This window comes from Streptomyces sp. CB02923, from assembly GCF_001905005.1.
Taxonomy (GTDB): Bacteria; Actinomycetota; Actinomycetes; order Streptomycetales; family Streptomycetaceae; genus Streptomyces.
On record NZ_LWKZ01000001.1, the window covers coordinates 1,328,630 to 1,440,506 of the forward strand.

General features: G+C 71.1%; 110 protein-coding genes, 1 tRNA gene and 2 pseudogenes (1 of these 113 only partly in view). 54 read left to right on the top strand and 59 right to left on the bottom strand.

Annotated features, from left to right (window positions below):
- Positions 1–173: 173 nt before the first annotated feature.
- Complete coding sequence (locus tag A6A06_RS05670; RefSeq protein ID WP_073759348.1) at positions 174–818, bottom strand: pentapeptide repeat-containing protein; 645 nt, start codon at positions 816–818, stop codon at positions 174–176.
- 603 nt (positions 819–1,421) lie between these two features.
- Between A6A06_RS05670 and A6A06_RS05675 the strand changes: the two genes are divergently transcribed.
- On the top strand, positions 1,422–2,435 hold the full coding sequence (locus A6A06_RS05675) for a zinc-binding dehydrogenase (RefSeq protein WP_073759350.1): 1,014 nt from the start codon (positions 1,422–1,424) through the stop codon (positions 2,433–2,435).
- A 136-nt stretch (positions 2,436–2,571) separates the two neighbouring features.
- On the opposite strand, the pseudogene A6A06_RS05680 reads toward A6A06_RS05675, so the two are convergent.
- A pseudogene (locus A6A06_RS05680) lies at positions 2,572–3,485 on the bottom strand (M24 family metallopeptidase).
- A 162-nt stretch (positions 3,486–3,647) separates the two neighbouring features.
- Between A6A06_RS05680 and A6A06_RS05685 the strand changes: the two are divergent.
- Positions 3,648–4,556: an AraC family transcriptional regulator gene (locus A6A06_RS05685; protein WP_073759352.1), complete on the top strand. Its 909-nt coding sequence runs from the start codon at positions 3,648–3,650 to the stop codon at positions 4,554–4,556.
- A 144-nt stretch (positions 4,557–4,700) separates the two neighbouring features.
- Here the strand turns inward: A6A06_RS05685 and A6A06_RS05690 are convergent, their stop codons facing one another.
- Positions 4,701–5,654, bottom strand: a complete 954-nt coding sequence (locus A6A06_RS05690; protein ID WP_073759354.1) for a phosphotriesterase family protein — start codon at positions 5,652–5,654, stop codon at positions 4,701–4,703.
- Between the two features lie 244 nt (positions 5,655–5,898).
- Between A6A06_RS05690 and A6A06_RS43460 the strand changes: the two genes are divergently transcribed.
- Positions 5,899–6,732, top strand: coding sequence for a LysR family transcriptional regulator (locus tag A6A06_RS43460; RefSeq protein ID WP_199930686.1), 834 nt, complete (start codon positions 5,899–5,901; stop codon positions 6,730–6,732).
- Between the two features lie 390 nt (positions 6,733–7,122).
- On the opposite strand, the gene A6A06_RS05700 is transcribed toward A6A06_RS43460, so the two are convergent.
- Positions 7,123–7,467 carry a hypothetical protein gene (locus tag A6A06_RS05700; protein ID WP_073759358.1) on the bottom strand — a complete coding sequence of 115 codons (345 nt, stop codon included), beginning with the start codon at positions 7,465–7,467 and terminating at the stop codon, positions 7,123–7,125.
- 450 nt (positions 7,468–7,917) lie between these two features.
- Positions 7,918–7,991, bottom strand: a tRNA-Thr gene (locus A6A06_RS05705).
- A 178-nt stretch (positions 7,992–8,169) separates the two neighbouring features.
- Here A6A06_RS05705 and A6A06_RS05710 point away from each other — a divergent pair.
- From A6A06_RS05710 to A6A06_RS05720, 3 genes are all read left to right on the top strand, one after another.
- Positions 8,170–9,306, top strand: coding sequence for an ABC transporter ATP-binding protein (locus A6A06_RS05710; RefSeq protein ID WP_073759360.1), 1,137 nt, complete (start codon positions 8,170–8,172; stop codon positions 9,304–9,306).
- Between the two features lie 372 nt (positions 9,307–9,678).
- Positions 9,679–10,098 (top strand): hypothetical protein, encoded by a 420-nt coding sequence (locus A6A06_RS05715; RefSeq protein WP_073759362.1) that lies wholly within the window; start codon positions 9,679–9,681, stop codon positions 10,096–10,098.
- 30 nt (positions 10,099–10,128) lie between these two features.
- A complete protein-coding gene (locus tag A6A06_RS05720; protein WP_073759364.1) occupies positions 10,129–10,854 on the top strand; it encodes a nucleotidyltransferase family protein in 726 nt (241 codons plus the stop codon).
- A 442-nt stretch (positions 10,855–11,296) separates the two neighbouring features.
- On the opposite strand, the gene A6A06_RS05725 is transcribed toward A6A06_RS05720, so the two are convergent.
- From A6A06_RS05725 to A6A06_RS05755, 7 genes are all read right to left on the bottom strand, one after another.
- Complete coding sequence (locus A6A06_RS05725; protein WP_079193789.1) at positions 11,297–13,006, bottom strand: DoxX family protein; 1,710 nt, start codon at positions 13,004–13,006, stop codon at positions 11,297–11,299.
- A 378-nt stretch (positions 13,007–13,384) separates the two neighbouring features.
- Positions 13,385–14,341: a 23S rRNA (guanosine(2251)-2'-O)-methyltransferase RlmB gene (rlmB, locus tag A6A06_RS05730; RefSeq protein ID WP_073759366.1), complete on the bottom strand. Its 957-nt coding sequence runs from the start codon at positions 14,339–14,341 to the stop codon at positions 13,385–13,387.
- Between the two features lie 342 nt (positions 14,342–14,683).
- A complete protein-coding gene (gene cysS / locus A6A06_RS05735; protein ID WP_073759368.1) occupies positions 14,684–16,078 on the bottom strand; it encodes a cysteine--tRNA ligase in 1,395 nt (464 codons plus the stop codon).
- A 246-nt stretch (positions 16,079–16,324) separates the two neighbouring features.
- On the bottom strand, positions 16,325–16,720 hold the full coding sequence (locus A6A06_RS05740; RefSeq protein ID WP_073759370.1) for a PPOX class F420-dependent oxidoreductase: 396 nt from the start codon (positions 16,718–16,720) through the stop codon (positions 16,325–16,327).
- A gap of 350 nt (positions 16,721–17,070) precedes the next feature.
- A complete protein-coding gene (ispF, locus tag A6A06_RS05745) occupies positions 17,071–17,577 on the bottom strand; it encodes a 2-C-methyl-D-erythritol 2,4-cyclodiphosphate synthase (protein WP_073759372.1) in 507 nt (168 codons plus the stop codon).
- Positions 17,570–18,355 (bottom strand): 2-C-methyl-D-erythritol 4-phosphate cytidylyltransferase, encoded by a 786-nt coding sequence (ispD, locus tag A6A06_RS05750; RefSeq protein WP_073759374.1) that lies wholly within the window; start codon positions 18,353–18,355, stop codon positions 17,570–17,572. The genes ispF and ispD overlap by 8 nt, the downstream gene beginning before the upstream one ends.
- A gap of 519 nt (positions 18,356–18,874) precedes the next feature.
- Positions 18,875–19,357 carry a CarD family transcriptional regulator gene (locus tag A6A06_RS05755; protein ID WP_003953493.1) on the bottom strand — a complete coding sequence of 161 codons (483 nt, stop codon included), beginning with the start codon at positions 19,355–19,357 and terminating at the stop codon, positions 18,875–18,877.
- 830 nt (positions 19,358–20,187) lie between these two features.
- Here A6A06_RS05755 and A6A06_RS05765 point away from each other — a divergent pair.
- Positions 20,188–20,874: a DUF461 domain-containing protein gene (locus A6A06_RS05765; RefSeq protein ID WP_073759378.1), complete on the top strand. Its 687-nt coding sequence runs from the start codon at positions 20,188–20,190 to the stop codon at positions 20,872–20,874.
- A 332-nt stretch (positions 20,875–21,206) separates the two neighbouring features.
- Here the strand turns inward: A6A06_RS05765 and A6A06_RS05770 are convergent, their stop codons facing one another.
- On the bottom strand, positions 21,207–21,887 hold the full coding sequence (locus A6A06_RS05770) for a response regulator transcription factor (protein WP_018540121.1): 681 nt from the start codon (positions 21,885–21,887) through the stop codon (positions 21,207–21,209).
- Positions 21,884–23,158 carry a sensor histidine kinase gene (locus A6A06_RS05775; protein WP_073759380.1) on the bottom strand — a complete coding sequence of 425 codons (1,275 nt, stop codon included), beginning with the start codon at positions 23,156–23,158 and terminating at the stop codon, positions 21,884–21,886. Before A6A06_RS05775 ends, A6A06_RS05770 begins: the two co-directional genes overlap by 4 nt.
- Positions 23,159–23,352: 194 nt before the next feature.
- Here A6A06_RS05775 and phoU point away from each other — a divergent pair, with 194 nt between their 5' ends.
- The 3 genes from phoU to A6A06_RS05790 all read left to right on the top strand — a co-directional run bounded on the left by phoU (position 23,353) and on the right by A6A06_RS05790 (position 26,052).
- Complete coding sequence (gene phoU, locus A6A06_RS05780; protein ID WP_073759382.1) at positions 23,353–24,030, top strand: phosphate signaling complex protein PhoU; 678 nt, start codon at positions 23,353–23,355, stop codon at positions 24,028–24,030.
- A gap of 478 nt (positions 24,031–24,508) precedes the next feature.
- A complete protein-coding gene (locus tag A6A06_RS05785; protein WP_073759861.1) occupies positions 24,509–25,732 on the top strand; it encodes a Shedu anti-phage system protein SduA domain-containing protein in 1,224 nt (407 codons plus the stop codon).
- Entirely contained in the window at positions 25,729–26,052 is a 324-nt protein-coding gene (locus A6A06_RS05790) for a hypothetical protein (RefSeq protein ID WP_073759384.1), read from the top strand. Before A6A06_RS05785 ends, A6A06_RS05790 begins: the two co-directional genes overlap by 4 nt.
- Positions 26,053–26,186: 134 nt before the next feature.
- Here the strand turns inward: A6A06_RS05790 and asnB are convergent, their stop codons facing one another.
- The 4 genes from asnB to A6A06_RS05810 all read right to left on the bottom strand — a co-directional run bounded on the left by asnB (position 26,187) and on the right by A6A06_RS05810 (position 31,487).
- The gene (gene asnB, locus A6A06_RS05795) at positions 26,187–28,034 is read right to left on the bottom strand and encodes an asparagine synthase (glutamine-hydrolyzing) (protein WP_073759386.1); all 1,848 of its coding nucleotides are present in this window, start codon (positions 28,032–28,034) and stop codon (positions 26,187–26,189) included.
- 253 nt (positions 28,035–28,287) lie between these two features.
- Positions 28,288–29,049: a phosphoglyceromutase gene (locus A6A06_RS05800; protein WP_073759388.1), complete on the bottom strand. Its 762-nt coding sequence runs from the start codon at positions 29,047–29,049 to the stop codon at positions 28,288–28,290.
- A gap of 436 nt (positions 29,050–29,485) precedes the next feature.
- Positions 29,486–29,983 carry a YbjN domain-containing protein gene (locus tag A6A06_RS05805; protein ID WP_073759390.1) on the bottom strand — a complete coding sequence of 166 codons (498 nt, stop codon included), beginning with the start codon at positions 29,981–29,983 and terminating at the stop codon, positions 29,486–29,488.
- Complete coding sequence (locus tag A6A06_RS05810; protein WP_073759392.1) at positions 29,976–31,487, bottom strand: glycosyltransferase; 1,512 nt, start codon at positions 31,485–31,487, stop codon at positions 29,976–29,978. The genes A6A06_RS05805 and A6A06_RS05810 overlap by 8 nt, the downstream gene beginning before the upstream one ends.
- A gap of 189 nt (positions 31,488–31,676) precedes the next feature.
- On the opposite strand from A6A06_RS05810, the gene A6A06_RS05815 reads away from it, so the two are divergent.
- Positions 31,677–32,489, top strand: a complete 813-nt coding sequence (locus tag A6A06_RS05815) for a class I SAM-dependent methyltransferase (protein ID WP_073759394.1) — start codon at positions 31,677–31,679, stop codon at positions 32,487–32,489.
- A 95-nt stretch (positions 32,490–32,584) separates the two neighbouring features.
- Here A6A06_RS05815 and A6A06_RS05820 read toward each other — a convergent pair whose 3' ends face one another.
- From A6A06_RS05820 to A6A06_RS05865, 10 genes are all read right to left on the bottom strand, one after another.
- Complete coding sequence (locus A6A06_RS05820) at positions 32,585–33,037, bottom strand: NUDIX hydrolase (RefSeq protein WP_242440567.1); 453 nt, start codon at positions 33,035–33,037, stop codon at positions 32,585–32,587.
- 7 nt (positions 33,038–33,044) lie between these two features.
- Positions 33,045–34,253: a CHAD domain-containing protein gene (locus A6A06_RS05825; protein ID WP_079193790.1), complete on the bottom strand. Its 1,209-nt coding sequence runs from the start codon at positions 34,251–34,253 to the stop codon at positions 33,045–33,047.
- A complete protein-coding gene (locus A6A06_RS05830; RefSeq protein ID WP_073759398.1) occupies positions 34,237–36,519 on the bottom strand; it encodes an RNA degradosome polyphosphate kinase in 2,283 nt (760 codons plus the stop codon). Before A6A06_RS05830 ends, A6A06_RS05825 begins: the two co-directional genes overlap by 17 nt.
- A gap of 449 nt (positions 36,520–36,968) precedes the next feature.
- The gene (locus A6A06_RS05835) at positions 36,969–37,724 is read right to left on the bottom strand and encodes a DUF4232 domain-containing protein (RefSeq protein ID WP_073759400.1); all 756 of its coding nucleotides are present in this window, start codon (positions 37,722–37,724) and stop codon (positions 36,969–36,971) included.
- Positions 37,725–37,915: 191 nt separating this feature from the next.
- Positions 37,916–38,395 carry an ATP-binding protein gene (locus A6A06_RS05840; RefSeq protein WP_079193791.1) on the bottom strand — a complete coding sequence of 160 codons (480 nt, stop codon included), beginning with the start codon at positions 38,393–38,395 and terminating at the stop codon, positions 37,916–37,918.
- Positions 38,396–38,398: 3 nt separating this feature from the next.
- Positions 38,399–39,283, bottom strand: a complete 885-nt coding sequence (locus A6A06_RS05845; RefSeq protein WP_073759402.1) for an MEDS domain-containing protein — start codon at positions 39,281–39,283, stop codon at positions 38,399–38,401.
- 191 nt (positions 39,284–39,474) lie between these two features.
- A complete protein-coding gene (locus tag A6A06_RS05850) occupies positions 39,475–39,675 on the bottom strand; it encodes a DUF397 domain-containing protein (protein WP_073759404.1) in 201 nt (66 codons plus the stop codon).
- Between the two features lie 141 nt (positions 39,676–39,816).
- Positions 39,817–40,032 (bottom strand): DUF397 domain-containing protein, encoded by a 216-nt coding sequence (locus A6A06_RS05855; protein WP_073759406.1) that lies wholly within the window; start codon positions 40,030–40,032, stop codon positions 39,817–39,819.
- Between the two features lie 141 nt (positions 40,033–40,173).
- A complete protein-coding gene (locus tag A6A06_RS05860; protein ID WP_073759408.1) occupies positions 40,174–40,389 on the bottom strand; it encodes a DUF397 domain-containing protein in 216 nt (71 codons plus the stop codon).
- On the bottom strand, positions 40,386–41,225 hold the full coding sequence (locus tag A6A06_RS05865) for a helix-turn-helix domain-containing protein (protein ID WP_073759410.1): 840 nt from the start codon (positions 41,223–41,225) through the stop codon (positions 40,386–40,388). Before A6A06_RS05865 ends, A6A06_RS05860 begins: the two co-directional genes overlap by 4 nt.
- Before the next feature lie 93 nt (positions 41,226–41,318).
- Between A6A06_RS05865 and A6A06_RS42550 the strand changes: the two genes are divergently transcribed.
- Positions 41,319–41,714: a DUF7848 domain-containing protein gene (locus A6A06_RS42550; RefSeq protein ID WP_242440568.1), complete on the top strand. Its 396-nt coding sequence runs from the start codon at positions 41,319–41,321 to the stop codon at positions 41,712–41,714.
- A 138-nt stretch (positions 41,715–41,852) separates the two neighbouring features.
- Here A6A06_RS42550 and mshD read toward each other — a convergent pair whose 3' ends face one another.
- The gene (mshD, locus tag A6A06_RS05875; protein ID WP_073759412.1) at positions 41,853–42,800 is read right to left on the bottom strand and encodes a mycothiol synthase; all 948 of its coding nucleotides are present in this window, start codon (positions 42,798–42,800) and stop codon (positions 41,853–41,855) included.
- A gap of 135 nt (positions 42,801–42,935) precedes the next feature.
- On the opposite strand from mshD, the gene A6A06_RS05880 reads away from it, so the two are divergent.
- Positions 42,936–44,807 (top strand): bifunctional metallophosphatase/5'-nucleotidase, encoded by a 1,872-nt coding sequence (locus tag A6A06_RS05880; protein ID WP_073759414.1) that lies wholly within the window; start codon positions 42,936–42,938, stop codon positions 44,805–44,807.
- A gap of 92 nt (positions 44,808–44,899) precedes the next feature.
- On the opposite strand, the gene A6A06_RS05885 is transcribed toward A6A06_RS05880, so the two are convergent.
- Positions 44,900–45,829 carry an META domain-containing protein gene (locus tag A6A06_RS05885; protein ID WP_073759416.1) on the bottom strand — a complete coding sequence of 310 codons (930 nt, stop codon included), beginning with the start codon at positions 45,827–45,829 and terminating at the stop codon, positions 44,900–44,902.
- On the bottom strand, positions 45,826–46,776 hold the full coding sequence (locus A6A06_RS05890; protein WP_073759417.1) for an META domain-containing protein: 951 nt from the start codon (positions 46,774–46,776) through the stop codon (positions 45,826–45,828). Before A6A06_RS05890 ends, A6A06_RS05885 begins: the two co-directional genes overlap by 4 nt.
- A 261-nt stretch (positions 46,777–47,037) precedes the next feature.
- Between A6A06_RS05890 and A6A06_RS05895 the strand changes: the two genes are divergently transcribed.
- The 3 genes from A6A06_RS05895 to A6A06_RS05905 all read left to right on the top strand — a co-directional run bounded on the left by A6A06_RS05895 (position 47,038) and on the right by A6A06_RS05905 (position 49,090).
- The gene (locus A6A06_RS05895) at positions 47,038–47,568 is read left to right on the top strand and encodes a DUF3574 domain-containing protein (RefSeq protein ID WP_073759418.1); all 531 of its coding nucleotides are present in this window, start codon (positions 47,038–47,040) and stop codon (positions 47,566–47,568) included.
- A 100-nt stretch (positions 47,569–47,668) separates the two neighbouring features.
- Positions 47,669–48,385 (top strand): NADPH-dependent F420 reductase, encoded by a 717-nt coding sequence (locus A6A06_RS05900; RefSeq protein ID WP_073759420.1) that lies wholly within the window; start codon positions 47,669–47,671, stop codon positions 48,383–48,385.
- A 183-nt stretch (positions 48,386–48,568) separates the two neighbouring features.
- Positions 48,569–49,090 (top strand): DUF3995 domain-containing protein, encoded by a 522-nt coding sequence (locus tag A6A06_RS05905; protein WP_199930687.1) that lies wholly within the window; start codon positions 48,569–48,571, stop codon positions 49,088–49,090.
- On the opposite strand, the gene A6A06_RS05910 is transcribed toward A6A06_RS05905, so the two are convergent.
- Positions 49,083–49,937 (bottom strand): NAD(P)H-binding protein, encoded by an 855-nt coding sequence (locus A6A06_RS05910; protein ID WP_073759424.1) that lies wholly within the window; start codon positions 49,935–49,937, stop codon positions 49,083–49,085. The genes A6A06_RS05905 and A6A06_RS05910 overlap by 8 nt on opposite strands.
- A 379-nt stretch (positions 49,938–50,316) precedes the next feature.
- Between A6A06_RS05910 and A6A06_RS05915 the strand changes: the two genes are divergently transcribed.
- Positions 50,317–51,756 (top strand): LmeA family phospholipid-binding protein, encoded by a 1,440-nt coding sequence (locus A6A06_RS05915; protein ID WP_079193793.1) that lies wholly within the window; start codon positions 50,317–50,319, stop codon positions 51,754–51,756.
- Positions 51,757–51,796: 40 nt separating this feature from the next.
- Here A6A06_RS05915 and A6A06_RS05920 read toward each other — a convergent pair whose 3' ends face one another.
- The 6 genes from A6A06_RS05920 to A6A06_RS05945 all read right to left on the bottom strand — a co-directional run bounded on the left by A6A06_RS05920 (position 51,797) and on the right by A6A06_RS05945 (position 57,704).
- A complete protein-coding gene (locus A6A06_RS05920) occupies positions 51,797–53,386 on the bottom strand; it encodes a sensor histidine kinase (protein ID WP_079193794.1) in 1,590 nt (529 codons plus the stop codon).
- On the bottom strand, positions 53,383–54,120 hold the full coding sequence (locus A6A06_RS05925) for a response regulator transcription factor (protein WP_073759426.1): 738 nt from the start codon (positions 54,118–54,120) through the stop codon (positions 53,383–53,385). The genes A6A06_RS05920 and A6A06_RS05925 overlap by 4 nt, the downstream gene beginning before the upstream one ends.
- 61 nt (positions 54,121–54,181) lie before the next feature.
- Positions 54,182–54,490 (bottom strand): hypothetical protein, encoded by a 309-nt coding sequence (locus A6A06_RS05930; RefSeq protein WP_073759428.1) that lies wholly within the window; start codon positions 54,488–54,490, stop codon positions 54,182–54,184.
- Positions 54,491–54,541: 51 nt separating this feature from the next.
- A complete protein-coding gene (locus A6A06_RS05935; protein WP_073759430.1) occupies positions 54,542–55,681 on the bottom strand; it encodes a S1C family serine protease in 1,140 nt (379 codons plus the stop codon).
- A gap of 88 nt (positions 55,682–55,769) precedes the next feature.
- The gene (locus A6A06_RS05940) at positions 55,770–56,840 is read right to left on the bottom strand and encodes a LacI family DNA-binding transcriptional regulator (RefSeq protein WP_073759432.1); all 1,071 of its coding nucleotides are present in this window, start codon (positions 56,838–56,840) and stop codon (positions 55,770–55,772) included.
- A gap of 24 nt (positions 56,841–56,864) precedes the next feature.
- Complete coding sequence (locus A6A06_RS05945) at positions 56,865–57,704, bottom strand: response regulator transcription factor (protein WP_073759434.1); 840 nt, start codon at positions 57,702–57,704, stop codon at positions 56,865–56,867.
- A gap of 292 nt (positions 57,705–57,996) precedes the next feature.
- Here A6A06_RS05945 and A6A06_RS05950 point away from each other — a divergent pair, with 292 nt between their 5' ends.
- Entirely contained in the window at positions 57,997–58,854 is an 858-nt protein-coding gene (locus A6A06_RS05950) for an alpha/beta hydrolase family protein (protein WP_073759436.1), read from the top strand.
- A 71-nt stretch (positions 58,855–58,925) separates the two neighbouring features.
- Here the strand turns inward: A6A06_RS05950 and A6A06_RS05955 are convergent, their stop codons facing one another.
- Both A6A06_RS05955 and A6A06_RS05960 read right to left on the bottom strand, forming a co-directional pair.
- Entirely contained in the window at positions 58,926–60,830 is a 1,905-nt protein-coding gene (locus tag A6A06_RS05955) for an ABC transporter ATP-binding protein (RefSeq protein WP_443333718.1), read from the bottom strand.
- Positions 60,831–60,886: 56 nt separating this feature from the next.
- Complete coding sequence (locus A6A06_RS05960; protein ID WP_073759438.1) at positions 60,887–62,620, bottom strand: ABC transporter ATP-binding protein; 1,734 nt, start codon at positions 62,618–62,620, stop codon at positions 60,887–60,889.
- 186 nt (positions 62,621–62,806) lie between these two features.
- Between A6A06_RS05960 and A6A06_RS05965 the strand changes: the two genes are divergently transcribed.
- From A6A06_RS05965 to A6A06_RS05990, 7 genes are all read left to right on the top strand, one after another.
- Entirely contained in the window at positions 62,807–63,070 is a 264-nt protein-coding gene (locus A6A06_RS05965; RefSeq protein ID WP_242440569.1) for a MoaD/ThiS family protein, read from the top strand.
- A gap of 8 nt (positions 63,071–63,078) precedes the next feature.
- The gene (locus A6A06_RS05970; RefSeq protein ID WP_073759442.1) at positions 63,079–64,653 is read left to right on the top strand and encodes a hypothetical protein; all 1,575 of its coding nucleotides are present in this window, start codon (positions 63,079–63,081) and stop codon (positions 64,651–64,653) included.
- A 173-nt stretch (positions 64,654–64,826) separates the two neighbouring features.
- Entirely contained in the window at positions 64,827–65,537 is a 711-nt protein-coding gene (locus A6A06_RS05975; RefSeq protein ID WP_073759444.1) for an LmeA family phospholipid-binding protein, read from the top strand.
- Positions 65,538–65,784: 247 nt separating this feature from the next.
- Positions 65,785–65,892: a putative leader peptide gene (locus A6A06_RS43865; RefSeq protein WP_443333710.1), complete on the top strand. Its 108-nt coding sequence runs from the start codon at positions 65,785–65,787 to the stop codon at positions 65,890–65,892.
- Between the two features lie 133 nt (positions 65,893–66,025).
- On the top strand, positions 66,026–66,871 hold the full coding sequence (locus tag A6A06_RS05980; protein ID WP_073759446.1) for a sulfurtransferase: 846 nt from the start codon (positions 66,026–66,028) through the stop codon (positions 66,869–66,871).
- 79 nt (positions 66,872–66,950) lie between these two features.
- Complete coding sequence (locus A6A06_RS05985) at positions 66,951–67,238, top strand: DUF1416 domain-containing protein (protein ID WP_073759448.1); 288 nt, start codon at positions 66,951–66,953, stop codon at positions 67,236–67,238.
- A gap of 122 nt (positions 67,239–67,360) precedes the next feature.
- Positions 67,361–67,666 (top strand): DUF3099 domain-containing protein, encoded by a 306-nt coding sequence (locus A6A06_RS05990; RefSeq protein ID WP_073759450.1) that lies wholly within the window; start codon positions 67,361–67,363, stop codon positions 67,664–67,666.
- A gap of 36 nt (positions 67,667–67,702) precedes the next feature.
- On the opposite strand, the gene A6A06_RS05995 is transcribed toward A6A06_RS05990, so the two are convergent.
- The gene (locus A6A06_RS05995) at positions 67,703–68,068 is read right to left on the bottom strand and encodes a DsrE family protein (RefSeq protein ID WP_073759452.1); all 366 of its coding nucleotides are present in this window, start codon (positions 68,066–68,068) and stop codon (positions 67,703–67,705) included.
- Positions 68,069–68,314: 246 nt separating this feature from the next.
- On the opposite strand from A6A06_RS05995, the gene A6A06_RS06000 reads away from it, so the two are divergent.
- The 6 genes from A6A06_RS06000 (at position 68,315) to ygfZ (ending at position 73,606) form a co-directional block, all read left to right on the top strand.
- Positions 68,315–68,878: an FABP family protein gene (locus tag A6A06_RS06000; RefSeq protein ID WP_073759454.1), complete on the top strand. Its 564-nt coding sequence runs from the start codon at positions 68,315–68,317 to the stop codon at positions 68,876–68,878.
- A 283-nt stretch (positions 68,879–69,161) separates the two neighbouring features.
- Positions 69,162–70,268: an iron ABC transporter permease gene (locus A6A06_RS06005; protein ID WP_079193796.1), complete on the top strand. Its 1,107-nt coding sequence runs from the start codon at positions 69,162–69,164 to the stop codon at positions 70,266–70,268.
- Positions 70,268–71,062 carry an ABC transporter ATP-binding protein gene (locus A6A06_RS06010; RefSeq protein WP_073759456.1) on the top strand — a complete coding sequence of 265 codons (795 nt, stop codon included), beginning with the start codon at positions 70,268–70,270 and terminating at the stop codon, positions 71,060–71,062. Before A6A06_RS06005 ends, A6A06_RS06010 begins: the two co-directional genes overlap by 1 nt.
- 20 nt (positions 71,063–71,082) lie before the next feature.
- Entirely contained in the window at positions 71,083–72,123 is a 1,041-nt protein-coding gene (locus A6A06_RS06015; protein WP_073759458.1) for an ABC transporter substrate-binding protein, read from the top strand.
- Positions 72,124–72,144: 21 nt separating this feature from the next.
- Positions 72,145–72,594 carry a Fur family transcriptional regulator gene (locus A6A06_RS06020; RefSeq protein WP_073759460.1) on the top strand — a complete coding sequence of 150 codons (450 nt, stop codon included), beginning with the start codon at positions 72,145–72,147 and terminating at the stop codon, positions 72,592–72,594.
- A 31-nt stretch (positions 72,595–72,625) separates the two neighbouring features.
- The gene (gene ygfZ, locus A6A06_RS06025; protein WP_073759462.1) at positions 72,626–73,606 is read left to right on the top strand and encodes a CAF17-like 4Fe-4S cluster assembly/insertion protein YgfZ; all 981 of its coding nucleotides are present in this window, start codon (positions 72,626–72,628) and stop codon (positions 73,604–73,606) included.
- Between the two features lie 54 nt (positions 73,607–73,660).
- Here ygfZ and dtd read toward each other — a convergent pair whose 3' ends face one another.
- Positions 73,661–74,086, bottom strand: a complete 426-nt coding sequence (gene dtd, locus A6A06_RS06030) for a D-aminoacyl-tRNA deacylase (protein WP_073759877.1) — start codon at positions 74,084–74,086, stop codon at positions 73,661–73,663.
- Positions 74,087–74,269: 183 nt separating this feature from the next.
- Between dtd and A6A06_RS06035 the strand changes: the two genes are divergently transcribed.
- The 5 genes from A6A06_RS06035 to A6A06_RS06055 all read left to right on the top strand — a co-directional run bounded on the left by A6A06_RS06035 (position 74,270) and on the right by A6A06_RS06055 (position 78,629).
- Positions 74,270–74,938, top strand: a complete 669-nt coding sequence (locus A6A06_RS06035) for an RsiG family protein (protein ID WP_073759464.1) — start codon at positions 74,270–74,272, stop codon at positions 74,936–74,938.
- 55 nt (positions 74,939–74,993) lie between these two features.
- Positions 74,994–75,974 (top strand): asparaginase, encoded by a 981-nt coding sequence (locus A6A06_RS06040; RefSeq protein WP_073759466.1) that lies wholly within the window; start codon positions 74,994–74,996, stop codon positions 75,972–75,974.
- 84 nt (positions 75,975–76,058) lie between these two features.
- Positions 76,059–77,303 (top strand): GNAT family N-acetyltransferase, encoded by a 1,245-nt coding sequence (locus tag A6A06_RS06045; RefSeq protein ID WP_073759468.1) that lies wholly within the window; start codon positions 76,059–76,061, stop codon positions 77,301–77,303.
- 137 nt (positions 77,304–77,440) lie between these two features.
- A complete protein-coding gene (locus A6A06_RS06050; protein ID WP_073759470.1) occupies positions 77,441–77,872 on the top strand; it encodes an ankyrin repeat domain-containing protein in 432 nt (143 codons plus the stop codon).
- A gap of 190 nt (positions 77,873–78,062) precedes the next feature.
- The gene (locus A6A06_RS06055; protein WP_073759472.1) at positions 78,063–78,629 is read left to right on the top strand and encodes an NADPH-dependent FMN reductase; all 567 of its coding nucleotides are present in this window, start codon (positions 78,063–78,065) and stop codon (positions 78,627–78,629) included.
- A gap of 144 nt (positions 78,630–78,773) precedes the next feature.
- Here the strand turns inward: A6A06_RS06055 and A6A06_RS06060 are convergent, their stop codons facing one another.
- Positions 78,774–80,135, bottom strand: coding sequence for a carotenoid oxygenase family protein (locus A6A06_RS06060; RefSeq protein ID WP_073759474.1), 1,362 nt, complete (start codon positions 80,133–80,135; stop codon positions 78,774–78,776).
- A gap of 375 nt (positions 80,136–80,510) precedes the next feature.
- Between A6A06_RS06060 and A6A06_RS06065 the strand changes: the two genes are divergently transcribed.
- From A6A06_RS06065 to A6A06_RS06075, 3 genes are all read left to right on the top strand, one after another.
- Positions 80,511–81,440: a putative protein N(5)-glutamine methyltransferase gene (locus tag A6A06_RS06065; protein ID WP_073759476.1), complete on the top strand. Its 930-nt coding sequence runs from the start codon at positions 80,511–80,513 to the stop codon at positions 81,438–81,440.
- A gap of 239 nt (positions 81,441–81,679) precedes the next feature.
- On the top strand, positions 81,680–82,573 hold the full coding sequence (locus A6A06_RS06070; protein WP_073759478.1) for an RNA polymerase sigma-70 factor: 894 nt from the start codon (positions 81,680–81,682) through the stop codon (positions 82,571–82,573).
- On the top strand, positions 82,561–83,094 hold the full coding sequence (locus A6A06_RS06075; RefSeq protein ID WP_079193797.1) for an SRPBCC family protein: 534 nt from the start codon (positions 82,561–82,563) through the stop codon (positions 83,092–83,094). Before A6A06_RS06070 ends, A6A06_RS06075 begins: the two co-directional genes overlap by 13 nt.
- Here the strand turns inward: A6A06_RS06075 and A6A06_RS06080 are convergent, their stop codons facing one another.
- The 3 genes from A6A06_RS06080 to A6A06_RS41450 form a co-directional block, all read right to left on the bottom strand.
- On the bottom strand, positions 83,095–83,880 hold the full coding sequence (locus A6A06_RS06080; protein ID WP_073759480.1) for an alpha/beta fold hydrolase: 786 nt from the start codon (positions 83,878–83,880) through the stop codon (positions 83,095–83,097).
- A 74-nt stretch (positions 83,881–83,954) separates the two neighbouring features.
- Positions 83,955–84,299 (bottom strand): hypothetical protein, encoded by a 345-nt coding sequence (locus A6A06_RS06085; protein WP_073759880.1) that lies wholly within the window; start codon positions 84,297–84,299, stop codon positions 83,955–83,957.
- 131 nt (positions 84,300–84,430) lie between these two features.
- Positions 84,431–84,601 carry a hypothetical protein gene (locus A6A06_RS41450; protein ID WP_199930690.1) on the bottom strand — a complete coding sequence of 57 codons (171 nt, stop codon included), beginning with the start codon at positions 84,599–84,601 and terminating at the stop codon, positions 84,431–84,433.
- 207 nt (positions 84,602–84,808) lie between these two features.
- Here A6A06_RS41450 and A6A06_RS40675 point away from each other — a divergent pair.
- A pseudogene (locus A6A06_RS40675) lies at positions 84,809–85,216 on the top strand (TetR/AcrR family transcriptional regulator); the annotation flags it as partial.
- A gap of 1,502 nt (positions 85,217–86,718) precedes the next feature.
- A complete protein-coding gene (locus tag A6A06_RS06095; protein ID WP_242440570.1) occupies positions 86,719–87,621 on the top strand; it encodes a phosphotransferase family protein in 903 nt (300 codons plus the stop codon).
- Here A6A06_RS06095 and A6A06_RS06100 read toward each other — a convergent pair.
- Entirely contained in the window at positions 87,588–88,016 is a 429-nt protein-coding gene (locus A6A06_RS06100) for a winged helix-turn-helix transcriptional regulator (RefSeq protein WP_073759486.1), read from the bottom strand. The two genes, A6A06_RS06095 and A6A06_RS06100, sit on opposite strands and share 34 nt — an antisense overlap.
- Before the next feature lie 95 nt (positions 88,017–88,111).
- Between A6A06_RS06100 and A6A06_RS06105 the strand changes: the two genes are divergently transcribed.
- Positions 88,112–89,041: an NADP-dependent oxidoreductase gene (locus A6A06_RS06105; RefSeq protein ID WP_073759488.1), complete on the top strand. Its 930-nt coding sequence runs from the start codon at positions 88,112–88,114 to the stop codon at positions 89,039–89,041.
- 45 nt (positions 89,042–89,086) lie between these two features.
- On the opposite strand, the gene A6A06_RS06110 is transcribed toward A6A06_RS06105, so the two are convergent.
- The 4 genes from A6A06_RS06110 to A6A06_RS06120 form a co-directional block, all read right to left on the bottom strand.
- Positions 89,087–89,644, bottom strand: a complete 558-nt coding sequence (locus A6A06_RS06110; RefSeq protein WP_073759490.1) for a DUF3291 domain-containing protein — start codon at positions 89,642–89,644, stop codon at positions 89,087–89,089.
- Between the two features lie 395 nt (positions 89,645–90,039).
- The gene (locus A6A06_RS06115) at positions 90,040–91,263 is read right to left on the bottom strand and encodes a cytochrome P450 (protein WP_073759492.1); all 1,224 of its coding nucleotides are present in this window, start codon (positions 91,261–91,263) and stop codon (positions 90,040–90,042) included.
- Positions 91,260–91,412, bottom strand: coding sequence for a hypothetical protein (locus A6A06_RS41455; protein WP_199930691.1), 153 nt, complete (start codon positions 91,410–91,412; stop codon positions 91,260–91,262). The genes A6A06_RS06115 and A6A06_RS41455 overlap by 4 nt, the downstream gene beginning before the upstream one ends.
- 467 nt (positions 91,413–91,879) lie before the next feature.
- Entirely contained in the window at positions 91,880–93,160 is a 1,281-nt protein-coding gene (locus A6A06_RS06120) for a cytochrome P450 (RefSeq protein WP_073759494.1), read from the bottom strand.
- A 319-nt stretch (positions 93,161–93,479) separates the two neighbouring features.
- Here A6A06_RS06120 and A6A06_RS41460 point away from each other — a divergent pair, with 319 nt between their 5' ends.
- The 5 genes from A6A06_RS41460 to A6A06_RS06145 all read left to right on the top strand — a co-directional run bounded on the left by A6A06_RS41460 (position 93,480) and on the right by A6A06_RS06145 (position 96,419).
- Complete coding sequence (locus tag A6A06_RS41460; protein ID WP_199930692.1) at positions 93,480–93,890, top strand: hypothetical protein; 411 nt, start codon at positions 93,480–93,482, stop codon at positions 93,888–93,890.
- A gap of 136 nt (positions 93,891–94,026) precedes the next feature.
- The gene (locus A6A06_RS06130) at positions 94,027–94,785 is read left to right on the top strand and encodes a bestrophin-like domain (RefSeq protein WP_073759498.1); all 759 of its coding nucleotides are present in this window, start codon (positions 94,027–94,029) and stop codon (positions 94,783–94,785) included.
- A 151-nt stretch (positions 94,786–94,936) separates the two neighbouring features.
- Complete coding sequence (locus A6A06_RS06135) at positions 94,937–95,371, top strand: helix-turn-helix domain-containing protein (protein WP_073759500.1); 435 nt, start codon at positions 94,937–94,939, stop codon at positions 95,369–95,371.
- Between the two features lie 34 nt (positions 95,372–95,405).
- Complete coding sequence (locus A6A06_RS06140) at positions 95,406–95,981, top strand: hypothetical protein (protein ID WP_073759502.1); 576 nt, start codon at positions 95,406–95,408, stop codon at positions 95,979–95,981.
- A 96-nt stretch (positions 95,982–96,077) separates the two neighbouring features.
- Positions 96,078–96,419: a DUF2516 family protein gene (locus A6A06_RS06145; protein ID WP_073759504.1), complete on the top strand. Its 342-nt coding sequence runs from the start codon at positions 96,078–96,080 to the stop codon at positions 96,417–96,419.
- A gap of 95 nt (positions 96,420–96,514) precedes the next feature.
- Here the strand turns inward: A6A06_RS06145 and A6A06_RS06150 are convergent, their stop codons facing one another.
- Positions 96,515–97,981, bottom strand: coding sequence for a PP2C family protein-serine/threonine phosphatase (locus tag A6A06_RS06150; RefSeq protein ID WP_073759506.1), 1,467 nt, complete (start codon positions 97,979–97,981; stop codon positions 96,515–96,517).
- Between the two features lie 367 nt (positions 97,982–98,348).
- On the bottom strand, positions 98,349–99,416 hold the full coding sequence (locus A6A06_RS06155) for a C40 family peptidase (RefSeq protein ID WP_242440571.1): 1,068 nt from the start codon (positions 99,414–99,416) through the stop codon (positions 98,349–98,351).
- 473 nt (positions 99,417–99,889) lie between these two features.
- Between A6A06_RS06155 and pstS the strand changes: the two genes are divergently transcribed.
- The 4 genes from pstS (at position 99,890) to pstB (ending at position 104,054) form a co-directional block, all read left to right on the top strand.
- Positions 99,890–101,017 (top strand): phosphate ABC transporter substrate-binding protein PstS, encoded by a 1,128-nt coding sequence (pstS, locus tag A6A06_RS06160; protein WP_073759508.1) that lies wholly within the window; start codon positions 99,890–99,892, stop codon positions 101,015–101,017.
- 100 nt (positions 101,018–101,117) lie between these two features.
- Positions 101,118–102,119, top strand: coding sequence for a phosphate ABC transporter permease subunit PstC (pstC, locus tag A6A06_RS06165; protein WP_079193798.1), 1,002 nt, complete (start codon positions 101,118–101,120; stop codon positions 102,117–102,119).
- Complete coding sequence (pstA, locus tag A6A06_RS06170; protein WP_073759512.1) at positions 102,116–103,195, top strand: phosphate ABC transporter permease PstA; 1,080 nt, start codon at positions 102,116–102,118, stop codon at positions 103,193–103,195. Before pstC ends, pstA begins: the two co-directional genes overlap by 4 nt.
- Positions 103,196–103,277: 82 nt before the next feature.
- On the top strand, positions 103,278–104,054 hold the full coding sequence (gene pstB, locus A6A06_RS06175) for a phosphate ABC transporter ATP-binding protein PstB (RefSeq protein WP_073759514.1): 777 nt from the start codon (positions 103,278–103,280) through the stop codon (positions 104,052–104,054).
- A 142-nt stretch (positions 104,055–104,196) separates the two neighbouring features.
- On the opposite strand, the gene A6A06_RS06180 is transcribed toward pstB, so the two are convergent.
- A complete protein-coding gene (locus tag A6A06_RS06180; RefSeq protein ID WP_073759516.1) occupies positions 104,197–105,195 on the bottom strand; it encodes an inorganic phosphate transporter in 999 nt (332 codons plus the stop codon).
- 6 nt (positions 105,196–105,201) lie between these two features.
- Positions 105,202–105,822 carry a DUF47 domain-containing protein gene (locus tag A6A06_RS06185; RefSeq protein ID WP_003983068.1) on the bottom strand — a complete coding sequence of 207 codons (621 nt, stop codon included), beginning with the start codon at positions 105,820–105,822 and terminating at the stop codon, positions 105,202–105,204.
- A gap of 194 nt (positions 105,823–106,016) precedes the next feature.
- Between A6A06_RS06185 and A6A06_RS06190 the strand changes: the two genes are divergently transcribed.
- Positions 106,017–106,418, top strand: coding sequence for a metal-sensitive transcriptional regulator (locus A6A06_RS06190; protein WP_073759518.1), 402 nt, complete (start codon positions 106,017–106,019; stop codon positions 106,416–106,418).
- Between the two features lie 57 nt (positions 106,419–106,475).
- Here the strand turns inward: A6A06_RS06190 and A6A06_RS06195 are convergent, their stop codons facing one another.
- Positions 106,476–106,673, bottom strand: a complete 198-nt coding sequence (locus A6A06_RS06195) for a hypothetical protein (protein WP_443333711.1) — start codon at positions 106,671–106,673, stop codon at positions 106,476–106,478.
- Positions 106,674–106,866: 193 nt separating this feature from the next.
- Positions 106,867–107,841 (bottom strand): hypothetical protein, encoded by a 975-nt coding sequence (locus A6A06_RS06200; protein WP_073759522.1) that lies wholly within the window; start codon positions 107,839–107,841, stop codon positions 106,867–106,869.
- A gap of 146 nt (positions 107,842–107,987) precedes the next feature.
- On the opposite strand from A6A06_RS06200, the gene A6A06_RS06205 reads away from it, so the two are divergent.
- Complete coding sequence (locus A6A06_RS06205) at positions 107,988–108,170, top strand: hypothetical protein (RefSeq protein ID WP_073759524.1); 183 nt, start codon at positions 107,988–107,990, stop codon at positions 108,168–108,170.
- Between the two features lie 162 nt (positions 108,171–108,332).
- Complete coding sequence (locus tag A6A06_RS06210; RefSeq protein ID WP_073759526.1) at positions 108,333–109,922, top strand: FAD-binding oxidoreductase; 1,590 nt, start codon at positions 108,333–108,335, stop codon at positions 109,920–109,922.
- A gap of 349 nt (positions 109,923–110,271) precedes the next feature.
- Here the strand turns inward: A6A06_RS06210 and A6A06_RS06215 are convergent, their stop codons facing one another.
- Positions 110,272–110,970 (bottom strand): phosphatase PAP2 family protein, encoded by a 699-nt coding sequence (locus tag A6A06_RS06215; RefSeq protein ID WP_073759528.1) that lies wholly within the window; start codon positions 110,968–110,970, stop codon positions 110,272–110,274.
- Between the two features lie 209 nt (positions 110,971–111,179).
- Positions 111,180–111,877: the 3' portion of a bifunctional lytic transglycosylase/C40 family peptidase gene (locus tag A6A06_RS06220; RefSeq protein ID WP_073759530.1), read on the bottom strand. The gene runs 307 nt beyond the window's last position; the window shows 698 of its 1,005 coding nt (coding positions 308–1,005); its start codon lies beyond the right edge, outside the window; the stop codon is at positions 111,180–111,182.

Sequence of the window (111,877 nt, forward strand, 5' to 3'; positions counted from 1 at the left end):
ATCCCAGCTCCAGCCTCCACCGCCGCTCCGGCCCGCCTACTGGTCCTGCTACGCCTCCCGGCCCCGCTCGCCCTCCCCCGGCCCGCTGCCCGCTTCCCCCTGGTCCTGATGGATGATCCCGATGGTGCTGATGGCCCTGCTGCCCCGTGACTCACCCCCGCGGCCCCGGGGGGTCACTCCACCCGTACGCCTATCTCCGCGGCGAACGCCGGTGCCAGCTCCATCAGCTGCGCCGCGCTGATCACCGCGCCTGCCAGCCGGTCGATCCCCCGTGCGATGTCCAGCCGGTCCACCCCGCGCAGGTCCACATCGCGCATCCGTACACCGCTGAAGTCCGCCCTCGACAGCGTGCAGTCATCGAAGCTCACCCGCTCCAGCTCCGCGCCGGCGAAGTCCGCCTCCACCAGCACGCACCCCTCGAAGGTGACATCTTTCAGCTTCGCCTTGCGCAGATTGAGGAAGTCGATCTTCCCGCCACGCACCAGCACCCCCTCCAGTACCGCCGCGTGCATCTGAACACCGCCGAGCCGCGCGTCCAGGACCTCGACGTCCCGTAGCGACGCCTGCGACAGGTCCGTCCCCACCCCGCGCACCCCCTCCAGCACGCTGTCGATGAACCGCGCCCGGCTCAAGGCCGTTTCGTCCAGCGCACACCGTCGCAGCGCGCAGTCCATGAACCGGGCCCCGTGCCCCGACTGCCCCACCAGGTCGGCGTCCGCGAACTCCAGCCCGTCGTAATCCCCCTCGGTCTCCAACTCGGCGTCCTTATAAGGCTCCAGCTCCGGCAGCCGCACCGTCGGCCGCCGCACCTCCCGCACCGGACGACCCGCTCCGCCCGGACGCCCCGCTCCGCCCTGCCGAGCCGCTCCGCCCTCACGCCCCGCTCCGTCCTGACGTATCGCCCGGTCCTGACGTACCGCCCGGTCCTGCCGCACCGACCGGCTCGTCCCGCCGTCACGCTCCCTCACGCCCGCCCACCGCCTTTCTGTCTTCCATCCCAGATCCCGCCCCGGACTCCCGCTCCCGATTCCCCGCTCCGGATTCCCGTCCGGCCTCCCGGCCCGAGCCCGCCCCGCACCTCCAACTGCCCCCATCGTGAACCACCCCACTGACAATCCCTCGGCACCACCCTCTGACCAGCGAAAACGCCCCCTCGAACGCGCGCATCGACAGCGCCACCGCCGTGCGCTTCAGACCATCGTGATCTTGGCGCGCCCCAGGAAATACCTCAGGACCGTCCAGGCTTGACCTCAACCAAAGTTGAGGACCCAGAGTGAAGGCCAACACCCCCCGGACAGCCACCTCATACGGCCACCGGCCACCAGCTCCAGCTCCAGCTCCAGCGACCAACACCACCCGCCACCCGCCACCCGCCAGTAGCACCCCACCCCACCCCACCCCACCCTCACCAGGAGACCACCATGCACGCGATCCGCCTGCACACCTTCGGCCCCGCCGAAAACCTCACGTACGAGCGGACCGCGGCCCCCCGCCCCGGCCCCGGGCAAGTCCGGATCGCCGTGGCGGCGGCCGGTGTCCACCTGCTCGACACAGCCCTGCGCGAGGGCCTCACCGGCGGCCCGGCTCCGCTCCCCGACCTGCCGACCGTCCCCGGCCGGGAGGTCGCGGGCACGGTGGACGCCCTCGGCGAAGGCACGGACCCCGCGTGGCTGGGCCGACGCGTCGTCGCCCACCTGGGCATGAACCCGGGCGGCTACGCCGAACAGGCCGTCGTCGACGCCGAAAAGCTCCACGACATCCCCGGCAATCTCGACGAGGCCCAGGCCGTAGCCATGATCGGCACCGGCCGCACCACCATGGGCATCCTGCTCTTCGCCGACCTCACCGCCGACGACATCACGATCGTCCCGGCCGCGGCCGGCGGTATCGGCTCGCTGCTCGTCCAGTACGCGAAGAACGCCGGCGCGACCGTCATCGGCCTCGCGGGCGGCCCGGTCAAGACCGAACGCGTACGGAAGCTCGGGGCCGACCTGGCGGTGGACTACAAGGAGGCCGACTGGCCCGCCGAGGTGCGCGCCTTCCTGGACGAGCGTGGGGCCGACGGCGCCACCCTGGTCTTCGACTCCGTAGGCGGCGAACCGGGCCGCGCCGCCGTGGAACTGCTCGCCCGCGGCGGCCGTCACCTCGTCTTCGGCTGGTCCTCGGGCGGGCTGCGGGCCGGTGGTCCGCCGGAGTTCGCCGAGGGGGAGCTGGCCGAACGTGGCATCACCTCGGAGTCCGTACTCGGCCCGGTGATGATGGCCAAGGCAGGCGGCGACAACCCGATGCGCACGCTGGAGACCGCTTCCCTCGCCGAGGCAGCGGCCGGCCGTCTCATACCCGACGTGCAGCGCTTCCCGCTCGCCGAGGCAGCGGCCGCACACCGCGCCCTGGAGAGTCGCGGCACGATGGGCAAGGTCGTCCTGATCCCGTAAGCCGTCGCTTACGGCCGACTCAGCTGCGTACGGCAGTCAGAACCCGGCAGTCAGAACCACGCCACACACAGCCCGCACCTGGCTGCCGTACGCACCCGCCTTCCCCTCCTCCTCCGCCTCCGATATGTCCCCACCGTCAATCCACCACCCTCAACAGCTCCCTGTCACTCCCGTTCAGCCACCGCCCACCCGTCTCGGTATATGTCACGATGTCCCCGATCCGCACGCCGAACCGCCCTGGAAGATAGATGCCCGGCTCGATCGAGAAGCACATCCCGGGCGCCAGCGGCAGTTGCTCGCCCTCGACCAGGTACGGCGGCTCGTGCGTGACGGCACCGATGCGCCGCCCCGTACGGTGGGTGAAGTACTCCCCGTATCCCGCCCCCTCGACGACCCGCGGCGCAGCCCGGTCGATCTCCTGACAGGCTGTTCCCGGCTGCACTGCGTCGAAGGCCGCCTGCTGAGCCTCCCGTACGACCTCGTGCACCCTCCGCTCCTCAGCCGACGGCGGCGAGCCCACGCGAACGGTCCGGCCGGTATTCGACCCGTAACCGTCCTTCAGGCCGGCGACGTCGAGTACGACCATGTCGCCACTCCCGATGCCCCGTTCGCATGCCTCGTGGCGCGGATCGGCGCCGTGCGCACCCGACCCGACGACCGCGAAAGCCACCGCACTGTGCCCGCTCTCCATGAGCAACCGCACGATGCCGGCCGCGACTTCGCTCTCCCGCCGCCCGCCGGGCCGCATCCACTCGGCCAACAGGCCGTACGGGCCCGCGCTGTCCGCCTCCCTCGCCCAAGCGGTCAACTCCAGCGGCCCGACCCCACGGCCCGCTCCGCGACGCCCCTCTCGTCCGCCGGCACCAGCAACTGCGGGCGACCCTGCGGCGAGACGACCAGTGCGGTCACCAACCCGCGGAAGTGCACCGGCGTGTACCCGCACAGCCACACCATCAACGGCCCCGGCGTCACGATCATCCCCGCCAGCCCCGCGTCCTCCGCGGCACGGGCCGCCCGCGCCATCCGCCGCTCATAGTCCCCGCACCGCATCGGACTCGCCATGGCGCGAACCTACGCCGCCACGCGCAGATGTCACCCCGCCGAACCCCACTGCACTGCACTCCACTGCACCCCACCGAACCGGGCACAGGATGTCGGGTGCGAGACCATGCAGTCCTCCTAACGTCAAGGGAGTAAGGGAAGGAGACCGGAGTGCTGGAACGGCTGAACGAGGCCCTGGAACACATCGAGGCGCATATCTGCCGCCGGATCGAGGTGACCGAGCTGGCGAGGATCGCCATGACGTCGGAATACCACTTCCGCCGAATGTTCTCCGCACTCTCCGGGATTCCACTGTCGGAATACATCCGACGCCGCAGGCTCACGGTTGCGGGGGCCGAGGTGCTCACGGGCGATCGGACGCTGCTGGAAATCGCGGTGCGGTACGGATACGGCTCGGGCGAAGCGTTCGCGCGGGCGTTCCGGGCCGTACACGGTGTGGGTCCCGGCGAAGCCCGGAGGAACGGCGCTGCGCTGCATTCCCAGCCCCGGATGTCCTTCCGTCTCATTGTCGAAGGGAGCAGCAGCATGCGATACAGGGTCGTGGAGAAGGACCAGTTCCACGTCGTCGGCAAGAAGGCCCGGGTTCCGCTCCTCCACCGAGGGGTGAACCCGGAAATCGCGGACTTCATCCGGAGTATCGACCGGGAGACGATGCAGCGGATCGCCGCACTGTCCGATCAGCAGCCGGAGGGGATCGTAGCGGTGAGCGACGACCTCGATCCGAGCCGCGCAGAGGGCACCGAACTCGACTACTACCACGGCGTGGTGACCCAGGCGGGCACGCCGGGCACCCCGAATATGCCGAATACCCCGGAGGACCTCAGAGACCTCGACACGCTCGCCGTCCCGGCAGGAACCTGGGCGGTCTTCGAGAACTCCGGACCGTTCCCCGAAGCGCTTCAGTTTCTGTGGCGGGACGTGTTCACGGAGTGGTTCCCGTCCAACCCGTACCAGAGCAGGCCGGGACCCGAGATCCTGCGCACCCGCATCTCGGACGACGGCACCCAGGCGGATGCCGAACTGTGGATTCCCGTGGAACGGGTGGCAGTTCCCAGCTGATACGTGAGATCGGATCGCGAAATCGAAATCCGACTCCGAATCCGGTCACCCAGTTCACGTACGGAACCGACCCCCACCCGATGCGCAACCACAGCCCCGCCGGACGGCCCGGCGGGGCTGCCCCCCTCCCCCCACACACCCAACTCACCCAAAATGATGCCGAACATTCGTCACCAACATCGTGTGGATTTCGTCCTCACTCACCCCTGCCGCCCGCAACGCAGGAAGAACATCCTCACTGATGTGCCGATAATTCCACTTCTCACCCATCACCTTCGGATCATCGAAGAAATCGATGTGGCACGAGGCATCATGCGAGAGCACCAGACTTTCGACATATCCACGGCGGACAAGTTCCACCACGGTCGCGACCCGCTGTTCGAACGGCAAGAAAACGTCGACACCGAAGCGGTCCATCCCCAGCAGCGAACCGTTATCGGCTAGCTCGATGAGGTATGCGAGATCGGTCGAGTCCCCCGAGTGGCCAATGATGATTTTTCCCGCTTCCACACCCTCCTCCAGCAGGAGCCGCTGAGCCACCAGGCCCGACCGGGAAGCGGCGTGCGTGTGGACGGTGACCGGCACACCCGTCTCCACTCCGGCCCGCGCCACCGCGCGCATCGTCCGCTCCACGCCGTGGGTCAGTCCCGGCTCGTCGATGGCGCACTTGAGAAAGGCCGCGCGTACCCCGGTGCCGGCAATTCCCTCGGTGATGTCCCTGACGAACAACTCGGTCAGCGGCTCAGGCCGGTCGATGATCTCACCGGGCCCGCGGTAGCCGAACTGCTGCGGCATATCGTTCCATGTGTACAGTCCGGTGGCGACCACGATATTGAGGTCCGTCTGCTGGGCCACGGCCTGGATACGGGGTATGTAGCGACCGAGCCCGAGAACGGTCGGATCCATGATCGAATCGATCCCCAGGGCCTTCAGCCCGTTCAGGTCCGAAACCGCTTGGGCAACCTTCTCCTCCTCGTTCCATTCCCTGTCGTAATTGAGCCGGTACTCCTCCCCCATGACGAACACGTGCTCATGCACGAGCGTCTTTCCGAGCTGCTCGGATTCGACGACCCCGGCCGCCGTAGGAATATTGCTCACGATCTCTCCTCGCACAGATCCACATCCACATTCAGAACCGCCATCCGGCCCGCATTCCGGTTCACGCCAGGACCTCATACGCCCCGGGTCTCACATCTTCCGCCCGCCGGAAAACCAGCTGTTCACCCGACCGCTCACCCGATTGCTCACCCGTCTGCTCCCGAAGGGCGTTTCGTTTCCCACTCAAACACCGAGCGGCCGCCGGAGCCATGATGGTTCTGATCACGTTCGATACCCTGAAGGTATGGATCGGTTGGAGACCCGCGAACTCAGCTATTTCGTCACCGTGGCGGAGGAACTCCACTTCGCCAGGGCTGCGGAACGGCTCGGCATCAGCCAGCCACCACTCTCCCGCGCAATTGCCCGACTCGAACGGCGCATCGGAGCAGAGTTGTTCCACCGCACCAGCCGCCGGGTCGAACTGACGCCGGCCGGCGAGATCTTCCTGTCGGACGCCCGCGCGGTCCTGGACGCCGTCGACACCGCCGCTCGGCGCGCGCGGCAGGCAGGCCGCGCCGACCGGCTCGTCGTCGCCGTACGCCCGGGTACGGCCACCGGGATGCTCGCCGACGTCATGCAGGTCTACACGGGCCGCAGCGGCGCGCTGCCCACCGAGATCGTCTTCACCGACAACCAGGCGGGCGCGCTACGCGACGGAACAGCCGACATCGGCCTGCTCTGCAGCACCGACGACCTCAACGGACTGCACAGCGAGGACCTGGCGCCGGAACGACCGGTCGCCCTGCTCCCTTCCGGGCACCACCTGGCCACCCGCCCCACGGTCGACCGCAGCGAACTGCTCCGGGACCCCTTCTTCCAGGGCCCGTCCCCGCACGCCGCGATCGACGAGATCGTCGACCTGGTGGCGCTCGGCAAACTCACCACGGTAGTGGGCGAGAGCATCAAACGCCGGCTGGGCCCGGGTGTGGTCGCGGTACCGATGGCCGACGACCCGGGCACCATGCTGGTCCTCGCCTGGCACCCGCGCAGCCTCGCCGCATCCCGCACCCCCTTCGTACAAGCCGCCCGAACAGCCGCCAAGACCCAAACGACCCGCGACATACCACTGAGCGCCTAAAAACCCTCAACTCCCCACTCCCGCACAACGCAAAGCCCCACGACACCCGACACCACCAACCTGCCCACCACGCCCGGAACAACAAGCTCCGCTACCGGGCAACAGCCGGTGCTCGGGGAGCGGGGTAGCGCGCTCCAGCAAGAGGTCGGTGTGCTGGCGCAGCCGGGTGAGCTGTTCGACCAGGGCCGCAGCGGTGGCCAGGGGCGCTGGCCGGGGCGTGCGGCACGGACAGTTGCGCGTACAGGGCGCGGGCACTGCCCTCGACAGCCCGCAGGCGGGCGTCGACTTCGGCCAGTACTCCACTCGCCGTTGTCGGTGCTGGAGCCGCTGCCGGGGCTCCGGGCCCTCGCGCATTCCGCCCGCGCGAAGGGTGGGTCTACTGGTGACGCGTCAGCTCAGTTGTCGACCCATGTTCGCCGACTGCCGGCTGTGTCCCTTGGTGTCCCACCATTCTTCGAGCAAGCTGCGGACCAAGTCCGCAAGTTGCATTAGCCGAACAGGATCGGGCTGAGGGGAGGTGAGCACATCGGTGAAGGACTTGTCGTTCCACGGGAGAGCGACTTCCCAGTGTTCGTCCTGGTGCCCTTGGCGCACGACGGTGATCCGGTACGTGAAAGTGATACTGCGGTTTTCGTGATGCTGCACGGACAGATCGGCAATCTCGAACCTGACCTGCCCGTCACCAGTGGTGTACGAGCGCGCCAGGGCTTGCCCTGCCGGCGCCTGTTCCACCACGCGATCACCTGCCCTCTACCTCATCTTGCGATGAACGGTTTTCCCGCGTCCGAGATTATTGGCACGTGCTGGCACCGGCCAGGGTTGTGACGTCGTACGCAGTGCGAAAATCATTGATTCCGGCAGGGGCGCCGAGGAGGGTGCGGATTTTTCCGACAGACGGGCATTGGTTGATGTAGATGGAAAAGCCACCTCGCCCATTAGGTGCGCCGTTGGACTGTCCATGTACGTGGAGCTCGCCCGTGGGCGGGCCCCAGCACCTCGCAGGCGGCGCGATAGTTGCGACCCCGGGGTCGAAGACCGCCAGCAGGACCGAGGCGTCGGAGACGGCGAACGCCGACGGAGTGTTCACCGGCGCAGGTACGCGTGGGTCCAGCGCGCCGCCGGCGTCGCACCAAGTGATGAGAGAAGCCCCAGATCACGCCGTGACCTGGGGCTCCCCACTCGCTGAGCCCCCTGTCGGATTCGAACCGACGACCTACGCTTTACAAGAGCGTTGCTCTGGCCAGCTGAGCTAAGGAGGCGTGTCCTGGTGAAGTGTACCCAGGCAGGCAGCCTACCTGGCGCCGCTATTTCGTGACCCGCGGGCTACTGACACCGGGCGTCGGCCCGGGTACCGTCACGGTCAGTCCACAGCAGTGGACTACACCACTCCTTTTACTCGGATCGTCCGGCACGTTCCTGCCGGTGAAGGGACACACCATGGCTACGGTCACGTACGACCAGGCAACCCGCATCTACCCGGGTTCCGAGAAGCCCGCCGTCGACAAGCTGGACATCGAGATCGAGGACGGCGAGTTCCTCGTCCTGGTCGGGCCCTCCGGGTGCGGGAAGTCCACGTCGCTGCGGATGCTGGCGGGGCTGGAGGACGTCAACGACGGCGCGATCCGGATCGGGGACCGCGACGTCACCCACCTGCCGCCGAAGGACCGGGACATCGCCATGGTGTTCCAGAACTACGCGCTGTACCCGCACATGTCCGTCGCCGACAACATGGGCTTCGCGCTCAAGATCGCGGGCGTGAACAAGGCGGAGATCCGGCAGAAGGTCGAGGACGCGGCGAAGATCCTGGACCTGACCGAGTACCTGGGCCGCAAGCCGAAGGCGCTCTCCGGCGGTCAGCGGCAGCGTGTGGCGATGGGCCGGGCGATCGTCCGGGAGCCGCAGGTGTTCCTGATGGACGAGCCGCTGTCCAACCTGGACGCCAAGCTGCGCGTGCAGACCCGTACGCAGATCGCCGGCCTGCAGCGCCGCCTCGGGATCACCACGGTCTACGTCACCCACGACCAGGTCGAGGCCATGACGATGGGCGACCGGGTCGCCGTCCTCAAGGACGGCCTGCTCCAGCAGGTCGACTCGCCGCGCAACATGTACGACCGTCCCAGCAACCTCTTCGTCGCGGGCTTCATCGGATCTCCCGCGATGAACCTGGTCGAGGTGCCGATCACGGACGGCGGCGTGAAGTTCGGCAACAGCGTCGTGCCGGTCAGCCGGGAGGCACTGGCCGCCGCCGCCGACAAGGGCGACCGTACGGTCACCGTCGGCGTCCGCCCCGAGCACTTCGACATCGTCGAGCAGAACGGCGGCGCGGCGAAGTCGCTCTCCAAGGAGGCGGCGGACGCCCCGGCGGGCCTGGCCGTCACCGTCAACGTCGTCGAGGAGCTCGGCGCCGACGGGTACGTGTACGGGTCCGCGGTCGTCGGCGACGAGCACATGGACCTGGTCGTACGCGTCAACGGGCGGCAGGTCCCGGAGAAGGGCACCGAGCTGCACGTCGTACCGCGGCCGGGTGAGACGCACGTCTTCTCCACCTCGACGGGCGAGCGACTGAGCGACTGAGCGACTGAGCGACTGAGCGACTGAGCGATCCTCGCTGAGCGGCGGTGTCGGCCCTTCGGGGCGGCACCGCCGCTTCTGCGTACGGGCGCACACGGGCGTACGGGGCGCCGTACGCCCCGTACGCAGAAGCCGCAGAAGCCGCAGAAGCGGCAGCGGCCGCTGCGGTCGTACGCACCATGGCGGCGCCGTCCGCACCGGATCACCACCCACCCCGGACCACCCCGCCACCACACCCACCGTGTCGACAAATACCCCGGCAGAGCCGTCATTTCGAGCCCGTACGTCAACATCACGAGCGCACATCGAGCGAAAACATCCCTCGATTCGGTGACTAAATGTCGCCAAATCATCACTACTCGCTACCATCGCCCCGTGAACTCCGCAGCCCGCCGTATCGGCCGAACCCTCGCCCTTGTCCTTCCCGTCGTGCTCGTCCTGTCCGGGACGCTCGCGGTCACCCGCGTTCCGTGGGCGTCTCCCGGGACGGACTCGCAGATGCTGACCGCGTCCTCCGAGAACGCCTCCACCAAGGCCGGTTCCCGGGCGCCGCAGGACGTGCTCCGTGACCGGCTCCTGGTGGAACTCCAGGACAAGAACCCCGGTGTCGCTCTGACCCACCTCCAGGAGGAGACCACCAAGCGCCCCTCGCTGGCCAAACACTGCGTGGCCATCGCGCGCGCCCTCGGCCGTGCCGCGGTCGCCAAGTACGGCGGTGCCGCGCACCGGGCGCAGGCGTGGTCCCGGCCGGTCTGCGATACGTCGTTCGCCACCGGCGTCGCCTCTGTCCAGTGAGCCCGGCTCGCACCGCATAGGGTGCGACCCATGACAGCCCCGTACCCGCACCCCACGCAGGCCGTGGTCCTGGCCGGAGGCCAGGGTTCGCGGCTCCGCCCGTACACCGACGACCGCCCCAAGCCGATGGTCGAGATCCCCGGCACCGGGACCCCGATCATCGGCCACCAGCTCACCTGGCTGGCCGCCGAGGGCGTCACGGACGCGGTCGTCTCCTGCGGCCATCTCGCCGAGGTGCTCCAGGACTGGCTGTCCCAGGCGCAACTGCCGCTGCGTGTCACGACCGTTGTCGAGACCGAACCCCTCGGTCGCGGTGGCGGTCTCAAGTACGCCGCCGCTTCGCTCCCCCGGCCCGAAGAGCCCTGGTACGCGACCAACGGTGACATCTGGACCCGCTTCTCGCTGCGCGAGATGGCGGATTTCCACCATGAGCGCGGCGCGGACGCCACCCTCGCGCTGGCCCGGCCGCGCATTCCCTGGGGCGCCGTGGAGACCGACGAGTTCGGCCACGTCCTCGACTTCATCGAGTCGCCCCCTTCCCCTTATCTGATCAACGCCGGTGTCTACGTCTTCTCCGCCGCCTTCACCGGGCTGTTGCCCGCGCGCGGGGACCACGAGCGCACCACGTTCCCCCGCCTGGCCCGGGAACGCCGACTGGCCGGCTTCCCGCTGCCGAACGGCGCGTACTGGCGGGCCATCGACACGGCCAAGGACCTCACCGAGGCCGCCAAGGAGCTCGGCGGGCCGCGCGCTTGAGGTTGTGGCGGGGGTTGTTGAGGTAGCTCCCTGTAGAGGGACGTGGGGGCGTACGGGGGCCGGGATCGACGAGTACCGGGTACGAGCCCGTACGAGCCCATACATACCCGTACATGCCCGTACGAGCCCATACGAGCCCAGAGGCGCGCCGGACCCGAGGTGCGCCGGCCCACGCAACGAACCGCCCCCACGGCCTCGGCCAGGCCATGGGGGCGGTTCGTTCATCTGCGTCCGGGAGGGGGCGGCGGGGCCGTACTCCCTGCCCCGCGCTACGCGCTACGCGCTACGCGATACCAGGGCGACCTAGGAGGCCCCAGGAAAACTCAGGGGGCCAGGGGGCCTCAGGGGCCGTCAGAGGCTTTCACGGGCCCTCAGAGAGCCCCAGAGCCCCTCGCACCCCACAAAGCCAACAATGCCAACAACCCCACCAAGGCCCCACCCCTCACCCCAGCAACCCGCCCAACGTCCCCCCGTGCCCCCGGCCGCTGCTGGAGCTGCTCGAACCGCTGTCGCTCGCGCCGCCGTTGGTGCCGCCGGAGGTGCCGCCGACGGACGGTGCCTGGGGGGTCGTCGCCGGGGCCCGCGTCGGTGCGGACTGGCGCGGCGGCGTGCCGCTTGAGGTGCGGCCGGACTCCGGCGCCGATCCGCTCACGCTGCCCGTGGCCCGTGCCGTGCCGGGGGCCGATGCCGAGGGGGTCTTCGACTTCGGGGAGCCGGCCTTGTGCGAGGCGCCGGCCGACGGCTTTCCGGAGTGCTTCGGCGTCTTGCCGGCGTGCCCGGGGCCGTGCTGCGCCTTCGAACCGCCGGGCTGCGACTGCTGCGGCAGCGGCGAGCCGGGAAGGTTGTTCGTCGCGGGCTCGCCCGGCTTCGGTACGGACGGCACCGAGGCGGACCGTACGGCCCCGCCCAGCAGCGATCCGACCAGCAGCGTCAGCCCGGCGACCACGGCCGTCAGGACGGCGCCGCGGCGCAGTACCCGGCGCCGCAGGTCCCACAACTCGACGCGCGGGCCCAGCCGCCGCCACGCCTCCCCGGAGAGCCGGGCGTCCATCGAGTAGACCGGCGCGCCCGCGATGACCAACGGGCTCCAGGCGGCGAGGTAGATGATGTCCGGCGCGTCGTAGACCGGCACGGTGCGCCAGCTGACCGTCATCAGCAGGGCCGTGGAGAGCAGCGCGCCGAACGACGCGGCGACCCGCTGCCACAGCCCGCACATGGTCAGCACGCCGACCACGACCTGGAGGAAGGCCACGGTCAGACCGGCCCCCACGGGGTGCGAGAGCGCGAAGTCGCGCAGCGGCGCGACGACCGTCCAGGGGTTCAGCGACTGGAGCCACTTGACCATCGAGCCGCGCTCGCCGCCGTCGAAGTAGACGGGGTCGCAGAGCTTGCCCATGCCCGCGTACACGCTGATGAAGCCGAGGAAGACGCGCAGCGGCAGCAGCACGACGCCGAGGTTCATCCGGCGCCCGGGGTAGTACGCGTGCCGGATCGTGTCGCCGCCGCGCCGCTTGGCTCCGTCGCCGTACCGCTCGTACGCCGCCATCTCCTCGTCCGAGTACGGCGGCTCGTCGTCGTAGTGGTCGTAGGCGCCGGTGGTCGGCCGCACGCCCTTGAGCAGGGTGGTGTCCGCGTCCACCGGGCCGCGCTGGCCGACCACGGTCGAGGCGGGGCTGCCGGAGCCGGAGCCCGCGCCCATGCCGGTACCCATGCCCGTCCCCGTATCCGTACCCGTACCCATGCCCGCGCCGGGCTGCGACTCGTCGAGCCGGACCCTGGGCAGGACCTGGGTCGTGGTGCCGACGTCGTCGCTCCGGTCGGCGGTGACCGTGGTCCGGCCCGACTTCCGTACGGCATGGAGAAGTTGGCTGGTCGCAGCGGTGGTGCCGCCCGGTTCGGTACGGCCGCTCCACACCACGGGTGCGCGGCGTCTGCCGCCTGCCGGTTCCCGGACCATGGGGATGCGCGCGGTGTCGGCCATGGCGCTGCTGCTCGCGGCGGGCGCGGCGAGCTGCACGCGGAAGCTGGCGTGATTGACAATGACCTGCGCGGGATCGCACGGCACCTTGACCGAGCTCAGCACCGGCTCGTCATCGAAGCCCGGCGAGCGTCCCCCCGTAGGTGTGCGGGGTGTTCTGGTGTCCACGCTCATCTAACCGAGTGACCCGCGTTTAAGACACTGCCTTGACCATCCTGAACTGTCCGAGACCCGTCAAGGAAACGCGGGAACGGCGCCGGCCCCGCGGATGACCTCCGCAAGGCGGCCTCGGCGCCCCGGCCGCCGGATCGTCACGCAACCCGCCGAACAGCCTTCCGGAGGACGTTTCGCACTCTTGTACGAGAGCACTGCGAGGGGCGCCGGCAGCAAGCCGGTACGAGGCCGGTACGGAGCCAGTGCGGAGTCGACACCGGGCGAAAGGGGCGTGCACCAAGGTAATGGGGCGTGCACGCGGCCCGAGCCTCCGCCCGCGCGCCCTCACCACCCCATCGCCCCATCGCCCCATCACCTCATCGCCTCACAGGCGCGGCCTCACCCCCGGCGCCGCGCCGCCTCCCACAGGACCACGCCCGCCGCGACGCCCGCGTTCAGCGACTCCGCGCCGCCCGGCATCGGGATCCGTACGCGTACGTCGCAGGTCTCGCCGACCAGCCGCGACAGGCCCTTGCCCTCGCTGCCGACGACGATGACGACCGGGCCGTCCAGCACCTGCAGGTCCTGGAGCTCCATCTCGCCGTCCGCCGCCAGGCCCACGACGGTCATGCCCGCCTTCTGGTAGCCCTCCAGGGCGCGCGTCAGGTTCGTGGCACGGGCGACCGGCGTACGGGCCGCCGTACCCGCCGAGGTCTTCCACGCGCCGGCCGTCATGCCGGCGGCGCGCCGCTCCGGTACGACCACGCCGTGTCCGCCGAACGCGGCGACGGAACGCACCACGGCACCGAGGTTGCGCGGGTCGGTGACGCCGTCGAGCGCGACGATCAGCGGGTCCTCGCCGTCGTCGAAGGCGGCGGCCGCGAGGTCCTCGGGGTGCGCGTACTCGTACGGCGGCACCTGGAGCACCAGGCCCTGGTGGTTGAGCCCGTTGGTGATGCGGTCGAGCTCGGGGCGCGGCGCCTCCATCAGGTTGATGTTGCCGCGATCGGCGGCGAGCTGGAGCGCCTCGCGCACCCGCTCGTCGTTCTCGATGAACTGCTGCACGTACAGCGTCGTCGCGGGCACGCCGTCGCGCAGCGCCTCGAAGACCGGGTTACGGCCGACGACCAGCTCCGATGTGCCCTTGGCGCCGCCGCGCCGGGGGGCCGGGCGCCGGTTGGCCGCCTGCTTGGCCTGGGCGTTGGCGACGCGGTTTTTCACATGCCCCTTCCGCGCGGACGCGGGCGGGGTCGGGCCCTTGCCTTCCAGGCCCCGGCGCCGCTGGCCACCGCTGCCGACCTGCATACCCTTCTTGTTGGACGTGCGGCGGTTCCTGCGCTGGCTGTTGCCGGCCATGGGTCACCTGTCTCTTCACTGCTCTCGACGTCTCGCGACGTGGAGTGGATACGTACGTACGGATGTGTGTGCTCGGTGTGCTCGGTGCACGCCCGATGTGTGCTTCACGCGTGTTCGCTGCGTGACTGGTGCGTCTCTGCTGTGCCTCTGCTGTGCGTGCCTCTGCAAGAAGTGTCGCCCGGAGGCGGCCGGTACTGCCAACCGGCACCCACCGGCACGGCACCGGGCGGGCACCGATCCGATATCGGACCGGCACCGGCCGGGCACCGCACGGGCCGCAGGCGACCCTGCCCAGCCGCGGTCCGCCCGGCCTCCGGCCGACGGCTCAGGACACGGTCCGGCTCAGGTCAGCGACCAGCGCGGGCCCGAAGGAGTGTCCTCGATGGCCAGCCCGGACTGCTGGAGCTGGTCGCGGATGGCGTCGGCGGTCGCGTAGTCCTTGCGTGCGCGGGCCGCCTGGCGCTGTTCCAGGACCAGCCTGACCAGGGAGTCGACGACGCCGTGCAGGTCTTCGCCGCGATCCTGGCTGCCGCCCGACCACTGGTCGTCCAGCGGGTCCAGCCCCAGCACGCCGAGCATGGCGCGGACCTCCGCCAGACGGGCGACGGCCGATTCCTTGTCGTCGGCCGTCAGGGCGGAGTTCCCCTGGCGGACGGTGGTGTGCACGATGGCGAGCGCCTGCGGTACGCCGAGGTCGTCGTCCATCGCCTCGGCGAAGGCCGGCGGCACCTCGGCGGCGGGCTCCACGAGCCCGGCCTTCTCCACCACGCGCTGGACGAAGCCCTCGATCCGCGCGAACGCGGACTCGGCCTCGCGCAGCGCCTCCTCGCTGTACTCGATCATCGAGCGGTAGTGCGGGGTGCCCAGGTAGTAGCGCAGCACGATCGGGCGCCAGCGCTTGACCATGTCCGAGACCAGCACCGAGTTGTCCAGGGACTTGGACATCTTCTCGCCGCTCATGGTGACCCACGCGTTGTGGCACCAGTACGCGGCGAAGTCGTCGCCGTACGCCTTGGCCTGCGCGATCTCGTTGTCGTGGTGCGGGAAGATCAGGTCGATGCCGCCGCCGTGGATGTCGAAGGCGGCGCCCAGGTACTTGTGCGCCATCGCCGAGCACTCCAGGTGCCAGCCGGGACGGCCGCGGCCCCACGGCGTGTCCCAGCTCGGCTCGCCGGGCTTGGCCGCCTTCCACATGGCGAAATCGCGCTTGTCGCGCTTGCCGGTCTCGCCCTCGGCGGAGGGCTGGAGCAGGTTGTCCAGCTCGTGCTTGGACAGTTCCAGGTAGTCCGGGAAGGAGCGCACGTCGAAGTAGACGTTGCCGTCGGCCGCGTACGCGTGACCTCGCTCGATCAGGCCCCGCATCATCTCGATCATCTCGGGGATGTGGCCGGTGGCACGCGGCTCGTAGGTCGGGCGCAGGCAGCCGAGCGTGTCGTAGGCCGTGTTGAACGCGACCTCGTTCTCGTAGCCGATGGACCACCACGGGCGGTCCTGCTCGACGGCCTTCTTGATGATCTTGTCGTCGATGTCCGTCACGTTGCGGATGAACGTCACGTCGTAGCCGCGGTGCAGGAACCAGCGGCGCATGATGTCGAAGTTCAGTCCCGACCGGATGTGCCCGATGTGCGGGGCGGCCTGTACGGTCGCGCCGCACAGGTAGATCGAGACACAGCCCGGCGTGAGCGGGGTGAAATCGCGAGTCTGCCGGGCGCTGGTGTCGTACAGCCGAATAGTCACGCATCAAGGGTAGTCCGAACCGGACAGTGCCCTGCGCCCCCCGGGGCCTCGGACACAGAAGCGTGACAACTCGCCCACACAACCACGACGCGTGCGAGCCTCGCGGCGGACGGAGCGCGAAGGCCGCGTACGACGTGCAGAGGACCATGCTCGGCACACAAGAACTGCGGCTTACGCACAGCGACTGCCGTTCACCCACAGGAACTGCGGTCCGCCCCACTCGCCGGTGCCGCCCCAGAGCCCGCCTCAGAGCCGGCCGACCACCTTGCGCGCGGTGATCCGTACGACGACACGCTCCCCGTTGTCCGGCACGCCAGGGTTGAACTCGGCGTACGGCTTACCGGTGTACTTGTGCGACAGCTCGTCGATCAGCTCCCGGCCGCCTTCGCTGCTCAGGACGGCCGAGCCGCGTATCTCCGCGTAGGTGTACGGCGCGTCGGACGGCTGCACGAGCACCGTCACGCGGGGGTCCCGCCGGAGGTTCCGCGCCTTGCGGCAGCCCTCGGTGGTGGAGAAGAGGACGTCGTCGCCGTCCCGCTTCGCCCAGACGGGGGTGAGCTGCGGGCTGCCGTCGGGCTGGACCGTCGCCACGATGACGAAGACCGGCCCGTCGAGCAGGGCCCTGAGCGAGTCGGCCAGCACGACAGACGCTGCCGGTCCCGCGGGCACTGCCGGCCCTGTCGACCCTCCCGATGCGGCCGACCCTGCGGACGCTACCGGTGCTACCGGTCCTGCCGGCCCTCCCGAAGTGGCAGGCCCTGCGGGCAGAGTCGGCTCTTCTGCTGCGGTTGCCACGACGCCCCCTTGCGGTACGGCTGCGAGGTCACGGTCCGAGCGCCCGACCCCGGTCACTCTGCACAACTCCCGTGCCCCGCCCGGAGTTCCCGCCCCAGCCGCCGACCTCACCACCCGCGCCACACCACCGCCCCCGGCCCCGGCGCCCCCTACAGCCGGCCCGAACCCCCAAGCCCGCACCCCCCAAGCCCCACCCCCTACCCCACCGGCAACACCATCGCCGTAGCCACCGCGGCCAGACCTTCCGCCCGCCCCGTCAGCCCCAGGCCGTCCGACGTCGTGCCGGACACCGAGACCGGCGCGCCGGCCGCCTCCGACAGGACCTTCTGCGCCTCGGCGCGCCGCTTGCCGACCTTCGGGCGTACGCCGATGACCTGCACCGCGATGTTGCCGATCAGGAAGCCCTCGGCCCGTACGATGCGGGCGGCCTCGGACAGCAGCGTCACTCCGGACGCGCCGGACCACTCCGGGCGGCTCGTGCCGAAGTGCGCGCCGAGATCGCCGACGCCGGCGGCCGAGAAGAGCGCGTCGCAGGCCGCGTGGGCGGCGACGTCGCCGTCACTGTGCCCGGCGAGTCCGTACCCGTCGCTCGCCGCGTCGTCCCAGAGGAGTCCGGCCACCCACAGTTCGCGGCCCTTCTCGAAGGCGTGCACGTCGGTGCCGATGCCCACCAGTGGCATCAGCTGCGGCTGCGGCTCATACATACCCATCGGTGGCCCTCCTTCGGGCGAGTACGGCTTCGGCGAGGATCAGGTCGAGCGGCCGGGTCACCTTGAACGCCTCTTCGTGTCCGGGCACCACCACGACGGGCGCGCCGAGCTGCTCGACCATCCCGGCGTCGTCGGTCGCGCCGTCACCCTGGAGCGTGATCGTCTCGTGCGCCTTGACCAGGGTCGCCCGATCGAAGCCTTGCGGAGTCTGTACGGCGCGCAGCAGCGCGCGCTCCGGCGTGCCCACCACGGGCTCCGGCTCGCCGGCCCGCTCGCCGGTACGCGGCTCGACCTGCTTGACGGTGTCCGCGAGCGGCAGCGCCGGCACCACGGCCGGGGCGCCGTCCCGTACGGCGGCGACCACCGAGTCCACCGTGTCGGCGGGGACCAGGGGCCGCGCGGCGTCGTGCACCAGCACCACGTCGATGGCCGCGGGCAGCGCCTCCAGGCCGCGGCGGACGGACTCCTGGCGGGTCTCGCCGCCGGGTACGACCACCAGCTCGGTGCGTTCCGACAGCGGGTACTGGTCCAGCAGATTGCGGACCTCGGTGGCGCCGTCCGGCGGGGCGACGACCACGACGACGGAGACGGCGCGGGAGGCGGCCATCGCGCGTACGGCGTGGACGAGCATGGGGGTGCCGCCCAGCGCACGTAGCGCCTTGGGGGCGCCCGGTCCCAGCCGTACGCCGCGTCCGGCGGCGGGGATCACGGCCGCGGTGCGGATCCGGGGGGTACCGGAGGGGACGGCGGAATCTGGGGATACGTCTGACATCGGTTGCTCCGAAGCCCGGGGAGACCCCGGAATTAGCGCAGACAGGTTTGTTTCCTGAGCCGACATGGGTATGGCCGCAGTGTGCCGGGCGCGACGCCCCGATCCGGACCCTTCCGTGACACCGGTCGGGACAGCTGCCCGGGCCCGGCACGCCATTTGCCGGCGAGACGGCGGATCTTTTCGGGGACGAGCACGGGGGCGATCACCACGGGGAACGATCACAGGGTTCTGTAGTGGTGCACGGCTTCCGCAAGCCTGTGGGCCATGCCTGCGGGCGCCGCGCGCAACTGTGGGTACTGCGGATACGGATCTTGCAGATGCAGGACTTGCAGCCGCGGGACTTGCAGACGCGGGGCTTGCAACTGCGGGGCTTGCATGTGCCGGTCCGGCAGGTGCGCGTCCGGCGGGTGCGAGTACACCGAGACGGGTGCGTCGATGCAGATATGCCGCAGCGCCCGGCAACTGACCGCTCCTGGCCGGAGTCGGCCGCCACTCGGGCGCCGCGGCATTCGTACGTCGTCAGGACGCGAGGACCTCGTCGAGCAGGGCCTCGGCCTTGTCCTCGTTGGTGTTCTCCGCGAGGGCGAGTTCGCTCACCAGGATCTGGCGCGCCTTGGCGAGCATCCGCTTCTCACCGGCGGAAAGACCGCGCTCCCGCTCACGGCGCCACAGGTCTCGCACGACTTCGGCGACCTTGATCACGTCACCCGAAGCGAGCTTCTCCAGATTTGCCTTGTAACGACGGGACCAGTTCGTCGGTTCTTCGGCATACGGTGCGCGCAGCACCTCGAAGACCCGGTCCAGCCCGTCTTGGCCGACCACGTCGCGTACGCCGACGAACTCCGCATTGTCCGCTGGCACACGAACAGTCAAGTCGCCCTGGGCGACCTTCAGCACCAAGTAGGTCTTGTCCACGCCTTTGATCTGGCGAGTTTCGATGGCCTCGATCAGCGCGGCCCCGTGATGGGGATAGACCACGGTGTCGCCAACCTTGAACGTCATGTGACAGGTACCCCTTCCGTGGCTATCCATGCTAACACGGGAACGGGCCGTTCTGAATGGCGTTTTCGCAGGTCAGGGCATATCTCGGGGCTTGACAACAACGGCCGGAACGTGCTGCGACAACCCTCCGGGTGCAGGAATTCGCAGGTCGGAGGCGCTTCGCGCGCAGCCTGAAACACGTACGTCACACCCCTGGGAGCACCGGAAGCGGCGCCTGTACGTCCCGTTTTGCCGGAATCCGGATGTCGCACTTCCGCTACTCCGTTCGGTTTCAGAGGTCAGGTGTCCGCCGTTTCGTTAATTGATCACTGCGCGATCACCGTGCGAACGCCGAGCGGCCCCTGCGCACCGGCCGCCGTACGTGATCAATTTCGGGTAGCCGGCGCATTCCCTGCGAATGCCGATTTACCTGCGGGGAAACCGGCCGGGCTTCACCCGAACGGCCGCTTGGTCGGATATTCGGGTTTCTTCCCGGCGCCAGTCGTGATCTTCATGTTCTTCCATTGCGCGAAGCAGGACACGCCCGCGGCACGCGCCCACGGCACACGCCCGCGGCGGCGGCCGGTGCGGGGCAATCGGACGCACGACGGCGGACGGCGGCGGCGCGTCGGGGCGGGCCGCGGCACGATATGACGAGGGTGTGATCGTCCAGGGGGCGGGTCGGGTGCGGCGGCCCGGGGACGGCTCGGTAACCTAGCGGCGCTGACACACCCTTAGGGCGGCTTTACGCGGATGCCGGTACGGCTACCGCGGACGGGCCGCCCAGCCGCCCATCCGCGACCGGGCTCGAAGTTCGGCCGCCGTAGTTCGTCCAAGGAGATGCCGCCGCCGTGAGCCGCAGCCTTCGACGCGGCGTCCTCGCCGCCACCGTTCTCACGCTCTCGATCGCCACGCTCTCCGCGTGCGGAGCCGGGAACGACGCCCAGACGCTCCAGGTCCAGCCGGACAACGCCGCGACCAGCGTCGGCGACCTCAAGATCCAGAACGCCTCCGTCGTCACCCAGCCCGACCCGGACGCCAAGGGTCCGGCCGTGGTGACCGCGACGGTCTTCAACAACGGCAGCGAGGACCAGACGCTGCAGTCCATCAAGGTCAACGGCACGAACAAGGAAGCGAAGCTGTCGCCCGCCAAGGGCTCCGGGCCGATCGTGGTCCCGGCCGGCGGCTCGATCGTGATCGGCGGCAAGAACAACGCCACCGCCGTACTGGCCAGCGGCAGCGAGTCCGTGAAGAACGGCGACGCGCAGTCCGTGACCTTCGACTTCAGCGCCGCCGGAAAGGTCAGCCTGCGGGCGTTCGTCGTCCCGGCCAAGAGCTACTTCAAGGAATACGGCCCGAGCGAGGTGCCGTCGCCGTCCGGGGCGACCCGCCCGTCCGGCGGCCCCTCCTCGCAGACCGGCAACCCGTCGCCGACGGTCACGCCGGGCGGTGCGGCCGACGCCAACGGCAACGCCAATGGCAGCGGCAACGCCTCGCCGAACAGCGGCACGTCGCAGTCGCAGGAAGCCGGCCGCTGAAGCCCCTAGCCGCTCCACGGCAGCTCCTCAGCTGCCCGTAGAGCGGCTCAGCACCGCACCATCGCGTTACAAAGCGCACAGCACCACCGCAGTACCACCGCGAGCGCCGTGCGGCCGGAATCTCCCGGCCGCACGGCGCTCGCGTACATCTCGCACGTCCCGGGACAGCCGGAGACGGCCGGGGCCCCGCCGCCCGGACCGGCGACCAGCACCGGCCGAGGCCTACGGGGCCCACCAGGCCGACGGGTCCCGGAAGCCCAGGACCCAGAGCCCAAGGCCCAGGTCAAAGCCCCAGGTCAAGCCCCCAGACCCAAGCGCGCGCCGCCCGCCTCTTACGGCTCGAACTTGTACCCCAGGCCACGGACCGTGACCAGGTACCGCGGCGCGCCCGGGTCCGGTTCGATCTTGGCCCGGAGGCGCTTCACATGGACGTCCAGCGTCTTGGTGTCCCCCACGTAGTCGGCACCCCAGACGCGGTCGATCAGCTGCATACGGGTCAGCACCCGGCCCGCGTTGCGCAGCAGCATCTCCAGGAGGTCGAACTCCTTCAGCGGCAGGTCGACCTTGCCGCCGGAGACGGTGACGACGTGCCGGTCCACGTCCATCCGGACCGGTCCGGCCTCCAGCGCCTGCGGCGTGACCTCCTCGGGCTCCCCGCGGCGGCGCAGCACCGCGCGGATCCGGGCGACCAGCTCGCGGGAGGAGAAGGGCTTGGTGACGTAGTCATCGGCTCCTATTTCCAGGCCGACCACCTTGTCGATCTCGCTGTCCTTGGCGGTCACCATGATGACCGGGACGTTGGAGCGGCCGCGCAGCTGACGGCAGACCTCGGTGCCGGGCAGGCCCGGCAGCATCAGGTCCAGCAGGACCAGGTCGGCGCCGTTGCGCTCGAACTCGTCCAGGCCGTCGGGGCCGGTGGCCGCGACGGCGACCTCGAAGCCCTCCTTGCGGAGCATGTACGACAGGGCGTCACTGAACGATTCCTCGTCCTCGACGACGAGCACTCGGGTCACGGAAGGACCTCCGGGGCAGGATGAGCAGGGAGCGGATCGTTGAAGGTCTCGTACGGGCGGTCCTCTTCGTCGAGGCCTTCCGCCGACAGGTCGGAGGCGGCACGCGCGCGGTCGCGCACGGCACCGGCCTCCGGGAGACGCAGGGTGAAGGTGGAGCCCTGTCCCTCAGCGCTCCATACCGTGACCTCCCCGCCGTGCGAGGCGGCCACGTGCTTGACGATGGCGAGGCCGAGGCCGGTCCCGCCGGTGGCGCGCGAGCGCGCCGGGTCCACGCGGTAGAACCGCTCGAAGACGCGGTCCCGGTCCTTTTCGGATATCCCGATGCCCTGGTCGGTCACCGCGATCTCGATCAGGTCGCCGCCGTGCGCCTGGACACGGCGGCCCGCGATACCGACCCGGGTACGGGCCGGCGAGTAGTTGACGGCGTTCTCCACGAGGTTGCCGAGGGCGGCGGCGAGCTGGCCGCGGTTGCCCCAGACGTGCAGGTCGGCGGTGCCGGCGGCGGCCATGGTGATCTGCTTGCTGCCCGCCTGCTGGCGGCAGCGGTCGATCGCCTCCGCGACCAGCTCGTCCACCCGGACCGGTTCGGCGTCCTCCAGCGGGTCGTCGTTCTGCACCCGGGAGAGGTCGATCAGTTCCTGGACGAGGTTGGTGAGGCGGGTGGCCTCGTTCTGCATACGGCCCGCGAAGCGCTCGACCGCCTCGGGGTCGTCGCTCGCGTCCATGACGGCCTCGGACAGCAGCGACAGGGCGCCGACCGGGGTCTTGAGCTCATGGCTGACGTTGGCGACGAAGTCGCGCCGTACGGCCTCTATGCGCCGAGCCTCGGTCAGGTCCTCGACCAGCAGCAGGACCAGCCGCGAGCCGAGGGGCGCGACCCGCGCCGAGACCGCCAGGGCGTCGCCGCCCCGGCCCGTCCCCCTGCGCGGCAGGTCCAGCTCGATCTGGCGTATCTCGCCGTCGCGGCGGGTGTCGCGGGCCATCTGGAGCATCGGTTCGACGGCCAGCTTCCCGCCGCGCACCAGGCCCAGGGCGTACGCCGCCGAGCTGGCCTTGACCACGGCGTCGGCCTCGTCCAGGACGACGGCCGAGGAGCGCAGCACCGACAGGACCGTGTCCACGCCGGGCGGCAGGACGGCGTCGGTGTGCAGGGACGTACGCGTGGGCTTGGCCTGATCCCGCTCGCTCCAGCGGAACGCCAGCATGGCGAAGACGCCGGTGCACAGTCCGGCGATCGCTGCCACTGCGGCGACGGCCGCGTCCACGTTCATGACTCCAGGTTATGCGTCACCTGTGACATCTCCCCAGCCGTTCGAGGGGCTGCTCGAACATACGTCGCCCAGAGTTCACCTTGGTGTCGGTGCTGGTTCATTCCGGAGGTCAGAACCGGTCGCGTTCCGGCCCGAACGTGGGAGCGTGGGGATTCCGGCCCCCCACCACCACTCGAAGCGAGAGAAGGTCACTGATGCGGGACGCGTACCACGAGGAGCTGGATTCGATCGGCGAGAGCCTCGTCGAGATGGCCAGGCTCGTCGGCTCCGCGGTCGGGCGCGCCACCACGGCGATACTCGACGCGGACCTGAAGCTGGCCGAGGCCGTCATCGCCGCCGACGAGAAGGTCGACGATCTCCAGCGCGACCTGGAGGCACGGGCGATAGCCCTGCTGGCGCGCCAGCAGCCGGTCGCCACCGATCTGCGGATCGTCGTCACCTCCCTGCGCATGAGCGCCGACCTGGAACGTTCCGGCGACCTGGCCCAGCACGTGGCCAAGCTGGCCCGGCTGCGTTTCCCGGAGACGGCCGTGCCGCGGGACCTGCACGCCACGATCCTGGAGATGGGCCAGCTGGCCCAGCGCCTGATGGCCAAGGCCGCCGAGGTCATCATCACCAAGGACGTCGACCTCGCGCTCCAGCTGGAGCAGGACGACGACGCGATGGACCTCCTGCACCGCACCCTCTTCCAGCACCTGATGGACGACCGCTGGAAGCACGGCATCGAGACGGCCGTGGACGTGACGCTGCTGGGCCGCTACTACGAGCGGTTCGCCGACCACGCGGTGTCGGTCGCCAAGCGCGTCGTCTACCTGGTCACCGGCGAGCACGCGGACGAGATCGCTCCGCCGACCACGGTGGAGGGCGCGTAGCGGCGCCCGGCCGCGCGCGGCACGGCACGCCCGCCCCGGCCAGGTGCCGCTCGGCGGCGCGCCGTGCCACCACGCGCCGTTGATGCGCCGCGTCGAGCGGGCATCCAATGGAGAGCGAACGACATCCGGACGGCCCTCTCCCCGAGGAGACAAGTCATGACGCGTTCCTCTGCCCCGACCCCCAACCCGGCTCCCGGCAACTGCGCCTGCGGCCCCGGCTGCCAGTGCGGCTGCCAGGCCGGCGGCGCCTGCCAGTGCGGCGGCGGCTGCAGCTGACCCCCGAGGCCGGCTTCGGCTGACGTCCGGCCGCGGTTGCGGCCCCCTTCCGGCGGCCGCTGCGGCCGCGACCGCGGCATGTACAGGGCCTCGCCCGGCAGTTCCGCCGGGCGGGGCCCTGAGCTGCGCCGATACGCGCGTGCCGATACGTACGTACCGGTACGCGGGTGCCTTGTCAGTGCCCGGTCCTATGGTGACCCGCATGACGACATTTCGTTCCGGCTTCACGCTCTGGAGCATGGTCAGGACGGCGCGGGAGCTCACCGGCCACGCGAAGGTGCACGAGCGTATCGACGCGGTACTGGACATCATGAGCGGCCGCCACGGCACGGCGTACGGCAAGGGCAGACGCCTGGTGGACGCCTTGGAGGACGTGGCCCAAGAGGCCCTTCTGCACGCGGACTTAGGGTTCGCCCGGCGCTTCCAGCACTTCGCCGGATACGCCAGGGGCGACCTGTTCCTCGACGTCCTGGAGATGCACTACGACGAGGAGGCGCGGCGGCGCAGCGAGGAATTCATGCGGCGGATGACCGCCATGGGCGCGGAGCGGGCGGTCACCGCCCTGGATGTCCTGTGCCGGGACCGGCCCGACGCGACCGCCGCCGACGCGCGTGATCTCTTCCGAGGCGTTGCCCGGGCCACCGGGCATCTGGGGATCGGCACCGGGGAGGGCGGCGTCAAGCTGTCCACCAAGGACGTGCGGTACCTCCAGGAGTACGGGCACATGGAGCTGGTTCTCCGTAATCTGCCCCGGCCGGCCTCCCCTGAGGCCGCGCGGATGATGAGTGATGTGCTGGCGGACATCGATGCCGGAATGCTGGCCCAACTGCTCGAACTGAAAGCCAGGCGAGCCGGCCTGGAGGCCCTCCGTTCCGCGGTGGAGGACCCGGACAGTTCCGAGAGTGCCCTCCATGCCTGCCTGAAGAACCAGGAGTGGATCTTCGGAGGGGCCTACGTGACCGAGCTGGCCCGCCGTCAGTACACCCCGGACACCATCCTCGACATCCCGCTGCTGCGCGGTGACGGCTCCCTGCACGTGGTGGAACTCAAACGCGCCCACATCAAGGACCTCGTCATCCGGCGCAGCGGCCACCTCATGCTGGGCGCCCCGGCGCATCACGCGGTCTCGCAGGCACAGAATTACCTGCGGGTCATGGACGAGAACCGCCCTGGGATTCTCGCGGAGCACGGCGTCGACACCCGCAGGGCGTCGGCGACCGTCGTGATCGGGCATCCCCGGTATGTGAGCGGGAGCGTCACGCCACAGGAGATCGCGGAAACGCTGCGTACCTACAACACGCACGCCGCACGCATAGAAGTGATCACGTACGGGACTCTGCTGGAGTCGGCGGAGCGGATGCTGGCCCTCTCGTCGGCACGGCGGGACTCGGCCTCGTCCGAGCCGGGCGAGGAGACTGCCGCATGAACCACGCCCCCTCGGAGATCGAACCCGTCCTGGCGCGCCTGAGCGGTGGCGCCATCACCGCACAGGACTACGTCGGTTACTTCCGGAACGAGCACGGCGAAGAACTCGTATTCGCGCAACGCCGAGGCGAGAAGACCGCCCGGCTGTGGCACAGCGACGCGGAGTGGGAAATGTTCCACGTCGGCGACCACTCGATACGGGTCGACGGCCCACTGGACGGAATGATCACCGTCGCCGGCCTCATCATCGACCGTGCGGAGACCACCTGGCTCTCCTCCTGCCTGGCCGCCTCCCGCCACCTGCGCCCGGAACGCGCCTGACCACCCAAGACCGCCCAGCGCCGACCGGCCCCCCTACTCGCGGCAAAACCGCAGGCAGGGGGCTCGGGGCCAAGGGGCTTACGGCTTCTTGTCCGGGGTCTGGCAGGCCCGGTTCCGTCCCTGGCGCCGGCTGGTCAGGCGACTCGGATATCCGGCTGGTGCATGTCCATCCAGGTGGCGATGTCGATCATTCGGTCGAGCTGCTCGCGCGCGGGGCCGGGCATGGTTGCCGGGTCCAGCTTCACCATCTCGTCGATCGTCGTCCGCGTGACGACCTGGAAGATCGGGTGGTCCTGCTCGGAGAGCAGCTGCTTGCCCATCTGCTGCAGCCCGCTCGCGTAGCGTGCGTCCTGGGTGGACGGGTAGGGGCTCTTCAGCCGCTCCACCACCGAGCGCGGAAGCAGATCGCCGGCGGCTGCGCGGAGCAGGCTCTTCTCCCTGCCGTCGAAGCTCTTCATCGACCACGGGGTGTTGTAGACGTACTCCACCAGCCGGTGGTCGCAGTACGGCACCCGGACCTCCAGGCCGACCGCCATGCTGATCCGGTCCTTGCGGTCGAGCAGCATCTGGAGGAACCGGGTGAGATGCAGGTGGCTCATGACACGCATGCGCCGCTCCTGCTCGTCCTCTCCGGGCAGCACCTCGACTTCGGCAACCGCCTCGCTGTACCGGTCCTTGAGGTACGTCACCAGGCCGTTGTTGGCCACCAGATCCGGGTTGAGCGCCCCCTTCGGGTTCGCCTTGGTCCACGCGGACATCACGGGGATGATCCACGGGAAGATGCCGGCGCGCTGCGCCACCGGGTCCCGGAACCACGGGTAGCCACCGAAGAGTTCGTCCGCCGTCTCACCGGAGAGCGCCACCGTGGAGTGCTGGCGGATCGCCTTGAACAGCATGTACAGCGATACGTCCACATCGGCGATGCCGCTGGGGAAGTCCTTCGCGGCCATGACGGCCCTGCGCGCGTCAAGATCGGTGAGCGCGGTGTGGGGCAGCACGATGTCCTCGTGCAGCGAGCCGACGTGGTCGGCCACGTCGTGCACGAACGGCGAGTCCGGGGTGGCCCGCATGTCGTCGGGACGGAAGTTGTCGGCCAGTCCGTCGAAGTCGACGGAGAAGCTGCGCACCTTCTCGCCCTGAGCGGCCAGCTCCCGCGCGGCCAGCGCCGTGAGCGAGCTGGAGTCCAGTCCGCCGGAGAGCAGCACGCATTGCGGCACGTCCGCGACGAGCTGGCGCCGCACGGTGTCGCCGAGCAGGTCACGGATCGTGGCGATCGTGGTGTCCAGGTCGTCGGTGTGCTCCCGGGACTCCAGCTTCCAGTACGTCCGCTCGCGCACACCGGAGCGGTCGACGACCACGAGGCTGCCGGGCCGGACTTCGCGCATGCCGGACCAGATGGCGTTGCCCGGCGTCTTGCACACGCTCAGCAGCTCGAACAGGCCCTCGGCGTCGATCACGCGTTTGAACATCGGGTGGGCCAGGATGGCCTTGGGCTCCGAGCCGAAAAGCACGCCGTCGGCGGTGGGGTGGAAGTAGAAGGGCTTGATGCCCATCCGGTCACGGATCATGACCAGCTTCTCGTGCCGGGAGTCCCAGATCGCGAAGGCGTACATGCCGTTGAGGCGGTCGGCCATGGCCTCGCCCCACTCCAGGTAGGCGTGCAGCACGACCTCGGTGTCGCTGGACGTCCGGAAGCGGTGGCCGCGACCGCGCAGCTCCTCGCGCAGTTCGGTGAAGTTGTACGCCTCACCGCTGTAGGTGATGACCACCGGGCCGTTGGGGGTGTCGACACGCATCGGCTGCGTGCCGCCCTCGATGTCGATCACCGCCAGCCGGCGGTGGCCGAGTGCCACGTGCCGGTCCACCCAGGTGCCCCTGCCATCGGGGCCCCGGTAGGCCATGGTGTCGGTCATCGCGTCCACCGTCGCCTGCTCTTTGGTCAGGTCGCGGTCGAAAGCGAGCCAGCCGGAGATTCCACACATCTCGGCACTCCCGTCGTCGTCATAGGCCGGATTGCCTACAGCCGGGATCGTGCCTCGGATCTATTAGTGTTTTTTTCAAATAATGCCTAGTAGAGCCCCGTCGGATGTTCCCGATCGGGGTTGGCGGAGCAGATTAAACGGATGGCCACGCGGCGGACAGGTTGAGGGTCTGCGGGCGGACGCATCCGTACTGCTAACAGACCACGCCCCTCATCTGCACCGAACGTGCAGGTGAGGGGCGTGGTCGCGGTGCTTACTTCTTCTTGCCCTGGTTCTTCACGGCCTCGATGGCGGCCTTGGCGGCGTCCGGGTCGAGGTAGGTGCCACCCGGGGTGAGCGGGTGGAAGTCGGCGTCGAGCTCGTAGGAGAGCGGGATGCCGGTGGGGATGTTCAGGCCGGCGATGTCCGCGTCGGAGACGCCGTCGAGGTGCTTGACGAGGGCGCGCAGCGAGTTGCCGTGGGCGGCGACCAGGACGGTGCGGCCGGTGGCCAGGTCCGGGACGATGCTGTCGTACCAGTACGGCAGCATCCGTACGACGACGTCCTTGAGGCACTCGGTGCGCGGGCGCAGCTCGCTGGGGATGACCGCGTAGCGCGGGTCGTCGATCTGGGAGAACTCGGCGTCGTCGGCGAGGGCCGGCGGCGGCGTGTCGTACGAGCGGCGCCAGAGCATGAACTGCTCCTCGCCGAACTCGGCGAGGGTCTGCGCCTTGTCCTTGCCCTGGAGCGCTCCGTAGTGGCGCTCGTTCAGGCGCCAGCTGCGGTGGACCGGGATCCAGTGGCGGTCGGCGGACTCCAGGGCCAGCTGCGCGGTGCGGATGGCGCGCTTCTGGACGGAGGTGTGCACGACGTCGGGGAGCAGGCCGGCGTCCTTGAGCAGCTCACCGCCGCGGACCGCCTCCTTCTCGCCCTTCTCGTTGAGATTGACGTCCACCCAGCCGGTGAACAGGTTCTTCGCGTTCCACTCGCTCTCGCCGTGGCGAAGGAGGATCAGCTTGTACGGTGCGTCGGCCATGCCTTCGAGCGTAATCCACTTCCGGCCATGGGCTCGCCGCGGCGGGTGTGAGGTGTGCCGGGGGGCGAGGCACGGGGGGCGGGGGGCTTCATGGTGGCCGGTGCGGTGATGGGGGTGCTGGCACCATCGCGCGGCGCGTGCGGCTCCGGGAGGCTGGGCGGAGGGAGCCGGAGCGGGGAGACAACGGGGAGACGGGGAGACGGGGAGAGACGGGATGAGCCGGATGTATACGCGGCGCGCGTGATGCGCATACGGGCGCGCGGGTCGCGCGGCACGGCCGGTGGCGCTTCCGCGGAGGTTGAGCGGGGTGCTGGATCTGCGGGCGGTCGGGATGTTCGGGCCGTCGCGCCGCTTCCCGGAGGTCCGGTTCGTAGGGTGACGGCGCGGGCGTCCCTGGGCAGGCGCCGCCGGGCAGACGCCCCTTGGGCGTACGCGTCTAAGCGGACGGCCGCTGCGTCAGATGGGTGAAAGCCTCCAGGTTGCGCGTGGATTCGCCCCGCGCGACCCGCCATTCGTACTCCTTGCGGATGGCGGAGGCGAAGCCCATCTCCAGGAGGGTGTTGAAGCTGCCGTCGGCGTTTTCCAGGACCGTGCCGAGGATCCGGTCGAGTTCGTCCGGTGTGACGGCCGCGAGGGGCAGCTTGCCGACGAGGTAGATGTCGCCCAGCTTGTCGATCGCGTAACTCACCCCGTACAGGCGGGTGTTGCGTTCCAGGAGCCAGCGGTGCACGGCCTCGTGGTTCTCGTCCGGGTGACGGACGACGAAGGCTTGGACGGAGAGGGAGTGCTTGCCGACGATCAGGGAGCAGGTCGTGGAGAGCTTGCGGGTGCCGGGCAGGGTCACCACGTACGTGCCGTCGGCGGGCGATTCCCACGTCAGGCCGGCCTCGTCGAGAGCCGCCTCGATCACCTGTCGTGCCGCGTCGTCAGCCATGGGGCGATCGTAGGTGACGGCGTCTTTCCTGCATCGCGGCGGTGTACACCTCGGCGGTCGCGGCGGCGGCGGTGTCCCAGCCGAAGGACCGGGCGTGCCGGGCGGCGGCCCCGCCCATCCGGCCGGCCAGCGACGTGTCGCGGGCGAAGCGGCCGAGGGCGCGGGCGTAGTCGGCCGGGTCGTGGCCGGATACGAGGAAGCCGCTGACGCCGTCGCGTACGGCCACCGGGAGGCCGCCGACGGCCGCGGCGATCACCGGGGTGCCGCAGGCCTGGGCCTCGATCGCGACCAGGCCGAACGATTCGCTGTAGGACGGCATGACCAGGACGGACGCGGCGCGGTACCAGTCGGCGAGCTGTTCCTGCCCGACCGGCGGGCGGAAGCGGACGACGTCGGCGATGCCCAGGCGGGCGGCCAGCTTCTGCAGCCCTTCGGGCTTGGCCAGGCCGCTGCCACTGGGGCCGCCGACCACCGGGACGACCAGGCGGGACCGCAGGGACGGTTCCTCGTCGAGCAGGACGGCGACGGCGCGCAACAGGATGTCGGGGGCCTTCAGCGGCTGTATGCGGCCGGCGAAGAGCGGGATCAGGGCGTCCTGCGGCAGATCGAGGCGGGCGCGGGCGGCGGACCGTGAGGCGGAGGTGTCCTCGTCGGTGACGGGGGCGGGAACGGGGACGGAGGGATCAGTGGGTCCTGCGGAGCCCGAGGGCCCGGCGGGTCCACCCGTACCGCCGTGGCCAGTGAGGTCGGCGGTACCTGCGGTACGTGCGGTACCTGTGGAGCCCGACGGACCCATGGGGCGAAACCGGTCCAGGTTCACGCCCGGGTGTACGACGGCGACCTTGCCCGGCTCGGCCTCGTAGTGGCGGATCAGCTCCCCGGCTTCCTCCTCCGTGTTCGCGATCAGCCGGTCGGAGGCACGCACGATCTGCGTCTCGCCGATGACACGCGCGGCGGGTTCGGGGGTGTCGCCCGAGGCCAGGGCGGCGTTCTTGACCTTGGCCATGGTGTGCATGGCGTGCACGAGCGGGACGCCCCAGCGCTCGGCGGCGAGCCAGCCGACGTGTCCGGAGAGCCAGTAGTGGGAGTGCACCAGGTCGTAGTAGCCGGGGCGGTGGCCCGCCCACGCCTGCATCACGCCGTGGGTGAAGGCGCAGAGCTGGGCCGGCAGCTCCTCCTTGGCCAGGCCCTCGTACGGGCCCGCGTCCACGTGCCGTACGAGGACGCCGGGGGCCAGCTCGACGGCGGGCGGCAGCGTGCCGGTCGTGGCGCGGGTGAAGATCTCGACCTCGATGTTGAGGGAGGCGAGCTTCCTGGCCAGCTCGACGATGTAGACGTTCATGCCGCCGGCGTCGCCGGTGCCCGGCTGGTGCAGCGGCGAGGTGTGCACGCTCAGCATGGCGACCCGGCGCGGGCGGCGGGCCGCGCCCGGCAGGCGCAGCCCGGAGCGGCCCGGGAACGGACCGTGGGAACGGCTGCGGAGCCTGGACACGTATTGGCTCACTGCGGGCTACCTCCTAGCCGGTACGGCCTTGGCCGGGGCGTGCGGCGCCTCCGAAGCCCGTAACAACGGAACCGGCGTGTCCATTTCCCTGTGAGCCCGCTCTCCTTTCTCTTTGCCAAAGCGTGACCCTGGCGGGGTGCGGGGTGCCTGGCGGGACGGGTGGGGCAGGTGGGCACATAAGGTCAGGACATGGTCCGCCGCACGCCCGCCGCTCCCCCGCCCTCCCGCCCCCTCGGAAACGCGACCCGCGGCACCACCAACCCGAACCGGCTGCGCCGCATGGACCGCTGGATCGCCGCCACGCACGCCCCCGCGCTGCTCCGCGGCCCCGCGCCCGTCGCCGTGGACCTCGGCTACGGAGCCGCTCCCTGGACCGCCGTGGAACTGCTGGCCCGGCTGCGTACGGTCCGGTCGGACGTACAGGTCGTCGGCATCGAGATCGACCCGGCGCGGGTCGCCGCGGCCGCGCCGTACGAGTGCCCGGGGCTGACCTTCGCCCACGGCGGCTTCGAGGTACCGCTGCCGGGGCGGCGGGCGCCGGTGCTGATCCGGGCGGCGAACGTACTGCGCCAGTACGCGGAGGACGAGGTGGCCGCCGTATGGGAGCGGCTGTGCGCGCGTCTGGCACCGGACGGGCTGCTCGTGGAGGGCACCTGCGACGAGATCGGGCGGCGGCACGTGTGGGTGGCACTGGGCCCCGAGGGGCCCCGCACGGTCACCTTCGCGACCCGCCTCAGCGCCCTCCATACCCCGTCCGACCTGGCCGAACGTCTGCCGAAGGCGCTGATTCACCGCAATGTGCCGGGCCAGCCCGTGCACGCGTTCCTGCGCGACTTCGACCGGGCGTGGGCGGCGGCCGCCCCGTACGCGTCGCTGGGAGCACGGCAGCGGTGGATGCGCAGCGTGCTCGCCCTGAGTACGACGTGGCCGCTGGCCGACGGGCCCCGGCGGTGGCGGCAGGGCGAGGTCACCGTCCGGTGGGAGGCGGTCGCGCCGGTGTGAGGGCCGGTGCGAGGGGCGGTACGAGGGGTGACCCGGAGGGCCGGATCCGAGGACCGCGCACCCGCCCCCGCCCCTACCCCTCTCACCCCCGGGCCCTACCCCCGCCCCACCTCCCGCAACGCCTCCAGCAGCGCGTCCACGAGCTGCCGGTCGCGTTCCTGGGTGAGGATGCGGCGGGCCTGGGGCGGGGGGAGCCAGAGGAGGCGGTCCACCTCGATGGTCGGGTCGAAGCTGCCGTGGGTGGCTTCGGCGGCCCAGTAGCGGACCTCTTTGGGGCGGCCGTTGGCCAGGTAGTGGATGGTCGGGAGCCGGGTGCCGGGGCTGCATTGCATGCCGGTTTCCTCGGCGACCTCCCGGAGGGCGCCGGCGAGCCAGTCCTCGTCGCGTTTGAGCTTGCCCTTGGGATGGGACCAATCATCATATTTCGGTCGGTGTACGAGGGCGATTTCGAGGCCGCCGTTCGCGGGGGAACGGCGCCACAGGACGCAGCCGGCCGCCCTGACCGGTTTCTGGGGTGACGGCGTGGGTGACGTCATGGGTGAGGTCATGGTGCCGTCATACCTTCCGTGCCGGCAGAACGGGCTCGGATCGCGCCGGCAGCACCGGCTCGGGCACCGGTGCGGAGAGCCAGGACCGGCCGAAGACGAAGCGAGCTGCCTCGACTTCGTGGCGCTGGTCGGCGTGGAGGACGCCGAGTGCGTACGCGGTGGCAGGGGCGATGCGCGGAGTGCGGGCCGCCGCGGCGGCCGCGCCCGCGGCTTCGGCGGCGTCGCGGTGGCGTTCCAGCGCGCGGCCCGCCTCCGCGAGGCGCGGGTCGGTGCCGTCGGGGTCGCTCACCTCCTGGGCGTACCGGCTCAGGCGCGCCAGGAGCCGTACCTGGTGCCAGGACGCGTCCTGGCGGGAGCCGACGGTACGGGCGTCGGCGTACGCGTGTCCGGCGCGGGCGAGCGGCAGGGCCGCGACGGCCTCGGCGAGGCGCCGGTGGGCCTGTTCCGCCAGGGGCAGCAGCACCTCCGCCGCGGGCCGGTCGGCCGTGGCGGCGAGCGGTGCCTCCGAGGCGAGTACGGCCACGGCGTCGGCGACGGCGTGGAAGCGGGAGGAGCCGAGCGCCTGGAGGGCGGCGGAGTGCGCGCGGGTGCGGGCGAGGGTGATCTGCCGTTCCAGCAGGGCACCGGCCCGCGCGGCCCCGGCGGAGAGGAGGGCTTCGGCTTCGTCGGGGGGCGACGGCTGGTTCGTACGGCTTCCTCGGTCCCCGTGCTCTCCCCGTTCCGTACGCTCCTCCCGCTCCTCCCGCTCCCCCCGTCCGGTCAGCCGTTGCAGCGCGCCCAGCAGCCGGTCGAGCCGTTCCGTGCTGGCGTGCTCGCGGGCCAGGGTCCCGGACAGCCAGGCCAGTTCGCCGCGCAGGTGATCGGCCCACTTCTCGTCCATGAGCGGGCGGAAGGTGTGCAGCGCGCCGCCGATCCGCCGTGCGGAGGACCGCAGGTGGCGGGCTGCCTCGCGGGTGCTCTCCGCGTCCGGGCCGCTCTCGCGGTGGGAGCGCAGGCTGCGCAGGAAGTCCGCCGCCTGGTGGTGCAGGTAGGCGGCGAGGACGTCGCGGGCGGTGCGTCCGGTCAGTGCGGAACCGTCGGTTCCGTACGGGCGCGGACGGCCTGCGGGGCGCGGCTGCGCCCCGGGCCTGGCCGGTCCGTCGGCCACCGCGGCAGGCGCGCCGCCGGGCCCGGCGGGCTCGTGGCGGAGCGGGGGGAAGTCATGTCGCTGAGCCACGCCGGCGCCTCCGGGCGTCTATGAGCAGTTCCTGTACGTTGCGCAGCGGCGCGCCGTCCGCGTCGACCGCGTGCCGGATCCAGTCGCCGTCCGGGCCGAGGTGCCAGGACGAGGTGGCGTCCGACGTGCCGATCTCCAGGAGCCGGCTGAGGGAGGCGCGGTGGGCCGGGTCGGTGACCCGTACCAGCGCCTCGATCCGCCGGTCCAGGTTGCGGTGCATCATGTCGGCGCTGCCGAGCCAGACCTCGGGTTCGCCGCCGTTGCCGAAGGCAAACAACCGGGAGTGTTCGAGGAACCGGCCGAGCACGCTGCGTACCCTGATGCCTTCGCTGAGCCCTTCGACGCCGGGCCGCAAGGCACAGATGCCGCGTACCCATACATCGACCGGCACACCGGCCTGGGACGCGCGGTACAGGGCGTCGATGACGGCCTCGTCGACCATCGAGTTGACCTTGATGCGGACGTAGGCGGGCCGCCCGGCGCGGTGGTGCGCGATCTCCTTGGTGATGCGCTGGACGAGGCCGTCACGCAGGGACTTGGGGGCGACCAGCAGCCGCCGGTAGGTCTCCCGGCGGGAGTAGCCGCTGAGCCGGTTGAAGAGGTCGGAGAGGTCGGCGCCCACCTGCGGGTCGGCGGTCAGCAGCCCCAGGTCCTCGTACAGCCGCGCCGTCTTGGGGTGGTAGTTCCCCGTCCCCACATGTGAGTAGCGGCGCAGCATCTCGCCTTCCTGGCGGACGACGAGCGACAGTTTGCAGTGCGTCTTGAGGCCGACCAGTCCGTACACGACATGACAGCCCGACTCCTCCAGTTTGCGTGCCCATTTGATGTTGGCCTGTTCGTCGAAGCGCGCCTTGATCTCGACGAGGACGAGCACCTGCTTGCCGGACTCGGCGGCGTCTATGAGCGCGTCGACGATCGGCGAGTCGCCGGAGGTCCGGTAGAGCGTCTGCTTGATGGCGAGGACGTCCGGGTCGGCGGCGGCCTGCTCCAGGAACGCCTGTACGGAGGTGGAGAACGAGTCGTACGGGTGGTGCAGCAGGACGTCACGCGCGCGCAGCGCGGCGAAGATGTCGGGCGCGGAGGCCGACTCGACCTCGGCGAGGTCGCGGTGGGTGCCCGCCACGAACTTGGAGTACTTGAGCTCCGGCCGGTCCAGGGCGCCGATGCCGAACAGACCGGTCAGGTCCAGCGGGCCCGGCAGCGGGTAGACCTCGGCGTCGGAGACCTTCAGCTCCTGGACGAGCAGGTCCAGGACGCCCGGGTCGATGGACTCCTCGACCTCCAGGCGGACCGGCGGTCCGAAGCGGCGCCGCATCAGTTCCTTCTCCAGCGCCTGGAGGAGGTTCTCCGCGTCGTCCTCCTCGACTTCGAGGTCCTCGTTGCGGGTCACCCGGAACATGTGGTGCGCCCGCACCTCCATGCCCGGGAACAGTTCCTCCAGGTGGGCGGCGATGACGTCCTCGATGGGCACGTACCGCTGCGGCGCGGCCTCCAGGAAGCGGGAGAGCAGCGGCGGGACCTTGACCCGCGCGAAGTGGTCGTGCCCGCTGACCGGGTTGCGTACGACGACGGCCAGGTTGAGGGAGAGGCCGGAGATGTACGGGAACGGGTGGGCCGGGTCGACGGCGAGCGGGGTGAGGACGGGGAAGATCTGCTGGCGGAACAGGGTGAAGAGGCGGGCCTGCTCCTTCTCGGTCAGCTCGGGCCAGCGGATGAGGTGGATGCCGTGGTCGGCGAGTTCGGGGGCGACGTCCTGCTGGTAGCAGGCGGCGTGCCGGGCCATGAGTTCGCGGGAGCGGGTCCAGATGAGGTCCAGTACCTCGCGGGGCTGGAGGCCGGAGGCGGAGCGGGTGGCGACACCGGTCGCGATACGCCGCTTGAGGCCCGCGACGCGCACCATGAAGAACTCGTCGAGGTTGCTCGCGAAGATCGCGAGGAAGTTGGCCCGTTCGAGCAGCGGGGTGGCCGGGTCCTCGGCCAGTTCCAGTACCCGCTCGTTGAACGCCAGCCAGCTGCGTTCGCGGTCCAGGAACCGCCCGCCGGGCAGTTCCTCGCCGTCGGCACCCGCCGCGCCGGACTCCTCGTAGTCGTCCAGATCCGCGTCGAGGTCGGGTTCCAGCTCGGGCACCGGCACGGCGACCGCGTGCGGGCGGTGCGCCGCTATGGAGCCCACCGACGGCTGCGCGGATGGCGGCAGGTGGGCCGCCGTCCGGGACGTGGTCGTCTCGGTCCGGTCCGTGTCCTGGGCGCTGGGCTGCTGGTTCATGGCCTTATTCTTCCGCGCCGGGGGCTCTGTCAGCCCGTCGGACGGAGTCGGTACGGGGCGCAGGCGGCGGCCGGCGGCATTCGGGACAGCGGGCTGCATTCAGTGATGCTCGCAAGCGACGTTGAATCGCCGGTAACGCGAACGTGGCGGCCAGGCAAGCGGGCCGCTACTCCCCGGTGTTTACATTCCCGTGTCTTGCGATTCCCGGGGCGCGCCCCAGGGCGCACAGGGGGCGTGCGCCCGCACCGGCGTGCGCCCCCTCCGGAGCCCCGGAGCCGTAAGGTGCCAACGAACACCACGAGCCCCCGGCATCGCGCCGGGGGCTTCGTGATTCCTGCGATTCCTGCGATTCCTGCGATTCCTGGAAGAGACCGTGCCGCTGGGGCCGTGCCGCTGGGGCCGTGCCGCTGGACCCTGCCGCTGCGGCCGTGCCGCGGTCCTCGCCGTGGTCAGTTGGCGATGCCGACCGGGTGCACCTGGATCTTCTCGTCGTACGGGCCGGCCAGCTTCGGCGCCCCCGCGGGCCACTTCAGGGACACGCTGTGGGTCTCATTCGGCGGCGTCACGATGAGGTTGGTCGGGGTCGCGAGGTTGCCGCCACTGGAGTCGACCTTGTACGAGATGCTGAAGGTGGCGGTGTCACCGATCCTCAGGTCGGTGATGCGGGGCTGCTCACCGCCGCGGTGAACAGGGGCGGAGGTGCCGTCGGCGTCCTTCAGGTCGACGCCCGCGAAGCCGGTCACCGAGCAGGTCCTCGAACCCTTGTTCGTCATCTGAATGGTGACGTCGCCCGTCTGCTGGTCCGGCGAGCTGTCCACGGCCTCCATGTTCAGCTCGTTCGTCCGGCAGAACTTGCTCTTCGCCGCGCCCTTCGCCGCACCGCTCCCGGAGCCGGCACGGGACGGGGCGCCGCCGCCGGAACCGGCACGGGACGAAGCGCCGTCACCGGAGTTCGGCTTGGCCCTGTCCGGCTGGGCACCGGTGCCCTGCTCCCCGGCAGAGGAACCCGCGCCACCGTCCTCGGCGGGGGCCGCGCCACCGGCCTCGGCGGCACCGCCCGTACCCGCCTGGGCCGCGGGCTTGGAGGCTGCGGCATCCGAGCCGGAGCAGGCCGTCAGGGACAGCGCGGCGGCTGCGGTCAGGGCGGCGGCGGCAACGCGCAGGGTGCGGCGACGGGTGATGCGGGCAGTGATGTTCGCGCTCATTTCGGGTCCCCCCGGGAAGTCGGTGTCGGTCTCTCCTCCGTACGACACCCACTCTGGTCAGGGCCACTACCGCCAGGCTGCCGCGCCGCTAACACCCCGCTAACACGCGCGCACCGCGTACAGCCGGGCCGCTGACCGGTGCTGACGCCCGGCCAAGAGGACATGGCATCCGGGCCAGCAGGACGCGGGCGTCAGCCGTACACGGGCATCAGCCGTACGCAGCAGGTGACGACGGCGCCCCGCGGCCGGGAGCCGCTGCCCGGCCCGACCTCCAGACCGTCCGTCAGCTGCCGTACGGTCCACAGGCCCCACCCCGTGGAACTGCCCAGTCCGGGCGGGCGTTCGGGGATGACGGACGCGTCGAAGCCCGGCCCGCTGTCGGAGACACGGCAGCACACCAGCGCCCCCCTGCGGTAGAGCTTCAGGAATCCGCCGCCCCCGGCGTGCCGGATCGCGTTGTCGGCCAGTTCGTTGGCGGACAGCAGCAGGGCGTCGTGGCGGCGCCCGGCCAGGCCCAGGCGGGCCGCGTACGCGCCGAGCACGACGCGCAATCGCGACAGGTCGGCCGAGGTGAAGCCGGTCTCCAGGCAGCAGTCGGCGGGAAGCTCCGCGATCGGCCCTGGCGGCCGCTGTGGGTCCCCGGCGGGAGGGCCCTGGGTCGTCGGTCCCATGCGTCACTCGCCTTCCACGGTCAGCTGCGGGATGTCGAGCGCCCCCAGAAGCAGGAACGTGTGGGCGTGTATGCCGTCGCACCGGATGACGGCACGTCTGCCGTCCTCGGCGGTCAGCCGCAGGACGGCCCGTGCGCAGTAGACGTCGAGGAAGGTCAGCTCGGTGAGGTCCAGGAGGATGCGCGGCGCGTTCGACGCGGCGATGCCGCGCAGGGCCTCGTTGAACGGTTCACGGGTGGACAGGTCGGCCTCGCCGACCAGCCGCAGCCCGTACGTGCCGGGTCCGGCGGCCTCCGTGAGCGGGAGGGCCAGCAGGGTGCCGGGGCGCTTCAGCAGGGTGGTGGGGTGCCCGGCCGCCGCCTTGTCCAGCACGTCATCGCTGAACCGGGTCTCGTCGTACGTACAGATCTCGGTGTAGTGCGCGTCGGTGAACAGGTAGTGGCAGCCCTCGGTCTCCCGCCACAGCACCTGCTCGATGTCGGCTCCGAAGGACGCCACCCAGGCCATGTCGATGGCGCTGCGGACCGTGGCGTACCCGGCGTCCAGCGCCTCCTCGACCTCCCGCCGCAGCCCGGCCATCTGCCGTTCCACCGAGATCGTTTCCGGCAGCCACATCCGGTCCATGGTCAGCAGCTTCAACTGGCCGCGTTCCAGGGGTTCTCCGACCGGCGGGCCGTACGCCTCCAGGTGCTCCAGTACGCACGACGCGGGCAGGGCGGGGTCCGCGAAGAGCAGGACCCGCTCGCCGCGGGTGATACCGGTCTGCGCGAACGAGCCGATCGTGGACCAGCGCGACTCGTCGTCGACGTAGCTCGCGAAGGCGTGGTCCCCCGGCCGCAGGCGCTCCACCGACACGATGCGGGTGTGCTCTTCGGCATGGAAGGGCAAGGAACTCTCCTACGTCTGCCGCCGTTTCGGCCTGGCCGTACCGAGTGCTCGCGGAGCACTCAGGCGGGAGGGTAGCGGGACGTACGACGCCGTCGGCCCGGAGTACGGGACGACGGCGGGCATCGATCACTGTGCGTCGGATGATGATCGGTTGTGTCCGTTGTGCGGCTGGACAAGCCCAGCCGCACACGTCAGACGGCGGCCCGCCGGGCGAACTCGACCAGTCCGCTGAAGGCGGTGGGGTGGAGCGACAGGGCCGGACCGCTCGGGTCCTTGCTGTCACGGACGGAAACCACGCCACACGAGGCGACGAGGTTCGTGGCGACCTCTATGCAGTCGCCACCGTTGTTGCTGTAGGAGGACTTGGCCCAACGGGGGAATTCGGTGGTCACGGGGCGCCCTTTCGTACCTGCTTGATCGCGACGCCCGCCGGGAGATGAAACTCCTCGACCCGACGAGGCCGGCGAACGGGGCCCGCCGCTCCGGTGACGGAGTGGCGGGGCTCAGGGTTGGGTGATGCGGTAGAGCCACATTCACGTAGCGGTGAACGCGCCGCCCCTGACACCCGCGATGAACTCAGCGAACGAACGGGAGGGGACGGAGAGAACGGGTCCATTCGGGTCCTTGGAGTCACGGACGGAAACTATGCCGGTGATTGTGGCCTGTGTGGGGGCCCACTCGACACAGGAGCCGCCGTTGCCGCTGTAGGAAGACTTGAACCAGGTGAGAGATCGGAAGTCAGTCGTCACAAGGCACCCTTTCGTACCTGTTCGATCGCTGCGCCCGCCGGGAGATGAAGCTCCTCGACACGGCGAGGCCGGCGAACGGGGCCTGCCGCTCCGGTGAGGGAGTGGCGGGGCTCAGGGTTGATTGATGCGGTAGAGCCACATTCACGTAGCGGTGAACGCGCCGCCCCTGACGCCCACGATGAACTCAGCGAACGAACGGGAGGGCACGGAGAGGGCGGGCCCGTTCGGGTCCTTGGAGTCACGGACGGGAACTATCCCGGTGATTGTGGCCTGTGTCGGGGCCCACTCGACGCAGGAGCCGCCGTTGCCGCTGTAGGAGGACTTGCACCAGATGAGGGTCTGGGGGTCGATCGTCACGAGATGCCCTTTCGTACCTTCTGGATCATGGCTGCTGACTCCGCCTGGGAGAGCGCTTCGGCCTGTAACTGATGGTAGGCCCTCACCAGCGGCAGCACGGATGTGAGTTCCCTGTCCAGGCAGCCGTGGGTCTCCGACTCGACGTAGGAAACCACGGAGCGGTCAGGCAGGGTCAGCAGGTTGACCAGGCGATTGAACGGGCGACGCTCACCTATGGCGTAGGGAGCCACCTGAAGTGTGGTGGTCGGCTGGTCGGCGAACTCGACCAGCCGAGCCAACTGGGCGTCCATGACAGCAGGCCCACCGATCGGCCGCCGAATGCAGCTTTCGTCCAGGACCACGATCACCATGGGAGCAACGCGCCGCACTAGAGATGCCTGGCGTTCCGCCAGGAACTCAACTCTCTCGGCGGCCTGTTCCGGGCTGAGTGTTCCGCGCTTCACGTTGCCGTTTTCCAGGGCCCTTGCGTACTCCGGTGTTTGGAGCAACCCGGGGATCGCTCCTACTTCGAACAGCCGGATCTCCGCCGCGCGGGCTTCCTGCCCCAGGTACTCCGGAAAGCCTTCCAGCAGGCTGCCGTTCCGGATCTCCGCCCACGCGCGTTCGAATGACTCTGCGGACCCCGCGAGCCCAAGGGCGACGTCCAAGGCGCGCGAAAAGCGCAGAGTTGGCGGCTTGCAACCTGTTTCGACCGCCGAAATATGCCTCCCCGAGTAGTCCATCCGCTCGGCCAAATCATCCTGCTTCCACCCGCGCGCCTCCCGCGCACTACGCAAACGCGCACCGTAGGCCGCTTGGGGAGACGCATCCGGATTCAACTGCTTCAGGTTTACCAACGTGCTCCCCGCTTCTGGAACGTTGAAGACAAGGCGACTGTAGGCCAACCTACTGCCGTCCGGTAGTGGTGCGACTACGGAGAGGAGTGGGTCTTGTCCGGCTTCAGCCCCAACCCCGGCCGGGAGAACCTCACCCGGCTCATGCGCTCATGCGGATACGACGGCGTGCTCTTTCTGCGCACCGGTGGCGGCAGTGACGCCGCCCTCGGCATCCTCCGATCCGAAGGCAGGTCCATGACGGCGTCCGCATCCGCCCCCGTGCCCACGCGCAGGGAAGTCCAGATCACCGGCGTCCGGAAGCACGTCGCCGAATGCGTCACCGAGATCAACGGTGCGCGGTGCGGCGCCCGTTCCAACGTCTGGGACACCGCAATGCACCTGAACGTGTGGATCCTCGCTCACGCGAACGAGTGCGAGCACAAAACGTTCGTGAAGCACACGGAGGATTCGGTCAACGTCTACACCAGGCCCGCCGAAGGGCAGCCGTGAAGAAGGGCGACGTCGCCGGATGAGGGAGCGAAGAGGGCCTCCGGTCTGGCATGGCCAGGCCGGAGGCCCTTGTGCTGGTTGCGTTGCCCGGCGGGCGAGGCCGCCTCGCTCCCGGTCCGTGCCGCGTCTGCGGCCCCCTCACGTCTCCGTGCGGTACATCAGGTCCGTCTCGTGCGTGGTGAATCCGAGCCGCTCGTAGACGGTCACGGCGGGCCCGTTGTCCGCGTCGACGTACAGCATCGCCGTCGGTACGCCCTGCCCCGCCAGGTGCCGCAGTCCGATCGCGGTGAGCGCCTTGCCGAGCCCGCCGCCCTGCGCGTCCGGCCGTACGCCGACCACGTACACCTCTCCCAGGCCCTCATCGGCGTGGATCTTCGTCCAGTGGAAGCCGGCCAGCCGGCCGTTCCGCTCCGCGAGGAAGAAGCCCTTGGGGTCGAACCACGGCTCGGCCTTGCGGTCGTCCAGGTCCCGCTGGGTCAGTGAGCCCTGTTCGGGGTGGTGGGCGAAGGCCGCGGCGTTGGCCTCCAGCCAGGCCGCGTCGTCCGTGCCCGGCTGGAAGGTCCGTACGGTCACCCCTTCCGGGAGCACCGGTTCCGCCAGGTCCAGGCCGCTCAGCGGGCGGCGCATCTGCCGCAGTTCGCGGAAGAGCGTCATGCCGAGGGTCTGGGCGAGGTGCCTGGCCGCGGCGTGGCCGCCGTGCGCCCACACCCGCAGGCGGCGGCCGGACTGCTCCAGCAGCCCGGTGCCCAGCGCCCGCCCGTGGCCGTGGCCGCGGTACGACGGGTGCACGACCAGTTCGGCGGCGGGTGCCTCCACGGGGTCGGTGTCCTCCAGCTGTGCGTACCCGGCGAGCCGCCCGGCCTCGTCGTCCGGACCGCCCGGTACGTACAGCAGCAGGTGCCGTACGCCCTCGCGCCGCCCGCCGCGCAGCTGGAGCCGCCCCTGTTCGGACACGGCGGGCTGCCCGTCCGTCGCCGCGGCCTCCTCGATCAGTGCGAGGGCGGCGGCGGCCGCGTCCGGCGTCAGCTCGTCCGCGACCTCGATCCGCCGGCCCGTCCGGCCCTTGTCCTGTGCTGCGTCAGTCATGCTTCGAAGCGTACGGCCCGGCTGCCGGTACACCCGATGCACACCGGTCCGTCACCTGCCGCCCCCTGTTCCGCTACGCGCGTTGACCGTAGGCTGCGTCCGCTCGGACACCAGCCCACAAGGGAGACCCTCCTCATGTCACCGAGACCGCAGCGGCGGCGCGCCACGCGCAGACTGTCGGCCGGAGCGGCGGTGCTCGCCGCCGCCGTCGGCATCACTGCCGCGGCACCGGCCGGCGCCGAATCCGCCGCCACTGCCACCACCGCCCACGCCCGCCACACCGGCCACGGGCACGGCCACGGGCATGGGCACGGCGGGGGCCACGCCTCCCGCACCGTCGACGTACAGCTGCTCTCGTTCAACGACTTCCACGGCAACCTCGAACCCCCGCAGGGCTCGTCCGGCACCGTCGAGGAACTGCAGCCCGACGGCAGCAGGAAGAAGGTCGAGGCGGGCGGCGTCGAGTACCTGGCCCAGTCGCTGCGTACGGCCCGCAAGGGGCACCCGTACTCGGTGACCGCCGCGGCCGGCGACATGGTGGGGGCCAGCCCGCTGCTGTCCGGGCTCTTCCACGACGAGCCGACCATCGAGGCCATGAACAAGCTGGGCCTGGACGTCACCTCCGTCGGCAACCACGAGTTCGACGAGGGCCGCGCCGAGCTGACCCGCCTCCAGAAGGGCGGCTGCCACCCCACGGACGGCTGCTACGAGAAGGGCAAGCGCTTCAAGGGCGCCGGATTCCCGTACCTCGCCGCGAACGTCACCGACGAGAAGACCGGCCGCCCGATCCTCAAGCCGTACACGGTCTGGAAGCACAAGGGCGTCAAGATCGGCTTCATCGGCGTCACGCTGGAGGGCACGCCCGACGTGGTCAGCGCCAACGGCGTCAAGGGACTGAAGTTCCACGACGAGGCAGAGACCATCGACAAGTACGCCAAGGAGCTGGACCGGCAGGGCGTGAAGTCGATCGTCGCGCTGATCCACGAGGGCGGCCTGCCCGCCTCCAGCGCGTACAACCACGACTGCGACAGCCCCGGGCCGGGCGCCGGGATATCCGGGCCGATCGCCGAGATCGCCAAGAAGGTCACGCCGAAGGTGGACGCGCTGATCACCGGCCACACCCACCAGGCGTACGCGTGCACGATCCCGGACCCGTCCGGGATGCCCCGCACGGTCACCTCCGCCGCCTCGTTCGGCAAGCTCTACACGGACACCACGCTCACGTACGACCGCCGCACCAAGGACATCGTCCGTACGACGGTGAAGTCGGCCACCGCGCGCAACCGCGTCGTCAACCGCACCCAGCCCAAGGCCGCGGACATGACCGCGCTCATCCAGCGCTGGAACAAGCTGGCCGCGCCGGTCGCCAACAAGCCCGTCGGCTACATATCCGCCGACGTACCGAGCCGCAACGCGGCCTCCCCGGAGACACCGCTCGGCGACCTGATATCCGACGCGCAGCTGGAGGCCACGAAGGCCGACGGCAAGGGCGGAGCGCAGCTCGCCCTGATGAACCCCGGGGGTGTGCGCTCCGACCTGGCGTACAAGGCGTCCGGGAGCGAGGGCGACGGCGTCGTCACCTACGGCGAGGCCTTCACCGTGCAGCCCTTCACCAACATGACCAACGTCGTGTCCCTCACCGGCGCGCAACTGCTGACCGTGCTCCAGCAGCAGGTCAGCGGCGCGAACGCGGCGTCACCGAAGATCCTCCAGGTGTCCCAGGGGCTGACGTACACCCTGGACCTCACCAAATCCGGCGCCGACCGCGTGCTCACGGACACGGTGCGGCTGGACGGCGCTCCCCTCGATCCCGCGAAGACCTACCGCGTCGCCATGAACGAGTTCCTGGCCGGCGGTGGTGACGGCTTCCCCGCCCTCAAGGAGGGCAAGGACAAGTACGTCGGCCCGTCCGACCTGGACGCCCTCACCGCGTACCTGACGGCGCACTCCTCGGCCACCGCGCCGCTCGCGCCCCCGAAGGCGGACCGGATCACGGTCGTGAAGTAACACGCGAGACACGCGAGACACGCGACGGCGCCCATGGCGTACGCACGGCCCGGCGGGAAACTCCCGCCGGGCCGCAGTGCTTCCGACGGGATTCACTTCCCCTCGGCTCCCGCCACGAAGCCGGTGGCCAGGTTGTCGTACGGGTACGTGGTGGCCACCAGGTAGTCCGGACCCAGCTGGTACCCCACCGCCTGGTCGAGCCGCTCCCGCACCGACTGCTCGGTCTCCGTGACGGCCTTGGAGCACCGCTTGTCCGTGGTGGGGGCGGCCTGGGAGAACGTGATGGTCTTCGGGCCGGCCTCGGCCTTCCCCCGGTAGTCGTTGCAGCCGAAATGGCCGCGGAAAGTGCCGTCCTCACCCAGAACGACATACACCTCGTCCATGCCCGGGGCGTCGCGGTCGACGGACCACTCGTCGTCGCTGTAACTCAGCTTGGAAATCTTCCACTTGCTGCCGACGAGGGGAGCGGGCCGCCCTTTGTGCAGCACCAGTTTGGAACCATGGGCGTCGGTCAGGTTCACCCAGGCGTACTCCGTGGTGACGTTCAGCCGGCCGTTGAGGACCCGCTGCACGTCCTTCTCGTAATCCAGGTGTCTCGCATCGCAATGCTCCCCGCCGCCCTCGCCCGGCTTCGTCTCCCGGTCGCTCACCGTCACCGTATTGCCGCGGATATCGGCCTTCGCCCGGAACGCATGGCAGCCGAAAACACCGGACGCCTTGCCCGCGCCGTCGAACGTCACCCAGGCCGCACCGCGCGGCGCCCGCTTGAGCCCGCCGCCTTCGACGGAGACCTCCCAGATGTCCCAGTGCGGACCGGCCAACGGCAGCGGATTCTCGTCGGCGGGTGCGGAAGAGGAGGGGGAGGAGGGGGGCGACGCGGCTGTCCTTTCCGGTCCGCCCGGCCGTTCCCGTCCGCCCTGGCCCCCGCTGTCCGTCCCGCAGCCGACCAGCCCCGCCAGCAGGACCACGGACACCAGCGCGCCGCACTGCCGCCGCGCCCGCCCGCTCCGCGCCCGTATCACTTACGCTCGCCCTCCTTCTTCGCCCTCACCTTGTCCCCTGTTTTCGCCATGAATCCGCCGGACATGAGCGGCGTACCACTGTCGGTGACAACGGACACTTGATCGTGCCCCATGGAGTAGTCGGCGTCCTTGTGGAATTCGTCCAGCAAGTCCGCTTCCACCGCCTTGGAACGGTCGTCGCACGTATGGTCGGTCGTGATGGCCGCGTCCGAGAATTTCATGGTCTTCTCGTCGATCTCGGCCTTCGCCTCGAAGTCGTTGCACCCCAGATTGCCGTGCACGGTGCCGTCCTTCCCGAAGACGACATGCACCTCTGCGATGTCCGGGGCGACATCCGTCGTCAAGAACTGGGTATCGCCCGCAATCAGCGTCTCCACGGTCCATCGCGTGCCGATGAGCGGCGCGGGGCGGCCGCGCTGCAACTGGAAACCGTCCTTGCTGCTGTTGACCAGAAACACCATTTCTCCCGACGGGCCGAGGTCGGCCCGCAGGTCGCCGCGCAGGAGCGTCTTCATGTATTTCTCGAACGTGGTGCGCAGATGGTTGCAGGTCTGCTCGCCGCCCTCGGAAAGGGAAGAGGCGACCGTGGCGGCGGGAGCGACCTCCTCGGAGACCCGCACCCGACCGATCCGTACCCGCTCCCCGTCGACCTCGGCATCGGCCCGGAAACGGTGGCATCCGAGACTGCCCTCGGCGTGGCCACGGCCGTCGAACGTGATCCAGGCCGAGCCGAGCGGTGGGGCCGTTACGCCGCCCAGGGTCAGCCGTTCGACGTTCCAGTGCGTTCCGATGAACACGGCGCCGGAAGAGGACCGTTCCGGCTCCGGCTCCGGATCCGGACTCGGCTCCGTCCCCGGATCCGGCTCACCGGTCGTCGCGCTTTCGGTTGCCGTGCCACCGGCCTTCGGTTCCGCCCCGCAAGCCGGCAGTACGGCCAGCAGCAGCATGACGGCTCCAGCCCACGCCGGGCCGCGAAAGCGGCCTCTTCCGCTCCGCATCACAAGTCCGCTCCCCCATCGGCCACACGTGCGACACCGCCCACCCTCTCAACCCACACCCCGCCCACGGAACCGTCCCTCACGAGATGTCCAGAACGAGCAGCGCGTCGGCATCGACAGCTGGCTAGCCTCAGCGACCGCACATCTCCTCCCCCATCCCGACCCCGACCCCGACCCCGACGCCGACCCCGACCCCTGAAGGACACCCCCATGACGACGGACCCCCGACCCGGCACGCCCTCCGCCCGCCCCGGCTCCCGCCCCGACTCCCGCCCCCGCCTGCGTCTGGCCGCCCTCGCGCTGAGCGCGGCGCTCCTGGGGGCCGGAGCCCCCACCGCGTACGCGGCGTTCGCCGCCGAGGAACGGCCCGCGGCCACGAGCGCCGCAGCGCCCCAGAAGACGGTGGAGGGCCGCCCGTACATCGAGACCGGCCTCCTGTTCGGCACCGCGCGCCCCGACGGGGGCCCGCCGGTCACCGACAAGGAATTCCACGCTTTCGTCGACGAGTTCGTCACGCCGCGCTTTCCCGGCGGCCTCACCGTCCAGGACGGTTACGGCCAGTACCTCGACTCGCACGGCACGATCGAGCGCGAGCGCTCGTACGAGCTGACCCTGCTCTACCCGGCCTCCGAGACCCGCCCCAACGACGCCAAGATCGAGCAGATCCGCGCCGCCTACATGAAGCGCTTCGGCCAGGAGTCGGTGGCGCGCGTGGACGACCGCGCGCGGGTGGATTTCTGAGGCTCGCCCGCATCCCGCCCATGTTCACCTTAAAGTGAACATGGGCTAGGGTGGCGGCCGGACCGACGATCCGTCACGACAGCAGTGAGGTTGAGGGGCTATGCCGACTCTGGGAATCATCGGAAGCGGACACATCGGCACGGCCATCGCCCGCCTGGCGGTGGCGGCCGGCATCCCGGTCGTGATGGCCAACTCCCGCGGCCCGCACAGCCTCGCCCGACTCACCGGCGAGCTGGGACCGCTCGCCGACGCGGGCACCGCCGAAGAGGCCGCACGGGCCGGCGACCTCACCCTGACGTGCGTACCGCTGACAGCCGTCCCCACCCTGCCCGCGGACGCCCTGCGGGGCCGGACCGTCCTGGACACCACCAACTACCACCCGCACCGCGACGGCCGGATCACCCCGCTCGACCGCGAGGAACTGACCACCGGCGAACTCGTCCGGCAGCACCTCCCCGGAGCCCGCCTGGTCAAGGCGTTCAACACCATCCTGGCGCACCACATCCCCCAACTCGCCCGCCCCACCGGCGCTCCGGACCGCTCCGCGCTGCCCCTCGCGGGCGACGACGCCGACGCGAAGGCCTCGGCGGCGCGTCTGATCGACCGGCTCGGCTTCGACACGGTGGACGCCGGGCCGCTGGCCGCGAGCTGGCGGTTCGAGCCGGGATCGACCGCCTGCATCCGGCTGTACGCCGCCGACCCGGACGTACCGCACACCCGCCTGCCCGACGTCCCCGCCCTCCCGGTCCCGGCCGAGGGCCTGCGCGCCGCCCTCACCCACTCCCGACGCGTACGCGTCGCCGACCGGATGTTCTGACATCGGCTGGGCCGCCTCGGGCACTTCTGACTTCGCGGCCCGAGGCGGGGGGCGGTGCTGGGTAGTGGGTGGCGCGCCCTCCGGCTGATGCGCCCCCCGGTTGGTCCGCCCTCCCCCGGACGGGGGAGGGGGACGCTACCGCGGGTGGACGCCGAAGCCGTGGGGCGTTCGTAGCGTCGGGGTATGCGACCTCAAGAGCGGTGGGCCTGGGCAGCGTTCGGGTGGATGGTGACGAGCTTCGGGTGGCATCTGTGGATGGGGGTGGATTACCGGCGGGCCATGGGGGCGGGGAGTGAAGAGGCGCCCGTGTGGCTGTTTCTCGCCTATGACGGATTGATCACCGCGATGTCGGCCGCCGGGGCCGTGATCGTCCTGGCTGCGGTACGGCCGTGGGGCAGCCGGATTCCGGTGTGGATGATCCGGCTGCCCCTCTGGTTCGGAGCGGTGCTGCTCGTCGTACGGGGCGTGCCCGGCCTCGTCGAGAACGTGACGACGGCGACCGGGCTCACCCCGCGCGGGCTGCTCGGGCGGGCAGCCGAGCTGGCCGATACCGGTTCGGGGGCGTTCTGGGCCGGTATGGCCATCAATGGTTACTTCTTCGTGGGGGCGGTGGTGCTGGTGCCGGTGACCGTCGCGTTCGAGCGGGCCACGGCCGCAGACCGGGCCGGGGCCGCAGGCCGGGCCGGCGGGAGGCGGGTCAGCTGAAGTCGCCGGCGTGGTCCCGCGCCCACTGTTCGAAGGTGCGGGCCGGGCGGCCGGTGACCTGCTGGACGGTGTCGGTGACCGGGGCCGTCGTACCGACGGAGGAGGCGAAGAGGCGGAAGAGCTGGAGCAGGGTCTCCTTGGAGACGGACGGCGTCGCGCGCTCTTCGGCCGCCTGCTCCTCGGAGACCACCTCCACCCGTGCCGGGCGCCCGACGGCCCGGCCGATGACGGCTACCTGGTCCTCCCTGGTGAGGGAGGCCGGTCCGGTGACGACGTACGCCTTGCCCGTGTGGGCGCCGGTGCGGTCCAGGAGGGCGGCGGCCGCGACGGCCGCGAGGTCGTCCTCGTGCACGGGCGCGGTGGCCGAGCCCGGGTGCGGGTCGCGGACCACGCCGCTCTCCCGGATCTCCTGGGCCCACTGGAGGGCGTTGGTGGCGTAGGCGCCGCCGCGTACGAAGGTCCACTCCAGGCCGGAGGCGCGGACCGCGCTCTCGACGGAGCCGTGCATCCGGGCGAGGAAGTTGTCGTTGTCCTCCGGGGCGTCGGTGACGGCTATGGAGGAGTTGAGGACGATACGGCGCGCCCCGGCCTTCACGGCCGCCCCGACGACGGACGCGGCCGCCTCGCCGCCGCCCGCCGCGAGGTTGAGGAAGAGCGCTTCGGCGCCGTGCAGCGCCGGTTCCAGCGAGGCCGGGTCGGTCAGGTCGGCCCGTACCGTCTCGGCCTCGGCCGGCAGCCCGGCGCGGGCGGGGTCGCGGGTCAGCGCGCGCACCGGGGCGCCCTCCGCGAGCAGCTGCCCGACCAGACTGCGGCCGATGTTGCCGGTGGCTCCGGTTACTACGATCATCGCTGCGGCCTTTCAGGAGGCGTGATGACACGTACACGTCGTACGTCTACTGCTGACTCGGATCAACATCGGGCCGCGCGGGGAATTCCCGGCGGTGGCGGTCCGCGGGGCGCGCACGGCCCGGCGCACCGGCGGCTTCCGGCCAAGGGGGCGGGACAAGCCCTCGTATACCTCACTTACCACCAGTAGGACTTGCGTTCGAGGGTCATCGCCATGGTGGGATGGTCTGATGCGCATCCCCACACGCATACCCTCACCCTCCTCGAACCCCTCCCCCACACCGGACACATCGGAAGCACGGACAACAGCGCAGACGGCATCGGCGGACCGGCGATCCCCCACCGCGGTCGCGCGTGACGAACAGGGCAGCACGCGCGACATGGGCGGTACAGGCGATATAGGCGGTACGGGCGGTACAGGCGGCATAGGTGGTACGGGCGGCATAGGCGGCACCGGCAGCGGTCATGACGGCAACCGCGACCGCGACCGCGACCGCGACCAGGGCCGCGACACCCGCGACACCGCCCGGTTCGAGAAGATCAATCCGTACGCGGATCTGGCCGCGCTCGCCGACCCCGAACCGGAGCCCGACGCGGGCCCCCCGGCCGGACCGGCGCCGCTGACCCGGCGGACCTACCTCAACGAGCGCGACGAGAGCGACGACCCGCTGGGCCTGGGGCTGCGCTCCGACGAGGACGACCCGCACGCCTGGACGCCGCCGAACCACCGCCGCCGCAAGCGCGGCCTCCGCCGGTTCGCGGCGGTGTCGAAGACGGTGAAACTGCTGATCGCGGTCCTGGTGTGTGTGGCGTTCCTGGCGCTGTCGGACCGGTTCGCCGTGCTGTACGCGCAGAACAAGGCCGAGGAGCAGCTGAAGAACTCGCTGCACCTCAACGCCAACCCGGAAGTGGACATCAAGGGCTTCCCCTTCCTGACGCAGGTGCTCGGCAAGCGCCTGGAGCAGGTGGACGTCACCGTGCCCGACCTGGCGGCCGACCGGGTCTCGCTGGCCAAGGTCGAGGCGAGCGCGCGGGACGTCCGGCTCGACGGCGACCTGCCCACCTCCATCAGCGGCGCGACGGTCGGCGCCATGGACGGCACCGTACTGCTGTCGTTCGACGACATGAACCGGGAACTGGGCGCCTCCCAGGTACGGTTCAGCGAGCTGGGCCCCAACTCCGTACGGGCCGTGGGGCAGCTGCCCATCGCCGGGCACGAGCTGCGGGTACGGGCGGAGGCGCATATCCGGCAGGCCGGGGACCGCGGGATCTCCACCGACATCAGCAAAATGCGCCTGGACATCGCCGACGTGGCCGTCTACCGCCCGGGGACCGGCAAGGAGGAGGGCCTGCGGCTGACCCGCAAGGCCGCGGCCGAGGTCAGCCGGCAGGCCGCCAAGGTGAAGTCGCTGCTGGGCGTGCCGGCCATCGCGGACCGCATCGGCATTCCGCAGCAGACCATCGACGACGCGCTGAGCAACGAGAAGAAGCTGCACGAGCTGACGGGCGCGCCGCGCTTCATCGAGCAGCTGATGAAGGTCAACCTCGTCGATGTCGTGGTCGACCACCCGTGGCTGCTCCAGAAGGTCGGTATCGACCCGAAGATCCTGGGCGCGCTGTCCGGCCTGACCAAGCCGCAGCTGGCCGACCGGCTGTCGCTGTCCTTCCGGCTCCCCGACACCCCCGGTGACGTGCGGCTCCGGGACATCTCCGTGGAGAAGGACGGAATCCGGGTGAAGATCTCCGGTTCCGGACTGCCGATCGGCAGCGCGGCGAAGGAGAAGAAGGGGAAGGGAGAGGGGAAGGAGAAGGGGAAGTAGGCGGCTTCCCCGGATCCCCGGATCCCCCGCCCCCCGCTCGCTACCCCTCCGGCGGCTCCGGCAGCTCCGGCAGCTCCGGCGGTGGCGTGGCGGCTCCCGGCAGGCTCAGCAGGGCCTCCGTGCCGCCGCCCGCCGCCGCCCGCAGCTCCACGGCGCCGCCCGCCTGGTACGCCGTACGGGCGACGATCGACAGGCCGAGCCCGCTGCCCGGCAGGCTGCGGGCGGACGGCGACCGCCAGAACCGCTCGAAGACGTGCGGGAGTTCCTCCTCGGGGATGCCGGGGCCGTGGTCGCGCACCCGCAGCTCGCCCTTGCGCAGGCTCACCTCGACGGCGCCGTCCTCCGCGCTGAACTTGACGGCGTTGTCCATCAGGTTGACCACCGCGCGCTCCAGGGCCGCCGGTTCGCCCCGTACGTACCAGGGGTCGAGTTCGGCGGTGATGTGCAGCGACGGGCCGCGCAGCCGGGCGCGGCGCAGGGCCGAGTCCACGATGTCGTGCAGCGCGACGACCGGTACGGCGGCCTGGCCGTCCGGTCCGGTCTCCGGCGTCCGGGAGAGCTCCTGGAGGTCGCCGATGAGTGCGGCCAGCTCGCCCATCTGCGCCTTCACCGAGGCGAGCAGCGCCTGCTTGTCCTCGGCGGGCAGCTGGCGGCCGGACTGTTCGCTGCGCACCAGCAGGTCGATGTTGGTACGCAGGGAGGTCAGCGGCGTGCGCAGCTCGTGCCCGGCGTCCGCGATCAGCTGCTGCTGGAGGTCGCGGGAGGAGGCCAGCGCCGCGGTCATGGAGTTGAAGGAGTGGGAGAGGCGGGCGATCTCGTCCTCGCCCTCGGCGGGAATGCGGATCGTCAAGTCCTGCGTACGGGCGACATGTTCGACGGCTTCGGTGAGCCGGTCGACGGGTTTGAGGCCCGCGCGGGCCACCCACAGGCCCGCCGTCGCGGCACCCAGCACGCCGACGCCGGTGACGATCAGCAGGATCAGCGCCAGCTGCTGGAGCGGTTCGCTGACCGGCTCCATCGGGGTCGCGATGGAGACCGCGAAGCGGTGCCCCGTCGCGTCGGTCAGCGGGCCGCGGAAGGGGCGGGTGATCACCCGCATCTCGTTGCCGTCGTTGGCCCGGGTGGTGTGCAGCGCCTGCTCGGACTCGCCCTTGGCCACCGCCACGTCGGCCTGCTGGACGGGGATGCGGGTCTTCTCCCACCACGTGCAGACGTTGCCGTCGGCCGTCACGATCTGGACCGTGTACTGCGTGGGCAGCCGCAGCCGTACGTCACCCGGCACCGGGTTGTTGCACCTGGCGCCCAGTGCCTGCACGTACTCGGCGGCCACGTCCTGTCTCTTCAGCGTCTCGTCGAGCTGTTCGGTGAGCCGGTCGCGGGTCACCAGCCAGCAGGCGGCGGCCGCGGCGGCCACGGCGATGGCGACGGCGACGGCGGTGAGCATCGCCAGCCGGGAGCGCAGCGGGAGCTGCCGGTAGCGGCGCACGATGCGCTCCTTCAGGCCGGGGCGCGGGGGCGCTCCGCCGTCCGGTGGCGTACCGGTGGTTCCGGCGTCCGGTGGCGTACCGGTGGTTCCGGCGTCCGGTGGCGTACCGGTGGTTCCGGCGCCCGGAAGCGGTGCGCCGGTCATTCGGTGCCGCCCTCGGCGCGCAGCACGTACCCGACGCCGCGCACCGTGTGCACCAGCCGCGGCTCGCCGCCCGCCTCCGTCTTGCGGCGCAGGTACATGACGTACACGTCCAGCGAGTTGGAGGTCGGCTCGAAGTCGAAGCCCCAGACGGCCTTCAGGATCTGCTCGCGGGTGAGCACCTGCCGCGGGTGCGCGAGGAACATCTCCAGCAGCGTGAACTCGGTACGGGTCAGCTCGACCGGCCGTCCGCCGCGGGTCACCTCCCGCGTCGCCAGGTCCATCCGCAGGTCGGCGAAGGTCAGCGCCTCGCCCTCGGCCGGCTGCGCGCCGGCCGCCGCCGCGTACGAGCTGCGGCGCAGCAGCGCGCGGATGCGGGCCAGCAGTTCGTCCAGCTCGAAGGGTTTGACGAGGTAGTCGTCGGCCCCGGCGTCCAGCCCGGTGACCCGGTCGCCGACCGTGTCGCGGGCGGTCAGCATCAGGATCGGTACGGTCACGCCGCTCGCCCGCAGGCGCCGGGCGGCCGTCAGCCCGTCCATCCGGGGCATCAGTACGTCCAGCACGATCAGTTCGGGGTCGTAGGAGGCGACCTTCTCGACCGCGTCGAGTCCGTCGACGGCCTGCTCGGTCCCGTACCCCTCGAAGGCGAGGGAGCGCTGGAGCGCCTCCCGGACGGCCGGCTCGTCGTCGACGATCAGGATGCGGGCGGGCTGATCATCGTGCTCGGCGGGACTCATCGCTGTGACTACCTCGGGTGTGGGTGTGGACGGCTGACCGGGGATTCCGCGGTCCTGCCCGTCAGCGTCGCACGTCGGCGGCCGGGGCACGCCGCCCGGCACGGTCTTGCCGGTGCTCCGCACGGCGCCCGGTACGCGGGTGCGCCGCCGCGACCTCCGTGGGGCGCTCGGTGCGGGCCCGCTCCACCCGGGCGGCGGCCTCGGCCAGGTCGAGGGCGAGGTCCAGGTCGGCGGGCCCGGTGGCGGTGTCCGCTCCGTGGTCGACGGAGAGTACGCCCGCGCTGCGCCGTTTTTCGCCCGCGCTCCAGGCGATGACGGCCGCGACGGCACGCCGGGCGTGGTGGACCGGGACGGTGATCTTGCTGGCCATGGTGGCCTCCTCGTGCGTACGTGAGGTTCGGGGGGAAGGGGTCCCGCCGTCTCAGCTCTTGCTGCTGCCGCCCGCCCGCAGGTTGGCGAGGTCCGCCTTGACGGTGTTGATCGGGATGGCGAAGCCGAGGCCGACGCTCCCCGCCGAGCTGCTGCCCTGCGCGGAACTGGGCGAGTACATCGCGGAGTTGATGCCGATGATCCGGCCCTTCATGTCGATCAGCGCGCCGCCGGAGTTGCCGGGGTTGAGCGCCGCGTCGGTCTGGATGGCCTTGTACGTGGTCTTCGACTGTCCGGTGTCGCCGTTGTACTGGTTGCCGCCGAACTCGAAGGGCCAGCGGGGGCTGCCCTGCTCCTGCTGCTGTTGCCCCTCGTCCTTGGGGACGGTCACATCGCGCTTGAGGGCGGAGACGATGCCGCTGGTGACGGAGCCGGTGAGCCCTTCGGGGGAGCCGATCGCGACGACCTCGTCGCCCACCGCCAGGTTGTCGGAGTTGCCGAGCGAGGCGGTGGTGAGGTTCTTGGCGCCCTGGACCTTGATCAGCGCGAGGTCCTTGTCCGGGTCGGTGCCCACCACGTCGGCCTTCTTCTTGCTGCCGTCGCTGAAGGTGACCTCGACCGAGTCCGCGCCGGCCACCACGTGGTTGTTGGTGACGATCTCGCCGTCCGGGGTGATGACCACGCCGGATCCGGTGGACTCGCCGCTCGACGTCCGCGCCTTGATCTCGACTATGGCGGGCGTGACGGCCTTGGCCACCGCGGAGACGCCGCCGCTGCTGCTCTTCGCGGAGCCCGCGTTGACGGCCGGGGTGGTGGTGCTGCTCTGCTGCCGGTCCGTGGCGCTGCCGATGAGCGCGGCGCTGCCGCCGCCTATCAGACCGGAGGCGAGCGCCACGGCCGCGATCAGCGCGACGGGACGGCGGGCCCGGCGGCGCGGTGCGGGGGCGCCGGTGCCGGTTCCGTCAGGGCCTTCCGGGCCGCCGGGGCCGCCCGTACCGCCGAAACCCGCGGTGCCGCCGGGGGCGCCGGGGCCCGCCGGGGTACCGAACGCCGACTGCTGCGCGCCGTACGGCGGGTGGGTCGGCGGCGGCGGGTAGCCCGCCGGGTCCGTCCCGCCCTGCGCCTGCGGCCCGTGGGCGTAACCCTGGTGCTGAGGTGTCTCGTCGCCGCTTCGGCGGTAGGTCTCGGTCATGTACCCGATCGTGAGATCTGACCATGAGAACCGTCTGAGAACGCCCTGAGAGGCCCGACAGAAGTCGGTATGCCCGGTATAAAGAAGATCAGTTGAGGGCGGCGCGGCCGATGCCCGGAATCGAGGCGCCGGCGGCCGGGCCACAGCCGCACGATCCCCGGACCACCAGCCGCGCCGGGAACAGCCGCAGCCGCTCACGCCGCGACCCGACCACCCGCAGGCCGTCGTCCAGCACCAGGTCGACCGCCGCCCTGGCCATCGCCTCCCGGTCGGAGGCGACCGTGGTCAGCGGCGGGTCGGTCAGCGCCGCCTCCTTGACGTCGTCGAACCCGGCCACCGCCAGTTCGCCGGGTACGTCGATACGCAGCTCACGGGCCGCCCGCAGGACGCCGATCGCCTGATCGTCGGTGGCGCACATGATGGCCGGCGGCCGGTGCGGTCCGGTGAGCAGGTCCAGGGCGACCTTGTAGGCGTCGTAGCGGTTGTACGGCGCCTGGAAATAACGCCCTTCGAGGGTTTTTCCGGACTCCTCCATCGCCCGGCGCCAGCCTTCCAGGTGATCGGTCACCGGGTCGCCGGACTTCGGCGTCTGCTCCGTGCCGCCGAGGAAGGCGACGTACGGATGGCCGTGCTCCAGCAGGTGCCGGGTCGCCAGCTGCGCGCCGCCGACGTCGTCGGTCATCACGGCCACGTCGTCGATGGCGTCCGGCCGCCGGTGCAGCAGCACCACCCGGGCGTCCCAGGCGTCGATCTCGGCCGCCGCGTGCTCGCTGGGGCCCTGGCTGATCAGGATCAGCCCCGCCACCCGCATGCCCAAGAAGGCGCGGAGGTAGTGCACTTCGCGCTCGTCGAGGTAGTCGGCGTTGCCGACCAGGACCATCTTTCCGCGCTCGGCGGCAGCCTGCTCGACGGCGTGCGCCATCTCCGCGAAGAACGGCTGCCGGGTGTCCGGCACGATCAGGCCTATGAGGTCGGTACGCCGGGACGCCATCGCCTGCGCGACCCGGTCCGGGCGGTACCCCAGCTCCTTGATCGCGGCAAGCACCCGCTCGCGCGTGGCCGGGGCGACCGGCCTCGGTCCGTTGTTGATGACGTAACTCACCACGGCGGTCGAGGTACCCGCCAGTTTTGCCACATCATCCCGCGTCACCTTGGCCACGCGCGGCAGTCTACGCGGGTCGCCTCAGCTCTTGGCAGGCCGAACCGTGGCGGCTTCCATCCCGGCACCGGCGCGCGAGGGCGCGGAGCGGCGCGCGCCCGCGCCCGCGCCGCCCTCCGGGCCGTCGCCGTTCACCGCGGCCCGGCCCCCGCGCCTGCCCTGCGGATCCTTGTCCTCCGCCGCACGCTCGGGCTTCTCGGGCGTGACGAAGCGGTAGCCGACGTTGCGTACGGTGCCGATCAGCGACTCGTGCTCGGGGCCCAGCTTTGCGCGCAGGCGCCGTACGTGGACGTCGACCGTGCGCGTACCGCCGAAGTAGTCGTAGCCCCAGACCTCTTGCAGCAGCTGGGCGCGGGTGAAGACCCGGCCCGGGTGCTGGGCCAGGTACTTCAGCAGCTCGAACTCCTTGAAGGTCAGGTCCAGGACCCGGCCCTTGAGCTTGGCGCTGTAGGTCGCCTCGTCCACCGACAGGTCGCCGTTGCGGATCTCCATCGGGCTGTCGTCCACGGTGATCTGCTGGCGGCCCATGGCCAGCCGCAGCCGGGCCTCGACCTCGGCGGGGCCCGCGGTGTCGAGCAGTACGTCGTCGATGCCCCAGTCCGCGGTGACGGCGGCCAGGCCGCCCTCGGTCACCACCAGCACGAGGGGACAGCCGGGCCCGGTGGACCGCAGCAGCTGGCACAGCGACCGTACGTGCGGCAGGTCGCGCCGCCCGTCGATCAGTATGACGTCGGCCCCGGGGGTGTCCACCAGGGCCGGTCCCTCCGCGGGGGCGACCCGCACGCTGTGCAGCAGCAGGCCGAGCGCGGGCAGCACCTCCGTCGAGGGCTGGAGGGCGTTGGTCAGGAGCAGCAGCGAACTCATCGCCGATCACCCGCCCCGGTCCCGCCGGGTCGTTTACTGCCCTTGTTGTCCTGCACGCTTCGCTCGCCCATTACGTCTGGTTCCTCCTCGGTCCCTGCGAACGGGGCCCCTCCCATGCCCGCTCCTGGCCATGGGGGCGTCTGCGGCACTGCTTCGTACGGGGCGGCTCGTGGGGCCCCCGGGGGCCCTGTGGAGCGCCGGTGTGCTCATCCGCGCGTGAACGCGGGGGAAAGCACAAAAGGACCCGGGGGCAACGCTGCCCGGATCCTTCTTGCCCAGCAGAATAGCCCACATGACTTCCGGACCCGAGGCCGATTTTGCGCGATCTTGTGTTCCGTCGATCACAACGAGTGGCCGGCGCACGTCGTTGTTGACGGAGGACGGAGTCCGGATCGACGCCTCCCGCACGCCTCCACGCGCCCCCGCGGGCACCCCTGCGGACGACCTCGCCATCGTACTGGCGCACGGCTTCACCGGCGCGCTGGAACGGCCCGCGCTGCGCCGTGCGGCCGAGGTCTTCGCCCAGCGTGCGGCCGTGATCACGTTCTCCTTCCGCGGGCACGGGCGGTCCGGCGGGCGCTCCACGGTCGGCGACCGGGAGGTGCTGGACCTGGCCGCGGCGGTCGGCTGGGCGCGTGCCCTGGGGTACCGACGGGTCGCGACCGTGGGTTTCTCCATGGGCGGCTCGGTCGTCCTGCGGCACGCCGCGCTGTACGGAGGGGCGCGCGAGGGGCGCACGGATGCGCACACCGACATGGTGGTGTCGGTGAGTGCTCCCGCGCGGTGGTTCTACCGGGGTACGGCTTCGATGCGCAGGCTGCACTGGGTGGTGACGCGGCCCACGGGACGCCTGGTGTCGCGCCTGGGGCTGCGCACCCGTATCCACCCGGAGGACTGGGACCCCGTACCGCTCTCCCCCGTGGCGGCCGTCCCGCGCATCGCTCCCACCCCGCTGCTCATCGTGCACGGCGACCAGGATCCGTACTTCCCGCTGGACCATCCGAGGATGCTCGCCGGGGCCGCCGGACCGGACGGCTGCGACCTGTGGCTGGAGCCCGGATTCGGCCACGCGGAGAACGCGGCGCCCGCGGAACTGCTGGAACGGATCGCGGCGTGGACCGCCGAACGGGTGGCGGACCTGGCGGCGTGATCACGGCGGCGGCCCGTACCGGGAAAGGTACGGGCCGCCGCCGGGTTGCCGGCCGCTTGTCCGACTGCCGGTTATTCCGTCTCCGCCAGCGGCTCCGCGAACTGTGCCGCGTACAGCCGTGCGTAGGCGCCGTCCGCGGCGAGCAGTGCGTCGTGGGTGCCCTGTTCGACGATGGCGCCGGACTCCATGACCAGGATCAGGTCGGCGTCGCGGATGGTGGACAGCCGGTGGGCGATCACGAAGCTGGTGCGGCCGGTGCGCAGCTGGGCCATGGCGTGCTGGATGTAGACCTCGGTGCGGGTGTCGACCGAGCTGGTGGCCTCGTCCAGGACGAGGATGGCGGGTTCGGCGAGGAAGGCGCGGGCGATGGTGATCAGCTGTTTCTCGCCGACCGAGACGTTGTCGCCCTCGTCGTCGATGACGGTGTCGTAGCCGGCGGGGAGGGTGCGTACGAAGCGGTCCACGTGGGTGGCCTTCGCCGCCTCGACGATCTTGTCCATCGAGGTGCCCTCGGGGGCGCCGTAGGCGATGTTCTCGGCGATGGTGCCGCCGAAGAGCCAGGTGTCCTGGAGGACCATGCCGATGTGGGAGCGCAGTTCCTCGCGGCTCATCGCCTGGATGTCCACGCCGTCCAGGGTGATCCGGCCGCCGCGTACCTCGTAGAAGCGCATCAGCAGGTTGACCAGGGTGGTCTTGCCGGCGCCGGTCGGGCCGACGATCGCGACGGTCTGGCCCGGGTGGACGGCCAGCGACAGGTCGTCGATGAGCGGCTTGTCGTCCTCGTAGCGGAAGGCCACGTCCTGGAAGACGACGTGTCCGCTGATGTGTCCGGGGCGCTGCGGGCGGGCGCCGTCCGGCTCCTGCTCGTCGGCGTCCAGCAGCTCGAAGACCCGCTCCGCGGAGGCGACGCCGGACTGCACCAGATTGGCCATCGAGGCGACCTGGGTGAGCGGCTGGCTGAACTGCCGGGAGTACTGGATGAACGCCTGCACGTCGCCGATGGACAGCGCGCCGGAGGCGACGCGCAGGCCGCCGACCACCGCCACCAGGACGTAGTTGAGGTTGCCGATGAACATCATCGCGGGCTGGATGATGCCGGAGATGAACTGGGCCTTGAAGCCCGCCGCGTACAGCTCGTCGTTCTGCTTGCGGAACAGCTCGGCGGACTCCTTCTGGCGGCCGAAGACCTTGACCAGGGAGTGGCCGGTGTACATCTCCTCGATGTGCGCGTTGAGCTTGCCGGTGGTCTTCCACTGCTGGACGAACTGGGGCTGCGCCCGCTTGCCGACCTTGGTGGCGACGACCACCGAGACCGGCACCGTGATCAGTGCGACCAGGGCCAGCAGCGGCGAGATGAAGAACATCATCGCCAGCACGCCGAGGATGGTCAGCAGCGAGGCGACGATCTGGGACAGGGTCTGCTGGAGGGTCTGGGCGATGTTGTCGATGTCGTTGGTGGCGCGGGAGAGGACCTCGCCGCGGGGCTGCTTGTCGAAGTAGCGCAGCGGCAGCCGTGCCAGCTTGCCCTCGACCTGCTCGCGCATCCGGAAGACGGTCCGCTGGACGACGAAGGTGGCGATCCGGGCCTGCACGAAGCCGAACAGCGAGGCGCCGACGTAGATCAGGAAGACCCACATCAGCACCACGCCGACGGCGCCGAAGTCGATGCCCTGGCCGGGCACCACCGGCATCGTGCCGAGCATGTCGGCCAGCCCCTTCTCGCCCTGCGCGCGCAGGTGCTCGACGGCCTGGTCCTTGCTGATGCCGCCGGGCAGCTGGCGGCCGACGATGCCTGCCATGATCAGGTCGGTGGCGTGGCCGAGGACCTTGGGGGCCGTCACGGACAGGGCGACGCTGAGCACGCCGAGCACCAGTGCCACCCACATGACCGCCCGGTCGGGCTTCATCTGCCGCAGCAGGCGCAGGCCGGAGCCGCGGAAGTCCATGACCTTCTCGGTGGGCTGGCCGCCCATCATGCGGGCGGGTCCGGCGGCCGGCGCGGGGCCGCGCTGCGGCGGGGCCTTGGGGCTGCTCACGCGGCCTCCTGCTCGGTGAGCTGGGACAGGACGATTTCCCGGTAGGTCTCGTTGTCCGCCATCAGTTCGGCGTGTGTGCCGGTGCCGACCACCCGGCCCTCGTCCAGGACGATGATGCGGTCGGCGCCGCGGATGGTGGAGACGCGCTGGGCGACGATCACGACGGTGGCCCGGCCGGTCTCGCGGGCCAGCGCGGCCCGCAGCGCGGCGTCGGTGGCGTAGTCCAGGGCCGAGAAGGAGTCGTCGAACAGGTAGATCTCCGGCCTGCGGACCAGCGCCCGCGCGATGGCCAGGCGCTGGCGCTGCCCGCCGGAGACGTTGCCGCCGCCCTGCGCGACCGGCGCGTCCAGGCCGCCTTCCATGCGCTCGACGAAGTCGCGGGCCTGCGCGGTCTCCAGCGCGTGCCACAGGTCCTCGTCGGTGGCGTCGGGGTTGCCGTAGCGCAGGTTCGTGGCGACGGTCCCGGAGAAGAGGTAGGGCTTCTGGGGGACCAGGCCGATGGCGGTGGCCAGCGTTTCGGGGGCGAGGGTGCGCACGTCCACGCCGTCCACCAGCACCGCGCCGCCGGTCGCGTCGAACAGTCGGGGCACCAGGCCCAGGAGGGTGGACTTGCCGCTTCCGGTCGAGCCGATGACGGCGGTGGTCTCGCCGGGCCGCGCGGTCAGCGAGATGTCCTTGAGGACCGGCTCCTCGGCGCCGGGGAAGCGGAACTCGACGCCCCGCAGCTCCAGTTCGCCGTGCCGGCGCAGCTCGGTGACCGGTGCCTTCGGCGGGGTGACGCTGGTGTCGGTGGCCAGCACCTCCTGGATGCGCTCGGCGCAGACCTCGGCGCGCGGCAGCATCATCACCATGAACGTCGCCATCATGATCGACATGAGGATGTACATCAGATAGCTCAGGAAGGCGGTCAGCGCGCCGATCTGCATGCCGCCGCTGTCGATGCGGTGGCCGCCGAACCACACGACGGCCACGCTGGAGACGTTCACCACCAGCATGACCAGCGGGAACATCAGCGACATCAGCCGGCCGGCGCGCAGCGACACGTCGTACAGGTCGTGGTTGGCGCCCGTGAAGCGCTCGCGCTCGTAGCCGTCGCGGACGAAGGCGCGGATGACCCGTATGCCGGTGATCTGCTCGCGCAGCACCCGGTTGACGGTGTCGATACGGTCCTGCACCCCGCGGAACAGCGGGCGCATCCGGCGCACGATCAGCGACACGAATACGGCCAGGACCGGGACGATGACCAGGATCAGACCGGACAGCGGCACGTCCTGGTTGAGCGCCATCACCACACCGCCGACGCACATGATGGGCGCCGCCACCATCATCGTGAACGTCATCAGGACCAGCATCTGGACCTGCTGCACGTCGTTGGTGGTCCGGGTGATCAGGGACGGTGCGCCGAACCTGCCCACCTCGCGGGAGGAGAAGGACTGCACCCGGTCGAAGACCGCGGTCCGGATGTCGCGGCCCAGCGCCATGGCCGTCCGGGCACCGAAGTAGACGGCGCCGACGGCGCAGACGATCTGGAGCAGCGTCACGGCGATCATGACGCCGCCGAGGCCGAGGATGCGGCCCATGTCCCCCTTGACGACACCGTCGTCGATGATGTCGGCGTTCAGGGTGGGCAGATAGAGGGTGGCCAGCGTCTGGACGAGCTGGAGGAGCACGATCAGGGATATCGGGCGCATGTGGGGCCGCAGATGCGCCCGCGCCAATCGGACCAACACCTTTCGAGACTATGCGAGCGGCCACCGGCGGCAATCGAATTTCCCCACGCCACTCGAACGGACGAGGAGGTTTTGCCAGAACTTGTCCGGACACCCGCCGGACTTGCCCGGAACGGGGCCCGTCGCGGCGTACGCCATCATGGAGGCCCCTGACGACGCACGACGAACGACGATGAAGAGGCCGCCGTGACAACAACTGGCACCGTGCGCTACTGGGCCGCGGCGAAGGCCGCCGCCGGCACCGCGGAGGAGCCGTACGCGGCGGCGACACTCGCCGAGGCACTGGCCACGGCACGCGAGCGGCACGCCGCGAACCCGGAGTTCGCCCGCGTGCTGCTGCGCTGCTCGTTCCTGGTGGACGGCGACCCGGTCGGCGGCCGCGACCACGCGGCCGTCCGGCTGGCCGAGGGCGGCACCGTCGAGGTCCTGCCGCCGTTCGCGGGAGGATGAGCGAAACCATGAGCGAGAACCAGTCGCAGAATCCGTACGGGTCCTACGACCCGTACCAGGCGCAGGACCAGCAGCGGCAGCCGCAGCAGCCCGCGGCCGACCAGCAGCCCCCGTACGAGGCGCACGGCTCCTACGGGGCCGACGGCGCGTACGGGGCACAGGCGGCGCAGAGCGCGCAGCCGTACGGCGGTTACGACGGCACGTACGGCCAGTCGCCGCAGCAAGGCTACGGACAGCAGCCGCAGCAGCCGTACGGCCACCAGTCATACGGAACCCAGCCCTACGCCCAGCAGCAGCAACCCCAGCAGCAACCCCAGCAACACCCCCAGCAGACCTACGGCAGTTACGGGCAGCCGCAGCAGACCGCCTGGCCCGCGGCGGCCGGACAAGAGCAGCAGACCGGCCAGTACGGACAGCAGGACCGGACCGGTCAGTCCGGCCAGTACGCCACCGGCCCCGACGGGCGGCCCGCCTACGGCCAGGGCCCGGCCGGGACCGCCTCGTACGGACACGACGCCTACGCCGCGGGCGGCGGCCACGACGACCCGCAGACCCAGATCTGGACGGCGCCGACCTGGGACACCAGCGTCCAGCTGCCCGTCATGGGCGCGCCGGAACCGGCGGCGGCACCGGACCCGTCCGCCGCGGAGACCGCGTACCTGCCGAAGATGAGCCCGGCTCCGGCCGCCGCCCGCGACCCGCAGCAGCAGCCCCCGCAGCAGCACCGGGCACAGCCCGGCGGCCGGGCACAGCACCGGGCCGCACCGCCCGCGGCGGAGCCCGAACGGCCCGCGGCCGGTTCCGAGCCCGCGCCCGACCTGTCGCGGCTCGCGCCCAACCAGCGCGCCCGCGCCGAAGGCCGCTCGCCGATCATCCCGCCCGGCCTGCAGCCCGCCGCGCTCACCGCGGCCCTCGCCCTGCTCCTCGCCCTCGCCGCCCCGCTGCCCCGGGCGGCCCTGCTGGTGCCGGTGGTGCTCCTCCAGGCCGTCACCGCCGCGGGCTGGTTCCGTCTCAACGGCATGTGGCCGGCCCGGCAGGGCATCGCGCTCGCCTTCCTCGCGGGCGTGACCACCGACATCGCGCTGCTGGCCACCGAGCGCGACCAGGCGCCCGTGGTCGCCATCGGCACCCTCGGCGTCTGGTGCCTGTTCATCCTGATCCTCCAGCTGCGCAACCGCAGCAGCGCGGACGAACGGATGTACGCGCTGACCGCCGGCCTCACCTCCACCGCCCTCGCGGTGCTGGCCGCGGGGCAGCTGGCCGCCGCGGCGAACGCGGTGACCGTGGGCTGCGTCGCGGTCGCCGTGGCCACCCTCGCCCGCGCGCTGCCGCTGCCGGGAGCCGCCTCGCTCGTCGTGGCCCTGCTCGGCGGCGCGGGCGCGGGCATCGCGGCGGGCCAGCTCACCGGCCTGGGCGCGTCCGGCGCCCTGCTCGGCCTGGCCGCGGGCGGCTGCGCCCTGATCGGCCTCCGCGTGGCCAGCTACGACTACCCGTCCCGCTTCGTCCACCTGACCGCGGGCGTGGCCCTGCCGCTGGCGCTGGCGGCCCCGGCGATCTACGTACTGGGGCGGGCGCTGGTCTGATCCCCGCTCTCCGGCGGGCCCGGCGTCAGCCCGGGCCCGCCCGGCACGCCCGTGCCAAAGGGCACCAAAAGCACCGCCCCCCGCGGTCCGGTTAGGCTCACACGCAACAGACCGGGGGTCTGAACCGGAACAACCGGGCCGATATCGGCCCCACGCCTGGGGGTAGTGGTTCGATGCGCGCACTGCGAGTGCTGCTGGTGATCGTCGTGATACTCGGCGGCCTGTTCGTGGCCGCCGACCGCGTGGCGGTGAACATCGCCGAGGACAAGGCCGCTGACAAGATCCGCAGCAGCCAGGGCCTGGACCGTACGCCGGAGGTGTCCATCACCGGCTTCCCGTTCCTGACGCAGGTCGCGGGCCGCAGCCTGGACCGGGTGGACGCCAGGATCGACGGTCTGAACGCCACCGCCGAGGGTCACACGCTGCGCATCCAGGAGCTGTCGGCACAGTTCCACGACGTCAAGCTGACCAGCGACTACACCTCGATCGAGAGCGCCGCGAGCGCCACCGGCGAGGCCCGCATCTCGTACGCCGACCTGACCACCGCCTCGGGCAAGAACGTCACGGTGAGCTACGGCGGCGAGAAGGACGGCCGGAGCCAGGTGAAGATCTCCCCGAACCTGCCGGACCTGCCGATGCTGAACTCGCTGGAGGTCACCGGCTCGGTGAGCGTCGTCAACGGCGACACCGTGCGGCTGCGCGCCGACAAGCTCCCGGCCCTGTGCTCGCAGCTGTCCGCCTGCCGTGACCAGGTCCGCGCGCAGACCGACCACGAGTGGAAGCTGAACCGGCTGCCCGGCGGCCTGAAGCTGGACAAGGTCGTCACGACGCGGGACGGCATCTCCCTCGCGGCCAGCGGCCAGAACGTCAAGATCTCCGGCTGACCCTCCCGCCGCCCGGCCGGGGCACCCCCACCCCCGGCCGGCAACGGCGCGAATCACCACGAACCACCCGTTCGTCCATGCACTGAGACACCCCGTCCCGCACGCCAGACCACACCGGCGCGCGGGCTCCGGCGATACGCCCCGCAGCCCGCCCCCACTCCCCACGCGTACCGCCATACGGACCAAGTCGTCTCAACATCCGACACACCGGTGACACGCCCGGCCGCCCCTCCCTACGATCGGTCGCATGCAGAGCTCTCTGAGCGGTCTCCGGTCGCGGGGACAGGCGAATCTCACGAAGCGGCGGGCAGTCGATCTGTGCCGCGTCGCCGCCATGCTCTGTCGCACTGCCTGACGGGCGGTCTCTCCCCCGTCCTCCGCCCGGCCCCTGAGGCCATCCCTGCCACTGCCCCACGCAGCGCCGCGTTCCCCGCCCGCAGCGTGCACCGGCGTACGCGTGCCCCGTAACTGCCCCGGAGGAGAACAACATGAGCCGTAGCGACGTCCTGGTCGACGCCGACTGGGTCGAGGCCCACATCGACGACCCGAAGGTGGTCGTCGTCGAGGTGGACGAGGACACCTCGGCCTACGACAAGAACCACATCAAGAACGCCGTCCGCATCGACTGGCAGAAGGACCTCCAGGACCCGGTGCGCCGCGACTTCATCGACCAGGCGGGCTTCGAGAAGCTGCTCTCCGCGAAGGGCATCGCCAACGACGACACCGTCGTCCTCTACGGCGGCAACAACAACTGGTTCGCCTCCTACGCGTACTGGTACTTCAAGCTCTACGGCCACGACGCCGTCAAGCTGCTCGACGGCGGCCGCAAGAAGTGGGAGCTGGACTCCCGCGACCTGGTCGACGGCTCGCAGGTGCCGAACCGCCCGGCGACCGGCTACAAGGCGAAGGCCCAGGACACCTCCATCCGCGCCTTCCGTGACGACGTCGTCGCCGCGATCGGCGACCTGAACCTGGTCGACGTGCGCTCCCCCGACGAGTTCAGCGGCAAGCTGCTCGCCCCGGCGCACCTCCCGCAGGAGCAGTCGCAGCGCCCCGGCCACGTGCCCAGCGCCCGCAACATCCCGTGGTCGAAGAACGCCAACGACGACGGCACCTTCAAGTCGGACGACGAGCTCAAGGCCCTCTACGAGGCCGAGGACGTGGACCTGGCGAAGGACACCATCGCCTACTGCCGCATCGGCGAGCGCTCGGCGCTCACCTGGTTCGTGCTGCACGAGCTGCTCGGCCAGACCAACGTCAAGAACTACGACGGTTCCTGGACCGAGTACGGCTCGCTGGTCGGCGTGCCGATCGAGCTCGGCGCCGCGAAGTAGGCGCACCGCCGCGGCACCGCCACAACACCGCCGCAGTACCGCCTCCCCGTTTCCCCCTAGCCACCAAGGAAGTACCGACATGTGTGGAGCACAGGCCGGCGGCCCGGACGCTTCGACCGTCAAGCCGGGCGAGACCACCATCCAGGGCAGCGTGACCCGCGACGGCCAGCCCGTCACCGGTTACGTGCGCCTGCTGGACAGCACCGGCGAGTTCACCGCGGAGGTCCCCACCTCGGCGACCGGACAGTTCCGCTTCTACGCGGCGGAGGGCACCTGGACGCTGCGCGCCCTCGTTCCCGGCGCGACCGCGGACCGTACCGTCGTCGCCCAGCACGGTGGCCTCGCGGAGGTCGCCATCGCCGTCTGACGACGGCCGACGATACGTACACACGTACGGCCGACGGGCCGCACCCCAGGGGGTTGGACGCCTTGGCCGGGGTGCGGCCCGCCGCGCTTCCCAGGCGCCCCGGCCGGATCTACGGTGGAACCATGTCCGCGCATCAGCGTCCGCCCGCGCAGCGCCGGCACCGCCGGTACTTCGTCCTGATGGGCGTGTGCATCGCCCTGTTCGTCCTGGCGTGGGGTGTCGTACGGCTGTGGTCCGTCCCGGCGGCCGTGGCGATGTGCGTGGTCGCCATGGTCATCCCGCCGTTCGCGGCGATCATCGGCAACCGCCGGGAGCCGGGTGAGCGCTGGTGGGACGAGTCGGGCGACCCGGAGTCGGACCGGTGGTGGCGCGAGATCGACGACCACGGCCCCGGCCGCCGCGACGACCGCGGCCCGGACCGCCGCTGAGCCGCGCCCCGGCGGCCGCGCTTCTGACGGACGCGCTCAGTAGACGAGCGCCTGCACCCCGTCCGGCATGACCTCGCTCACGAAGACCTGCGCCCCGGCGATCCGGGCGCCCTCGATGAGGTCCTTCTCCTCGATGTCCCGGCGGGCCGCGCACTGCGTGCAGACGGTGATCGTGCCGCCGCCCGCCGTGATCGAGTCCATCAGGTCCGGCAGCGGCGCCGCGTGCGGGAGCTCGAACTCCGCCGCGCGCCCCGGCAGCGCGAACCACGCGGACTCCCCGGTCAGCCACAGGGACACATGCACCCCGCTGGCCACGGCCACCGCCGCCACGGTGAACGCCTGCGAGCACCGCTCGGGGGCGTCCGCCCCCGCCGTCACCTTGATCACCAGCTTCTTCGCCATACGGCCACTCTAGGCGCGCGGCGGACCTCACAGCGCTGCTCCCGGCCACGGCGACTAGACTCGCTTCCGGTCCGTAACACCTCACTCCGTCCGAGGAGCGCGCTCGTGCTTGAGGCAGTCTTCACCACCCTGCTCGTCCTGGTCGCCGTAGGCGTCGTCGCCTTCGCCGGGCTGACCTGGAAGAAGCTGTACCAGGGCCAGCGCTAGAGACCCAGAACCTTCCCCCGACACAGATCGCCTGAGCTGATGATCGAGATCCCGTCCGACCTGAACCCGGCCCTCGTGCCCCTCGCCTTCCTGCTCGGCAACTGGGAGGGCGCGGGCGTCGCCGACTTCCCCGGTGCCGAGAAGTGCAACTTCGGCCAGGAGGTCACCTTCACGCACGACGGCCGTGACTTCCTCGAATACACCTCGCACAGCTGGGTGCTCGACGGCGAGGGCAAGAAGGTCGCTCCGCTGGAGACCGAGTCCGGCTACTGGCGCATCGACAAGGACCGCAAGGTCGAGATCGTGATGATCCGCGACGGCGGTGTCGCCGAGGTCTGGTACGGCGAGCTGGCCGACCAGAAGCCGCAGATCGACCTGGCCACGGACGCCGTCGCGCGGACCGCCGCCGCCGGCCCGTACACCGGCGGCAAGCGCCTGTACGGCTATGTGAACAGCGACCTGATGTGGGTCGGCGAGAAGGCCACCCCCGAGGTGCCGCTGCGCCCGTACATGTCCGCGCACCTGAAGAAGGTCGTCGACCCGCGCGAGTGGGCCAAGGACATCAAGGACCTGCCGGACGACGGCATCGCCTTCTTCAAGTAGACACGTTCTTCACGTAGACACGTCCTTCACGTAGATACGATCTTCACGTAGACAAGCCGACCTGCACAGGTCGCAGAGCGCCCCGCGGGGGAAGTCCGGTGAGAGTCCGGCGCTGACCCGCAACGGTGTGCGGAACATCCGTTCCGCCAGCCCGATCACCCGCGGGGGCGCCCGTTCCTGAACAACTCGCCGTGGACTGCGAGGGGACTCCGCCGCCGGCCTCGCGCCACGCGCCGTCACCCCTGACCGTACGGACGCGGCCCGAGCCGAAGGCGTACGTCCCTTGACCGCCTCCGCACGCACCGCCGAACCCGCCCCCGCGGACCAGGCCGGCGCCCGGCCGCGTACCGGCGCGCCGGTACCCACCGTGCCGCTGGTCGCCGGACTCGCGCTGGCCCTGCTCGCCTCGGTGGTGTGCGGCGTCGGCCTGGGCGCCTCCGGCGTCGGGTGGGGCGAGGTGCTGCACCACCTCGGCGCCGGACTGAGCGGCGGCACCATCACGCCCGACGAGGTCTCCGCCTACACCATCGTGTGGGAGCTGCGCTTCCCGCGCGCGGTCCTGGCCGCCGTCGTCGGCGCCGGGCTCTCCGCCATCGGCGTCGCCGTGCAGGCCCTGGTACGCAACGCCCTCGCCGACCCCTTCGTGCTCGGCATCTCCTCCGGCGCCGCGGTCGGCGCCAACGCCGTCCTGCTCTTCGGAGCGCTCACCGCGCTCGGCGTCTGGGCCCTGTCCGCCGCCGCCTTCGGCTCGGCGCTGCTGGCCATGACCCTGGTGTACGCGGCGGCCCGCAGCGCCCACGGGCTGACCCCGCTGCGCCTGGTCCTGACCGGCTCCGCGATGTACTACGGCTTCTCCGCCCTCTCCACCCTGATGGTCTTCGCCGCCGACCGGGGCGAGGCGGCGCGCAACGCCATGATGTGGCTGCTCGGCAGCCTCAGCGGGGCGGGCTGGGGCTCGCTGCCCGTCGCCGCTGCGGCGGTGGCCGCCGCGCTGCTGTACCTGATGCTCTCCGCGGGCCGCCTCGACGCGCTCGCCATGGGCGACGAGTCGGCCGCCGCCCTCGGCGTGGACCCCGGGCGGCTGCGCCGGGAGCTGTTCGCGGTCACCGCGGCCGTCACCGGCGCGGTGGTCGCGGTCAGCGGGGCGATCGGCTTCGTCGGGCTGATGGTGCCGCACGTGACCCGGATGCTGGTGGGCGCCGGCCACCGCCGGGTGCTGGCCGTGGCGCCGCTGCTGGGCGCGGTGCTGATGGTGTGGGTGGACATCCTGTCCCGGGTGCTGCTGGCGCCCGTCGAACTGCCGGTGGGAGTGATCACCGCCGTCATCGGCGTGCCGGCCTTCGTCCTGCTGATGCGGCGCCGCGGCTACACCTTCGGAGGCGGTTCCTGATGCGTATCGACATCGACGCGGTGTCCGTGGACGTGGCCGGGACCCGGCTCGTGCACGACATCACCCTGCACGCCGGCAGCGGCCGGGTCGTCGGGCTGGTCGGGCCCAACGGCAGCGGCAAGTCCACCCTGCTGCGCTGCGCCTACCGCGCGCTGCGCCCGGCCGTCGGAACGGTGCGGCTGGACGGCACCGACCTGCACGCCATGGGCGTACGCGAAGGGGCCCGCCGGCTGGCCGCGCTGCCCCAGGAGTCGGCGACCGAGTTCGGCTTCACGGCCGCCGAGGTCGTCGGGATGGGGCGGCTGCCGCACCAGCGCGGGACGGGGCGGCCGAGCGCGGCGGACCTTCGCGTGTGTGAGGACGCGCTCGCCCGGACCGGCGCCGCGCACCTCGCCGGACGCGCCTTCCTGAGCCTGTCCGGCGGCGAGAAGCAGCGCGTCCTGATCGCCCGCGCGCTGGCCCAGGAGCCGCGGGTACTCGTGCTGGACGAGCCGACGAACCACCTCGACATCGCGCAGCAGCTGGAGCTGCTGGCGCTGGTGCGCGACAGCGGGCTGACGGTGCTGACCGCGCTGCACGACCTGAACCTGGCCGCCGGGCACTGCGACGAGCTGTACGTCATCTCCGGCGGGCGCATCGTCGCCTCCGGCGCGCCGCACGACGTACTGGCCCCGGAGCTGCTCGCCGAGGTGTTCGGGGTGCGCGCGCACCGCGTACCGCACCCGGAAACCGGCGCCGTACAGCTGCTGTTCGACCGCCTGCCCGCCCGCACCGGCCAGCCGGCCGTCTCGTGACATCCCCCCTGAGGACCCCCATGCGCACCCGCCACCGCTCCGCCGCCCTGCTCACCGCCCTCGCACTCGCCGCGCTCACCGGCTGCGGCGCGCACGTGGCCGAGGACGGGAAGGGGGACGCCGCCAAGGCGTCCGGGTCCGGGCGCTACCCGGTCACGATCGAGAACTGCGGTACGAAGACGACGTACGACAAGGCGCCGCGGCGCGTGGTCACCAACGACGTCGGGATCGCGGACATCATGTTCGCGCTCGGGCTGGAGGACCACATGGCCGGGTACGTCATGCCGGCGTACCGGGGCAGGATCGACGCCGTCGCCTGGAAGGACGCGTACGGCAAGGTGCCCTGGCTCTCCAAGAAGGCGATCACCAAGGAGATCGCCCTGGACGCCAGGGCCGACCTGGTCTTCGCGGGCTGGAACTACGGCTTCGGCGAGGACAGCGACGTCACCCCCGCCTCCCTGAAGAAGCTCGGCATCGGCAGCTACGTCCTGACCGAGTCGTGCCGCAACGGGACCGACGGCGGCCAGGGCAGCGCCCGCGGCGTGATGCCGCCGCTGGACGCGCTGTACACCGACCTGAAGACGCTGGGGAAGATCTTCGACGTCGAGGACCGGGCGGACGCGCTGATCGCCACGTACCGCAAGCAGGTGGCCGACGCGCAGGCCAAGGCGCCGAAGGACGGCGAACGGCCCTCCGTCTTCCTCTACGACGGCGGCCAGGACAAGCCGCTGACCTCCGGCCGCTTCGCCGGGCCGCACGACATCATCACCAAGGCCGGCGGCGACCACGTCATGAAGGACCTCAAGGACACCTGGACCACGGTGGGGTGGGAGACGGTGGTCGAGCGCGACCCCGACGTGATCGTCATCAACGACTACGGCACGCCGACCGCCGAACAGAAGAAGTCTTTCCTGAAGTCGTACGCGCCGCTGAAGAACGTCTCGGCGGTCAAGAACAACCGCATCTACGTCATGGATTACGCCGATCTGGTGGAGAGCCCGCGCAACCCGGCGGCCGTCACCGCGCTGTCCGGCTACCTGCGGGACGTACGCGGCCACTGAGCGCGCTCCTACACTGGGGGCGTGGTGAGCAGCGACTGGCAGAGCGACCTCCGTAAACGCGGGTACCGGCTGACCCCGCAGCGCCAGCTCGTGCTGGAGGCTGTGGACAAGCTCGAACACGCCACCCCCGACGACATCCTCACCGAGGTGCGCAAGACGGCGGGCGGCGTCAACATCTCCACCGTCTACCGGACGCTGGAGCTGCTGGAGGAGCTGAGCCTGGTCAGCCATGCCCACCTCGGGCACGGCGCGCCCACGTACCACCTCGCCGACCGGCACCACCACATCCACCTGGTGTGCCGGGACTGCACGGAAGTGATCGAGGCCGATCTGGCGGTGGCCGAACCGTTCACGACGACGCTGCGGGAAACGTTCGGCTTCGACACGGACCTGAAGCACTTCGCGATCTTCGGGCGCTGTGCGGCGTGCACCGCCAAGTGCGCGGCGCCGAAGCCCGGGTCCGGAGCGTAGGTCACCACCACGCCGGTCGTAGGCTGGGGGTATGCCGCGCCAACGTGAAGCCAGTCCGCTGCTGTCGCTGCCGGGTGCCGTTCCGGCCGAGGCCCCCGACGAAGGGGTCGCCGCACACTACGGCGACCTGTTCCGGGAGCAACGCACCCTCGCCGACGGCCGCGGTCTCGTCGACCTCTCGCACCGCGGTGTGGTCACCGTCAGCGGCCCGGAGCGGCTGAGCTGGCTGCACCTGCTGCTGACGCAGCACGTCACCGACCTCGCGCCGGGCCACGCCACCGAGGCGCTGATCCTCTCCGCCAACGGCCACATCGAGCACGCCCTCTACCTCGTCGACGACGGCGAGACGACCTGGCTGCACACCGAGCCGGGCAACGAGGAGGCGCTGATCGCCTACCTGGAGAGCATGAAATTCTTCTACCGCGTCGAGGTCGCCGACCGTACGGACGATTACGCGGTCGTCCACCTGCCGGCCGGCTCCATCGCCGAGACGCCGAAGGACGCGGTCGTCCGGGAGACCCCGCACGGCCGGGACGTCTTCCTGCCCCGGGGCGACCTGGAGGCCTTCGCCGCGGCCAACGGGCCGGCCGTCGGCACCCTGGCCCTGGAGGCCCTGCGCGTCGAGGCGCACCGGCCGCGGCTGGGCATGGAGACCGACCACCGCACCATCCCGCACGAGCTGGGGTGGCTCGGCACCGCCGTGCACCTCCAGAAGGGCTGCTACCGCGGCCAGGAGACCGTGGCCCGCGTCCACAACCTGGGGAAGCCGCCGCGCCGCCTGGTCTTCCTCCACCTGGACGGCAGCGAGGTGCACCTGCCGCCGCACGGCGCGCCCGTACGCCTCGCCGCGGACGGCGCCGAAGGCCGCCAGCTCGGCTTCATCACCACCTCGGCCCGCCACCACGAGCTGGGCCCCATCGCGCTGGCCCTCGTCAAGCGCAACGTCCCCGTCGACGCGGAGCTCCTCGCGGAGAGCACCGCGGCGGCCCAGGAGGTCGTGGTCGAGCCGTAGGAGCCGGACCGGCCCGTACCCGGCTGACCCGGGCCGCGGGCCGGTGCCCGCGGCTCACACCTCCAGGAGCACCGTGAACGGGCCGTCGTTCGTCAGCGTCACCTTCATGTCCGCGCCGAAGCGGCCCGTGCCGACCTCGGCGCCCAGCGCGCGCAGCTGATGGACGACCTCGTCGACGAGAGGTTCGGCCACCGGGCCGGGGGCCGCGGCGTTCCAGGTGGGCCGACGGCCCTTGCGGGCGTCACCGTAGAGAGTGAACTGGCTGATGACCAGCAGGCCCGCACCCGTGTCCGAGCAGGACTTCTCGCCGTCCAGGATGCGCACCGACCACAGCTTGCGGGCGAGCTGCGCCGCCTTCGCCGGAGTGTCGTCGTGCGTCACCCCGACCAGCACGCACAGCCCCTCACCGACGATCTCCCCGACCGTCTCGCCGTCCACCACGACGCGTGCGCCGTCGACCCTCTGCACCACAGCTCGCATACCGCCCATGATGCACGGCACGCCCGGGACTCCGACAGCCGTACCTCCCCGGGGCCGTTCGGGTGCCATGGCCATGGCTGGCCCTGCGGGGGGCCCGCCCGCAGTGGCACGATGCGTGCACGCGGTGCGTCGCGCGGACACCCTGCCCGTGCGACCGCACCGGACGAGGGGACGGAACCACTCATGAGCACTGCCGGTCCCGGGCGCACTCCCGGTCCCGTACCGATCGCCCGTACGGCGCCGACGCCGGCCCGTACGACCACGCAGGCCCCGGCACCCGCCGGGCCCGCCCGCACGGAGGACGGTCCCATGTTCCAGGCAGGCACGGCACCGCACCGGGCCCCGCTGCAACGCGACCGCTTCCGCCCGGTCCCACGGCCCGACCTGCACCTGCTGACCCTGCCCGACCTGCGCGTACTGCGCCGCGAAGCCCAGCAGGAGGAGGCCGACCTGAGCTATGTGCGGCGGCTGCTGCAAGGCCGGATCGACATCCTGCGCGCCGAGAGCACCCGCCGTACGGCCCCGCACTCCCCCCTGCTGGACCGCCTCCCCGAGATCCTCACCGACGGGCCGTCGCAGCACCGCTCCTCGGCCCGCCACGTGACGCTCGGCATGCCGCACAGCGAGGAGTACCGCCAGCTGGCGGAGCAGATGCTCGGCGAGGTGGAGCTGTCGGACCTCACGGCCCGTACGGACCAGGAGCTGCACGACGCGATGGGCCGCCTGGTCCGCTACGAGCAGCAAGTCTCCCGGCGGCGCCAGACCCTCCAGCGGACCGCCGACGATTGCAGTGCGGAGATCGCCCGCAGGTACCGTGAAGGCGAAGCACAAGTAGACGACCTGCTCTCCTGACCCGGCTGCCGCGCGGCCGCGGGGGGACTGCGGGCCCCTTTCCGGAAGGCCGCCGATGAGCTCCACCACCGTTACCGACGGGCCCGCCCCTGCCGGTATATCCCCCGTCCTCGCCGAAGTCGTGCGTTCGGGCTTCGTCGAGGGCCGGCACCGCGGATCGCTGGTGGTGCTGGCGGCGGACGGCAGCGTGGAGACCACGCTCGGCGACGTGGCCTCCCCGGTCTTCCCGCGCTCGGCCAACAAGCCGATGCAGGCCGCCGCCATCCTGCGGGCGGGCCTGGACCTGTCGGGCGAGCGGCTGGCGCTGGCCGCCGCGAGCCACTCCGGCGAGAGCTTCCACCTCGACCTCGTCCAGAAGATGCTCAGCGAGCACGGCCTGTCCGCCGGACTGCTGCAGACCCCGGCGGACCTGCCGCTGGACCCGGCGGAGGCGGAGACGTACCTGGCGTCCGGGCGGGTGCGCGACCCCCTGACGATGAACTGCTCCGGCAAGCACACCGCCATGCTGGCCGCCTGCGCCGCCAACGGCTGGCCGCTGGACACCTACCTCCACCCGGACCACCCGCTCCAGCAGCTCGCCCTGGAGGCGGTGCGCTCCGCGAGCGGCGAGCGCGTCGAGCACATCGGCACGGACGGCTGCGGCGCGCCGCTGATGGCCATCTCCCTGACCGGTCTGGCCCGCTCGTTCCGGCACTTCGTGCTGGCCGGTGCCGGTACGCCGGAGCGGCGCGTGGCCGACGCGATGCGCGCGCACCCGGAGTACGTGGCCGGTACCCGCCGCCCCGACACCTGGCTGATGCGGGCGCTGCCCGGCGTGCTGTCCAAGATGGGCGCGGAGGCCGTGCAGGCGGTGGCGCTGCCGGACGGGCGGGCGCTGGCGTTCAAGGTGGAGGACGGCGCCACCCGCACGCTCGGGCCGATACTCGGCCGGGTGCTGCGGCTGATGGGTGTGGAATCGCCGGTGCTGGACCGGATCGGGGAGGCGCCGCTGCTGGGCGGCGCCGAGCGCGTCGGGGAGATCCGCGCGGCGTTCTGAGGCGGTGCGGCGCCCGGACTCCCGGGCGCCCGGCCCCCCGATATTCCCGCGACGCCGGGCCGGGACCTTGCCTACCGTACGCACATGGGCATCGAGGTGCGTACGGTCGGCGACGCGGACATCCCCGACTGGATGCGGGCCATGAAGGCGGGCTTCCTGCTGCCGCCGTCGGAGATATCCGACGAGGAGATCGAGCACCGCCGCGGCCACTACGACCCGGACCGCACCCAGGGCGCGTACGACAACGGCCGCTGGGTCGCCACCTTCCGCAGCTTCCCGCAGGAACTGACCGTCGTCGGCGGCGCGTGGGTGCCCGCCGACGCCGTCACGTCCGTCACGGTCTCCCCCACCCACCGGCGGCGCGGCCTGCTCAGCCGGATGATGGCGAACGACCTGCGGGCCGCCAAGGAGCGCGGGGACGCCGTCGCCACACTGATCGCCGCGGAGTGCCCGATCTACGGGCGGTACGGCTTCGGTCCGGCCACCTGGTGCACCGAGTGGCACATCGACGTGGCGCGCGCCGCGCTGGACCCGCGCCACGCGGGCCCGGACGACGGCGGCCGGATCGACTTCGCCGACGCCGCCGAGGTGCGCGAGACCGGCCCGGCGCTGCACGACCGGTTCCGCGCCGGGCAGCCCGGCGCGATCGACCTGTCCGGCGCCTGGTGGCAGACCCACACCGGTGCCGTCCCGCTCCCGCGCCATCCCGCCAGGGACCGCTTCCACGTCATCCACCGGTCCGCGTCCGGCGAGGCCCAGGGCCTGGCCACGTACCGGGCGGACGACGTGTGGGAGCACAAGCTGCCGCAGAACACCGTCACCGTCGACCGTCTGACCGCGACCACTCCGGCCGCCGAACGGGCCCTGTGGCGGTTCCTGTGCTCGATCGACTGGGCCCTGCACATCAGGACGGGGACGCGCGGGCCCGACGACCTGCTGCCGTACCACCTCGGCGACCCGCGCGCCGCCCGCATCGTGCAGCACGCCGACTACCTGTGGATCCGGCCGCTGGACGTCCCCCGGCTGCTGGAGGCCCGTACGTATCCGGTGAGCGGCTCCCTCGTCCTGGAGGTCCGGGACGGGGCGGAACTGGCCGGCGGGCGGTTCCTGCTGGAGGCCGGTCCGGCGGGCGCGACCTGTACGCGTACCGGCCGCAGCGCGGAACTCACCCTGGACGTCGGCGCCTTCGCGGCGCTCTACCTGGGCGACGAGTCCGCGGCGCGGCTGGCCGCCCTCGGCCGCGTCGACGAGGAGCGGCCGGGCGCCCTGGCCACCGCCGACCTCCTGCTGCACACGGCACGCCGCCCGTGGTGCCCGGACCTCTTCTGACGCGCCGCCGGGCGGGGCCGCGGAGCGCGCCGGGGGCCGCACCGCAGGTGTGCTGAATAAGGTGGCGGGGACAAGTAAAGGCCCAGGCGGGAGTTGCAGGACACCGCCCCCACCACCAGAGCAGGAGGCCGGCGACCATGAGTGACGCGAACACGGAGCCGCAGGGTCCCGACACGACCGAGCACGCGCACGACCCCGAGGTGCTGCAGCTCGCGGCCAAGGTCTTCGATCTGGCGCGGCACGGCGACACCAGCACCCTCGCCGCGTACGTGGACGCCGGGGTGCCCGCCAACCTCACCAACGACAAGGGCGACACCCTGGTGATGCTCGCCGCCTACCACGGCCACGCCGACACGGTCGCGGCCCTGCTCAAACGCGGCGGCGACCCCGACCGCACCAACGACCGGGGGCAGACGCCGCTGGCCGGCGCCGTCTTCAAGGGCGAGGACGCCGTCGTACGGCTGCTGGTCGCGCATGGCGCCGACCCGGCCGCGGGGACCCCGTCGGCGGTGGACACGGCCCGGATGTTCCAGAAGACGGACCTGCTCACGCTCTTCGGGGCGGAGTGACGCGGGGCGGCCGGTGAGCGGCTGAAGGGGCGTCCGGGCAGCGGGGCCCGGCGGGTGCGGAGCGCCGGGGCGGCGCCCGGTCCGGTGTGATCCCTGGGCCAGGCATTGACATGAACTTTGGTTGAGGTTTTAGCGTCTGGTTCCGGAGCCGGCACCCGGCTCCGCCCCACCGCTTCCAGGAGGACCCGCCATGCCCGAGCGCCCCTTCACCCTCGCCGTCATCGTCGGCAGCACCCGCGAGGGCCGCTTCGCGCCCGTCGTCGCGAACTGGTTCACCGGACACGCCGGCCGCCGCGCGGACGTCGTCACCGACGTGATCGACCTCGACGAGATCCGCCCGTACGAACTGCGGTACGGCAGCGAGGAGATGACGGCCTACGCCAAGCGCGTCGGCGCGGCGGACGCCTTCGTCGTCATCACCCCCGAGTACAACCACTCCTTCCCCGCCCCGCTCAAGCACGCCGTGGACCTGCTGCACGAGGAGTGGCAGGCCAAGCCGGTCGGCTTCGTGTCATACGGCGGGATCTCCGGCGGCCTGCGCGCCGTCGAACAACTACGGCTCGTGTTCGCCGAGTTGCACGCGACGACCGTGCGCGAAACGGTCAGCTTTCCGATGGCCGGGCGCCTCTTCGACGACGAGGGGCGGCTGCGCGAACCCCTGGACGCCGACCAGGCCGCCACCGCACTGCTGGACCAGCTGGCCTGGTGGGCCCAGGCGCTGCGCGAGGCACGGGAGGCCCGCCCGTACGGGGGCTGAGCCCCTGAGGGCCTCCCGGCCCCGGCCCTTCCCGCGTGAGGCACGGTCCCGTACGGGGGTCGGGCGCGTGCCTCACGTCGCGCGCGGACGCGGACCGTCCGCGCATCCGGCGGTCAGACCCGCTCCTCGGCGGCCCCGCTCCGCTCACTCCCGGTCCGGAATCCAGGCACCGTGGAACCCGACCGGCACCCGCACCGGCAGGTGCACCCGCGCGACCGGCTCGCCCGTGAAGTCCTGGGCCGCGAGGATGACGAGGTCCGTGGCGTCGCGCTCCGGGTTGTAGACGTACGCCAGCAGCCAGCCGTCGTCCTCGGCGGTGTCCGGACCGGCGGGCACGAACACGGCCTCCCCCACGCCGCCCTGCGGCGAGAAGCGGCGCACCTCGCTGGTGCCGCGCTCCAGGTCGTACTTCACCAGGCCGACGCCCACCCGCTCTATGCCGGGAAACCGCGCCACCCGTACGTCCGCGTCCCCGGACTCCAGCACCGCGTACCCGTACCGGTGCGGCAGCGTGAGCCGCCGCGGGTCGGCCCGGGGCAGCTCCACCGGACGGTCGTCCACCCGCTCACGCCGCACCCGGCCCGCCCGGAGGTCGACCGTCCAGCGTTCCAGCGCGGGCGACGACCCGTCCGGGCCCGTACGCCCCTTCGCGAACAGCCGCTCGTAGCGCACGAGATGCACGACCAGCAGACCGCTGCCGTCCTCCGTCTCGTACGCGTTCATCGGATGGAAGACGAAGCACGGGTCGAGCTCCAGCCACCGCACGTCCGACGCCTGCCCCTCCCGCGGCAGCACGCCCAGCCGGGCCGGCCGGTCCGGCTCCCACACGTACGGGAAGGACGGGCCGATCCCCACACCGCCCGGGTTGAAGACCACCGGCAGGTCGTACAGCAGCACATGCCGCCCGGTCAGCGAGAAGTCGTGCATCATCGGCCGCCCGTCGACGGGGACGTCCACGCGCCGCCGGATACGGCCGTCCGTCCCGGCGACCAGGTACTGCACGTACGGCCAGGCCCAGCAGTACGCCACGCAGTGCAGTTCGTCGGTGTCCGGGTCGATGGTGGTGTGCGCGGCGAGCCCGCCCGGCAGGGTGCCGGCGAAGTCGAAGGGCCCCACCGTGTCCAGCTCGCCGTCCAGCTCGTACGGCAGCGCGCCGCCCTCGACCAGCGCGAGGACACGCCCGGCGAAGCGCGTGACGTGCGTGTTCGGGGCGAAGTCCATGTCCAGGTGGCGCGGCCCGTGCAGGATCTTCTCCCCCAGGCGCAACGCCATCGCGTCGGACCGCACCCAGCGGTTGCGGTACCACTCGGCCCGGCCGCCGCTCAGCCGCACGCCGTGCAGCATCCCGTCGCCGCTGAACCAGTGGTACGCCGCCGGGTCCTCGACCCCCAGCGGATTGGGCCCGTTGCGCACATAGCGCCCTTCCAGCTCCTCCGGAATCCGGCCGGTAACGGCCATGTCGTACGCGGTGGTCTCCTCCCGCACCGGAGCGAACAGCCCTCGCATATAGGGATTTCCGGCACCCGCCATCGCCGCCCGCCTTCCCGGCTCCGCCCCGCGGTGACCCCCCGGCCACCACCTCCCGCGGCAGTACCCCGCTCCCACCCTCCAGCCACGGCACCGCCACGTCGAGACCGGCGACGGCCCGGCAGGCGCGAAGACCATCGCCGCGCGCCCCCTCCCGGAGCCCCGGCCTGCGGCGCCGCGCCTGCCCCCGCTGCCCGCTTCGGGTAAGGTGACCAGCCCACACGGTGGACGAACAAGGAGGTGAGACCCATTACCGCTGTCCAGGCTGGGTGCTCTCACCCCACGGCTGTACGGTCCCTCCGAGGCAGGTGACCGCGAGAGCGCCCTTCGGCACCCCGAAAGGCCCGAACGCGCATGTCACTTCCCTTGCCTTCCCCTTCTTCCTCCCCCGCTTCCGCTCCTTCGCCCGCCCTCCCCGGGCTCGTCGCCCGGCTCCGCGCGGCCGGCTGCGTCTTCGCCGAGGACGAGGCCCGGCTCCTCGCCTCCACGGCCCGCACCCCGGCGGGACTCGCCGCCATGACGGACCGCCGCATCGCCGGGCAGCCCCTTGAACACGTCCTGGGTTGGGCCGAGTTCGCTGGCCTCCGGATCGCCGTCGACCCCGGCGTGTTCGTCCCCCGGCGCCGCACCGAATTCCTCGCCGGACAGGCCGCCGCGCTCGCCCGCGCCCACGCAGCGGCCGGGCAACGGCCCGTCGTCGTCGACCTGTGCTGCGGTACGGGGGCGGTCGGCGCGGCGCTCGCCGCGGCCATGAGCGGCGCCGCGAACGTGGGCGGCGCCGCGGCCGGAACCCCGGCCGCCGCACCGCCCGCGTCCCCGCCCTCAACGCCCCCGCCCCCGATCGAACTCCACGCCGCCGACATCGAACCCGCCGCCGTACGGTGCGCCCGCCGCAACATCCCGCCCGCCACAGGCCAGGTCCACGAGGGCGACCTCTACGCCCCGCTGCCGCCCGCCCTGCGCGGACGCGTCGACATCCTCGTCGTCAACGCCCCCTACGTACCCACCGACGCGATCGGCCTGCTGCCGCCCGAAGCGCGCGACCACGAACCCCGCCTGGCGCTCGACGGCGGCGCGGACGGCCTCGACGTCCAGCGCCGGGTCGCCGCCGAGGCACTGCCGTGGCTCGCCCCCGGCGGCCACCTCCTGATCGAGACCAGCGAACGCCAGGCCCCCCACACCCTCGCGGCCTTCCGCCGCAACGGCCTCGCCGCCCGGCTGGCGACGGACGACGACCTCTGCGCCACCGTCGCGATCGGCACCAGGGCGCCGGGCTCGCCTTAGGCCGGCGAGCGCGCCCCCGCAAGGCACACCCCCTTTGTGAGGCACGCCCCCTTGCGAGCCACACCCCCTTTGTGAGGCACGCCACACCCTGGGACTGTCACGCTTCCCCGGCGCGGAGTGTCTCCATGACATCCGAGGAGAGGAGCCGGACGCCATGCCGGGACGTCAGCACGTGCTCGCGGCGGAAGCGCTCGCGACGGGGACGCTCGCAGCGGAGGCGCTCGCGGCGGGGGCGGGACATGGCTGAGGACGCCTTCACCGAACACCGTCCACTGCTGTTCACCATCGCCTACGAGATGCTGGGCAGCGCCACCGACGCCGAGGACGTCCTCCAGGAGAGCTACCTGCGGTGGAGCGCGGTCGATCCGGCCGTGGTCGGGCACCCGCGTGCCTACCTGGTCCGCCTGGTGACCCGCCAGGCCCTCAACCACCTGCGCGCGGCCAGGGCCCGGCGCGAGGACTACGTCGGCATGTGGCTGCCCGAGCCGATCCGTACGGCACCCGGGGTGAGCGACGACGTGATCCTGGCCGAGTCGGTGTCGATGGCCATGCTGCTCGTCCTGGAGACACTCAACCCGACCGAGCGCGCGGTGTTCGTGCTGCACGAGGTGTTCGGCTACCCCCACGCCGAGATCGCCGTCTCGGTCGGCAAGTCCGAGGCCGCCGTACGGCAGATCGCCCACCGCGCGCGCCGGCACGTCCACGCGCGGCGCCGCCGCCACGAGCCCGGCACCGACGCCACCGGGATCGTCCAGCGATTCCTGTCCGCGGCGGCGACCGGCGAGGTCCAGGCGCTGATGGACCTGCTGGCGCCCGATGTGGTGGTGATCTCCGACGGCGGCGGGAAGGCGGCCGCCGTCCGCCGCCCGGTCACCGGCCGCGCCGAGGTCGCCCGGTTCGTCCTCGGCGCGTACCGCACCGGCACCGCCGCGGCCCGCGTCGAACCCGCCACGTACAACGGCATGCCCGCGGCGCGGTTCGTCACGGACGGCGGTCTCGGCTGGCTGGTGGCGTTCGAGATCCACGACGGCCGGATCACCGGCCTCTACGGCATGCGCAACCCGGACAAGCTGCACCACGCCGACGCGGTGCGCACACTCGACAGAGGAGGACCCCCACCGTGGAAACCATGACCGTGGAGCGCGTCATCGACGCCCCGATCGAGACGGTGTTCGCCTGGCTCACCACGACCACCAACTACACCTGCTCCCCCCTGGTGGTGCGCTGCCGCCTGGCCCGGCACGGCGAGTCCGCGCCCTACGGCGTCGGCGCGGTGCGCAACCACCTCTGGATGATCGGCTGGTTCCGGGAGCGCATCACCCTCTACGACCCGCCGTACGCCACCGAGTACACCGTCGAGCGCAGCCTGCCGCCGTCCCGGCACGAACTCGGCCGTATGACGTTCGCCGAGACCGGCGGCGGCACCCACGTGCGGTGGACCACCCGCGCCGAGATCCCCTTGCCGCTGCTCGGCGGCCTCCTCACCCGGCTCGTCGCGCGGCCGGTCATCACCCGCACCTTCGGCAACATCCTCAAGGCCGCGGACACGGCACTGGCCGGACAGCGGGGGCGGACCGGACAGCCAGGCCGGACCGGACAGCCTGGCCGGAACCGGGCAGGCGGGGCAGACCGGGCAGGCGGGGGCCGCCCCTGACTAGCCCCACAGCTCCCGCAGGGCGGCGTTGACGGTGGCGGGCTGCTGGGTGTGCGGGTAGTAGCCGTCCACGCGGAGCAGCCGGGCGCCGACGGCTCCGGCCACGGCTTCGGCGCAGGCGACCAGCGGTTCGCCCACATACGTGCGGTACGGCTCCGGCGCGTCCTGCCAGGTCCCGCAGATCACCAGCGTCGGCCACGGTGCGGCCCGCAACGGCTCCAGGGGTACGGCCGCCTCCCACACCGGGCGCTCGCGCATCGACGTCGCCACGGCCCGGAGCCGCTGCGGACCGGGGTCGGGCATGGCCATGCCGATGCCCTCGGTGGAGGCGCGCAGGTACTGCTCCGGGGTGACCGACTCCGGCACACCGGCACTGTCCCGCACCCGTTCCAGCAGGGCCTCGACAGCCGGATGACCGGCGGCCGCGGAGAACGCGGACGGCTGGATCAGCGTCAGGGACCGTACGAGACCGGGCCGGCGCCCGGCCGCGAGCATGGCCGCCAGCCCACCGTTGCCGTGCCCGACCAGGTGCGCGCCTCCGTCCAGCCGCGCCAGCAGCTCCACCAGGTCGTCGGCATCGGTGTCGAAGTCACTGCGGCCGGTGTCCGGGCTGCGGCCGTAGCCGCGGCGGTCCACCAGCAGCAGCCGGTAGCGGTCGGCCAGCGACCGCTGGGCCGCGAACCCGTACGCCTCGTCACTCCCCCACGTAAAAATGTTGTGCACGAACACGACAGGAACTCCCGCCCCGCCGGTCTCATCCCACACCGTCACATGCACCGCACTCATACGACGACACCTCTCCCTTCAAACTCCCCCGCCCCCGCCCCTTCAGACTCCCCCGCCCCCCAGCCCCCACCCCTTCAGCTGTCCGGCTCTCCGGCATCGGCATCGGCCTCCCACAGGCGCCTGAGGTCTTCGAGCTCCGCCCTGGGGAAGTGCTCACCCCACGTGCTGCGGTAGGCGCTCTCGCCGTAGCACCGGGCCACCTCGTCGAAGCAGCGGATCACCGCGCCGGCCAGCACGCCGACGGGGAGCTGGGCCGACCAGATCTCGACCCCCTTGTTGTCGTGCTCACCACCGTGCGCCAGCCGCAGCACGCGCACCCAGACGTCCCCGCCTCCCCGGTAGAAGATCCACCGATACGCGGTCGGCTCGGCCTCGAACTGAACCCGGCTCTCCACCTCACCCGCAACAACCCGGGCCATCGCCCCCAGAAGCTCCTCAGGCGCATCACTGATATCCGACGCACCGAGCCCGACCCTCCCCCGGTCATCCTCAAGAGCACAGTCGGCCCACCCACGCCCCGCCAGCGTCCAGGTGAGGCGAGGAGCGGGGGTCACCGCTGCTCCCCGACGAGAAAGCCTCGGACGTCAGCCGCCAGGCGAGGGTCGCTGTCCCAGATCCAGGCGACGACCTCGTCGGCGCGAGCCGTCAGCCCCGGGGCCCACACGTCGACGGCGTAGTGCACGGAGTCCTCGTCGAAACTGAACCGACCGCCGAATGTCACGCCGACGGAGGCGTGTTCCTCACAGCGGATGGTCAGGCCGGGGTCGTCAGCGTTGTCGCCGTCAAGGAGGGTCATGGGCACAACGTTAGTCAGCGTCGCCGCCCACCTCGGCCCGACTCGGTCTGCGACGGCTTCGCCGCCACCAGTAGCGCCGCGAACGCGGCGGCTGCGCACGCCTGGTATCCGGTCCACACCTCGCCTCCGGCGCTGCCGCCCTGCCACGCCGCCAGGAGGCCGACGACGGCCGCCAGGGCGAGAGCCGAGGCCAAGGAACGCAACCGCCGGGCCCTGCTGGACGCCGCGTTCCCGGTCGCCTCCCGGGACGGGCACCGGGCCAGGCTGGACGAGATCGCCGAACGGGCCGGCCTGACCACCGGCGCCGTCTACTCACCGTTCGGCAGCAAGAACGGCCTGGTGATCGCCCTGGTCGCCGACTCCCCGCGGCCGCACTACGAAGAGATCGAGCAGGCCGTCCCCGCCGGGCCGGACCTCGGCTCCCGGCTCGCCACGTCCATCCGGTCCCAGGAGGACCACCTGGTCGCCCTGTTCACCGGACGGCCGCACAACGAGGCCACCGTGACACCACACCAGGCACAACGCCTGACCACCGCGCTCCCCCTCATCGGTGAGGTGCATGCCGGACGCCAACGCGCGGGCAGCGTCGGCGAAGTAGTGCGGGCGGTCCGTGACGGCCTCCACGGCGGGGCGCGCACACGCCTGGCGTACCCCAGAAATCAGGTCAATCCTCTCTCACGGTATTCACTTTATGAGTTTGCGCAACTACGCTCTGTTGCGTCACTTCTGGCGCAGGCCCGCCCCGCGAGAGCCGGGTGCGGGCCGGGGAGGAACGCGATGGCTTCATGGAAGTGGAACAACCAGGAGAGCCCCACCGCCACCATCGGCGTCCGGGCCACGATGGGCGCCGTCACCATGAAGGACGACGCGCAGGCCGCGCAGCGGCCGTACGTCTTCGTGCGCGGCTACGACTCGCGCCTGCACGTCAACTGGTGGGACGGCAAGGCATGGCACTGGAGCGACCAGGGCACGCCGGCCGGGCGCACGGTCATCGAGCGGGTCGGGGCCGTCACGGTCCAGGACGGTCCGAACGCGCAGCAGCGCCCGTACGCCTTCGTCATCACCGACGACTCGCACCTGCACGTCAACTGGTGGGACGGCAGCAAGTGGAACTGGAACGACCAGGGCGCACCCAGCGGGCGCCTGGTCCGCGAGGGCGTCGGCGTGGTCTCCGTCCAGGACAGCCCGAGCGCCAAGCAGCGCCCGTACGTCTTCGTCCTCACCGACGACTTCCGGCTCTGGGTGAACTGGTGGGACGGCAGCAAGTGGAACTGGAGCGACCAGGGCGCACCGCCGAACCACACCATCTCCCGCCCCCTCGGCGTCACCACCGTGAAGGACGACCCGAACGCCTTCACCCGCCCCTACGCCTTCGTCATCACCGAGGACTCCCGGGTCTGGGTGAACTGGTGGGACGGCAGCAAGTGGAACTGGAGCGACCAGGGCGCACCGTCGGGGCAGCCGGTCAAGAAGGGCGTCGGCGCCGTCAGCGTCCAGAACGACCCGAACGCACAGCAGCGCCCGTACGCCTTCGTCCAGGGCTACGACTCGAAGCTGTACGTGAACTGGTGGGACGGCAGCAAGTGGAACTGGAGTGACCAGGGCGCGCCCGGCGGGCGGCTCATCCTCGACTCCGTCGGCGTGGTCACCATGAAGGACGACCCGAACGCCTTCACCCGCCCCTACGTCTTCGTCCTCGGCGACGACTCCAAGCTCTACGTCAACTGGTGGGACGGCAGCAAGTGGAACTGGGCCGCCCAGGGCACCCCGCCCGGACGCGTCATCGAACGCCCCGGCGAGACGCTCACCATGCAGGACAACCCGAGCGCCGCACAGCGGCCCTACGCCTTCGTCATCACCGATGACTCCGACCTCTACGTCAACTGGTGGTCACTGGCCTGAGGTTCCAGGGTCCTCGGCCCCGACGGCACATCCGCCGCTTCCCGTAAAAGAACTCGCGCGTGCAGCCGTCCGGATGATGACGTGGCACGGTGACCCACCACGATGAAGCGACGGCTGCCGGACCGAGGACCCTGGCCTGGGTGAGCCGGCATCTGGAGCGCGGCGAACGGGTCGTCAGGACCGAGTCGCTGCACGGCGGCATCACTGCCGCCATGCGGCGGCTGACCGTCGGCGCGCGGCACGGGGGCACCCGTGACCTGGTGCTGCGGTCCTTCGTCGACGTGGAGCACGCCGAGGACTGGCTGGACAGGGAGGCCGGCGCCCTGACCCTGCTCGCGGGGACCGGAGTGCCGGCTCCTGGACTGGTCGCGGTTGATCCGACGGCCGCGCACTGCGAGTACCCGTCGCTCCTCATGACGCATATGGCGGGACGGACGGTCCTCGACGACGAGGGTCTGGAGACGCGCGTCCCGCTGCTGGCCCGTCAGCTCGTGGAGATTCACGCGTTGCGGCCCGCCGCGAGGCCCCGGGGGTACGTGGCGTTGACGACCGCCGACACCGTCGTGCCCCCGAAGGGCGCGGACGCGGCGGTCTGGGCTGCGGCGATCGAAATGATCCGCAGGCCCGCGCCGCCTTACGAAGGGCGCTTCCTGCACCGGGACTTCCAGCCCGGCAACGTACTGTTCGACGTGCCGCCCGCAAGCCCGGCAGATGCCCGGATCACCGGCGTCGTCGACTGGGCGGCCACCTCCTGGGGCCCGGCGGATCTCGACGTGGCGCACTGCTCCGTCAATCTCGCGCTGCTGCACGGACCGGCGTGGGGCCTGCGGTTCGCTGAAGCGTACGAGGAGGCCGGCGGGGTGCTGGCCGCGACCGCGAGCGAGCGGCTGTACTGGAAGGTGCGGGACGGGCTGGCGTCCTCGGAGGAAGTGCAGCTGGTGGCGCGGCCGTGGCGGGCGGCCGGGAGGACGGAGCTGACGACGCGCGCCGTCCAGGAGCGGCTGGACGCCTATGTCACCGCCCTGATGGACGCGCCGGGCTGAGCCGCTTCGGCTGCTCGGTCGCTGTGGGCGACCGGCTCGGTACCGGCGTCGAGCGCATCGAGCACCGCGTCGCCGTTCGCCCTCGCCCACTCGGTCAGCACGTGGATCGGTTCGATCAGCGTCGCCCCGAGCGGCGTGAGTTCGTACTCGACGCGGGGCGGCACCTCGGCGTAGGCCTGGCGGCGGATGAGGCCGTGCGCCTCCAGCCGCCGGAGCGTCTGGGTGAGCATCTTGCGGGAGATGCCGCCGATCAGCCCGATCAGGTCGCCATGGCGCACCGGGCCCCTGCTGAGGCCGTAGAGCACGACCACCGTCCACTTGTCGGCGATCAACTCGACCGCCATACGCGCCGGGCAGTCGGCGAGAAAGGGATCACCGGGACCAAAACCGCTCATGGCGCCAAAGGTACCTGCGGGTTCCTGTCGGAAACCTAGCCTGGGTTCACTTCCCCCTCTCAAACCTCTCGAAGCTCAGGAGAGTCATGCGAGTCATGCGAGTCATCACGCAGCAGACGCTCGGCGGTCCCGAGGTGCTCACCATCGTGGACGCGCCCGAGCCCCGGCCCCTTCCGACCGAGGTTCTCGTCCACGTCAAGGCGATCGGGCTCAACCCACTGGAGGCGCGGCTGCGCGCCGGCGAGTTCCCGCTGATCGGCCGGCCGCCGTTCATCCTCGGCTGGGACATCAGCGGCATGGTCGGGGAGGGGTCGCTGACGTATCGGTTCCGGCCCGGCGACGAGGTGTTCGGGATGCCGCTGTTCCCGCGGGCGGCGAGCGCGTACGCCGAGGCCGTGGCGGCACCGGCGCTGCACCTGGTACGCAAACCGGCGTCGCTCACGCACGTCGAGGCGGCGGCGCTGCCGATCGTCGGACTGACGGCGTGGCAGGGACTCGTCGACCTCGGCGGCGTGACCGAGGGCGACCGCGTCCTGGTCCACGGCGGTGGGGGCGGGGTCGGCCACGTCGCGGTCCAGATAGCGAAGGCGCTCGGCGCGCACGTGATCGCGACCGCGAGCGGGAGCAAGCGGGAGTTCGTCGAGGGGTTCGGCGCCGACGAGGTGATCGACTACACGGCGGTCGACTTCACCGGGGCGGTCCGCGACATCGACGTCGTGCTCGACACGATCGGCGGCGACACCGTCGAGCGGTCGCTCGGAGTCCTCCGACCGGGCGGTCACCTAGTGACGGCGGTCGCCGACGAGGATGCGGCGCTCGCCGCCACGTACGAGGCAGCCGGAATGCGTTTCAGCGGCATCGCGGTCGACCCCGACCCGGTCGCCCTGCGCGGTCTCGTCGACCTCGTCGAACAGGGCAGGCTCCGGGTCCACGTGCAGGAGACGTTCCCGTTCGAACGCGTCGCCGACGCGCACCGGCTGCTCGACGGCGGCCACCTCCAGGGCAAACTCGTCCTCACCGTCTGACCCGCTGTGGAGCCGCTGTGGAGCCGCCGTTGACCCGCTGCCTTGTCAGTGCACCTGCTCGGCCTTCGGCCCGATGTCCCTGATCCTGGCGGGAGTTCCCTCCGGACTGAACGAGTGGTGGAAGGTGAAGGCGTGCGGCACGGAGCCGTGGTCGTGGAGGTGCTCCAGCCTGGAAACCCCGTCCTGCCAGGTGGGTATCACTCCGTCGGAGACCCACCAGCACACGTAATTCGCGTGCCCGGACCTCTCGAACCAGTCGTATCGCCTGTTCAGCGCCTCGCGGTGCAGACCGGTGTAGATGGCGTCGAAGGCGGGACGCAGGCCGGTCCAGAGGGAGAGGGTCGCGGCCAGGGCGGTGGTTTCCACCGTACGGCCCTTGTCGTACCAGGCCGGTACGACGAACTCTCCCCAGGGGCCCCAGTCCGCGCCGAAGTGCAAGCCCCGTTCGCCCTCGGCCGTTTCGGCACGAGCGAGGTACCCGGGGTGCTGGCTGATCTTCCGGTAGACGGCCTCACCACGGTCGTAGAACTCGCGCGTGAGAGGTCCGGTATCGGCGAGAGGTGACTTCAGGACGCCGAATGTGTACAGAGCAAGATGGGGCATGCGTCTCTCCCTGGTGGTGGGTGCCTGGTGTGGACCCGGTTCGGTGGCTTACGCACGGGACGAAGATGGGTGCGGCGTGACCAACTCATCCCGCCGCGCGGGGCTCAGCCTGAAGGAACCCCTGCGTGACCGTGGGCGATCACCGAAGACCAGGTGAAGGTAGCCGTCTCTGCGGGCCATGTCGAAGTTGCGTTTTCCCTGCCCAAGTGGCTTCTCGAACGGGCCCTGACCAGCACAGAATCGCGCCGGGCCGCTACGCCCTACCGACACCTACACCAAGCCCGACCCTCCTCAACACACCACCGGCCATTCCAGCGAGTCTCAGCCGCGCCGGACCAGCCGACCTGCCACCACCCACCGGAAGCCGCCAGCCCAACCCCCGGTGCCGGTGGCGGTCATTCCGGGCCGCCCCGCCAGGTCACGCGCATCGCCTCCGGCCCCCGGATGTGCGGCCGTTCCCTCCACGTGATGTCGCGGACGGTCAGCTCCGGGGCCCTGGCGAGCAGCACGCGCAGTCCCTCCTGGAGGTCGATGCGCCCGAGCTGGGCGCCGACGCAGTAGTGCGCGCCATAGCCGAAGGTGAGGTGTCCACCGGGTGGCCGGGTGAAGTCGATCGCGTCGGGGTCCTCGAACCGGGCCGGGTCGTGGTTGGCCGACTCGACGGCGACGGTCAGGGCTTCGCCCGCGCGCACCAGCGTGCCGCCGACGGTGACATCCTCCCGCGCGTAGCGGACGAACAGGCCGGCACCGGCGGAGGCGTTGTTGCGCAGCAGCTCCTCGGCCGCCGACGGCAGTTCGGCCGGGTTCGCACGCAGCCGGTTCCAGAGCGCACGGTCGCCCCGCGTGAGCACGTAGACGCAGTTCGGGATCTGGGTGATGATCGCCTCGAACCTGGCCAGCAGCATGCTGACGACCAGCTCGATCAGCTCGTCGTCGGTGAGCCGGTCCTCCTCGTCCCGGGCCTGGGTCATCGCCGACATCAGGTCGTCGCGGGGGCGGGCCCGACGCTCGGCGATGAGCTGCTCGGTGCAGGCGCGCAGGGCACCGAACCGCCGCATCATGTCCTCGGCTCCGACGGCGCTGCCGGGCATCAGCGCCGCGCTGGTCGACTCGAACACCTCCCGGTCCGAGACCGGCACGCCGAGCAGGTCGCAGATGGACAGCACGCTCATCGGCTGCGCGTAGTCCACCACGATGTCCATGCCCGGTCCGGCGTTCATCGCCGACGACAGCAGATCGTCCGCCGCCGCGTGCACCGTCGGGCGCTGCGCTTCGATACGGGATCTGCTGAGAGCTTTGACCAACAGCGTGCGCAGCCGGGTGTGTTCGGGGGCGTCCAGGGTGATCAGTCCGGCCAGGTCCGTCGCCTCTTCCTGGCGCGGAAAGTCCCGGCCGACCGACATCGCGCGGCTGAACCGCGCGTCGCCCAGCACCATCCGGGCGTCCGCGTAGCGGGAGACCAGCCAGGTGGGTTCACCGTGGGCGAGCCGCACCCGCAGCAGCCCCTCGCGCTGCCGCAGCTCCCGGAAGCGCTCGTTGACCTCGATGCCGCGGCCGTCGTCGAAGGGGAAGTGCTCCAGTGCCGCTGCGGCGCCGGGAAGATCGGGAACGGTCGTCATAGGGGCTGTACCTCCGTCGTCCAGTCGTGCAGATTCGCTGAGATCAGGTCGGCGTGCCGGAACAGGATGGTGAAGTGATCGCCGGGCAGCGTGCGCACGCGGTGCGCCGGTTCGGCCGGGGACGGGTGGTCCTCCGAGCCGGCGGGCACACCCGCGGACGACCTCACTGGCGAGCAGGCGCAGGATCGGCGCCCCCAGCGGGCCACCTCGGCTCTTTCGGAGATCAAGGAGAACGGTATGACGGGTGATTCCCGTTTTTCCCTAGAATCCCGTTGAGGCCGGAACTCAGGCGTCCGTCCCGTCAGAGATCTGGAGCGAGGAAGTGTCTCTGACGCGGGCCTGGTCAGTTCTGCTGGAACGGATTCGAAGCCGGGCGGTCCAGTGGATCTGCTGTCCGCCCGGGGCAGCGACTGGTCGGCCGCGGCGGCGGGGCGGCTCTCGTAGCGGCCGTCGCCGAGGCTCCGGCAGGACGTCTGGTTGCCCGCTTCCGGCTCAGCCGGTTGAAGATCAGCCAGGAGGGCTGACCACTCCACGCCTGCCGTTGCGGGCAATGGATGTTCAGGGGTGGCGAACACGCGGTGCATGAGCAGTGGCTTCGGGGTGGGCAGGTTCAGGTTCACCTCACGCTGACCGGCAGACTCCGCAGCCCGTTCTGGAAGTTGGAGACCAGGCGGACCGGCTCACCGGCAAGCTCCAGGCCGGGCAGTTGCTCGACCACATGCCGTAGCACCGCCCGCATCTGGACGCGGGCGAGGTGGCTGCCCAGGCAGAAGTGCGGGCCGAAGCCGAAGCTGACGTGGTCGTTCGGGGTGCGGGTGATGTCGAAGCGGCCGGGGTCGTGGAAGACGGTTTCGTCGCGGTTGGCGGAGGCGTGGTAGACCACGACCTTTTCGCCGCGGCGGATGGCCTGACCGCCGAGTTCGGTGTCGCGGGTGGCGGTGCGGCGGAAGTCGATCACGGGGGGCCAGTAGCGCAGCATCTCCTCCACGGCGCTGCCGGTCAGTTCCGGTTCCCGGCGGAGGCGGGCGAACTGGTCGGGGTGCCGGAGGAGGGTGAGCAGGCCGCCGGGGATGCCGTTGCGCAGGGTTTCGTTTCCGGCCACCGCGAAGAGGAAGAACATGTTCTCGAACTCGGCGCGGTTCAGGCCGCCTTCCCGCAGGTGTGCCATGACGGTGCCGGGGCGCGGGTTGCCGGCCAGCGCGTGGGCGTACGCGAACATGTCGGCGAGTGCGTGGCGCGAGCGGGGGTTGGCCGGGCGGCCGTCCGGGCGGTGGGCCGGGGCGGGGCGTGCGCGGAGGGCGGCGCGGCCCATCGGGCTGAGCCGGGCGGGATCGGCGGCGCTGGAGGTGGCGTACGCGTCGTCCTGGTAGCCGATGACGCGGTTCGACCAGTCGAAGAGGAGTTGCCGGTCCTCCTCCGGGACACCCATGACATGGGCCAGTGTCCAGACGGGGAGGTCGCCGGCGACGCTGACGAAGTCCGCCTCGCCCGCCCGTGCCACCTCCGCCACCAGGTGCTCTGCCCGTGCGTCGATGACCTTCTCCAACTCCCTTACGGCACGAGGGGTGAAGGCCGCGGCGACGACCCGCCGGATCCGCGCGTGGTCCGGCGGGTCCTGGTTGAGCATCATCGCCCGGACGAACGTGAGGTCGTCCTCGGTGTCGGGGTCGCGGATCTGGGTGGCGCCCAGGTACGAGGAGTAGATCTCGGGGGTGCGCAGGACGTGTCTGACGTCGGCGTGCCGCAGCACGGCCCAGTAGCCGGGCCCGGCGGGCCAGGCGCCGACCGGGGGCTCCTCGACCCAGCACACCGGCCGGGTCGCGCGCAGCTCGCGGAAGAGTTCGTACGGGACAGCGTCGGCGTACGTATCGGGTGTGAATACAGCGACAGCTTCCACGCAGGCGACCGTACGATATTCCGTCGTTCGGGGGAATCGGACCCGACCGGCGGCTGACGACGGCCCGTCTTGTGCAACATCACGGCGTGAAGGGATCGCAACGTTTCCTCAGCCTCCAACCTGCGGTGCTTCTCTTACCGCTGTTGGTCGCAGTCGCAGTGCTGTCGACGTCGGCCGGGGCGCACGCGGCGCCCGTCCGGCCTACTGACGCGTGCGCGAACACCTGCGCGGATACGGACGGGCCGGCGCGCGCACAGCCCGGCCGGGCGACGCCATCGGTGCGCGCGCACCCTGGCCGGCCTGCGCCACCGGGCTGGGAGTGGGTCTGCGAGCTGCCGACCGGCTGGCCGATGCCGCCGGGCTGGCGCTGGGACTTGTTCTGGTCCTGCCCGACGCCGAGACCGACACCGACGCCTACGCCGACCAAGCCGCCCACCACCACGCCTACGCCGTCCCCCACGGCCACTCGAACCCCTCCGTCCTCCCCCACGCCCGCACAGCCCCCTCCGCCCTCCAGCCGCCCCACGTCCTCCCCCGCCCCGTCGCGCCCGCAGCGCCAGTCGCCCGCCCCCTCCGTTCCCGGGCAGACGCCCGTACCGTCCCGTTTGGTGCCCGGCGAATCCGCGGCTCCCGCGGCACCACCGGCCACCCCGCCCACGTCGCCGAGCCCCGCACCGTCCACGACTCCGTCGGCGGCGCTGCCCCGCACATACGTCCCGTCCGCCCGTAAGCAGCACAACAGCCGGTCGGCCGTCACGACCATGCTGCTGCTCACCGCGCCCGCCGTGCTGGCGGCCGCCGCGCTGCGTCCCCGTTCGTCCAGCTCGTCCGGCTCGTCCGGGCGCCGTTCCTCGTAGGAGGCCACCGTGTCGGAATGGCTGGTGCTGACCATCGCGATGGCGGCCGTCTGCGCCGTCGTCCTGAGCATCACGGTGCTCAAGCAGCGCCGTATCGGGGAGGACGACGACCCGTCCGAAACACCCGATGTCATCGAGTACATGACGATGATGGTGGGGGTGGTCTACGCGATCGTCCTCGGCCTGGCCATCGCCGGCGTCTGGGAAGCCCGGGGCACGGCCGGGGACACCGTACGGACCGAGGCGCAGGCCCTGCACGAGGTCAGCGAGCGGGTACGGGCCTACCCGGAGGCCACGCGGGACCGCATCCGCGCGGACGTCGACGCCTATGTCGCGCACGTCGTGCACAAGGAGTGGCCGGCCATGGCCGAGCGGGGGGAGGTCACGGACCGGGGCAATGAGCTGCTGGACAAGGTACGGGCCGATGTGACCGACTACCGGCCGCGGGACGATTACGAGGCGCAGTCCTACCAGCCGCTGCTCGACCAGGTCGCGGCGGCGGACGACGCCCGCAACGCGCGGGCGGACAGCATCGATCCGACCCTGCCGCCGGTGGTCTGGTTCGGGCTGATCACCGGTGCCGCGATCACCATCGGGCTGATCTTCACCCTGCAGATCCGCCGGTCGGCGCGCGAGCTGCTGATGGCCGCCCTCTTCAGCGCGCTGATCGCCTTCCTGCTCTTCCTCGTCTGGGACTTCGACGCACCGTTCAGCCGGGGCATCTCGACCTCGGCCGATCCGTTCACGGACCTCTTCCCGGAACTGTGACGCGCCCATGAGGCCCGCGTCGGGACGTCGCGGCGCGGGCAGATCCGGCGACAGACAGCTGCCTGCCGTCAGGACCCCGCGCCGGATCCACCGGCGTCACTTTTGCTAGCAGCCGCTTGCAATAGTTAGCACGATGGCGCACCATCGGGGCATGGCATCACTCAACGTCGGCAACCTCGGCGAGTTCCTGCGGGAGCAGCGGCGCAATGCGCAGCTGAGCCTGCGGCAGCTCGCGGATGCCGCCGGGGTGTCCAATCCGTATCTCAGTCAGATCGAGCGCGGACTGCGCAAGCCGAGTGCGGACATCCTGCAGCAGCTGGCCAAGGCGCTGCGGATCTCCGCAGAGACGCTGTACGTGCAGGCCGGGATCCTCGACGAGCGGAAGGTGGACGGGGTCGAGGTGCACACCGCGATCCTCACCGATCCGGCGCTGACCGAGAAGCAGAAGCAGGTGCTGCTGCAGATCTACGAGTCCTTCCGCAAGGAGAACGGACACGGGAGCGGGCGCGGCGAGAGCGGCGGTGCGCAGGCGCACGAGCCCGCTCCGGACGCCCGAGAGGCCGACGGCGGCCCGCACGCCACCTGAGCGACCGACCACCTATTCCAGGAGGAACCACGCCATGGCCATCACCGACGACGTCCGCAAGGCGCTCACCGACCCGACTCCGCTGTACGCCTTCGCCGGCGGTGTGGACCTCGCCGCCGAGAAGGCCAAGGAGATCCCGGGCCTGGTCGAGAAGATCCGCCAGGAGGCCCCGAAGCGCTTCGAGGCCGCCCGCAACACCGACCCGAAGGTCGTGCAGGACCGCGTGTCCAAGGAGGCGAAGGACGCGCAGGAGCGGCTGACCAGGCTGCTGGGCGCGCTCGACTCCGACTTCAAGAAGCTCAGCCAGCAGGCGCAGGACCTGGCGCTGCAGGGCGTGGGCCGCGCGGCCGAGGCGGCCGTCAAGCTGCGCGAGGGCTACGACGGGCTGGCCGAGCGCGGTCGCGGCGCGGTGCAGACGTGGCGTAACGAGACCGCCGAGGCCACCGAGGAACTCGCGGTCGCGATCGAGCCGGAGCCGAAGCAGGAGCCCGCGGCGGAGGACAAGGCCGAGGGCGGCACCGAGCCGAAGTCCGCCGCGGCCAAGAAGGCCCCGGCCGCCAAGAAGACGACGGCGAAGAAGACCGCCGCGCCGGACGAGAACGGCAAGTAACGAAAGCAGCGGAGCGGGCCGGGCACGCCACGCGTGTCCGGCCCGTTATCCGGGTACGGTGGGCCGACGGCGGACCGAGTCGAACGGGAGAAGGCAGTGCTGATCTACGGTTTCCAGAACGTGCTGAGCTGGGTGCAGCTGGTCCTGGCCGTGTATGCCGCCGCCATGCTCGTCGACGCGGCCGTACGGCGGGAGGACGCCTACCGGGCGGCCGGCAAGCAGACCAAGGGCATGTGGCTGATCTTCCTGGTGCTGGCCACCGCGCTGCTGTTCCTGCTGCCGCTGATGTCGTTCCTGCCGATCATCGGGCTGATCGCCGTGATCGTCTACACGGTCGACGTGCGGCCCGCGATCAAGGGGATCACCGGCGGCCGGGGGCCGCGCCGCGGCGGGTCGAGTTCGGACGGGCCGTACGGGCCGTTCAACGGCGGGCGGTAGCGGGCGGCAGCGGCCGAAAGGTCCGAGGGGCCCGAGGGGAACAAGGAACCCGAGAGGTCCAAGGGGCCCGAGGCCCACGACGCACGGGCCGCGCCTCAGCCGGGTACGCGTCCCCGGTCGAGCAGGAGGACGGCCACGTCGTCCGTCAGCTCCCCGCCGTTGAGGTCCCGCACCTCCGTGACCGCGGCGTCGAGCAGTACCTCGCCCCGTAGCCCGGCCGCCATCCGACGCCCCACCAGCTCGGTCATGCCCTCCTGGCCGAGGCGCTGGTTGCCGTTGCCGACGCGGCCTTCGATCAGGCCGTCCGTATACATCATCAGGCTCCAGGAGCCGCCCAGCGTGACCTGGCGGCGCGGCCAGCGGGCGCGCGGCAGCAGGCCCAGGGCGGGGCCGCCCTCCTCGTACGGGAGCAGCCGCGGCGCCCCGCCCGACCGGGCGAGCAGCGGCGCGGGGTGGCCGGCCAGGCAGACCCCGGCGTGCCGCCCGTCCGGCGCGATGTCCACCAGGCACAGGGTCGCGAAGATCTCGTCGTCCGCGCGTTCGTTCTCCAGCACCTTCTGGAGGGTGGACAGCAGGGCGTCGCCGCACAGCCCGGCGAAGGTCAACGCACGCCAGGCGATGCGCAGTTCGACGCCGAGCGCGGCCTCGTCGGGGCCGTGGCCGCAGACGTCGCCGATCATCGCGTGCACGGTGCCGTCGGCCGTCCGTACGGTGTCGTAGAAGTCGCCGCCGAGCAGCGCGCGACTGCGGCCGGGGCGGTAGCGGGCCGCGAAACGCAGGTCGGAGCCGTCCAGGAGAGGTGTGGGCAGCAGGCCGCGCTCCAGCCGGCGGTTCTCCTGGGCCAGCATCCGCGACTCGGTGAGCTGGCGCTGCGCGAGGTCGGCGCGCTTGCGCTCGACGGCGTACCGCACCGCCCGGCTGAGGATCGCGCCGTCGAGTTCGTCCCGGAAGAGGTAGTCCTGCGCGCCGACCCGGACGGCTTCGGCGGCCCGCTCGGCGTCGGCCTCGGAGGTCAGCGCGAGCACCGCGTGGGCGGGGGCCATCCGCAGCACCGAGCGCAGAGCGCCCAGCTCGTCGTGGCCGCCGTCCTCCTCGGGCGCGGGCCCGTCCCGGTCGGGGCGTTCCCCCGCTTCCGCGGGCGCCAGGTCGAGCAGGATGCAGTGCACGTCGTCGGTGAGCAGCCGCTCCGCCTCGGTGAGGTTGCGGGCCGTACGGACGCGGACCCTGCGGCCTTCCCCGTCCCGCATCTCCGGCACGGAACTGGTGGGGTCCTCGCCTATGAGAAGCAGCGTCAGCCCGGTGTCGCCGGAGCGGGAGGCGGCGGAGGCTGCGGAGGAAGCAGAGGGAGCGGGGGCGGAGGGGTCGGAGTGTGTGGAGGCCGGGTCGGAGGGATCAGAGGCGTCCGGGGTGCCCGGGGCCTCCGGGGAGCCCGCGGCGACCGCGGCATCCTCGGACTCCGCCGCAGGCCCGGCCGCGCGGGCCGCGCCGTCGCGCGCGTCGCCCGCCGCCGCTGCCTCCTGCGGCAGCACGGCCGTCCGCTGGCGCGGAATGGGTACGGACATGCTCTGCTTCCTTCCCTCCCCCCGAGGGTGCACAGGCCCGCCGAACGGCGCGCCACTGTGCCCGGTTCCGCCGCCGCCCGGCGGTCGGTCCGGGCGGTGCGCCACCGGGCACCGAGAGGCGACCCTAGCGGTAGCCCGGAGGCTTACGGAATGGCCGACAGCCCCCGGCACTTGTCATATGCCTTTGCCCACACGCCTGGTGACCTGGGAAGGGAGGAATGCGGAATGACGAACATCACCTCGACAGCGTCAGGTTGGCCCCCGGCGCTCCGTGACGAAACGCACGTACCCCGCACGCCGCGTACCGGGCCGCGAACCCCGCCGCGCGCACCGGGCCCCGGGGCGCCGCGAACCGCCCCCGGCACCCCTACTTGTCGGGCCGCACCACCCCGAGAATCGGCATCGAACCGGCCCCGGTGACGGTGATCTGCCGGCCCGGCCGCGGCGCGTGCACGATCGCGCCGTCGCCGAGGTACATACCGACATGGCTCGCGTCCGGGTAATAGATGATCAGGTCACCGGGACGCATGTCCTTCAGGCCGATCCGCGGCAGCTGACGCCACTGCTCCTGCGACGTCCGCGGGATCGGCCGGCCGCCCGCCTGCCAGGCACGCATCGTCAGCCCGGAGCAGTCGAAGGTGTCCGGGCCCTCCGCGCCCCACACGTAGTCCTTGCCGATCTGCGAAGTCGCGTACGACACCGCCTTCTTGCCCGCTTCCGAAGCGTGCGCGCCGATGTCCTTCAGCACTCCGGAGTCCAGCCATTTCTGCTGCTCCTGGAGCGCCCGCGCGTCCTCCAGCTTCTTCAGCCGCTCCTTCTCCTCGGCGGCCAGCTCCGACTCCACCCGCTGCGCGGTCTCGATCTTCTTGCGGACGTCGAGCTGCGCGGTCTCCGCCTTCCTGCGGTTCTCCTCCAGCCGCTCCCAGCGGTCGGTGGCGTCCTGCGCGTACCCCTCCAAGGCGGACTTGGTGCGCGCGAGTTCGGCGGTCAGGTCCTTCGCGGCCTGCTGGCCCTTGCGTACCAGCGCGGCGTTGTCGAGGAAGCGTTCGGGGTCCTTGTTGAGCATCAGCCGGGCCTCGGGGGGAATGCCGCCGCCCCGGTACTGCGCGCTGGCCAGCGCGCCCGCCTGGCGCTTGAGTTCGTCCATCCGCCGCTGGGTCCGGTCGATGGTCTGCGCCAGCTTGACGATCTCCTTCTGCTGGAGGCCGACCTGCTCCTTCGCCGCGTTGTACGTCTCGGTGGCCTGCTCCGCCGTGCGGTAGAGGCCTTCGAGTTCCTGTCGGACCTCTTCGAGGCGCTTTTCGGACACGGACGGGCCGGGATCGGCGTACGCGGCCGGAGCCGTCCCGCCGAGGATGCCCGTCACGCCCAGTACCACCGCCGTCGCGGCCACCACCGCGCCGCGCAGCCCCTGTACGCGCCGTACGCTCCGCACACCACGCGCACCCTTTATGTTGCGTTTGCCGTGTTCACCACGATCGCCCCGCCCTGCCCCCTGCCGCCCCACCAGCCACCTCCGGTCGGTCCGCACCGATTCGTGCACCTCTATACGCGCGGATGCTGCCATACCGGCGGGTAATCCGACAGAGCAATGCGGAGGATTCCGGGCCGTTCGTACGCCGCCCCCATCCGACGGCCGAGGTTCACCCTGCGTTCACTCTCCTCCATCGGCGGCTTCACCTGATCTGCCTAATTTCGGCCGTACCGAACGGCGCGCCACTCCTTTGGAGCGAACGCCGTACGGCATTGCTGAACCACCGGGCGAGCCGCCCCTGCGACCCTTGCCCGACCCCTGCGGCCGCCGCACAGTGACCCCACCGTCATCCCCCGGTCGCCGCACCGGCGACCACCCATATCTCCACCCCGCACGCCGAAGAAGCGGCGCGCCCCAGGAAGGAACTCACGACAGTGAAGCAGCAGCAGCGCAAGAACCGGGTTCGCGCCCTCGCCGTTGGCGCTCTCGCCGTCACCGGTGCCCTGGCCCTGACGGCGTGCGGCTCCGACGACACCAGTGGTGGCAGTGGTGCGGCCTCCGCGGCGAAGACGGGCAACATCAAGTGCGAAGGCAAGGGCAAGCTGCTCGCCTCCGGCTCGTCCGCGCAGAAGAACGCCATGGACGCCTGGGTGCAGGCGTACTCCAGCGCCTGCAAGGACACCGAGATCAACTACCAGCCCACCGGCTCCGGCGCGGGCATCACCACCTTCCTCCAGGGCCAGACCTCCTTCGCGGGCTCCGACTCGGCGCTCAAGCCCGAGGAGGTCGAGAAGTCCAAGAAGATCTGCAAGGGCGGCCAGGCGGTCAATCTGCCGATGGTCGGCGGCCCGATCGCGGTCGGCTACAACGTGCCCGGCGTGGACAGCCTCGTCCTGGACGCCCCGACCCTCGCCAAGATCTTCGACTCGGAGATCACCAAGTGGAACGACGAGGCGATCAAGAAGCTCAACCCCGACGCCAAGCTGCCGGACCTCAAGATCCAGGCGTTCCACCGCTCCGACGACTCCGGCACCACCGACAACTTCACCAAGTACCTCAAGGGCGCCGCCCCCGCCGCCTGGAAGCACGAGCCGGGCAAGACCTGGGAAGGCAAGGGCGGCCAGGCCGCGTCCGGCTCGGCCGGCGTGTCCTCGCAGGTCAAGCAGACCAGCGGCGCGATCTCCTACTTCGAGCTGTCCTACGCCACGGCCGGCAAGCTGAACACGGTCAAGCTGAACACCGGCGCCAAGGCCCCGGTCGAGGCCACCGTCGACAACGCCTCCAAGGCCATCTCCGAGGCCAAGCAGGTCGGCCAGGGCAGCGACCTGGCCCTGAAGCTGAACTACACCACCAAGGCCGAGGACGCCTACCCGATCACCCTCGTCACGTACGAGATCGCCTGCGACAAGGGCAACAAGGCGGAGACCCTGCCCGCCACCAAGTCCTTCCTGACCTACATCGCCAGCAAGGACGGCCAGAACGCCTTGAAGGACCTGGGCTACGCGCCGCTGCCGACCGAGATCGCCGACAAGGTCCGCTCGACCGTCGCCTCGCTCTCCTGACCCACCGGGCGGCGGCCCGCGCGCCCCGCGCAGGCCGCCGCCCGTCCGGTGCACCGCCGCGCCAGGAGCCCTCCGCCGGGCTCCGCAGACCGGAGAAACCATGAATTCAGCACCCTCGATACCCAGCGCACCACCACCGCCGCCCGCGCGTCCCGCCGCCTCCGCGGTGTCCGGCAAGGCGGTCCGCCCCGGAGACCGGATCTTCCTGGGCCTGTCCCGCGGCTCCGGCATCGCCCTCCTGGTGATCATGGCCGCCATCGCGGTCTTCCTCACCGTCCGCTCGGTGATCGCCATCTCCGGGGACCACGCGAACTTCCTGACCTACCTTGAGTGGAACACCTCGGGCCCCGAGCCGAAGTTCGGCATCGCCGTCCTCGCCTTCGGCACCGTCGTCAGCTCGGTCATCGCGATGGTCATCGCGGTCCCGGTCGCGGTCGGCATCGCGCTGTTCATCTCGCACTACGCGCCGCGCAAGCTGGCCTCCCCGCTCGGCTACGTCATCGACCTGCTCGCCGCCGTGCCCAGCATCATCTACGGCCTGTGGGGCGCCCTCTTCCTCGTCCCGCACCTGACCGGCCTCTACAGCTGGCTGGACGACTACTTCGGCTGGACCGGGATCTTCTCCTACGCCGACGAGGCCCCGCGCGCGCTGTTCACCGTCGGCATCCTGCTCGCGATCATGATCCTGCCGATCGTCACCAGCGTCAGCCGCGAGGTCTTCCTCCAGGCGCCGAAGATGCACGAGGAGGCCGCGCTCGCGCTCGGCGCGACCCGCTGGGAAGTCATCCGCATGTCGGTGCTGCCGTTCGGCCGCTCCGGCATCATCAGCGCCTCGATGCTGGGCCTGGGCCGCGCGCTCGGCGAAACGATGGCCGTGGCCACCGTGCTGTCCCCCAGCTTCCTGATCAACCTCAGCCTGCTGAACCCGGGCGGCGGCACCTTCGCACAGAACATCGCCAGCAAGTTCAGCGAGGCCGACGAGTTCGGGCAGGACGCCCTGATCGCCTCCGGCCTCGTCCTCTTCGTCATCACACTGCTCGTCAACGGCGCGGCCCGCATGATCATCGCGCGCCGCAAGGAGTACTCGGGGGCCAACGCATGAGTAACACGGTCACCCCGCCGCGGCCCGTCGCCGACGACGCGCCGCTCCCGGTCTCGCTCAAGCAGCCCCGGCTGCCCCGCTGGGCCCCCGCCGGTCTCGCCGCGGCCGCGGTCGCCGTCGGCTGCGGCATCGGCCTGGCCGCCGGCCTGGAGAGCCGCATCCAGTGGGGCCTGATCGCCGCCCTGCTGTTCATTCTCGGTACGTTCGTGATCGCCACCGCCGTCGAAGGCGCGCGGCAGGCCAAGGACCGCCTCGCCACCAGCCTGGTCTGGATCTGCTTCCTGCTGGCCGTGGTGCCGCTGGCCTCCCTCATCTGGGAGACCGTGGTGCGCGGCGTCAAGGTCCTCGACGGCTACTTCCTCAGCCACTCGATGGGCACCCTGCCCGACGCGCTGCCCGGCGGCGGCATCTACCACGCGATCATCGGCACCCTGCAACAGGTGGGCCTGGCCGCCCTGATCGCCGCGCCGATCGGCCTGCTCACCGCGATCTACCTGGTCGAGTACGGGCGCGGGAAGCTGGCCAAGGCCGTCACCTTCTTCGTCGACGTGATGACCGGCATCCCCTCGATCGTCGCCGGCCTGTTCGTCCTTTCGGTGTGGATTCTGATCCTCGGCTTCGGCCCGTCCGGCTTCGCCGGCGCGATGGCCCTGGCGATCCTGATGATGCCGGTGGTCGTGCGCTCCACCGAGGAGATGCTCAAGCTGGTCCCCAACGAGCTGCGCGAGGCGTCCCTGGCCCTCGGCGTGCCGAAGTGGCGCACCATCCTCAAGGTGGTCCTGCCGACCTCGATCGGCGGCATCACCACCGGCCTGATGCTGGCCGTCGCCCGGATCACCGGTGAGACCGCGCCCGTACTGCTGCTGGTCTGGGGCGCGAAGACGATCAACAACAACCCCTTCGAAGGCGCCCAGCAGTCACTGCCGCTGTATGTGTTCCAGCAGTGGCAGCAGGGCTCCGACGCCTCGTACGACCGTGCGTGGGCCGCGGCCCTCGTCCTGATCGCCTTCGTCATGATCCTCAACCTGGTGGCCCGCGGCATCGCCCGCTGGAAGGCCCCCAAGACCGGCCGCTGACTCCCCCACAGCCTGTACGGCGTGGGGGACCCCCACTCACAGCCTGAACGGCGTGGGCTCCACGAAAGAAGCAGTGATTTCCATGGCCAAGCGAATCGACGTCAGCGGCCTCTCCGCCTACTACGGCAGCCACCGGGCCATCGACGACATCTCCATGACCGTCGAGCCCCGCTCGGTGACCGCCTTCATCGGTCCCTCGGGCTGCGGCAAGTCGACGTTCCTGCGGACCCTGAACCGGATGCACGAGGTCACCCCCGGCGGCCGGGTCGAGGGCAAGGTGATGCTGGACGACGAGAACCTGTACGGCAGCGGCGTCGACCCGGTCGCGGTACGCCGTACCGTCGGCATGGTCTTCCAGCGCCCGAACCCGTTCCCCACCATGTCGATCTTCGACAACGTCGCGGCGGGACTGCGCCTGAACGGCTCGTACAAGAAGTCCGAGCTGTCCGCGGTCGTGGAGAAGTCCCTCAAGGGCGCCAACCTCTGGAACGAGGTCAAGGACCGGCTGAACAAGCCCGGCTCCGGCCTGTCCGGCGGCCAGCAGCAGCGGCTGTGCATCGCCCGCGCCATCGCGGTCGAGCCGCAGGTCCTGCTGATGGACGAGCCGTGCTCCGCCCTCGACCCGATCTCCACCCTCGCCATCGAGGACCTGATCGGCGAACTGAAGGAACGGTTCACGATCGTCATCGTCACGCACAACATGCAGCAGGCGGCGCGCGTCTCGGACCGTACGGCCTTCTTCAACCTGGCCGCGGTCGGCCAGCCCGGCAAGCTGGTCGAGATCGACGACACCGAGCGGATCTTCTCCAACCCGTCGGTCCAGGCCACGGAGGACTACATCTCCGGCCGCTTCGGCTGACCGGCCCCGCGCGCCCCGCGCCGACCGGCCCCTCACGTCCTGCGGTGCTGCATGGCGGTGCCACCGCAAGGACGTGGGCCCGCCCTCCGGCATCGGAGGGCGGGCCCACAATCCGTCACGCGCGGCACCGGGCCGCCCGCCGTCACGCGAACACGAGGTGGACGCACCAGTAGCTCAGGGCGGCGACCGCCGCTCCGGCGGGCATGGTGATGAACCAGCCCATGACGATGTTCTTGGCGACGCCCCAGCGCACCGCCCGCGAGCCCTTCGTCGAGCCCACACCCATGATCGCCGAAGTGATCACGTGGGTGGTGGAGATCGGCGCGTGGAACATGAACGACGCGGTGTACATGACGGACGCCGCGGTCGTCTCGGCCGCGAAGCCCTGCGGCGGGTCCAGCTCGATGATCCGCCGGCCGAGCGTGCGCATGATGCGCCAGCCGCCCGCGTAGGTGCCCAGCGACAGGGTCAGCGCACAGGCGATCTTCACCCAGACCGGGATGGCGTCGCCCGCGCTCTGGACGTCCGCGATGACCAGCGCCATCACCACGATGCCCATCGTCTTCTGGGCGTCCTGGAGACCGTGCCCGAGCGCCATGCCGGCCGCCGAGACGGTCTGGGCGATACGGAAGCCCCGCTTGGCCTTGTGCGGGTTGGACTTCCGGAACAGCCACATGATCACGACCATCACGAGATAGCCGAGGACCAGGCCGATCACGGGCGAGAGGAACATCGGAACGACGATCTTCTCTATGACGCCCGACCAGTAGACGGTCGTGCCGCCCGCCAGCGCCGCGCCCACCATGCCGCCGAAGAGGGCGTGCGAGGACGACGACGGCAGGCCGAAGTACCAGGTGACCAGGTTCCAGACCACCGCTCCGACCAGCGCCGCGAAGAGGATGCCCATCCCCTTGGAGCCTTCGGGTGTGGAGATCAGTCCCTCACTGACCGTCTTGGCGACCCCGCTGCCCAGGAAGGCACCGGCGAGGTTCATCACCGCGGCCATCGCGAGCGCCGCCCGCGGGGTCAGGGCCCGCGTGGAGACCGAGGTCGCGATGGCGTTCGCGGAGTCGTGGAAGCCGTTCGTGTACGTAAATCCGAGCGCGACCCCGATGGTCACGATGAGCGCGAAGGTGTCCACCGGAGGTCAGGACTCCTTGACCGCGATCGTCTCGACCGTATTGGCGACATGCTCGAAGGCGTCGGCCGCCTCTTCCAGGATGTCCACGATCTGCTTGAGCTTGAGCACCTCGATGGCGTCGTACTTGCCGTTGAACAGGTGCGCGAGCAGCTTGCGGTGGATCTGGTCGGCCTGGTTCTCCAGGCGGTTGACCTCGATCCAGTACTCGGTGAGGTTGGACATCGTCCGCAGGTTCGGCATCGCCTCGGCGGTCAGTTCCGCCGCCCGCGCCAGGACCTCGATCTGCTGCTCGACGCCCTTGGGCAGCTCCTCGATGCTGTAGAGGACGACCAGGTCGACGGCCTCCTCCATGAAGTCCATGATGTCGTCGAGCTTCGAGGCGAGGTTGTAGATGTCCTCGCGGTCGAACGGCGTGATGAACGAGGAGTTCAGCTGGTGGAAGATCGCGTGGGTCGCGTCGTCCCCCGCGTGCTCCGCCGCCCGCATCCTCTCGGCGATCTCTGTCCGCGCGGAGGCGTCCGCCCCGAGCAGTTCCATCAGGAGCTTGGAGCCTGTGACGATGTTGTCCGCGGACGCGGCGAACATGTCGTAGAAGCTCGTCTCCCTGGGGGTCAGACGAAAGCGCACGTGAAATCCTCGGGGTGCATCGGATTCGGTCGAGTTGATGCTAGGCGCATCATCCAGCCACAGCTAACCGGCATTCCTTCAGTGTCGCCCATCGGGCACCATGCTCTGCACGGGGTACCGCCCGCGCCCGGGAATTTCTGTACCATATACCCACTAGGGGTATATGGAACGCCTACGTACCACGGGAGAAGGCCATGACGACCACGGACGCCGAGACCAACGGCACCACCGCAGCCGCCGCGGCCCACCACGCCGACGGGCCGAAAACCGCCCTCGGAACCGACCCCGCCGCCGTCACCGATCACGACCTGGGCATTCACGGTTACGCGCAGCAAAAGGACGCACACCTCAAAAGGCTGCGCCGGATCGAGGGCCAGATCCGCGGCCTCCAGCGGATGCTGGAAGAAGATGTGTACTGCATCGACATACTCACCCAGGTGTCGGCGAGCACGAAGGGCCTGCAGTCCTTCGGCCTCCAGCTGCTGGAGGAACACCTGCGGCACTGCGTCGCCGACGCCGCCGTCAAGGGACCCGAGGCCATCGACGAGAAGGTCAAGGAAGCCACCAAGGCGATCGAACGGATGCTGCGCACCTGACGGCGGATGCCGGACGCACGGGTGCCACGCACCGTCACGCCCGGCGCCGCCGCCCGGTCACCTGCGGTTCCCGGGTCCCGGACCCGGTCGTACGCGGTCCGCGTCCACGTCCAGCACCTCGTCGATACGGTCCGAGCTGAGCCGATCCTCGCTCGCGGCGGCCGCCGCGATCATCAACTCACCAGTCAGGTCGATCTCGACGAGGGCGACGTGGTCCTGAACCGTCGAGTTGCGGTGTCCGGCCACGTACAACACCTCCTCCTTCGAGCGCCTCCCCACTCTTCTGGTGGTTACCGCCCAGAGTAGGTACGGGCGCACGCTCCGCGCATGGCACGGATGGACCATTTCCGCCAGTTCACACACGCCGTGGTCACGTGCCACGGACACGGTTGCCCGGTCCGCGCCGCTCCCGCCGGCCGTGCCGCCCGGCCGCCCGCGGCGACCGCGTTCAGCCGCCCGTGGCGGCGACCCTGCCCGTGTAGATGTCGTCCCGGTCGGGCAGCCGTACCGGAACCGGCGCCCCGAAGCCGTACAGCGTCGTGGTCGAGGTCACCGACGTCCCGCCCGTGGTGCCGTTGGCGAAGCGGAAGCGCTGGCGGACCTTGCGCAGCCGTCCGGCGTCGTCCAGATACGCGTCGAAGGCCACCACGTCCGTGGTGAAGCCTTTCTCCGCCGCGGTCAGCGCGGGCCGGACCGCGGGGGACGCCGCGCGCGCCGCCGACCCGATGTCCGTCGTGCCGCTGAAGTGCCGCACCGGTGTCCCGTCCAGCCGCTCCCGCCCCTCGTACGTCACCTCCCGCACCCCGCGCAGCAGTTCGGCGGCGGCCATCGGATCGGTCGCGCCGCCGGTGACCAGATTGCCGTCGGCCAGCGAGGCGGTGTCCACCCGCACCCACTTGTCGGCCGGCACCCCCGCCCCGCGGTTCTTCATGTAGAGCGCGGACGGCGTGAGGATCTCCGTGATCGTGTGCGGCGCGCCCCGCCCGCCGCCGGTGTCCGGAAGCCGTACGTTCAGCCGACCGGTCCGCTTGCGGTAGTCGTGGCCGCCGGTCCCCCGGATGGCGACGCGGGTGCCGCCGCTGACGGTCTCCATCTCCGTACGCACCCGGGAGCTGCCGGCCCGGACCAGGGCGTCGGCGCAGGCGCGCAGGGCGGCGGCGTAGTCCGTACGGCCGGACGGGGCTCCGGCGGCCGACGGACCGGCCGGGTCCCGCGGCCGGGCGCCCGGTGGGCGGGCGCGGTCGGTGAAGGGCGGACCGGCCGCCGACCCGCCCACCGGGCCGTCTGCGGAGCGGCCGGCCGAGGCGTGGTCGTCGGCTGCCGCGCCGTTCGGGGAACAGCCCGTGGTGAGCAGCCCGACCGCCAGGCCCACTCCGCAGACGGCAGCCGCGACGGCACCGCCTCGCCTGTCCTGCACCACCATCACGTACGAGCCCCCTCGGCCGCTCTGCTCGTGAAGTCGCGGATCGGGACGTTCCGGTTGTCCCGGCCCATCACGACCCGTTTCGTTCAACGACCGTTCAGGCCGCTTCGTCACGCCCGTACACCCCGGGCGCGTAGCGTGGCGCCGTGCACGACCGAGCAGCGCAGGAGCCGACGCCGCGGCCCCCCGGGCCGCCCGACCACCGGACCACCACCACCGAACGAGGTTCCTTCTGCCTGGCCCGCTGCAGCTGCGGCTGGCACGGCCCGGCCCGCCGGGCCCGCTCCCAGGCACGGACGGACGCGGAACAGCACCACCGGACGGGGTGAGCGGGAACCCCTGAGACCGGCCCCGGGCGGGCGCGCCGCACCCGCCCGGCAGGCCCCGGAGCCATGCCCCTGGAACCTCCCCGGGCCCTCGTTCCATCTGGGTAGGGGGAAGCATCCACGGCGCGCGGGCCCCCAAAGGGGCCCCAAAAGGGGCAATTCATAATGAAGCGGCGCACGATCCTGGCAGCCGGCGGCGGACTCGCGGCGGCGACCGCCGGCCTGACCACCGCCTGCGGCAGCAGCACCGGCCACGCGAGCGCCCCGGGCGGCACGGCATCCGGCGGCGTCGGCCTCACCACCAGTTCACAGACCGGCAAGCCCCCGGCCGCCCAGGCATCCTGGGACGCACTGCGCAAAAGCCTCGACGGCAAGCTCATACGCGCCGGCGAAGCCTCGTACGACGCCGCCCGGCGCCTGTACAACACCCGTTACGACAACCTCAAGCCCGCGGCCGTCGCCTACGTCCGCCACCCGGCCGACATAGCCGAGTGCCTGTCCTTCGCCCGCCGCTACAACGCCCCCGTCGCGATACGCAACGGGGGCCACTCATATGCCGGTTGGTCCAGCGGCAACGGCAAGCTCATCATCGACGTGTCCGCCCTGAACTCCGTCTCCGCGCCGTCCGGCGGCATCACCCGCATCGGCGCCGGCGCCAAGCTCATCGAGGTCTACGACGGCCTGGGCAAGCACAACGTCACGATCCCCGGCGGCTCCTGCCCGTCCGTCGGCATATCCGGCCTGACCCTCGGCGGCGGCCACGGCGTCGCGTCCCGCGCGTACGGCCTGACCTGCGACAGCCTCGTCGGCGCCACCGTCGTCACCGCCGACGGCAAGACCGTCGAGTGCGACGCCAAGCGCAACAGCGACCTCTTCTGGGCCCTGCGCGGCGCCGGCAACGGCAACTTCGGCGTGGTCACCGAACTCCGCTTCCGCACCCACGCCGCGCCCCGCTCGGTCATGGCCTACCTGACCTGGCCCTGGTCCAAGGCCACCGCCCTGCTCCAGTCCTGGCAGGAGTGGGGCCCCACCCAGCCCGACGAAATATGGTCCTCCCTGCACCTGGACGCCCACCCCGGCGGCACCCCGTCCGTCTCCGTCGCGGCCTTCTCCCTGGGCTCGTACGGCGACCTCCAGAACGCCGTCGACAAGCTGGCCGACCGGGCGGGCGGCCCCGGGCCCGCGAAGTCGGTGCGCCTGACGCCCAGCTCGTACCTCGACGCGATGGAGTCGTACGCGGGCTGCTCCACGAAGACCACCGAGCAGTGCCACCTGCCCGGCGCCCTCCCCGGCCGCAGCGCGTCCGGCAAGCTGGCCCGCGAGACGTACGCGGCCCGCTCCGACTTCTACGACCGCTCGCTCGGCGCGGCCGGCATCCGCGCCCTGCTGGGCCAGATCGAGACCGCGAGCCGCAAGGGCGTCGGCGGCAACGCGTCACTGACCGCGCTGGGCGGGGCGATCAACCGGGTCCGCCCCACCGACACCGCCTTCGTGCACCGCCGCTCGCGCTTCCTCGCGCAGTACCTGGCGTCCTGGAAGGCGGGCGGTACGGGCTCAGCGCAGAGCGCGTGGCTGAACGGCATCCACAGCGCGATGCAGCGCTACGCCTCGGGCGCCGCCTACCAGAACTACGCGGACGCGGCCCTGACCGACTGGAAGAAGTCCTACTACGGCCCGGCCGCCGACCGCCTCACCCAGCTCAAGCGGCAGTACGACCCGAGCGGGCTGTTCAGGACGTTCCCGCAGGCCCTGTGACCGTGCGCCCTCTCAGACGTCGGGGACAGGCCCAGTAACGGCTCGTCCCCTCAGACGTCGGGGACAGGCCCTGTAGCGGCCCGCCCCCTCAAACGCCGAGGGAGGACCGGGCTGTCGGCCCCGGTCCTCCCTCGGCATCATGATCCGCGCCTGCGGCTAGGGCGTTTCTGATGGATCTCCGTGGGGGACGGAGCGGCGTTCGGTGCGTGCTCTCGGTGTGCGGTGTGAAGGGTCATGTGGCGGAGCCACCTGTCCCTTTGCGCCGTGCGGCGAGTGGGGGTCCCCCCTGCTCGAAGAGCTTGGGGGAGTGCCGGGCGTCGCGATGCCGCGGAGATCCGTCAGAAGCGCCCTAAGCCGCCAGGTCCTCGTCCCGCTCCTCCCGCGGCGCCGACGGCACGGCCGCCACCGGCTCGGACACCGCGCGGGGCACCGGCCCCCCGGCCCGTACGAGCCACCAGGCGGGCGAGCGCCCGACCGCGGTGGCCACCGGGATCAGCATCGCCTGCGCCACCGGCGCCAGCAGCAGCGCCACCGCCGTACCGAGTGCGAAGCCCCCGACGACGTCCGTCGGGTAGTGCACACCCATGTACACCCGGCAGAACCCTTCCAGCAGCGCCAGGCCGATACCGATCAGCCCGTACACGCGGTGGGCGATGAACAGCCCCACACCGACCGCCATGGTCAGCGTCGCGTGATCGCTCACGAACGAGAAGTCCGTCTTGCCGGGGATGATCACTTCCAGGCCCGCGTGGACCCGGAACGGCCGGGGCCGCTCCACCACCGCCCGGATCGGGATGTTGGCCAGCAGCGCCACACCAGCGGCCAGCGGCGCCCAGACCAGGCCCGCCAGCGCGGCCGGTGCGTCCGGCCGCTTGCGCGCACCCCACCAGGCGATCAGGCACAGCACGGCGAGCGCGGCGATGATGCCGTACTCACCGACGAATTTCATGGCGCGGTTGAGCCACTCCGGTGCGTCCTTCGCGAGGCCGTTGATGCCGTCGAGCACGTCCACATCGGGGTTCGACCCGTCCATTGCGAGTCCAGCCATCTGCCGCGGCCCCTTACCTTTCGCGCGCGCGAGCGCCGTGTGAGTGCTGCCAACCCCCGTGGTCGTCGAGCGTGGCCGGGCCTCCACGGCCTCGCCATGTCTCCATGTCCAGGAAACGCGATGTGCTGCCGAGCCGTTCCAGCTTCCACCGGATGATCACCAGGACGTTATCGAAGAGAGACTGATGTCCGCAGTTCAGGGGCCCATGTTCACGCAGCGTTCGGCCGGGGCAACGCTTTCGCGCCATCTTCGGTGACGCGGGTCGCACCGATGTAGTCCGGAGTGTCGATCTTGTCGAACCGGATCACCGCGCCCGTGTACGGCGCATTGATCATGTAGCCGCCGCCCACGTAGATCCCCACGTGGTGGATGGACCGCGGATCGTTCAGGTCGTACGCGAAGAACACCAGGTCCCCCGGGAGCAGCTCGTCCCGCTTCGGATGCGGCCCGGCGTTCCACTGGTCGTTGGCCACCCGCGGCAGCTCGATGTCCACCGAGTGGTACGCGGCCTTCGTCAGCCCCGCGCAGTCGAAGCGCCCGTCCTGGTCCGGCGTGCCGTTGCCGCCCCACAGGTACGGCGTGCCGAGCTGCTCCTGCGCGTAGTAGATGGCGGAGGCGGCCTGCCGGGACGGCGCGACCCGCCCCACCGGTGCCTCGAAGCTCTTGGCGAGGGTCGTGATGATCTTCACGTAGTTCCGGGTCTCGCTGATCGCCGGCACCCCGCCCGCCTTGATCACCCGGTACGCGCCCGCGTTGTACGCCGCCAGCATGTTGTGCGCCGGGTCACCGGGCACGTCCTTCACGTACTTCGCCAGCTCGCAGTCGTACGACGCCGCCGACGGGATCGCGTCCGCCGGGTCCCACACGTCCCGCCGGCCATCCCCGTTCCCGTCGATGCCGTGCGAGG

What these genes read in the sequence shown, in the direction of transcription:
- A6A06_RS05815 (WP_073759394.1), top strand. Translation starts at nt 31,677, where the DNA reads ATGGTCCGCCGCACGCCCGCCGCTCCCCCGCCCTCCCGCCCCCTCGGA.
- A6A06_RS05985 (WP_073759448.1), top strand. Translation starts at nt 66,951, where the DNA reads ATGTGTGGAGCACAGGCCGGCGGCCCGGACGCTTCGACCGTCAAGCCG.
- A6A06_RS05955 (WP_443333718.1), bottom strand. Translation starts at nt 60,830, where the DNA reads ATGATGGGCGGCCAGCCCACCGAGAAGGTCATGGACTTCCGCGGCTCC.
- A6A06_RS06010 (WP_073759456.1), top strand. Translation starts at nt 70,268, where the DNA reads ATGCGTATCGACATCGACGCGGTGTCCGTGGACGTGGCCGGGACCCGG.
- A6A06_RS06150 (WP_073759506.1), bottom strand. Translation starts at nt 97,981, where the DNA reads ATGTCCGTACCCATTCCGCGCCAGCGGACGGCCGTGCTGCCGCAGGAG.
- pstA (WP_073759512.1), top strand. Translation starts at nt 102,116, where the DNA reads ATGAGTAACACGGTCACCCCGCCGCGGCCCGTCGCCGACGACGCGCCG.
- A6A06_RS05915 (WP_079193793.1), top strand. Translation starts at nt 50,317, where the DNA reads ATGGGCGGTACAGGCGATATAGGCGGTACGGGCGGTACAGGCGGCATA.
- A6A06_RS06215 (WP_073759528.1), bottom strand. Translation starts at nt 110,970, where the DNA reads ATGGCTGGACTCGCAATGGACGGGTCGAACCCCGATGTGGACGTGCTC.
- A6A06_RS05920 (WP_079193794.1), bottom strand. Translation starts at nt 53,386, where the DNA reads ATGACCGGCGCACCGCTTCCGGGCGCCGGAACCACCGGTACGCCACCG.
- A6A06_RS05775 (WP_073759380.1), bottom strand. Translation starts at nt 23,158, where the DNA reads ATGAACGTGGACGCGGCCGTCGCCGCAGTGGCAGCGATCGCCGGACTG.
- A6A06_RS05925 (WP_073759426.1), bottom strand. Translation starts at nt 54,120, where the DNA reads ATGAGTCCCGCCGAGCACGATGATCAGCCCGCCCGCATCCTGATCGTC.
- A6A06_RS06105 (WP_073759488.1), top strand. Translation starts at nt 88,112, where the DNA reads ATGCGAGTCATCACGCAGCAGACGCTCGGCGGTCCCGAGGTGCTCACC.
- A6A06_RS05890 (WP_073759417.1), bottom strand. Translation starts at nt 46,776, where the DNA reads ATGCTGCTGCTGGCCGTACTGCCGGCTTGCGGGGCGGAACCGAAGGCC.
- A6A06_RS05950 (WP_073759436.1), top strand. Translation starts at nt 57,997, where the DNA reads ATGACTTCCGGACCCGAGGCCGATTTTGCGCGATCTTGTGTTCCGTCG.
- A6A06_RS05830 (WP_073759398.1), bottom strand. Translation starts at nt 36,519, where the DNA reads ATGAACCAGCAGCCCAGCGCCCAGGACACGGACCGGACCGAGACGACC.
- A6A06_RS05835 (WP_073759400.1), bottom strand. Translation starts at nt 37,724, where the DNA reads ATGAGCGCGAACATCACTGCCCGCATCACCCGTCGCCGCACCCTGCGC.
- A6A06_RS05675 (WP_073759350.1), top strand. Translation starts at nt 1,422, where the DNA reads ATGCACGCGATCCGCCTGCACACCTTCGGCCCCGCCGAAAACCTCACG.
- A6A06_RS06040 (WP_073759466.1), top strand. Translation starts at nt 74,994, where the DNA reads ATGAGCTCCACCACCGTTACCGACGGGCCCGCCCCTGCCGGTATATCC.
- A6A06_RS05910 (WP_073759424.1), bottom strand. Translation starts at nt 49,937, where the DNA reads ATGATCGTAGTAACCGGAGCCACCGGCAACATCGGCCGCAGTCTGGTC.
- A6A06_RS05970 (WP_073759442.1), top strand. Translation starts at nt 63,079, where the DNA reads ATGAGCGAGAACCAGTCGCAGAATCCGTACGGGTCCTACGACCCGTAC.
- A6A06_RS05720 (WP_073759364.1), top strand. Translation starts at nt 10,129, where the DNA reads ATGACAGCCCCGTACCCGCACCCCACGCAGGCCGTGGTCCTGGCCGGA.
- A6A06_RS06035 (WP_073759464.1), top strand. Translation starts at nt 74,270, where the DNA reads ATGAGCACTGCCGGTCCCGGGCGCACTCCCGGTCCCGTACCGATCGCC.
- A6A06_RS06055 (WP_073759472.1), top strand. Translation starts at nt 78,063, where the DNA reads ATGCCCGAGCGCCCCTTCACCCTCGCCGTCATCGTCGGCAGCACCCGC.
- A6A06_RS05895 (WP_073759418.1), top strand. Translation starts at nt 47,038, where the DNA reads ATGACGACGGACCCCCGACCCGGCACGCCCTCCGCCCGCCCCGGCTCC.
- mshD (WP_073759412.1), bottom strand. Translation starts at nt 42,800, where the DNA reads ATGACTGACGCAGCACAGGACAAGGGCCGGACGGGCCGGCGGATCGAG.
- A6A06_RS06135 (WP_073759500.1), top strand. Translation starts at nt 94,937, where the DNA reads ATGGCATCACTCAACGTCGGCAACCTCGGCGAGTTCCTGCGGGAGCAG.
- A6A06_RS05725 (WP_079193789.1), bottom strand. Translation starts at nt 13,006, where the DNA reads ATGAGCGTGGACACCAGAACACCCCGCACACCTACGGGGGGACGCTCG.
- A6A06_RS43865 (WP_443333710.1), top strand. Translation starts at nt 65,785, where the DNA reads ATGCAGAGCTCTCTGAGCGGTCTCCGGTCGCGGGGACAGGCGAATCTC.
- rlmB (WP_073759366.1), bottom strand. Translation starts at nt 14,341, where the DNA reads ATGGCCGGCAACAGCCAGCGCAGGAACCGCCGCACGTCCAACAAGAAG.
- A6A06_RS06140 (WP_073759502.1), top strand. Translation starts at nt 95,406, where the DNA reads ATGGCCATCACCGACGACGTCCGCAAGGCGCTCACCGACCCGACTCCG.
- A6A06_RS05755 (WP_003953493.1), bottom strand. Translation starts at nt 19,357, where the DNA reads ATGACGTTCAAGGTTGGCGACACCGTGGTCTATCCCCATCACGGGGCC.
- A6A06_RS05990 (WP_073759450.1), top strand. Translation starts at nt 67,361, where the DNA reads ATGTCCGCGCATCAGCGTCCGCCCGCGCAGCGCCGGCACCGCCGGTAC.
- A6A06_RS05880 (WP_073759414.1), top strand. Translation starts at nt 42,936, where the DNA reads ATGTCACCGAGACCGCAGCGGCGGCGCGCCACGCGCAGACTGTCGGCC.
- A6A06_RS05785 (WP_073759861.1), top strand. Translation starts at nt 24,509, where the DNA reads ATGACGACATTTCGTTCCGGCTTCACGCTCTGGAGCATGGTCAGGACG.
- ispF (WP_073759372.1), bottom strand. Translation starts at nt 17,577, where the DNA reads ATGTATGAGCCGCAGCCGCAGCTGATGCCACTGGTGGGCATCGGCACC.
- A6A06_RS06190 (WP_073759518.1), top strand. Translation starts at nt 106,017, where the DNA reads ATGACGACCACGGACGCCGAGACCAACGGCACCACCGCAGCCGCCGCG.
- A6A06_RS06110 (WP_073759490.1), bottom strand. Translation starts at nt 89,644, where the DNA reads ATGCCCCATCTTGCTCTGTACACATTCGGCGTCCTGAAGTCACCTCTC.
- pstB (WP_073759514.1), top strand. Translation starts at nt 103,278, where the DNA reads ATGGCCAAGCGAATCGACGTCAGCGGCCTCTCCGCCTACTACGGCAGC.
- A6A06_RS43460 (WP_199930686.1), top strand. Translation starts at nt 5,899, where the DNA reads ATGGATCGGTTGGAGACCCGCGAACTCAGCTATTTCGTCACCGTGGCG.
- dtd (WP_073759877.1), bottom strand. Translation starts at nt 74,086, where the DNA reads ATGCGAGCTGTGGTGCAGAGGGTCGACGGCGCACGCGTCGTGGTGGAC.
- A6A06_RS06210 (WP_073759526.1), top strand. Translation starts at nt 108,333, where the DNA reads ATGAAGCGGCGCACGATCCTGGCAGCCGGCGGCGGACTCGCGGCGGCG.
- ispD (WP_073759374.1), bottom strand. Translation starts at nt 18,355, where the DNA reads ATGTCAGACGTATCCCCAGATTCCGCCGTCCCCTCCGGTACCCCCCGG.
- A6A06_RS05935 (WP_073759430.1), bottom strand. Translation starts at nt 55,681, where the DNA reads ATGACCGAGACCTACCGCCGAAGCGGCGACGAGACACCTCAGCACCAG.
- A6A06_RS05930 (WP_073759428.1), bottom strand. Translation starts at nt 54,490, where the DNA reads ATGGCCAGCAAGATCACCGTCCCGGTCCACCACGCCCGGCGTGCCGTC.
- A6A06_RS06015 (WP_073759458.1), top strand. Translation starts at nt 71,083, where the DNA reads ATGCGCACCCGCCACCGCTCCGCCGCCCTGCTCACCGCCCTCGCACTC.
- A6A06_RS05975 (WP_073759444.1), top strand. Translation starts at nt 64,827, where the DNA reads ATGCGCGCACTGCGAGTGCTGCTGGTGATCGTCGTGATACTCGGCGGC.
- A6A06_RS06070 (WP_073759478.1), top strand. Translation starts at nt 81,680, where the DNA reads ATGGCTGAGGACGCCTTCACCGAACACCGTCCACTGCTGTTCACCATC.
- A6A06_RS05805 (WP_073759390.1), bottom strand. Translation starts at nt 29,983, where the DNA reads ATGGCTGACGACGCGGCACGACAGGTGATCGAGGCGGCTCTCGACGAG.
- A6A06_RS05710 (WP_073759360.1), top strand. Translation starts at nt 8,170, where the DNA reads ATGGCTACGGTCACGTACGACCAGGCAACCCGCATCTACCCGGGTTCC.
- A6A06_RS05790 (WP_073759384.1), top strand. Translation starts at nt 25,729, where the DNA reads ATGAACCACGCCCCCTCGGAGATCGAACCCGTCCTGGCGCGCCTGAGC.
- A6A06_RS06000 (WP_073759454.1), top strand. Translation starts at nt 68,315, where the DNA reads ATGATCGAGATCCCGTCCGACCTGAACCCGGCCCTCGTGCCCCTCGCC.
- A6A06_RS05995 (WP_073759452.1), bottom strand. Translation starts at nt 68,068, where the DNA reads ATGGCGAAGAAGCTGGTGATCAAGGTGACGGCGGGGGCGGACGCCCCC.
- A6A06_RS05800 (WP_073759388.1), bottom strand. Translation starts at nt 29,049, where the DNA reads ATGGCCGACGCACCGTACAAGCTGATCCTCCTTCGCCACGGCGAGAGC.
- A6A06_RS06080 (WP_073759480.1), bottom strand. Translation starts at nt 83,880, where the DNA reads ATGAGTGCGGTGCATGTGACGGTGTGGGATGAGACCGGCGGGGCGGGA.
- pstC (WP_079193798.1), top strand. Translation starts at nt 101,118, where the DNA reads ATGAATTCAGCACCCTCGATACCCAGCGCACCACCACCGCCGCCCGCG.
- A6A06_RS06045 (WP_073759468.1), top strand. Translation starts at nt 76,059, where the DNA reads ATGGGCATCGAGGTGCGTACGGTCGGCGACGCGGACATCCCCGACTGG.
- A6A06_RS06100 (WP_073759486.1), bottom strand. Translation starts at nt 88,016, where the DNA reads ATGAGCGGTTTTGGTCCCGGTGATCCCTTTCTCGCCGACTGCCCGGCG.
- ygfZ (WP_073759462.1), top strand. Translation starts at nt 72,626, where the DNA reads ATGCCGCGCCAACGTGAAGCCAGTCCGCTGCTGTCGCTGCCGGGTGCC.
- A6A06_RS05945 (WP_073759434.1), bottom strand. Translation starts at nt 57,704, where the DNA reads ATGAGTTCGCTGCTGCTCCTGACCAACGCCCTCCAGCCCTCGACGGAG.
- A6A06_RS06115 (WP_073759492.1), bottom strand. Translation starts at nt 91,263, where the DNA reads ATGACGACCGTTCCCGATCTTCCCGGCGCCGCAGCGGCACTGGAGCAC.
- A6A06_RS05980 (WP_073759446.1), top strand. Translation starts at nt 66,026, where the DNA reads ATGAGCCGTAGCGACGTCCTGGTCGACGCCGACTGGGTCGAGGCCCAC.
- asnB (WP_073759386.1), bottom strand. Translation starts at nt 28,034, where the DNA reads ATGTGTGGAATCTCCGGCTGGCTCGCTTTCGACCGCGACCTGACCAAA.
- A6A06_RS06050 (WP_073759470.1), top strand. Translation starts at nt 77,441, where the DNA reads ATGAGTGACGCGAACACGGAGCCGCAGGGTCCCGACACGACCGAGCAC.
- A6A06_RS05900 (WP_073759420.1), top strand. Translation starts at nt 47,669, where the DNA reads ATGCCGACTCTGGGAATCATCGGAAGCGGACACATCGGCACGGCCATC.
- A6A06_RS05905 (WP_199930687.1), top strand. Translation starts at nt 48,569, where the DNA reads ATGCGACCTCAAGAGCGGTGGGCCTGGGCAGCGTTCGGGTGGATGGTG.
- A6A06_RS06065 (WP_073759476.1), top strand. Translation starts at nt 80,511, where the DNA reads ATGTCACTTCCCTTGCCTTCCCCTTCTTCCTCCCCCGCTTCCGCTCCT.
- A6A06_RS06060 (WP_073759474.1), bottom strand. Translation starts at nt 80,135, where the DNA reads ATGCGAGGGCTGTTCGCTCCGGTGCGGGAGGAGACCACCGCGTACGAC.
- A6A06_RS05840 (WP_079193791.1), bottom strand. Translation starts at nt 38,395, where the DNA reads ATGGGACCGACGACCCAGGGCCCTCCCGCCGGGGACCCACAGCGGCCG.
- phoU (WP_073759382.1), top strand. Translation starts at nt 23,353, where the DNA reads ATGCGGGACGCGTACCACGAGGAGCTGGATTCGATCGGCGAGAGCCTC.
- A6A06_RS05820 (WP_242440567.1), bottom strand. Translation starts at nt 33,037, where the DNA reads ATGACCTCACCCATGACGTCACCCACGCCGTCACCCCAGAAACCGGTC.
- A6A06_RS06200 (WP_073759522.1), bottom strand. Translation starts at nt 107,841, where the DNA reads ATGGTGGTGCAGGACAGGCGAGGCGGTGCCGTCGCGGCTGCCGTCTGC.
- A6A06_RS06085 (WP_073759880.1), bottom strand. Translation starts at nt 84,299, where the DNA reads ATGGCCCGGGTTGTTGCGGGTGAGGTGGAGAGCCGGGTTCAGTTCGAG.